The sequence below is a fragment of the Enterobacter cloacae genome, from assembly GCF_011078175.1.
In the GTDB taxonomy this organism is placed as follows: Bacteria; Pseudomonadota; Gammaproteobacteria; order Enterobacterales; family Enterobacteriaceae; genus Enterobacter; species Enterobacter cloacae_Q.
This window is the reverse complement of the sequence record NZ_JAALCJ010000006.1, coordinates 1-114,117: the sequence shown is the minus strand read 5'-3', so window position 1 is coordinate 114,117 and position 114,117 is coordinate 1. Positions and strand designations below refer to the sequence as shown.

The following is a 114,117-nucleotide window of genomic DNA, read 5'->3' as shown; positions in this document are numbered from 1 at the left end:
AACTGTTCCCGGACACCGATGCTGCTTTTAAGGGCGCGGACAGTCGCGAACTGCTGCGCGAAGCCTGGCGTCGCATTCAGGCCAAAGGCTACACCCTCGGCAACGTTGATGTGACGATCATAGCTCAGGCACCGAAGATGCTGCCGCACATCCCCCAGATGCGCGTGTTTATCGCTGAAGATCTGGGCTGCCATATGGACGACGTCAACGTCAAAGCGACCACCACGGAGAAGCTGGGCTTTACCGGCCGTGGCGAAGGCATTGCCTGTGAGGCCGTGGCGCTGCTGGTAAAGGCGGCCAAATGACGGATTTCGACAACCTGACGTATCTGCACGGTAAACCGCAGGGCAAGGGTCTGCTGAAAGCCAACCCTGAAGATTTCGTGGTAGTGGAAGATCTGGGTTTTGAGCCGGACGGCGAAGGCGAGCATATCCTGGTGCGCATTCTGAAAAACGGCTGCAACACCCGCTTCGTGGCGGACGCGCTGGCAAAATTCCTCAAAATTCACGCCCGCGAAGTGAGCTTTGCCGGTCAAAAAGATAAACATGCCGTGACCGAACAGTGGCTTTGCGCCCGCGTGCCCGGCAACGCCATGCCCGATTTAAGCAAATTTGAGCTCGAGGGCTGTAAGGTACTGGAGTATGCCCGCCACAAGCGCAAATTGCGCCCGGGAGCGTTGAAAGGCAACTATTTCACGCTGGTGCTGCGTGAAGTGACCAACCGCGAAGACGTTGAAAAACGTCTGAACGCTATCGGTGAACGCGGCGTACCGAACTACTTTGGCGCACAGCGCTTTGGGATCGGTGGCAGTAACCTGCTGGGTGCGCTGCGCTGGGCGCAAAGCGATGCACCGGTGCGCGATCGGAATAAACGCAGTTTTTGGTTGTCGGCGGCCCGCAGTGCGTTGTTTAATCAGATGGTAAGCGAACGGCTGAAAAAACCGGACGCGAATCAAGTTGTTGTCGGCGATGCGCTACAATTAGCGGGACGCGGAAGCTGGTTTGTGGCAACGGCCGAAGAGATGGCCGATGCCCAGTCGCGTGTGGACGCTAAAGCGCTGATGATTACCGCCGCCTTGCCGGGCTCAGGCGACTGGGGAACCCAGGGCGAGGCGCTTGCCGCAGAGCAGTCAGCGGTGGCGGATGCGCCAGAATTACAATCCTTGCTGGTGCGGGAAAAGGTCGAGGCGGCACGTCGTGCGATGCTCCTCTACCCGCAACAGCTGAGCTGGAACTGGTGGGATGACGTAACCATCGAGTTACGCTTCTGGCTGCCGGCAGGTAGCTTTGCCACCAGTGTTGTCAGGGAACTTATCAACACGTCGGGTGATTATGCGAATATTGCTGAGTAACGATGACGGGATCCATGCGCCTGGTATTCAGACGCTGGCGAAACACCTCCGTGAGTTTGCGGATGTGCAGGTCGTGGCTCCCGATCGTAACCGCAGTGGCGCGTCTAACTCATTGACGCTGGAGTCTTCACTTCGCACCTTTACCTTTGAGAATGGCGATATTGCCGTACAGATGGGGACGCCGACCGACTGCGTGTTTCTGGGCGTGAATGCGCTGATGCGCCCGCGTCCGGATGTTGTGGTCTCCGGCATTAATGCCGGGCCAAATCTGGGCGATGATGTGATCTACTCCGGAACCGTGGCCGCAGCGATGGAAGGACGTCACCTGGGGTTCCCGGCGCTGGCGGTCTCGTTAAACGGTCATACTCACTATGAAACTGCCGCCGCGGTGACCTGCTCCATTCTCCGTGCGCTTGGCCGCGAGCCGCTGCGCACCGGGCGTATCCTCAACATCAACGTGCCGGATCTCCCGCTGGACGAGATCAAAGGGATCCGCGTGACGCGCTGCGGCAGTCGCCATCCGGCCGATCAGGTTATTCCCCAGCAGGATCCGCGCGGCAATACCCTGTACTGGATCGGTCCGCCGGGAGATAAATGCGATGCCGGGCCAGACACCGACTTCGCTGCGGTGGATGAAGGTTACGTTTCCGTTACGCCGTTGCACGTAGATTTAACCGCTTATAGCGCGCATGATGTGGTGTCGGACTGGTTAGATCGGGTCGGAGTGAACGCGCAATGGTAAGCAAACGTGTACAAACTCTTCTGGAACAACTTCGCGCACAGGGTATTCGCGACGAGCACGTGCTTGAGGCGCTTGCTCGAGTTCCGCGTGAGAAATTTGTAGACGAGGCGTTTGAACACAAAGCATGGGAAAACGTGGCGCTGCCTATCGGGCAGGGTCAGACGATTTCGCAGCCCTACATGGTGGCGCGTATGACGGAGCTTCTGGAGTTAACACCAGACTCCCGCGTACTGGAAATTGGCACCGGTTCAGGGTATCAAACCGCGATCCTGGCCCACCTTGTGCACCATGTCTGTTCCGTGGAACGGATTAAAGGCTTGCAGTGGCAGGCGCGTCGTCGCCTGAAACAGCTTGATTTACATAATGTATCGACACGACACGGCGATGGATGGCAGGGTTGGCAGGCTCGCGCCCCGTTTGATGCCATCATTGTCACGGCAGCGCCACCTGAAATCCCCGCAGCCCTTCTCTCGCAGCTGGATGAGGGGGGCATTCTTGTTTTGCCCGTCGGGGATGAGCATCAGTTTTTAAAGCGCGTTCGTCGTCGCGGCGGCGAGTTTATTATCGATATCGTGGAAGCCGTACGCTTTGTGCCCCTGGTTAAGGGCGAGCTGGCCTGAGACTCGGATTTTTCCAGGGTTATTAAGGCAAATTCAGCGTATGGTGTGGCGCGATAGTTCGTGCCATCACGGTTATTTTTTAAGTCACTGGTAGTTAACACTTTCCTGGGGGATAAATGAGCGCGGGAAGCCCAAAATTCACCATCAGCCGTGTTGCGGCATTATCACTGGTTTCGCTCTGGCTGGCAGGCTGTACTAGTTCGAATAACGCGCCTGCACCCGTCAGTTCCGTTAATGGAACCAGCGGCTCGGGTAACACGTCCAGCGGAATGTTGATCACCCCTCCGCCTAAAATGGGCACCTCAGCGGCGCAGCAAACTCCGCAGATCCAGCCGGTCCAGCGTCCAGTTACGCAGCCTTCGCAGATTCAGCCAGTGGATCAGCCTGTTCAGACCGAAAATGGCCGCATAGTGTATAACCGTAAGTATGGGAACATTCCGAAAGGTAGCTATACCGGCGGCAGCACCTATACCGTGAAGCGCGGCGATACGCTGTTCTATATTGCCTGGATCACCGGGAACGATTTCCGCGATCTGGCACAGCGAAACAACGTCCAGGCCCCGTATGCTCTGGAAGTCGGGCAAACGCTTCAGGTTGGCAACGCGACGGGGACACCGCTTACGCCAGGCAACACCGTTTCAGCGGCCGACGTAACCGCGCAAAATAACAGCGTTACCCCTGCACAAAAAACCACCACGGTGGTTGCTTCACAACCTGTAATTACGTATTCTGAGGATTCAGGTGATCAGAGTGCTAACAAAATGTTGCCGAATAATAAAGGTACTGCGACTGTTGTCACAGCACCGACTACGGCACCTGTGGTTAGCTCTACTGTACCGACTGCAAGCAGTCAGAATGCCAGCTCGTCAATCACCACCTGGCGCTGGCCAACTGACGGCAAGATTATCGAGAACTTTGCCACCTCTGAGGGGGGTAACAAAGGGATCGATATCGCAGGCAGTAAAGGACAGGCAATCATCGCGACCGCAGACGGACGCGTTGTCTATGCCGGTAACGCACTGCGCGGTTACGGTAATCTTATTATCATCAAACATAATGATGATTACCTGAGTGCCTACGCCCATAACGACACTATGCTGGTCCGGGAACAACAAGAAGTTAAGGCGGGGCAAAAAATCGCTACCATGGGTAGCACCGGAACCAGTTCTACACGCTTGCATTTTGAAATTCGTTACAAGGGGAAATCCGTAAACCCGCTGCAATATTTACCGCAGCGATAAATTGACGGGGCATGCCAGCCAGGGTGTCTCGTCCAGGGATCACGGGTAGGAGCCACCTTATGAGTCAGAATACGCTGAAAGTTCATGATTTAAATGAAGACGCGGAATTTGATGAGAACGGAGCAGAGGCTTTTGACGAAAAAGCCTTAGTAGAAGAGGAACCCAGTGATAACGATTTGGCTGAAGAAGAGCTGTTATCGCAGGGTGCCACACAGCGTGTGCTGGACGCGACTCAGCTTTACCTTGGGGAGATTGGTTACTCCCCACTGCTAACGGCCGAAGAAGAAGTCTATTTTGCACGTCGTGCTTTGCGTGGTGATGTTGCCTCGCGTCGTCGCATGATCGAAAGTAACCTGCGACTGGTCGTGAAAATTGCCCGCCGTTACGGCAATCGTGGTCTGGCTCTGCTGGATCTGATTGAAGAGGGCAACTTAGGTCTCATCCGCGCAGTTGAGAAGTTTGACCCGGAACGCGGGTTCCGTTTCTCAACCTACGCGACCTGGTGGATTCGTCAGACCATCGAACGGGCTATTATGAACCAGACCCGTACGATTCGACTGCCGATCCACATCGTCAAAGAGTTGAATGTTTATCTGCGTACCGCGCGCGAGTTGTCCCATAAACTGGACCACGAGCCAAGTGCGGAAGAGATTGCAGAGCAACTCGACAAACCGGTTGATGACGTAAGCCGTATGCTGCGTCTCAACGAGCGCATTACCTCGGTTGACACCCCGCTGGGTGGCGACTCCGAAAAAGCGCTGCTGGACATCCTGGCCGATGAAAAAGACAACGGCCCGGAAGACACCACGCAGGACGATGACATGAAACAGAGCATCGTCAAATGGCTGTTCGAACTGAACGCCAAACAGCGTGAAGTGCTGGCACGTCGTTTCGGTTTACTGGGGTATGAAGCTGCGACACTGGAAGATGTCGGCCGTGAGATTGGCCTGACCCGTGAACGTGTTCGTCAGATTCAGGTTGAAGGGCTACGCCGCCTGCGTGAAATCCTGCAAGGGCAAGGTCTGAATATCGAAGCGCTGTTCCGCGAGTAAGCAACCATTCGTCAGAAAAGGCCCGTCGTGAGACGGGCCTTTTTTATGCCTTACGGCTGCGCCGTTTCGTGCAGCAAACGCCAGGTGATGTTATCCCCTTCCTGATTAAGCACCGCGGTTGACCAGCGCACGTTGACGGGCTGGCCTGGCCGGGTTTGCGTCTCCCGGTAATGAAGCACCGCGCCGTTGTCCCATGTCTGGAGCGTCGTTAACGCATCAATGCCGATCCTGAGCCCGGGTCGGGTTCCCCGCTGCGCATATAAAAATTGGACAAGCGCGTGATGATCTAAAGGGTTGCCACTCGGTGGTACCATCAGAAAATCCGGACGGAAACGGGCGAGAAGGGCGTCTCGATCGCCTTCGCCTGCACCTAACCAGTTTTCAAGGGCGACGTGGATGTCGAGGATCTCGTGTTCGAAAGGCGTCATGGTTGCTCCTGTTGCAGTTGCGTAAGCAACTGGGTGTTGTTAATACGGTAGACGTACAGTACGGGCAGTAGCGTGATGACTGCGGCAAAAATAAACATCCCGTGCCAGGCAGCCAGTGGCGCGAGATAAGCCTGCATGACGCTCAGCACCTGCGTCAGCAGCAAGGCGCCCACGAAAAAGCTCAACTGACGATTCAGATTCCACAGCGCACTGGCATCAGGCATATCTTGCGGTCGCATCGTCAAAAACGCGCTGCTCTGAGCCGTACTGCTGCAAAGGCTTCCCCCCGCACCCATCAATGCAAACGCAACGGCAGGTAACAGCATTGCCGGGCCGACGTTAATTAAAAGCAGAATGCCCGTCGCCTGCAAAAGACAACCGACGATCGCCAGCGGCCGGGGGCCGATACGGTTGAAATAGCGTCCTGTCGCGGTGATAGCCAAAAACGATGCCACAGACCACGGCAGCATAAGCGTACCCGTTGCTGCGGGCGTCATGTTTACCTCGCTCTGGAGGTAATACATGCCCGTTACGTTCACGCCAATAAAGATGCCGGGTACGCACAAATAGATAAGCATGGATAAGCGTAACAGCGGGTCCGTCAGCAAAGACAGGTTGACTATTCTGGTGGTGTTTATTGGTGACGCTTCTGTTTTAAGCCACGCGCAGGCCAAAGCAAAGGTGACAATGGCGACGGGCAGGGTGGCAAAAAATATCCAGCGCCAGCTGAATGTCTGAACCAGCATACCGCCCACAGCAGGTGAGCAGGCGGGGGCAAGCAGTGCGACCAGCATCACCGCCGAGGAGAGTCTGGCCCGCTCGTGAGGCTTAAACTGTTGCCAGGTCAGCGCCTGACCAACCGGGATCAGTAGCCCTCCTCCGGCGCCCTGTACGACTCGCCAGGCAATCAGACTTTCCAGCGAAGATGAGAGAGCCGCCGCAACGGAGGCCGCGCTAAAGAGAAGCAGTGAGAGCAGGATAACGCGCTTCGGCCCGACGCGGCGCGTCAGGATACTGCTGAAAGGGATGATTAACGTCAGCCCGGCAATATATCCGTTACTTACCCAGGCAAGCGCGGAAGGTGTGGTATCGAAAGCGCGAGCCATCGCCGGAAAGGCGACGCTGGCAATAAACATGTTTATCAAATCAAGGAAAAAGCCGAGCAGAAAGACGACGGCGATTTTGCTGCGATACGTCATGGTAGTTCCTCCGGTGAGGTGGCGTATCGTATCGGCCCGCACGTTACGGATAAACGCGACAAAGCGCGATATACTGTCAACATTCTTTTGACAGTCAACCAGGCAAGCGATGCTTAATTTACAGCGAACGGCGATGTTTATCGCCGTAGCGGACACCGGCAGTTTCACCGCCGCGGCGGAGGCGATGGGGCTCACAAAAGCGGTGGTCAGTTTTCATATTCGCCAGCTTGAAGAGGAGCTGGGCGTCACCCTGTTGCTGCGAACCACCCGTCGCCTGACGCTGACCGAGGCGGGGAAGCTCTTTCATCAACGAAGCGTGATGCTGTTACGGGACGCAGCGCGATTGCAGGATGACGTTCGCGCCAACCACGCCGGGCTGACGGGAGAGCTGCGGATCACCACCACGCCCGAGTATGGCTCGCAGGTAGTGGTGCCTTTGCTGGCTGAATTTAGTCAGCTGCACCCGGATCTTCGCGTGCGGCATGTCTCGTCCTCTTTACATGCCGATCTTATCGCGGAGCGCTTCGATGTCGCTATCCGGTTGGGCACGCTTGCAGATTCACGCTACCACGCCGCCTTGATGACCACCTTCACGATCCTGCCCGTGGCAACGCCAGGCTGGCTGGCAAATCATCCGGTTGACTCGCTGGAGCAGCTGGCGGAAGCGGACTGGATCATTCACGAGCGTTTAACGTCGCCGCTGCGCTGGCAGGTGAAAGGCGTTGAGCGTCATCCGGTTTCCTTTGAGATCAAGAAAGCGCCGCGCCTGTATGCGGATAGCGCCCAGGCGCTAATGGCTTTCGCCCTTGCCGGATGTGGGGTGGCGCTGCTGCCGGAGTGGCTGGTGCGAAACGCACTGGATGCAGGGGAGCTGGTCTCGCTTTTACCGACCTACACGTTTGCACAGCAGGGCATCTATGCCGTTTATCCCGATGCCCGGCATGTGCCCGCAAAAGTGCGAACATTTATTGATTTTATGCGCGCCAGGGTTAATTAATCTCGCATCATCTTTTTGATGAGCGCCGAAAATTGCTCTCGTTCCGCGCCGTTAAGGCGCCCCAAAAACGCTTCATCCACCTCATTTCCAATCGGTTTACTGCTCTTAAGCAGGGCCTCACCTTCGGCCGTCAGAAAGACAAACCGACGGCGCTTGTCCGCCGGATCGTGCTCGCGCCTGACCAGGCCGCGTGCTTCCATGCGGCTCAGCATTTCTGCCAGCGTCGCTTTGGTGCTCACCGCGACTTCAGTCAGGGCAACCTGCTCAATGCCAGGATTTTCAGCAATTGACCGCATCACCGCATATTGTGGCTTGGTCAGTCCTGGCAAAGCGTGCTGCCATTGGGCGGTATGCTGTTGAAAAAGCTGACGTAGCAAGTGGAAAGCTTCTTGTCTTAACTCCATGAACACTCCGACGAAAAAATACTCCCTCTATGATAGCCGCTCTCGGGCTGAATTTTAACGCGAGAGTTTTTTAGCGATTAGTGTGATCGTATGCGAACGATCTTGTCAGCAGCAGAATCAAGGCGTAGTTTAATTAATATGTTCGTATACGAACAAACTAATTGAGGTGCTGAATGAGATTGATTGTGGGAATGACGGGCGCAACGGGTGCGCCATTAGGCGTGGCGTTGTTGCAGGCGCTGCGGGAAATGCCGGAGGTGGAAACGCATCTGGTGATGTCGAAGTGGGCAAAAACCACGATTGAGCTGGAAACGCCCTTCACTGCGCATGACGTTGCTGCCCTGGCGGATGTCGTCCATAGCCCGGCCGATCAGGCTGCCACCATCTCCTCCGGCTCGTTTCGCACCGATGGCATGATCGTCATCCCGTGCAGCATGAAAACGCTGGCGGGTATCCGCGCGGGCTACGCCGAAGGGCTGGTAGGGCGTGCCGCAGACGTGGTGCTGAAAGAGGGACGCAAGCTGGTGCTGGTTCCCCGTGAGACGCCGCTCAGTACCATCCATCTCGAGAACATGCTTGCCCTTTCCCGCATGGGCGTGGCGATGGTGCCGCCTATGCCTGCGTACTACAACCACCCGCAAACCGCCGATGACATTACCCATCATATCGTGACCCGCGTTCTCGACCAGTTCGGTCTGGAGCATAAAAAAGCCCGACGCTGGGAAGGTTTGCAGGCAGCGAAACATTTTTCACAGGAGAATAAAGATGGCATTTGATGATTTGAGAAGCTTCTTGCAGGCGCTCGATGAGCAAGGGCAGCTGCTGAAAATTGAGGAAGAGGTAAACGCTGAGCCGGATTTAGCGGCGGCCGCCAACGCTACCGGGCGCATTGGCGATGGCGCGCCTGCGCTGTGGTTCGATAATATTCGCGGTTTCACCGATGCCCGTGTGGTGATGAACACTATCGGCTCGTGGCAAAACCACGCTATTTCGATGGGGCTGCCGGCGAATACCCCGGTGAAAAAACAGATCGACGAGTTTATTCGTCGCTGGGACAAATTTCCCGTCGCGCCAGAGCGTCGTGCAAACCCGGCCTGGGCGCAGAACACGGTGGACGGGGAAGACATTAACCTGTTCGACATTCTGCCGCTGTTCCGCCTGAACGACGGTGACGGGGGCTTTTATCTCGATAAAGCATGCGTTGTCTCCCGCGATCCGCTCGACCCCGCTCACTTCGGCAAGCAGAACGTCGGGATCTATCGTATGGAAGTGAAGGGCAAGCGTAAGCTCGGCCTGCAACCGGTGCCGATGCACGATATTGCGTTGCATCTGCATAAGGCAGAAGAGCGCGGCAAAGACCTGCCAATTGCCATTACGCTGGGTAACGATCCGATCATCACCCTGATGGGCGCCACGCCGCTGAAATACGATCAATCCGAGTATGAGATGGCCGGTGCGCTACGTGAAAGCCCGTATCCGATTGCGACGGCTCCGCTGACCGGTTTCGATGTGCCGTGGGGGTCGGAAGTGATCCTCGAAGGGGTGATTGAAGGCCGGAAACGTGAAATTGAAGGGCCGTTCGGCGAGTTTACCGGGCACTACTCCGGCGGGCGCAACATGACGGTTGTGCGTATCGACAAAGTTTCTTACCGCACTAAACCGATTTTCGAATCTCTCTACCTGGGCATGCCGTGGACCGAGATTGATTATCTGATGGGGCCCGCCACCTGCGTACCGCTCTATCAGCAGCTGAAGGCGGAATTCCCGGAAGTGCAGGCGGTAAACGCCATGTACACCCACGGTCTGCTGGCGATTATCTCCACTAAAAAGCGTTACGGCGGTTTTGCCCGTGCGGTCGGGCTCCGCGCCATGACCACGCCACACGGTCTGGGTTACGTGAAGATGGTGATTATGGTGGATGAAGATGTCGATCCGTTTAACCTGCCGCAGGTGATGTGGGCGCTGTCATCAAAGGTCAATCCGGCAGGCGATCTGGTGCAGCTACCGAATATGTCTGTGCTCGAGCTTGACCCTGGCTCCAGCCCGGCGGGGATCACTGACAAGCTGATCATTGATGCCACCACCCCTGTTGCCCCGGACAACCGTGGTCACTACAGCCAGCCGGTACAGGATCTCCCTGAAACCAAAGCCTGGGCCGAAAAACTGACCGCGATGCTGGCGGCACGTCAATAAGGAGGAAAAAATGATTTGTCCACGTTGTGCCGATGAACATATTGAAGTGATGGCAACATCACCGGTGAAAGGTGTCTGGACGGTATACCAGTGTCAGCACTGTCTGTATACCTGGCGCGATACCGAACCGCTGCGCCGAATCAGCCGCGAGCATTATCCGGAAGCGTTCCGCATGACGCAGAAGGATATTGATGAGGCGCCGCAGGTGCCGACGATCCCGCCGCTGCTGTAAAAAAAGCCCGGTGGCGGCTGCGCTTACCGGGCGATAATATTGTGCGGTCCTTTGCCCGGTGGCGCTACGCTTACCGGGCCTACGGGTTTTGTAGGCCGGGTAAGGCGAAGCCGTCACCCGGCAAAAAAGACCGCAGAGAACTAAACCAGACTCTTCAACCGATAAATCCACTCCAGCGCCTGTCGCGGCGTCAGGGAATCCGGGTCGAGATTTTCCAGCGCTTCCATGGCCGGAGAGGTCTCTTCCGGAACCGCCAGCAGCGACATCTGCGTACCATCTATCTGCGTGGCTGCCGCATTCGGTGACAAACTTTCCAGCTCACGCAATTTCTGACGCGCGCGCTTAATCACCTCTTTCGGCACGCCCGCCAGCGCGGCAACGGCCAGGCCATAACTCTTGCTTGCCGCGCCGTCCTGCACCGTGTGCATAAAGGCGATGGTGTCGCCGTGCTCAAGCGCATCAAGGTGGACGTTAGCCACGCCTTCCATTTTCTCTGGAAGCTGTGTCAGTTCGAAATAGTGAGTTGCGAACAGCGTCAGCGCCTTGATTTTATTCGCCAGGCTTTCCGCACACGCCCAGGCCAGCGACAGACCATCGTAGGTTGATGTTCCGCGCCCGACTTCGTCCATCAACACCAGACTGTTCTCTGTCGCGTTATGCAGAATGTTGGCGGTTTCGGTCATCTCGACCATAAAGGTAGAGCGACCGCTCGCCAGATCGTCCGCCGCACCCACACGGGTGAAGATACGGTCGATGGGGCCAATCTCGACCTTCTGCGCCGGAACGTAGCTGCCGATGTAGGCGAGCAGCGCGATAAGGGCTGTCTGGCGCATATAGGTACTTTTACCGCCCATATTGGGGCCGGTAATGATCAGCATTCTTCGCTGCGGTGACAGGTTTAACGGGTTGGCAATAAAGGGCTCGTTCAGCACCTGCTCAACCACCGGATGGCGGCCTTCGGTAATGCGAATGCCGGGTTTGTCAGTAAAGGCTGGACAGGTGTAGTTCAGCGTATCGGCGCGCTCGGCCAGGTTTACCAGGACATCCAGCTCGGCCAGCGCAGCGGCGCTCAGTTGCAGATCGGCCAGGTGCGGCATCAGGATGTCGAACAGCTCGTCATACAGCTGTTTCTCCAGCGCCAGCGCTTTACCTTTCGACGTGAGCACTTTGTCTTCGTACTCTTTCAGCTCGGGAATAATGTAGCGCTCGGCATTTTTCAGCGTCTGGCGGCGAACGTAGTGAATAGGTGCCAGGTGGCTCTGCCCACGGCTGATCTGGATATAGTACCCGTGTACCGCGTTGTAGCCGACTTTCAGGGTGTCGAGCCCCAGACGTTCACGCTCGCGGATTTCCAGCTTATCCAGATAATCCGTCGCGCCATCGGCCAGCGCACGCCATTCGTCCAGCTCTTCGTTGTAACCCGGCGCAATGACCCCGCCATCTCGCACAAGAACAGGCGGCGCATCAATGATGGCGCGTTCCAGCAGTTCGCGAAGCTCGGTAAATTCCCCCATGGTTTCGCGCAGTTTCTGTACCGGCGCGCTGTCGATCTCTCCCAGCTGAGCGCGCAGTTCCGGCAACTGCTGGAAAGCGTGACGCATACGGGCGAGATCGCGTGGACGCGCGGTACGCAGTGCCAGGCGCGCAAGGATACGCTCAAGGTCACCCACCTGACGCAGCACCGGCTGTAATTCGGTGTAACGATCCTGTAAGGCAGCAATGGTTTGCTGGCGGCCGATTAGCGTGTCGGTATTGCGGATCGGCATATGCAACCAGCGTTTGAGCATACGGCTGCCCATGGGAGTAACCGTGCTGTCGAGAACCGACGCCAGCGTGTTTTCAATCCCGCCAGCGAGGTTCTGAGTGATCTCCAGATTGCGGCGCGTGGCGGCATCCATGATGATGCTGTCCTGCTGACGCTCCATGGTAATTGAACGGATATGCGGCAGGGCGGTACGCTGCGTATCCTTAACGTACTGCAAGAGACAGCCTGCGGCACACAGCCCGCGCGGTGCATTTTCCACACCAAAGCCAATCAAATCGCGCGTGCCAAATTGCAGGTTAAGCTGCTGGCGCGCGGTATCAATTTCGAACTCCCAGAGTGGACGGCGACGCAGGCCGCGGCGACCTTCAATCAGCGCCATCTCGGCGAAATCCTCTGCATAGAGCAGTTCTGCGGGATTGGTTCTCTGTAGCTCAGCCGCCATGGTTTCACGGTCAGCCGGTTCGCTCAGGCGAAAACGACCGGAGCTAATATCCAGCGTGGCGTAGCCAAACCCTTTACCGTCCTGCCAGATCGCCGCCAGCAGGTTATCCTGACGCTCCTGAAGCAGAGCCTCATCGCTGATGGTTCCCGGCGTCACGATGCGCACGACCTTGCGCTCAACGGGGCCTTTCGACGTGGCCGGGTCGCCAATTTGTTCGCAGATAGCGACAGATTCGCCCTGGTTCACCAGCTTCGCCAGATAGTTTTCAACCGCGTGATGCGGGATACCCGCCATCGGAATGGGCTCGCCTGCCGACGCGCCACGTTTCGTCAGTGAAATGTCGAGCAGCTGAGACGCACGTTTCGCATCGTCATAAAAAAGCTCGTAAAAATCGCCCATACGGTAAAACAGGAGAATTTCCGGATGCTGTGCCTTCAGCTTCAGGTACTGCTGCATCATCGGCGTATGTGCGTCGAAATTGTCGATTGTGCTCATGGAGTTATGATATCCATTTCTTTGAAAATATTACGCTTTGAGCGGCTCAATGGCCGATTGTTCCTTCTATTGTCGCATGAAAAAAAGGTGCGGCGCAGAAAAAAGTCACGACTTTACGAGGCATCTTCCGCCATGAGTTCAATGATGATTTTCCCGTGTTCGACGCCTACCCGAACCTGCGAGTTGGTGGTAAATCCCGCTTGTTCAAGCCAGTCGCCTTTAAGGCTCAGCGCTGCGTGTACGCTGTACCGTTTTGGTATTTTCGTTTTACGGTCTTCATGACGTTTTCTGAAGTAACCCACTTTCAAGTGACGATAGGGTTTGGCGATCGCGATTTCTTGCATAAGCGCTCCGGTGAATGCGGTCAAAGGTGGTTATTTATGCCTGTATAAAATACCAGTAAAGCGCGGCGGGGGGCGGGGTAATTCTGGAAGGACGCTTCAGAAAACGGAATGCAATGACTGAAAATGTGCAGATAAAAGGGTATTATAAATGCACTTTATTGTTGAGGGCGGCGTTATGTCCGGTAAACGTATTTCACGAGAAAAAAAGACGATCGCCAGAATGATCGCCCTGTACGAAAACAGGTGTCCGCAAGCCATAAAAGAAGAGGGGCACTATGCGGCGCTCAAGGCTTATGCCGATAAGCGGCTGGATAAATGCGTGTTTGGTGAGGAAAAACCTGCCTGCAAACAGTGCCCGGTGCACTGTTATCAGCCCGCCCGACGGGAAGAGATGAAGCAGGTGATGCGCTGGGCGGGTCCACGTATGTTATGGCGTCATCCGATTCTGACCATCCGTCATCTGATCGACGATCGCCGTCCGGTTCCGCAATTACCGGAAAAGTATCGGCCCAAAAAATAATCGACTCAGCGCCGCAGAGGGCGACAAATCACGCTCAGGGCGACGGCGCTGCACAGCGGAAACACTGCCAGCAACAGCCAGGGGTAAATGGCTTGCGTTGCGGGCACCAGCGCCTTGTCCAGCAGGCCGCCTAACGCTAAATTCCCCGCCAGGACAGCAACGCCGCCAGCGGTTGAAAGCGCGCCATAGTGCGCCCCTAGCGTCGACTCCTCGGCAAAAAGTGGGATCAAATCTTTTGCCGACGGTACCAGCAGCATCTGTCCGAGCGTTAAAAGCGTAACAAGGCTTGCTGACGGCAGCAGGCGCAGCCAGCCTTCCGGCGGCTCTGTCGCGGCAAAGAGCGCCACGCTGGCAAACGCGGCGGAGAGCAGCAAAAAACCTACCGGTAAAATCCTCACCGCGCCAACTTTTCGGGCGAAGCGGGCGAGGGGCAATTGCAGTATGATGATCAGCACCGAGGCCAGCATAAACAGCGGTCCCAGATCTTTTTCATTCCCCCCGGCGCGCTGGATCTCCACCGGCAGCGCCAGATAAAGCTGGTTATAGCTTAACAGCCAGGAGCTGTAGGCAATGATAAAGGCGACGAAACGCGGCTGACGAAAGGTCGTCCACCAGGGCAGAATTTTCAGCGGCTTCGTGCTGTGATGCGCCGCGGGCAGGCAGAAAAAGAGCACCACCAGCGCAACGATAAATATACCTGCACCAGCAAGCGCAACCTGGCGGAAACCCAGACCCGTCAGCAGGGCACCCATCACCGGGCCAAGCACGGCGCCGAGTTCACCGCACACCGCAAACAGCGCAAACCACTCGGCGCGGCTGCGTTTACCCTTCGCCTCGCTTTGCGTTCCCGCTTTGGCCAGCAGGGCTTCTATCGACGGCGAGAACAGCGCGCCGCCGACGCCCGTCAGACAGGCCCCCAGAATGATGGGCCACAGAGACTGGCCGAAGGCCAGCAGCAGATAACCCGCCACACGGACAATGCAGCCGCTGAGGATCACGCTCTTCGCACCATACCGGTCTGAAAGCGCGCCGCCGACAATAAACATCCCCTGCTGGGAAAAGGTGCGCAGCCCCAGCACCAGCCCAATCAGTCCACCGGAGAGCAGCATATCGTCACGTAGAAAGATCGCCAGGAAGGGAACGACCGCGTAAAAGCCGATATTAAACACAAACTGGCTGCCCAGCAGAACGGGCGGCCAGAGGGTGGCGGCAGTGCGAAGAGGCATCTTTTTAACGCATCCCTATACGATAAAATGGATATGCTTTTTGCCGTGATACGGCGAGGTCTCGATTCTGGTTTTCACTCTGAAGACGTCCCAGAGTAACTCCTCGGATAAGATTTCCTGCGGCGTTCCTGTCGCCACAATCTGCCCTTGCTGCATCACAATCAGCGAGTCGCAGAACATGGACGCGTGGTTAAGATCGTGAATAGCGACGATGCTGGTCACCGGCAGCTCACTGATGAGGTGCATCAGTTGCATTTGATGATGAATGTCCAGATGGTTGGTTGGTTCATCCAGCAGGATCTCGGTGGGCGTTTGCGCCAGCGCGCGGGCGATATGTACCCGCTGACGCTCGCCGCCGGATAAGCTCAGCCAGCCCTGTTCGCTGCGATCCAGCATATCCACGCGTTGCAGGGCGGCGGTGACGGTTTCGTCATCCTGCGCGCTCCAGTTCGAGAAGGGAGAATGGTGCGGAATACGCCCCAGTTTGACCACGTCGCGCACGCGCATATTGGCGTCGGTCATTCCGTGCTGTTCAACAAACGCCACGCGGCGCGCCAGCTGCTTTTTGGCAATGCGGGCAATGTTCTTTCCATCCAGCGTCACGCACCCGGCATCCGGGCGACGCAGGCCCGCCAGAATGCGCAACAGCGAAGATTTACCGCAGCCATTAGGGCCAAGCAGACCCACCGTTTCGCCCCGCGCCACCTTTAGCGACACGTTATTAACGATGACTTTTTTGCCTACCTTCCAGGTAATTTTGTCGGCGCAGATGCTCATCACTTATTCCTTGAGCGGTAGATGATCACGGCGAAGAAAGGTACGCCCACCAGTGCGGTAACGACGCCAACCGGCAGGCTTTGCGGGGCAATCAGCATCCGCGAGGCAATGTCGGCCAGCACCATCAGGATCGCCCCTGCCAGCGCACTGGCTATCAGCAGCGTGCGGTGCAGCGGTCCAAACAGGAAACGCATGATGTGTGGAACGACCAGCCCGACAAAACCAATAGACCCCGCCATACTGACGATGGTCGCGGTGATCAGAGCGGTGGTGGTGAACAAGGCAAGGCGCACCCAGGGCACGGCAATGCCCAACGAGGCGGCGGCATCATCACCAAAGGTAAAGGCGTCCAGCGCGCGGGAATAATAAAGACAGATGGCCAGCCCCGTCAGCACCACTACCAGCGCCAGCTGGAATTCAGGCCAGCGTACGCCGCTAAAGCTGCCAAGCAGCCAGAACATTACGTCGCGTGCCTGTTGTGCGCTGGCAGAGGTGCTGATGGTATAGGCGGTAATGGCGTTAAACAACTGGGAGGCCGCCACGCCCGCCAGGATCGTGCGTTCATTGCCGCCGCGCGCACCGTTGGTCAGGAAGGCGACGAAGGCAAACGCTGCAAAAGCACCGGCAAAGGCGCCGGCAGAGAGTGACACCGCGCCGGTGCCAATCCCCAATACGACGACCGACACCGCTCCGGTTGAGGCACCCGCCGACACGCCGAGCACGTAAGGTTCCGCCAGCGCGTTCTTCAGCAGGCTTTGCAGCACGGCCCCGCAGATGGCTAAACCGGCTCCGCAGCAGGCCGCCACCAGCGCGCGGCTGAGACGAAAGTCCCAGATGACACTTTCATAGATACGGTTAAGCGGAACGTCGCTCAGCCCCAGCTTATTGCCAATTGCGTAAAAGACGTTTGAAAGCGGAATCGACAGCTCACCGACGCTCACGCCAAGGCCAATCACCAGAAACAGCAGAACGACGGCAAGCAGAACAGAGGTGGTCAGAAACAGGCCCTGTCGGGCCTGAAGTACGGCTGCCGTCATCAGTTCAGTCCCAGTTTTCTGAGCTGTTCACCGACCTGCTCGGCACCGTAAAGTGTGCGAATCGTCGGGTTCATAGCCTGGCCGTCCATCACGACGATATGGCCTTTTTTGACAGCATCAAGCTGGCTGACAGCGGGATCGCTTTTCAGGAATTTGATTTTTTCTTCCGCGTTGTCCAATGCCCAGCGGTTACGATCCAGGCTGGAAACCACAATCACGTCCGGATTAGCGGCAATAATGCTTTCCCAACCCACGGTCGGCCATTCGGTCTCTGAAGTAATGGCATTATGGCCGCCCAGCACGTTAGCAATAAAGCCGGAGGCGCTGTTTTTGCCGCCTACATAGGCATCAGCCGAAGGCGAGGAGCTTGAGAACCAGAAAACAAAGGAGAGGTCTTGTTTGTTTTTGCCAAATTCCTGACGCAGGTCGGCTTCACGTTTTTTGAAATCAGCGATAACGGCCTGGCCGCGCGCTTCCACGTTGAAAATCTTCGCGAAATCTTCAATCTCTTTATAAAGGTAGGTCATGTCCCACAGCGTCTGACGGCTGCCGTACATGTCCCCTGCGGCTTTTTTAGTGGCGCACATCCCCGGGGATAAATAGCTGTTTACGCCAACGGTGGCCAGGTCTTCGCGTTTTGCGACCTTACTTTCCGGCCCGAGCAGCAGCGGCAGCTGTGCAGGAACAAAATCAGGGTTTTGCGCAAGGATGGATTCAAGCGTCGGAATTTCGACGGTCAGAGTTTTGATTTTTGCATTCTGCTCAGCCAGCTGCGGCAATACTTTGGTCGGCCAGAAGGCGCTGGCTTTCACCTTATCTTCCAGACCCAGCAGAAGCAGGATCTCGACGGTATTCTGACCCAGGGCCACAACGCGTTCCGGCGCTTTGGTAAATGTCTCTTTATACCCGCAGTTTTCTATCGTGAGCGGATACGTGGTAGCCAGAGCGGTGCTCATTGATACAACGGCCAGGCCTAACGCGCAGAGAACCTTTTTCATTAAACGCTACCCTTCATTAAAATTATTTTGATGCAAATGAAACGCATTATTAAGGCGGAATTTTATACAGAGGAAAATATATTGTGTCAACGTGGGACAATTAACCAGCGTGATGAAAGGCGGCGCCCTATACGGCGCCGGAAGAATGGGTTAAAGCAGGCTCTCTTTATCGATTCCCAGACGCTTCATGCGCGAGAGCAGGGTGGTACGCTTCAGCCCCAGGCGTTGCGCTGCGCCTTTCGGTCCGGCGACCACGCCGTTGGTCTCCTTCAGCACTCGCATTATGAGCTGATATTCATCTTCTCCCTCTTTCGCAAGCTCGGTTGCGGCCACGGTCGTTTCAGTGAGCGCAACCTCTGGCAGGGAGAGCTGGAGCACGTTCCCGCGCGTCAGCAGGACCGCGCGCTCAATGACGTTTTCCAGCTCGCGTACGTTCCCCGGCCACTCCATCGCCGAGAGAATGCGTAGCGTGTCGGCAGGAATACTGTCGATATTCCGTCCCATCCGGCGTGCAATTTTCGCGGTAAAGGCTTTCACCAGCAGCGGAATATCTTCCGGGCGCTCGCGCAGCGGCGGCAGGCAGATCGGGAAGACGTTCAGGCGATAGTAAAGATCGCTGCGAAACTCGCGGTCGGCGACCATTTTTTTCAGATCGCGGTTGGTGGCGGCAATCAGACGCACGTCGGTCTGGATCAGCTTGTTGCTGCCGAGGCGCTCAAATTCCTGCTCCTGCAAAACGCGCAGCAGCTTGGGCTGAAGCTCCAGCGGCATATCGCCCACTTCGTCGAGGAATAATGAGCTTTTATCCGCCAGTTCAAAACGGCCCAGACGCTGGCTGCTGGCGCCGGTAAAGGCGCCGCGCTCGTGGCCGAACAGGTCGCTTTCCAGTAACCCCGCAGGCATCGCCGCGCAGTTCATCTTCACCATCCGCCGGCTGTTGCGGTTGCTCAGGTTGTGGATCGCCCGGGCAATGAGCTCCTTTCCTGTACCGGTTTCACCCAGGATCAGCACCGTGCTGTCGCTCTGCGCCACCATTTCCACCTGCTTGAGAACGCTGTACATGGCATCGCTGCGCCCGATGATTTCGCCAAACTCGCTGTCCACGTTGTTGAGCTGTTCGGTCAGCGCCAGGTTTTCGTCCACCAGCCGCTCTTTCAGGCGGTGTATCTCCTGATAGGCGAGGGCGTTATCCAACGCAATGGAGATACGCTCGGCGATCTGGCGCAGCAGCTTCAGGTTGGCGGTGGTAAAGACGGCTTCATCGCACTGCGCCAGTTTGAGCACGCCGAGCATGGTGTTGCCGGACATCAGCGGCAGCAGGCAGAGGGTCTGGATCTTATTGCCCCAGGTGTTGAACAGCATCCGCTCGTAGGGGGCTACCGGATCCTGTTCATTGAGATTGAGCAGCAGGATCTCTTTGCTTTTAAATACCCGCTCGGACAGCGTTCCGGCTTCGTCCACTTCGCTCTGCTCGTGGGCCGGGTTAGCTTCATCAAGATAGTGGGTGGAGTAGATGTTCAGCTTGCCTTTCCGGTTGCCGCGTAGCGCAATGCTGATGGCATCGATTTTGAAATAGTGGTGGATCTCTTTTGACACTTCGCTGACCAGCTCGTCCATGTCCAGGCGGGAGAGCACGGCGTTGGTGATGGCAACCAGAATGCGGAAGTTATCGCGCTCGCGGCTCAGCAGGTCGTAATCCACGTTATTGGTGACGCGGCTTTGGATCTGCTCTGCGACAACGGCCACAATCTGGGTAAAGGTGTGCAGGCGTTCGTACTCCGCCTCGCTCCAGGGCTGGTCGGTATCCCGGATAAACTCGCAGCCGCCAAAAATTTGCCCTTCCACCGCCAGCGGCAGCATGCTGTAGTGGCCGAACGGGTGGTAAATGTTGCATTCTGCCAGCTTCGGCCAGGCCTGACGAAACTGGTCAAAATTGCAGTGCAGCGCTTCCGGGCGGGAGAGAATACGCCGCACCGGACCGTGGGCCAGAAACGTTTCATCTTCATATTCGACGATTTTGCCGTTATCACGCGTTGAGAAATAGCTCGCGCGGTGGGTTGCGCTATGCCAGAGCACAATGGCGGCGCTGTCCGCCAGCGCTGATTGCCTGACCAGCCGCGTCAGAGCATCGCTCAGCGCGCCGAGATCGGGCTGTTGTAAAAGTGTGCGCGTGATGTCAAACAGGCCCTGCTGTCCAAGATCGCTCATCGGTGTATACGGCATTGTTGCTTTCCAATAGAAACTGGCAAAAAGAGACATTCAGCACTGACCGCTTTTGGCGCGGTCTAGCAAATTCGGGGTAACGGTTCAGCGTGCGGCAGATCCAGCGTGCGCTTCACGCCGTAAAGCCCGGTCAGGCGCACCCCTTTGCGCTCAACCACGTCGCCGATGATGGCCGCGTCTTCCCCTAGAGGATGCGCGCGCAGCTCAGCAAGTACGGCTTCCGCCGCCGCGCGTTCCACGCCGATCACCAGCTTGCCTTCGTTGGCAAAGTTAAGCGGGTCTAGCCCTAATAGCTCGCACAGCCCGCGTACGGCGGGCTTAACGGGCAGGCCGCGCTCGGTCAGCTCAATCCCGTAGCCGCTGCTTGCGGCAAATTCGTGTACCACGGCATTCACGCCGCCTCGCGTGGCGTCGCGCAGGGCTTTTACGCCCGGCATGTCGCGCAGCGTCTGGATCAGCGGCGTGAGTACCGCGCAGTCACTGCGCAGTTCGCCATCCAGCCCCAGGCCTTCACGCAGGTTCAGGATGGTTGCCCCGTGGCAGCCCAGCGTGCCGCTGACAATCAGCACGTCTCCTGCGCAAAGCTGCTGTGCGCCCCAGTGAATGTCGGCAGGTATCGCCCCCATTCCGGCGGTGTTAATGAAAAGCTTATCCGCCGCGCCGCGCTGCACCACCTTGGTATCCCCGGTGACGATAGCGATCCCCGCCTCGCGGGCAGCGTGCGCCATGCTGTTGACCACCGCCGTGAGCGTTTCCATTGGTAACCCTTCTTCGAGGATAAACCCGCAGGAGAGGTAGCGGGGGATTGCGCCGCTGACGGCCACGTCGTTTGCCGTGCCGCAGACGGCGAGCTTGCCGATATCGCCGCCCGGGAAGAACAGCGGGTCAATCACATAGCTGTCGGTGGAGAACGCCAGCCTGTCACCGTGTGCGGTGAGGGTTGAGAGCGCGATGCGCGCCTGATCTTCCTGCTCGGCGAGCCAGGGGTTGTTAAAGGCTTCCATAAACAGCTGGTTAATCAGCTGCTGCATTGCCTGTCCACCGCTTCCGTGCGCCATTTCCACCGTGTTCATGCTTCACACTCCTGGTTGCGATAGTGATACCACGCGGCGCATGCCCCTTCGGAAGAGACCATCAGCGCGCCAAACGCGGTTTGCGGGTTACAGGCGTTGCCAAATAACGGGCAGTGATGAGGTTTGCACTTGCCGGTGAGTACGTCGCCACAGCGGGCGCGGGGATCGTCGCACACCTGCTGCGGCTGCGGTCGGAAATGCGCTTCGGCGTCGAAGGCGCGATACGCGGGCGTCAGGTGTACGCCGGATTCGGCAATCAGCCCAAGTCCGCGCCACTCGCTGTCGCCTTCGACGCTAAACACGTCGGCTATTGCCTGCTGCGCCCGTCTGTTACCTGCGTCGGGCACCACGCGGCGATACTGATTTTCCACCGCACTCAGGGCCGCTATTTTCTGCTCAACCAGCATGGCCACGCCTTGCAGTAGATCAAGTGGCTCGAAACCAGCCACCACTAACGGACGATTGTACTGTTCAGCGATAAAACCGTAGGCTTCTGTGCCGATCACCATGCTGACGTGACCCGGCGCCAGAAACGCGTCGATACCGTTATCCGGCGCTTCAAGCAGGCTGCGCAGCGTGGGAATAAGCGTGATGTGCTGGCAGAAAAAGTAAAAGTTAGTGACGTTGCGGGCTTTCGCCTGCTGGAGGGTAATAGCGGTGGCGGGCATGGTGGTTTCAAAACCCAGCCCGAAAAAAACGACCTTACGCTCAGGATTGGCTATCGCCAGCGTCAGGGCATCCATCGGTGAGTAGACGATCCGCACGTCCGCGCCGCGCGCCTTCGCCTGGAGCAGCGAGCCATTTTTTCCCGGCACGCGCATGGCGTCGCCAAAGGTGCAAAAAATCACACCGGGGCGGCTGGCGATGTCGAGACAGCTGTCGATGCGCCCCATCGGCAGCACGCACACCGGGCAGCCGGGGCCGTGGATAAACTCAATGTTCTCCGGCAGCAGCTGGTCGAGGCCAAATTTAAAGATAGCGTGGGTGTGTCCGCCGCACACCTCCATGATCCGCAGCGGTTTTTCTTTCGTGTAGTCCAGCAGGGACGCGCGGGTTTTCAGGCGATCGATAAGCTGCAACACCTGCTCAGGCGCGCGATATTCATCAACGTAACGCATGTGTTATCGTTCCTCTCCATACAGCAGGGCGCCCACGTCCGGCTCGACGTCGAACATATTCTGTAGCGCGTCCAGCGTGTCGCGGGCCTCTTCCTCATTAATCACGCTCATGGCAAAACCCACGTGGACCAGCACCCACTGGCCGAGACGCGGTGCGCCGCGCTTATCATGGCTGCCCACCAGCGTCAGATCGACATCGCGCAGGATGCCGCAGACCTCCACTTTGGCCTGATTGCCGTCGATGGAATGAATTTGTCCGGGGACGCCTATGCACATCGTTCGTTCTCCAGCCAGTTAAGCCAGGCGTCCATCCCGTCGCCGCGCGTGGCGGAAATCAGCAGGATCCCAATGTCCGGGTTCACTTCCCGGGCATATGCAAGGCACTTATCCACGTCGAAATTCAGGTACGGCAGGAGGTCGACCTTGTTCAGCAGCATGAGGGAGGCGGCGGCAAACATATGCGGATATTTCAGCGGCTTGTCTTCCCCTTCGGTCACGGAGAGCACCGCCACTTTATGCCGCTCGCCGAGGTCGAAGCTTGCCGGGCAGACCAGGTTGCCGACGTTTTCAATAAACAGGATGCCGTTATTCGCCAGCGGCAGGCGCGGGACGGCGTCGGCAATCATCTGCGCGTCCAGGTGGCATCCTTTCCCGGTGTTGACCTGAATGGCCGGCGTACCGGTTTCGCGGATGCGCGCGGCGTCGTTTACCGTTTGCTGGTCGCCTTCGATAACGGCGCAGGAGACCTGTTCGTTTAGACGCTTAAGGGTTTCGGTTAGCAGCGTGGTTTTGCCGGAGCCGGGGCTGGAGACCAGGTTCAACACCAGCTGTTCGCGCGCGGCAAAGCGGGCGCGATTGCGGGCGGCGAGCTGGTTATTTTTGTCCAGCACGTTGATCTCCACCTCCAGCATCTGGCGCTGGCTGATGCCCGGCGCGTGCGTACCCGCTTCGCCGTGGCCGTAATGCAGGTCGCCCGCGTCGGAACGCTGCGGCGCAAAAGTGATGCCGGTCAGTGCCGCCGCGGGACGCGGGGCAGGGGAAAAGGGCGCGGAGCGAAACGCGGAGTGGGGACGATGTTCATCCCCTTCTATATACAGGTTGCCTTCAGCGCAACCGCAGGTACTACACATACTTTACTCCTTCTCGATTTCGAGGCGTTGGATCTGCATACCGTCATCCGCCACGATGCGCAGCCCGCTGCTTTGGCACTGCGGACAGCGCTGCACCTTCGATGACAGCAGCGTGACGTACTCCTGACACTGCCCGCACCAGCACTCTGCCTGCTGCTCGTCGATATGCAGCTCGCAGCCTTCCGCCAGCGTGCCGCGGCACACCAGCTCAAAACAGAAGGTGAGGGCGCGGGTCTCGACGCAGGAAAACGCTCCGACCTTCAGCCAGACGCCGGTGACGCGTTTCGCGTGGTTTTGCACTGCCTGCTGTTCGATAAGTTCCAGTGCCCGCTGGCAGAGGGTGATTTCGTGCATGACGCCTCCTTAATGAATTGCCCCTTCAATGCAATAACAGTGCCAGCTTGATTTGCGTTACGGCGTGACGATGTCAACGCTGTCGAAATGACACGTCGACACCGCGGCGGTGACAGTACACATCTCTTTAAAAGTCATCTAAATCAATGAATTAAAAACTGGCACGAAATCTGCTTAACAGCCGCTAACTCCATTAACCGGATACCTTTTATGACTATTTGGGAAATTAGCGAAAAAGCGGATTACATCGCGCAACGTCATCAGCAGCTTCAGGATCAGTGGCACCTTTACTGCAACACTCTGACTCAGGGGATCACCCTGTCAAAAGCCCGCCTGCACCATGCCATGAGCTGCGCGGCGCAGGGGGACATGCGCTTTGTGTTGTTTGGTCACTTCACGATTTTTGTCACCCTGGCGGAGAGCTTCAACAGCCACACCATTGAGTATTACGTTGAGACAAAAGAAGGTGAAAAACAGCGTATTGCGAAAGCTCAACTGATGGCCGACGGCATGGTGGACGGTCACGTCAGCAACCGCGATCGCCAGCAGGTGCTGGAGCACTATCTGGAGAAAATCGCGCCGGTTTATAACGGCCTCTACGCCGCCGTTGAGCACGATCGGCCGATCAACCTGAAACAGCTGATCGACGGAAAATCCTCCGCGAACGTAGCGTGAAAAGCGAGTGTCGAGAAGTGTCGATAAGACAGTTTTTTTCGTCAAAAATGACCATCACCAGAGGATGACCCGGTGAACCGTTTTGTAATTGCTGACTCGACGGTCTGTATTGGCTGTCGGACCTGTGAGGCGGCGTGCTCGGAAACGCACCGCCTGCACGGGCTACAGTCGATGCCGCGTCTGCGCGTCATGCGTAATGAGAAAGAGTCTGCTCCGCAGCTCTGTCACCACTGTGAAGACGCCCCGTGCGCGGGCGTTTGTCCTGTCAATGCCATCACGCGCGTTGACGGCGCGGTACAGCTGAACGAAAGCCTGTGCGTGAGCTGCAAGCTGTGCGGCATAGCCTGTCCGTTCGGTGCCATTGAGTTTTCCGGCAGCCGTCCGCTGCATATTCCGGCGAATGCCAATACCCCAAAAGCGCCGCCTGCGCCACCGGCTCCGGCACGCGTGAGCACGCTGCTGGACTGGGTGCCGGGCATTCGCGCCGTTGCGGTGAAGTGCGACCTGTGCAGCTTCGATGAGCAGGGTCCGGCCTGCGTGCGGACCTGCCCGACCCGGGCGCTGGTCCTGGTCAACATCCGCGACATCGCTCGCACCAGCAAACGCAAGCGCGAGCTAACCATCAATACCGACGTCGGCGATCTTTCGCTACTGCGGGCGCTTAACGAGGGGGCGAAATGAACGCGATAGTGATGATGACCAGCGGCGTGGCCTGGTTTGCCGCCGCCGCTGTCCTTGCGCTGCTCCTCTCCTTCCATAAAACGCTGAGCGGCGCGATCGCCGGTATCGGCGGGGCGGTCGGCAGCCTGATGACGCTGGCGGCGGGCGGCGTTGTCCTGATCGACGGCCAATCCGTCGACACCCTTATCCCGCTAATACACCACGCCGTTGAGCTTACGCCGCTGAACGCCATCTGGCTGATAACCTTTGGCCTGTGCGGGCTGTTTATCAGCCTGTTTAATATCGACTGGCACCGCCATCAGCACACCAAAGCCAACGGCCTGCTGGTTAACCTGTTGATGGCCGCCGCGGTCTGTACCGTTGTCGCCAGCAACCTCGGCGCGCTGGTGGTGATGGCTGAAATCATGGCCCTGTGCGGCATGTTCCTGACCGGATGCAGCGCCTCCGGCAAGCTGTGGTTTGCGCTCGGACGTCTCGGCACGCTGCTGCTGGCGCTGGCCTGCTGGCTGGTGTGGCAGCGTTTCGGCACCCTTGATTTTGCCGCGCTTAACGGACAAATGCTGGGCAATGACGTCTGGCTGTTGGGCGTAGCCGGTTTTGGCCTGCTGTCCGGGATTATCCCACTGCACGGCTGGGTGCCGCAGGCGCATGCCAATGCCTCAGCCCCGGCCGCTGCGCTGTTCTCCACCGTGGTGATGAAGGTCGGTCTGTTCGGCATCCTGACGATAACCCTGACGGGCGGTCAGCCGCCGCTGTGGTGGGGCGTAGCGCTGCTGATTGCGGGGATGATCACCGCATTTGTCGGCGGGCTGTACGCACTGATGGAGCACAACATCCAGCGTCTGCTGGCGTACCACACCCTGGAGAACATCGGGATTATCTTGCTCGGCATCGGCGCGGGCGTCACCGGGCTGGCGCTCAGCCAGCCGACGCTGATTGCCGCCGGGTTTATTGGCGGCCTGTATCACCTTATCAACCACAGCCTGTTTAAAAGCACCCTGTTCCTCGGCGCGGGCAGCGTCTGGTTCCGCACCGGGCACCGCGATATTGAAAAGCTCGGCGGGATTAGCAAAAAAATGCCCGTCATTTCGCTGGCGATGCTGGTCGGGCTGATGGCGATGGCCGCGCTGCCGCCGCTGAACGGCTTTGCCGGGGAGTGGGTTATCTATCAGTCCTTCTTCGCGCTCGGCCAGAGCGAGGCGTTTATCGGGCGTTTACTCGGCCCGCTGCTGGCGGTGGGTCTGGCAATTACCGGGGCACTGGCGGTGATGTGTATGGCGAAGGTTTACGGCGTCACCTTCCTGGGCGCGCCGCGCACCCGCGAAGCGGAAAACGCCTGCTGCGCCCCGGCACTGATGGCCACCAGCGTGGTCGCGCTGGCGCTGTGCTGTATCGCGGGCGGGGTTGCCGCGCCGTGGCTGCTGCCGCTGCTGGGCCACGCCATTCCGCTGCCGCTGGTTACGGCGCATACCGTCGTTTCCCAGCCGATGATGGCGCTGCTGCTGATTGCCGCGCCGCTCCTGCCGTTCGTACTGATGCTGTTCTTCAGACGCGACCGTCTCGCCTCCCGCTCGCGCGGCGCGGCGTGGGCCTGCGGCTACGAACACGAGCAGTCGATGGTCATCACCGCCCACGGTTTCGCCATGCCGGTGAAGGAGAACTTTGCCGCCGTGCTGAAGCTGCGCCACTGGCTGAACCCGGTGGGCTGGGTGCCGGGCTGGCAGGGGGCCGCCGTGCCCGTGCTGTTCCGCCGTCTGGCGCTGATCGAGCTGGCGGTGCTGGTGGTGATTGTCATTTCACGAGGAGCCTGACATGAGTCTGTTACTGGCAATTCTTCAGGCGCTGGTGTTGTTCGCCGCCGCGCCGCTGCTGTCGGGCATTACGCGCGTGGCGCGCGCCCGGCTGCACAATCGTCGCGGGCCTGGCGTGCTCCAGGAGTACCGCGATCTCTTCAAGCTACTCTCCCGTCAGAGCGTCGCGCCGGATGCCGCAGGCTGGGCGTTCCGCCTGACGCCGTTCGTGATGGTCGGCGTGATGCTGACCATCGCCACCGCGCTGCCCGTCGTCACGGTGGGCTCACCCCTGCCCGTGCTTGGCGATCTGATTACGTTGATCTACCTCTTCGCCATCGCGCGTTTCTTCTTTGCGATTGCGGGTCTCGACACCGGCAGCCCGTTTACCGGCATTGGGGCCAGCCGCGAGGCGATGCTCGGCGTGCTGGTTGAGCCGATTCTGCTGCTGGGGCTGTGGGTGGCCGCGCAGGTTGCAGGCTCGACCCACATCAGTTTCATCACCGACACCGTTTACCACTGGCCGGTTTCACGTTCGCTCCCGCTGGTGCTGGCGCTCTGCGCCTGCGCGTTCGCTACGTTTATCGAGATGGGCAAGCTGCCGTTCGATCTCGCGGAAGCGGAGCAGGAATTACAGGAGGGACCACTTACCGAGTACAGCGGCTACGGCTTTGCGGTGCTGAAGTGGGGCATCAGCCTCAAGCAGCTGGTGGTGTTGCAGATGTTCGTCGGCGTTTTCTTCCCGTGGGGGCAGATGACGCACTTCTCTGCGGGCGGACTGCTGCTGGCCGTGGTGGTGGCTGTGCTCAAGCTGCTTATCGGCGTGCTGGTGATTGCTCTGTTTGAAAACAGCATGGCGCGCCTGCGTTTTGTCGAAACGTCACGCATTACCTGGGCCGGTTTTGGTTTTGCATTTTTAGCGTTCGTCTCCTTGCTGGTGGCGTGATTAAAGAGAGTGTTTATGTCTGAAGAAAAGAAAGGTCAGCAGTATCTCGCCGCGTTGCATCAGGCTTTCCCGGGCGTGGTGCTGGAGGAGTCCTGGCAAACCAAAGACCAGATCACCGTCACCATTAAGGTGAACTCTCTGCCGGAAGTGGTGGAGTTTCTCTACTACCAGCAGGGCGGCTGGCTGTCGGTGCTGTTCGGTAACGACGAGCGCCAGCTGTGCGGCAATTATGCGGTGTACTACGTGATGTCGATGGAGCAGGGCGAGAAGTGCTGGCTTACCGTGCGCGTCGAGGTCGACCCGAACAAGCCGGAATACCCGTCCGTAACGCCGCGCGTTCCTGCCGCCGTATGGGGTGAGCGCGAGGTGCGCGACATGTACGGCCTGGTGCCGGTCGGCCTGCCGGACGAGCGTCGTCTGGTGCTGCCGGACGACTGGCCGGATGAACTCTACCCGCTGCGCAAGGACAGCATGGACTACCGCCAGCGCCCGGCCCCGACCACCGACAGCGAAACCTACGAGTTCATCAACGAGCTGGGCAGCAAAAAGAATAACGTGGTGCCGATTGGCCCGCTGCACGTTACCTCCGACGAACCGGGCCACTTCCGCCTGTTCGTTGACGGTGAAAACATCATCGACGCCGACTACCGCCTGTTCTACGTCCACCGCGGCATGGAGAAGCTGGCGGAGACCCGCATGGGCTACAACGAAGTCACGTTCCTCTCTGACCGCGTGTGCGGCATCTGCGGCTTCGCCCACAGCACCGCCTACACCACCTCGGTAGAGAACGGCATGGGGATCGTGGTGCCGGAACGCGCGCAGATGATCCGCGCCATTCTGCTGGAGGTGGAGCGTCTGCACTCACACCTGCTGAACCTCGGCCTGGCCTGTCACTTCGTCGGCTTTGACTCCGGGTTTATGCAGTTCTTCCGCGTGCGCGAAGCATCAATGAAGATGGCGGAGATCCTCACCGGGGCGCGTAAAACCTATGGGCTGAACCTGATCGGCGGGATCCGCCGCGACCTGCTGAAAGACGACATGATCCAGACCCGCCAGCTGGCGCAGCAGATGCGCCGCGACGTGCAGGAGCTGGTAGACATGCTGCTCAGCACGCCCAACATTGAGCAGCGCACCGTCGGCATCGGCCGTCTTGACCCGGAAATTGCCCGTGACTTCAGCAACGTCGGCCCGATGGTACGCGCCAGCGGCCACGCCCGCGACACCCGCGCCGATCACCCGTTCGTCGGCTATGGCCTGCTGCCGATGACCGTGCACAGCGAGCAGGGCTGCGACGTCATCTCGCGCCTGAAGGTGCGCATCAACGAGGTGTTCACCGCGCTGAACATGATCGACTTCGGTCTGGACAACCTGCCAGGCGGCCCGCTGATGGTGGAAGGCTTTACCTACATTCCAAACCGCTTTGCCCTCGGCTTTGCCGAAGCACCGCGCGGGGACGATATCCACTGGAGCATGACCGGCGACAACCAGAAGCTCTACCGCTGGCGCTGCCGCGCGGCGACCTACGCCAACTGGCCAACCCTGCGCTACATGCTGCGCGGTAACACCGTCTCTGACGCGCCGCTGATCATCGGCAGCCTTGACCCGTGCTACTCCTGCACCGACCGCATGACCGTCGTGGACGTGCGCAAGAAGAAAAGCCAGGTGGTGCCGTACAAAGAGCTTGAGCGCTACAGCATCGAGCGTAAGAACTCGCCGCTGAAATAGTTGATGTAGTGCGGTCTGATGCCCTCACCCTGGCCCTCTACCACAGGGAAAGGGAAGCGGAGCCGCACGAAAGCAGGAGCAAACATGTTTACCTTTATCAAAAAAGCGATCAAAACCGGCGTACAGACCAGCAGTTATCCGCTGGAGCCGATCCCGGTGGATAAAAATTTTCGCGGCAAGCCGGAGCATAACCCGCAGCAGTGCATCGGCTGCGCGGCCTGCGTCAACGCCTGCCCGTCGAATGCCTTAACGGTGGAAACGGACCTGAAAACCGGCGAGCTGGCCTGGCAGTTTAACCTCGGGCGCTGCATCTTTTGCGGGCGCTGCGAGGAGGTCTGCCCGACGGTCGCCATTCGCCTGTCTCAGGAGTACGAGCTGGCGGTGTGGAAAAAAGAGGACTTCCTCCAGCAATCGCGCTTTGCGCTGTGCAACTGCCGCGTCTGCAAGCGTCCGTTCGCCGTGCAAAAAGAGATCGACTACGTCATCGCGCTGCTGAAGCACAACGGCGACGTCCGCGCGGAGCATCACCGTGAAAGCTTCGAAACCTGCCCGGAGTGCAAGCGTCAGAAATGCCTGCTGCCGTCTGACCGCATCGATTTAACCCGCCATATGAGAGAGGCCAGCTGATGGAAAACTTACTCGGCCCGCGTGACGCTAACGGCATTCCGGTGCCGCTGACGGTGGAGGAGTCCATCGCCAGCATGAAGGCATCGCTGTTGAAAAAAATCAAACGCTCGGCCTACGTCTATCGCGTGGACTGCGGTGGCTGCAACGGCTGCGAGATCGAAATCTTCGCCACCCTGTCGCCGCTGTTTGACGCCGAACGCTTCGGCATCAAAGTGGTGCCGTCCCCGCGCCACGCGGATATTCTTCTGTTCACCGGCGCGGTCACCCGCGCGATGCGCTCGCCTGCGCTGCGCGCCTGGCAGTCTGCGCCGGATCCAAAAATCTGCATCTCCTACGGCGCCTGCGGCAACAGCGGCGGCATCTTCCACGATCTTTACTGCGTCTGGGGCGGTACCGACAAAATCGTGCCGGTAGACGTTTACATCCCGGGCTGCCCGCCGACGCCCGCCGCCACGCTGTACGGCTTCGCGATGGCGCTCGGGCTGCTGGAGCAGAAGATTCACGCCCGCGAGCCGGGTGAGATCGACAACCAGCCTGCGGCCATTCTGCACCCGGACATGGTGCAGCCCCTGCGGGTGAAGGTCGACCGCACGGCGCGCAGGCTGGCAGGCTACCGCTACGGACGTCAGATTGCCGATGATTATCTGCGCCTGCTGAGTCAGGGCGACCATCAGGTGGCACGCTGGCTGGAAGCGGAAAACGATCCGCGTCTCAATGAGATCGTGGCGAACCTGAACAGTATTGTGGACGAGGCGCGTATCCGATGAGTGAAACGGTGGTGTTCAGCCAGCTGAGCCGTAAGTTTATTGATGAGAACGACGCCACGCCGGATGCGGCGCAGCAGGTGGTCTATTACAGTCTGGCGATTGGGCACCACCTCGGGGTAATCGACTGCCTTGAAACGGCGCTAAGCTGCCCGTGGCCCGAGTACCTGGCGTGGATCGCCACGCTTGAAGAGGGCAGCACGGCGCGGCGCAAAATGGAGGGCGTGCCGAAGTACGGTGAGATCGTTATCGACGCCAACCATATCACGATGCTCGCTAATGCCTTTGACGCTGCGCTGAGCGTACAAACCCCGGGGCAGCAGGCGTGGAGCAAAACGCTGCTCGGCATGCTGCACGATATTCATCAGGAGAGCGCCATCTACCTGATGGTAAGGAGATTACGTGACTGACGTTTTACTGTGTGTCGGCAACAGCATGATGGGCGACGACGGCGCGGGCCCGCTGTTGGCAGAGCTATGCGCGGCAAACCCGCCGGGCGGCTGGATAGTGATTGACGGTGGTAGCTCGCCGGAAAATGACGTGGTCGCCATTCGCGAACTGCGCCCTGACAGGCTATTAATTGTCGATGCTACCGATATGGGGCTCAACCCCGGCGAGCTCCGCCTGATTGACCCGGACGACATTGCCGAGATGTTTATGATGACGACCCACAATATGCCGCTGAATTACCTCGTGGATCAGATCAAGGATGACGTGGGCGAGGTGCTGTTTTTGGGGATTCAGCCGGATATTGTTGGGTTTTATTATCCGATGACGCCGCCGGTAAAAGAGGCGGTGGACGTGGTTTATTCACGGCTTGAAGGGTGGGTTGGGGACGGGGGTTTTTCTCCGCTCTGAGCAGTGCCGGGTGGCGACTTCGCCTTACCCGTCCTACCAAACCCATCACCTCTTCCCGTGGAGAGGGAACGGGTTTAGGGATGACAATCAAAAAAGGGACACATTAGCGTCCCTTTTTTATGCTACTGCTCTTTCATTCCAGGTATCTTTAAACATTATGTTCCCATCACAATATTTCCATTCGATTGACTCATAACGAATTTCAACTTCCTCCATATGTTTGCTTGCCACTCCCAGAGGAAATAATACGGGAGAGATTCTTGTTATTTTTACATTTTCCAGAGTTATGTTAAAATATTCTATCTCTATTCCTGCTTCATTAATCCTGTACATTTTTATTACAGCTTCTTTGAATGTTCTGCCAGTGCATACCCCTCTGAATAAATATGGAGTGATGCGATCAATTTCTTTTTCAAATGTGATAGGGACATGAAGGCGCGTTCCCGTAAGCTTCCCTGTATTATGATCTGTGGGGATCCATACAGAATGATTGAACGATTTAAGCTCAGTTGAGCCCAATCGTGTCGGCATTAAACATTCACCAATTAAAGGTGAATTATTTTCATCTGTAAGCCAAATATGTGCTGGTATAGACATGTTATTTTTTCCTTTCATAAAACATCGAAAAATACAAAACAACTACAACAATTAACCCAACTACTCTCATTGCGACTATTGGGTCATTTATGGTTTTTACAGGAATAAGTGATAATAAAATTATAGCAACTACCGTATAAAATCCTTTCAGCTGTTGCTTGAAATCCTCAAAAATAAGCCTAAATATTTCTTTTAATAATTTTTTCATCGACCAGCCATTTTTTTTAAAGCATCTATTACATCACTATTTGAAGCTGTGCTTATATTCAAATAACCTGCTTTCATAACCATTGGCTCTATTAAGAAATACATCATTTCCAGATTTTCGATATACAATGCATGATAAAACTGTGGGAGGAAATGTTCTAGATTATCTGCACTCATGGCAGCATTTTGAACAATCCCATATGTGCTAAGTGCAAATAGTCCCGTTGTAGTTCGCCCAGCTACTTTTTTCATAATCACACTTCTTATACCTGCATTCATTGCATTGCCGTAACATATGTACTTAACAACTCCGTAAATTAATGCTAATTTTGAGACTTGTATAACTGAATAGTGTGTTGTAGGTGGCACAACTTGTCTAAGAATAATGTTTCTTTCACTTTCATTTTTATTCTTAAGTAACGTCTGAACATATATTAATATCAACCTGAAAATTATATTTCTATGCTTAATAAGTTCATACAAACCTAGTAAAAAACGCTTATCTTCATTTGCAAGCCGTTTACAAACATCTTTATAATTTTCTGTAAAGCAAGAAGTGTAATAAAGTGCTCTCGTTGCACCATCACCGAGATTATTTACATATTCGACAAATCCATCTTTCACACCAGCCATAGCCTTATCTAATCTCACGGCTAATTCTTTGTCGGTTCCAATTTTTTTAATAATATCTTCACTGTAATACATAATGTTTTCCTGTGATTTGATACGTTGATCATCTTATACGTTTTGCTTTGTTGAAAGTGATCACGCTCTCAATTCTTGTAAATAGTAAAAAAGCCACCTTCATATTATCTAAATAATATAGGTGGCTTTAAATGATTAAGCTGGTGAATGTAGTGTTTAATTAATTGCTGTTCATTATTTCTTTCAGATTACTTTCACATTTCAAAAGCGCTTCCAGATTTTCCTCGCGTGTGTGTTGATAAACGTAATTGAGAACAGCCCAAGCATCATATGAAGTGATTTTTTTCGCAAATTTTGTTTCCGGCAGAAGACTGCTCCCTGGGATTGTGACGCGCAGAGTTTTACAATGGTGGTATGTGCGTTTACCAGAAGCAGTAAAATCGGTCTTGTGGGTCTCAAACAGATCTGCAAGCGTACCGCTTTTTTTAGTAACTCTGATCACATCTGAACATGACAAAGGCTTTCGAACTTCTCAAGCGCGCTGCTGACAGTCATTGCCGGGTATTCAACTGGCGTCTGAAATTTTGCTATTTTCCCTACGAAATGGCGATAGACGAATGTTTTACGCCCAGACGGATAGATGCGCACCCCGACCCGTCCTGCGCTTCGTTAGCCGCTTGCATGATAAGCTATGTAAGCGGCGGCTTTAGGGGAAATAAAGGGCCGGGGTGAGGGTAACAGGCTACGCCAGATCCCCTCCATTACTCGCAATCACCTTCTTATACCACCAGAATGATTTCTTGCGCTTGCGATCCAGCGTGCCGTTCCCCGCATCGTCGCGATCAACGTATACGAACCCGTAGCGTTTGCTCATTTCACCGGTAGACGCTGAAACCAGGTCGATACAGCCCCAGGTGGTGTAGCCCATCAGCGGCACGCCGTCCTCAATCGCATCGCCCATCGCGCGGATATGCTCGCGCAGATAGCTGATGCGGTAGTCGTCGTTAATCTCACCGTTTTCATCAATGACATCTTTCGCACCCAGGCCGTTTTCTACCAGGAACAGCGGCTTCTGGTAACGGTCGTACATCATGTTCATGGTGATGCGCAGGCCGAGCGGGTCAATGCCCCAGCCCCATTCGCTCACCTGAATGTGCGGATTACGCAGGGACTTCACGATGTTTGCCGCGCTGGTGTTGCCCGCGTTCATATCCGCCGACGCGCAGCGCGAGGCGTAATAGCTGAACGAGACAAAATCGACGGTGTTTTTCAGCAGCTCGTCATCGCCGGGGTCTTTGACAATGACCACGCCTTTCTCACGGAACACGCGTGCAGAGTAGGCCGGATAGCGGCCGCGTGCCTGCACGTCGATAAAGAACAGGTTCTCGCGGTCTTTCTCCAGCGCCATCCACACGTCTTCCGGTTTGCAGGAGTACGGATAGAAGTTACCGCCCGCCAGCATGCAGCCCACCTGGTTTTCCGGGTTCACCTCGTGGGCAATTTTGGTCGCCAGCGCGCTCGCCACCAGCTCGTGGTGCGCGGCCTGGTATTTCACCTGGTCTTCGTTTTCGCCATCCTCAAACACCAGCCCTGCACCGGAAAACGGGCTGTGCAGCATGATGTTGATTTCGTTAAAAGTAAGCCAGTATTTTACCAGCCCGTTAAACGCCTCGAAGCAGGTGCGGGCGTAGCGGGCGAAGAAATCCACCATCTTACGGTTGCGCCAGGAGCCGTACTCCGTCACCAGGTGCATCGGCACGTCGAAGTGGCAGAGGGTGACAAGCGGCTCGATGTTGTATTTTTTGCACTCCTCGAACACCGCGCGGTAGAAGGCAATGCCTTCCTGATTCGGCAGCGGTTCGTCGCCGTTCGGGTAGAGGCGGCTCCAGGCAATCGAGGTGCGGAACACCGTAAAGCCCATCTCCGCCATCAGGGCGATGTCTTCTTTGTAGCGATGGTAAAAATCAATCGCCTCGTGGCTCGGGTAGAATTCGTCGTCCCGCAACGAAAACCGTTTTTCCTTGCCGACTTTTACCGCCAGACGGTTTGCGCCGTGGGGGATCATATCGACCGTCGTCAGTCCTTTGCCGCCTTCACGGTAAGCCCCTTCACTCTGGTTGGCGGCAAGCGCGCCGCCCCATAAAAATCCTTGTGGAAAAACAGACATTCTTACCTCGCTTTCAGTTTATGCTTCTGCTGCTTTGTTCTGTACCGGTGCGGTTTGTAGGGCGCGCGCTTTTTCGGCTTCGTCTTCTACCGGGATATCCTCAAACCCTAACAGCAGGGTCAGTACAAATGACAGCACCACCGCCAGCCCCATCACGCCAAACACCCAGACGATGGTCATCGGGTTGGCCGGATCGAAGAACTGCACGCTGGTGAACAGCCCCGGCGCCGCCATCGAGTGGCTGGCAAGGCCTGCCATGCCGGCCACCGCACCGCAGATAAAGCCGCTGATCAGGCTCGCAATCAACGGACGCTTCAGGCGTACCGCCACGCCGTACAGGGCCGGTTCAGAGATCCCCGCCATGATGGCGGAGGCCGCCGCGGCCAGCGCCGTCTGGCGCAGCTCCGGGTTTTTCGTTTTCCACGCCACCGCCAGCGATGAGCCGCCGAGCGACAGATTGGCGCCGATTTCCGAGGGCATAACCATCCCTTCTTTGCCCGTTTCGGCAATGGTCTGGATGATGGTTGGGGTAAACACGCGGTGCATGCCGGTCATCACCAGCAGCGGCCACAGCGCGCCCATAATGGCGACGGAGAGCCAGCCCAGATAGCCGTGGATGGTGTAGACCAACGCGGAGATGGCGCTGCCAATCCAGATCCCGAGCGGACCTATCAGCACAATGGCGAGCGGGGCGGCAATCAGCACGATCAGCATCGGCTTCAGGAAGTTTTTGGTCACCGCCGGGGTGATGCGATCCACCCAGCGTTCGATATACGACAGGCACCAGGTCATCACCAGGGCGGGGATAACGGTGTAGGTGTATTTCACCGCCGTGACCGGAATTAAAGCAAATTCTACATGCTCGCCCTGCGCCGCTTTCGCCATCAGCTCAATAAAGCTCGGGTGTACCAGTACCCCCGCGATGGCGATAGCCAGCGACATGTTGGTTTTGAACTTCACCGCCGCGGACGCCGCGACCATCAGCGGCAGGAAGAAGAACGCGCCGTCGCCGATAACGGTCAGGATCGTCAGCGTCGGGTCGCCTTTGCCCAGCACGCCGGTCATCTCAAGGATCATCGCCAGCAGCTTGACCATCGACCCGCCGATGATCGCCGGGATCAGCGGAGACATGGTGCCGATCAGCGCGTCGAGGATCCCGGCGCCAATCCGGCGCAGCGTGAGCTTCTGGGGACCTTCCGGTACGGCAGGTTGCAGGTTAGCGGGAAGCAGGCTTACCACTTCACGGTACGCCTGGGAGACGGTGTTGCCGATGATAACCTGGCACTGGTTGTCGTTGCGCACCACGCCGAGCACGCCGCTGATGCTTTTCAGACGTGCAGCGTCGGTGAGGCTTTCGTCTTTCAGAACGAAGCGCAGGCGCGTCATGCAGTGGGTGACGGCGACGATGTTCTCTTTGCCGCCCAGCGCGCTAACGACGTCGGTCGCCAGCGCAGCGTAATTTTTTGCCATCGGATGTGATCCTGTTATCGTTGTGAGAAGTGTAGGAAACCGGTTTCACATAATCATTATGAGTTTCTACTGATGAAACAAGATCGCTTTGCGTACATTTTTTCGTTTCGTGATGCAGATCGCGTAGGAGTACCAAAAGCGTGATAACGCCGCTGCGACAATTTTTCTGCGGTGAAGTACACTGCGGCTCATCGGTTTTGAATGGAATAACAATATGACCACGATGCTGGAAGTGGCGAAGCGGGCAGGCGTGTCGAAAGCGACGGTCTCCCGGGTGCTGTCGGGGAACGGTTACGTCAGTCAGGAGACCAAAGACCGGGTGTTTCGGGCCATCGAAGAGAGCGGGTATCGCCCCAATCTGCTGGCGCGAAACCTGGCGACTAAACGCACCCAGACCCTGGGGCTGGTGGTGACGAACACCCTGTACCACGGGGTCTACTTTAGCGAGCTGCTGTTTAACGCCGCGCGGATGACGGAAGAGAAGGGGCGTCAGCTGATCCTTGCTGATGGTAAACACAGTGCCGAAGAGGAGCGCGAGGCGATCCAGTACCTGCTGGATATGCGCTGCGACGCGGTGATCATCTATCCACGTTTTCTGAGCGTGGAAGAGCTGGACGAAATTATTGAGAAATGCGAGCAGCCGATTATGGTGCTCAACCGCCGTTTGCGGAAAAACAGCAGTCACTGCGTCTGGTCCGATCATAAAGCGTCGTGTCAGGACGCGGTGGCGCAGCTGATTGCGAAAGGGCACCGGGAGATTGCGTTTATCACCGGTTCGCTGGATTCTCCGACCGGCGTTGAGCGACTGTCCGGTTACAAAGATGCGCTGGCGCAGCACGGTATTGCCCTGCGTGACGAACTGATCGCCGAAGGGAAGTGGAACCCGGCCAGCGGCGCGGCGGCGGTCACTCAACTGCTTGCCCGCGGCGAACCGTTTACCGCGCTGGTAGCGAGTAACGACGATATGGCGATTGGTGCCATCAAGCAGTTGCACGAGAGCGGCGTCGCCGCTCCGGGCGCGGTATCCATCATCGGCTTCGACGACGTGGCGATCGCGCCCTACATTGTCCCGTCCCTCTCCAGCGTGCGTATTCCGGTAACGGAGATGATCCAGGAGACCATCAGCCGTCTGATTTTCATGCTCGACGGCGGTGAGTTTAAGCCTCAGCAAACCTTCTCCGGCGAGCTAATCCTGCGCGACTCCGTCATTGACGGCCCGCATCGCTGACGTCGACATCTGTCATCGTCACTAATGACGATGACAGATCCTTCTCTTTTCCATTTCCCTATAAAATCAATGTATTAAATATTGGCACGGTTTATGAATAACTTCGCGCATAACAGTTATGCCGGAGAAGCAGATGAACCGTTTTATTATGGCCGATGCCAGCAAATGCATTGGCTGCCGAACTTGTGAAGTGGCGTGCGTGGTTTCCCATCAGGCGGAGCAGGACTGCGCCTCTCTCACCCCCGATACCTTCCTGCCGCGCATCCACGTCATTAAAGGCGTGAATATTTCTACCGCCGCTATCTGTCGCCAGTGCGAAGACGCGCCGTGCGCCAACGTCTGTCCGAACGGCGCGATTAAACGCGAGAAAGGTTTTGTGCACGTGATGCAGGAGCGCTGCATCGGGTGTAAAACCTGCGTGGTAGCGTGTCCGTATGGTGCGATGGAGGTGGTCGTTCGCCCTGTGGTGCGTAACAGCGGTATCGGGCTGAGCGTACGCGCGGAAAAAGCTGAAGCCAATAAATGTGACCTCTGCTATCACCGCGACGCCGGTCCGGCATGTATGGAAGCCTGTCCGACGCATGCGCTGGTCTGCGTCGATCGCGACAAGCTCGAAAAGATGAGTGCCGAAAAACGCCGCCGCGCGGCGTTCGACACCTCGTCATCGCTGCTGTTTTAAGCTGCAATGCGCGTTAACGGCGTACAGCTCCGGGTGCGCGGCAAGGTGCAGGGGGTGGGATTTCGTCCCTTCGTCTGGCAGCTTGCGCACCTGCTGGGGCTGGCGGGCGATGTGTGCAATGACGGAGAGGGTGTCCTGGTGCGTCTCGCGGGCAGTGGGGGAGACTTTGCCGCGAGACTGCGCCAGGATTGCCCACCGCTGGCGCGTATCGATCGCATTGAAACGCAGCCGTTCAGCTGGACGACGCTGCCGAATGAGTTTGCCATCCGCCACAGCGTGAGCGGGGCGATGGACACGCAAATCGTCCCGGATGCCGCCACCTGTCCCGCGTGCCTGGCGGAAATGTGCGATCCCCGTGAACGTCGCTACCGCTACCCCTTTATCAACTGTACCCACTGTGGGCCGCGTTTCACCATTATCCGCGCCATGCCGTATGACCGACCGGCCACCTCAATGGCGCCGTTCCCGCTCTGTCCGCCGTGCGAAACGGAATACCGCAATCCCGCTGACCGGCGTTTTCACGCCCAGCCGGTGGCCTGCCCGGACTGTGGGCCACGGCTGGAGTGGCGAGCTGGAGACACGGTTGCCACCCGTGAATCAGCGTTAAGTGCGGCGGTGGAGAGGCTGAAAAACGGCGGGATTGTAGCGGTCAAGGGGCTGGGGGGATTTCACCTGGTCTGCGATGCGCTTAACCCGCAGGCGATTTTGACATTGCGGACACGCAAGCAGCGCCCGACCAAGCCGCTGGCGGTGATGATCCCGCATGCGGACGATCTGCCGGAGGCCATCCAGACGCTGTTACGTTCACCCGCTGCGCCGATTGTGCTGACGCCAAAAGGCTGCCTTCATGCATTTCCTGAGGAGATTGCGCCGGGGCTAAATACGGTCGGCGTGATGTTACCCGCGAACCCGGTCCAGCATTTGCTGATGATGGCGTGCCGGCGTCCGCTGGTGATGACTTCCGGGAACCTCAGCGGCAGACCGCCCGCCATCACCAACCCGCAGGCGCTGGAAGAACTCAGTGACATCGCTGATGGCTTCCTGCTGCACAACCGCGACATCCTGCAACGGATGGATGATTCGGTGATGGATCGGGATGGCGCCATCCTGCGTCGCGCGCGCGGTTTTGTGCCGGATGCCCTCACACTACCCGCCGGATTCCGTGATATCCCTCCCATGCTGTGCACCGGCGCGGAGATGAAAAACACCTTCTGCCTGGTGCGTGGAAACCAGGCCGTGCTGAGCCAGCATTTTGGCGATCTGAGCGACGAGGGCGTAGAGGCACAGTGGCGCAGCGCACTCTCGACGATGCAGGATATCTACGCCCTTCAGCCTGAGCGCGTGGTGTGTGATGCTCATCCGGGCTATCACACCCGACAGTGGGCTCAGGCGCAGGCGCTGCCCGTTGAGACCGTTCTGCATCATCATGCGCATGCGGCAGCGTGTCTGGCGGAAAACGGCTGGCCGCTCGATGGCGGGGATGTTATTGCCCTGACGCTGGACGGGATCGGCATGGGCGAGAACGGCGTGCTGTGGGGCGGTGAGTGTCTGCGGGTGAACTATCGCGACTGCGAACGGCTGGGCGGTCTGCCAGCCGTTGCGCTGCCGGGAGGCGATCTGGCGGCAAAACAGCCGTGGCGCAATTTGCTCGCCCACTGTCTGGCGTTCGTACCTGACTGGCAACAGTACCCGGAAACAGAGGCGGTACAGCGTCAAAACTGGCCGCTGCTGGCAGCGGCAGTGGCACGCGGTATCAATGCGCCGCGGGCGTCGTCCTGTGGTCGTCTGTTTGACGCCGTGGCCTGTGCGCTGGGCATTGAAACGCAACGCTATGAGGGCGAAGCCGCGTGCCGGCTGGAGGCGCTGGCCGAACGCTGCCCGGGCGTCGATCATCCGGTGACGCTACAGGGGGATAACCTTGCGCTGTTCTGGCAACAGTGGCTTGCCTGGCGGGCGGAACCTGACGAGCGCGCCTGGGCCTTTCACGATGCGCTGGCAAAAGGGCTGAGTGAACTGGCGGCAACGCATGCTCGCCGATTGTCGCTCTCTACGGTGTGCTTCAGCGGCGGAGTCCTTCACAACCGCCTGCTGCGCGCGCGCCTTCGTCATTACCTTTCTGATTTTACGCTTCTTTTCCCTTCGCGCCTGCCCGCAGGCGACGGAGCGATCTCCTTCGGGCAGGCGGTGGTTGCTGCCGCCCGATCATGTTCACAAAGGATTTAAAATGTTACGACTTTTACGCAATGAACCTCGTGCAGCGGGCCTGCTGCTGGCTCTGGTGATGGCGAACCTGCTGGCATGGGGGCTGGCATGGCACACCTTTAGCGGCAGCACGGCGCTGATGGCCGCCAGCCTGCTGGCATGGTGTTACGGTCTGCGTCATGCGGTGGACGCCGACCACATTGCCGCGATTGATACCGTGACGCGTAAGATGATGCAGCAGGGCAAGCGCCCGTCCGGCGTGGGCGCATGGTTTTCCCTCGGACACTCTACCATCGTTGTGCTGGCCTCCATTGCTATCGCCGCTACCGCCACGGCGTTTCAAAAAAACATGGAATGGTTCCACGAAACCGGCAGCCTGATTGGCACCGCCGTCTCCGCCACCTTCCTGCTGGCGATGGCGCTGGTGAATATGGTGATCCTCCGCGGCGTCTGGCGCAGTTTTCAGGCGCTAAAAAACGGCAGGTCCGTGCAGGGCGACATCACGTTGCCTGCACAGGGTGGCGCCATGAACTGGCTGTTCGGCAAAACCTTCCGCCTCGTCAACAGGAGCTGGCAGATGTATCTGGTGGGCTTCCTGTTTGGCCTCGGCTTTGACACGGCCACCGAAATTGGCGTGCTGGGGATCTCCGCCGCCAGCGCCTCCAGCGGGATGTCTGTGTGGTCGATCATGATCTTCCCGGCGCTCTTCGCCAGCGGCATGGCGCTGGTGGATACGCTCGATAACCTGCTGATGGTGGGTGCCTACGGCTGGGCGTTTAACAAGCCGCAGCGCAAGCTGTACTACAATATGACCATCACCGGCACCTCGGTGGTGGTGGCGCTGTTTATCGGCGGGCTGGAAGCGCTGGGTCTGCTGATGGATAAGTTCGCCCTCAGCGGCGGCGTGTGGGATCTGATTGGCGCGGTGAATGATAACCTGGGCGACGCCGGGTTTGTGGTGGTCGGGCTGTTTGTCGCCTGCTGGCTGATCTCGATGGCGAATTACCGCTGGCGGGGCTATGACGCGCTGGTGGTGCGGTCCTGACGCTGAAAGGGTAGCCATAAAAAAAAGCCCCGGGACATCGGGGCGGTGGACAACAGGATCCAAAGGTTAAGTAAGCGTGGCAGTACTTTAGGCCGGGTAAGCGGAGCGCCACCCGGCATGACGAGGGTTAAGCAGGTAACGATTTCAGCAGCGCGAAGGCCTCCTTCATTCTGTCTTCGCTGACCACAAAGGCGCGCATCTGACCGGCAGTATCGGTGCCGCGCGCCACCATGCCCTGAGGCGAAAGGGCAATCTCCCAGTCCAGATCCTGACGCTGCGTTTCACCTGCGAGATGCAGCGGTAGTTCCGGCGTTTTTACCTTCACCAGCATGGCGGGTAATTTCACCGGCGCGTTGCCGCCGAGCAGGTTTTTCGCCAGGAACATGGCGCTTAACTGAATCGGTTGCAGGAACGGCAGCACCTGACCGTTAATTTCCGCGCAGTCGCCCAGGGCATAAATGTCCGGCCGTGTGGTTTGCAGGTAGCTGTCCACCTTCACGCCGCGATTGATCTCTGCGCCCGCGCGGTGCGCCAGCGCGGTTTCCGGGCGCAACCCCGTCGCCGCAATAACCACATCCACTTCCACGCTGCGGTTGCGGTCGAGCGTCGCACAAATGCCGGTTTCGGTTTTACTCAGGCTCTGCAACTGCGATTTCAGCAGCAGATGCACGCCCATGTCGGTCAGACGATGCTGTAAGCGACTGCTAACTTCTGCCGGCATCAGCGCTGACAGAATGCTGGCCGCGTGGTCAACCAGGGTGACGGATTTTCCCGCCCGGCAGAAGTCCATCGCCAGCTCGGTGCCAATCAGCCCGCCGCCGACAATCATCACTCGCGTGGCGTCGCGTAACAGGGTCTCGCTGGCCTGATACTCCTGCTGGCTGTTGAGCGTGACCATCAGCTCGCGGCCCTCAACCGGCGGCACAAACGCCGATGCCCCTGTCGCCAGCACCAGCTTGTCGTACTGCCAGGTTTTATCTTTCGCTTTCACCACGCGGGCGTCGGCGTCGATATCGGTGATCCAGGTGTACGGAAACAGATGCAGGTTAAACTGTTCTGCGAACTCCCCCGCCGTCTGGCGGGTGAGATCGTCGGCGCGCTGATTCTGGCTAATGACGTGGCTTAAATCAGGCTTGTTGTACTCGTCCATGCTGTCGGCGGCGATCACCGTCAACGGCACGTTAGCATCCTGTTTGCGAATATTTTTCACCAGCTGGCGGGCGGCAAAGCCCGAGCCGATAATGACGATGCCGTGGCTCATTTTGCCTCCGTTGCCAGTTCATCAAAGACGTCTTTCCCGAGGGAACATTCCGGGCAGAGGAAATTGTCCGGCACCTCGCTCCACGGCGTGCCCGGTGCGACATCCTGCAACGGCTCGCCCAGTTCAGGATCGTAAATCCACTGGCAGACGCTGCACTGCATGCACGGGCCGAGATCGGCAGCGGCAGGGGCGGCTTCTTCGACGGACTCAGTCGCAACAGCCGCGGCGGGTGCGGTCTCCGGCAGCGGCGCAAGCGCCCACTGGCGGGCGATGTCGCGACCGTGCTGGCGACAGATTTCCAGCGCGTCGAGATCCGGACGCCATTTCGCCTTCAGGCTCAGGGACATCTCAAAACCGGCATCCTGTAAACGGGTGGAGAGACGGTCTACCGCGCCGCCGCTCCAGCCGTGTGAACCAAAGGCGCTGGCGCGTTTGTTACGGAAGCGCAGGCCGGTCATCTCTTCCACCAGACCAGCAATTTTCGGCATCATCACGTTATTCATGGTGGAGGTCCCCACCAGCACGCCTTTAGAGCGGAAGACGTTGGTCAATACCTCATTCTTATCACTGCGCGCCACGTTGAAGATTTTCACCGCCACGTTCGGGTCCACTTCGTTGATGCCCTGGGCAATGGCGTCTGCCATCATGCGGGTGTTGTTGGACATGGTGTCGTAGAAGATGGTGATGCGGTCTTCCTGATAATCCGCCGCCCACTTCAGGTACAGCTCGACGATCTGGGTAGGATTTTCACGCCATACCACGCCGTGGGAGGTGGCAATCATATCCACCGGCAGGTTGAAGCCGAGGATCTCGGTGATTTTTGGCGTCACCAGACGGCTGAACGGGGTGAGAATGTTAGCGTAGTAGCGCTGGCACTGTTCGAACAGCTCGGTCTGATCCACTTCGTCATTGAACAGGCGTTCGTCACAGTAGTGCTGGCCGAAGGCGTCGTTGCTGAACAGCACCGCGTCACCGGTCATGTAGGTCATCATGCTGTCCGGCCAGTGCAGCATTGGGGTTTCCACGAAGATTAGCTGTTTGCCGTTGCCGATATCCAGCGTGTCGCCGGTTTTCACGGTGTGGAAGTTCCACTCCGGATGGTGGTGGTGGCCGTTGATGGAGTCAATGGCGTTGGTGGTGCAGTAGATCGGGGTATCCGGAATGTAAGACATCAGCTCGGTCAGTGCTCCGGCGTGATCCTCTTCCGCATGATTGATAATGATGTAGTCGATGTCGTTCAGATCGATTTCGCTGCGCAGGTTCTGCACGAACTCGCGGCTGAATTTGTGATCGACGGTATCGATCAGAACGTTTTTACCTTCGCGGATAAGATAGCTGTTATAGCTGCTGCCGCGCAGCGTTTTATATTCCGTCCCGTGGAAATCGCGCACTTCCCAGTCACGTTGACCAACCCAATGAATGTTATTTTTAACCAGAATAGACATAGCAACCTCAACGTAATACAGCGTTTTCAAATAAGATGGTTTGCATATATCAAGTTGCGTGCCAACTTTTTAAATTATTGAAAATAATGGAATTATATTTTCATTATCCACAATGGGTAGTCATTTTGACTATCTTAAAAATTGTCAATATGACACTATGCATAGTCAAAATGACAGTGAGGCAAAGATGAGCTTTTCCGTAGACGTGCTGGCGAAGATCGCCATAGAACTGCAAACCGGTATTGGTCATCAGGACCGCTTCCAACGGCTGATCTCCACGTTGCGCCACGTGCTGGATTGCGATGCGTCGGCGCTGCTGCGTTACGAAGGGCGGCAGTTTATTCCGCTGGCCATCGACGGGCTGGCGAAGGACGTACTAGGACGGCGCTTTACGCTGGAGGGCCACCCGCGTCTGGAAACCATCGCCCGCGCGGGGGACGTGGTGCGTTTCCCGGCGGACAGCGATCTGCCCGACCCGTACGACGGCCTGATCCCCGGGCAGGAGAGCCTGAAGGTGCACGCCTGTATTGGCCTGCCGTTATTTGCCGGGCAGAACCTGATTGGCGCATTAACCCTTGATGGCATGTCGCCGGATCAGTTCGACACCTTTAGCGACGAAGAGCTACGGTTAATTGCTGCGCTGGCGGCCGGGGCGCTGAACAACGCGCTGCTGATAGAACAGCTTGAGAGCCAGAACATCCTTCCCGGTAGCCCGACGGTGTTTGAGCCGGTGGCGCACACCCAGATGATCGGCCTTTCGCCGGGCATGGAACAGCTCAAAAAAGAGATTGAGATTGTCGCCGCGTCTGATTTGAACGTGCTGATCTTCGGTGAAACCGGCACCGGTAAAGAACTGGTGGCGAAAGCGATCCATGAAGCCTCGCCTCGTGCGGTGAACCCGCTGGTGTACCTCAACTGCGCGGCGTTGCCGGAAAGCGTGGCGGAAAGTGAGCTGTTCGGACACGTCAAAGGGGCGTTTACCGGGGCGATCAGCAACCGCAGCGGCAAATTTGAAATGGCCGATAACGGCACGCTGTTCCTTGATGAAATTGGCGAGCTTTCCCTTTCGCTCCAGGCCAAACTGCTACGGGTGTTGCAGTATGGCGATATTCAACGCGTGGGGGACGATCGCAGCTTACGCGTGGATGTGCGCGTGCTGGCGGCGACGAACCGCGATCTGCGCGAAGAAGTGCTGGCGGGCCATTTCCGTGCCGATTTGTTCCACCGGCTGAGCGTGTTCCCGCTCACGGTGCCGCCGCTGCGCGAGCGGGGCGATGACGTGGTGCTGCTGGCGGGCTTTTTCTGCGAACAGTGTCGGCTCAAAATGGGGCTTTCCCGCGTGGTGCTAAGCCCTGGCGCGAGGACGCACCTGCTGAGCTACGGCTGGCCAGGTAACGTGCGTGAACTGGAACATGCGATCCACCGTGCGGTGGTGCTGGCGCGGGCAACGCGTACGGGGGATGAAGTGGTTATTCATGCGCGCCATTTCGCGCTGCATGAGGAAACGACGCCGTCCGCGAAGCCGGTGATACCTGAGAGCGTGACCGAAAACCTGCGCGAGGCGACGGATGCGTTTCAGCGCCAGATGATTACCCGCGCGCTGGAGCAGAATAACCGCAGCTGGGCGGCGTGCGCGCGGGCGCTGGAGATGGACGTTGCCAACCTCCACAGGCTGGCGAAACGTCTGGGGCTGAAGGGTTAAATAATTCCCGCCTGGTAGAAGTCTTGCAGGTTGATCGCGCCGCACAGCCTGCCATGCTCGTCCACCACTGGCGCGGCGGTGATTTTGCGCTTCATCAGCACCTCTTTGGCTTCTATGGCGCGGCTGTCGGCATTCAGCGTCAGCCCGCCTTTGGTCATTGCTTCGGATACCCTCGCCTCCAGCTTGCCGCTGCCCACCAGCCAGCGGCGCAGGTCGCCGTCGGTGAAGACGCCCTTCACCTGGTGGTCGTTATCGCATACCGCCACCAGCCCCAGCCCGGTGCGGCTCAACTCCAGCATGGCGTCCATCACGCTGGTGTCGAGTTTGACCTGAGGAATGGCATCGTCCGTACGCATCAGGTGGTGAACCTTGTTAAGCAGACGTGCCCCAAGCGCGCCCGCAGGATGGGAGCGGGCAAAATCTTCCTCACTAAAGCCGCGCGCCTGCATCACCGCCATCGCCAGGGCGTCGCCCATCATCAGCGTGTTGACGGTGCTGGAAGTCGGTGCGAGGTGCATCGGGCAGGCTTCACGCTCAACGGAAATGTCCAGCGTTGCTTTCGCGGCCAGCGCCAGCGGCGAGCGGGACTTTCCGGTCATTGCTAACAGGGCTACCGATTTTTCTTGCAGGCGAGGGATGATGAGATCCAGCTCTTTGGCTGAACCGGAGTAGGAGATAAACAGCATCACGTCGCGGCTTTCGATCATCCCCAGATCGCCATGCAGCGCTTCGGCAGGATGAACGAAGAATGCCGGGGTGCCAGTGCTGGCAAGCGTCGCGGCAATCTTCTTGCCGATATGACCGGATTTACCGATACCCGCCACAATCACTTTGCCCTCACAGTGGATAATGGTGTTGGCTGCACGAACAAAATCCTCACCCAGACGCTCCGGCAGGTGGCTGGCTTCCTGTAGCTCCAGCAGAAGGGTCTGACGGCCTGCGTTTAACAGAAAATCACTCATTTTTCTCTCCGGTTACGATCGTTCCGATCCCCCGCTCCAACAGAAGGGGCGCTCATCATAATGCATTCTCCCTGCGCCGACCGTGGTCAATGATAAAGATTTTGCTTATGGCCACATAACCGCTTCCTTGAGGTGTTGCGGATGCTTTACCATACTGGGTTCTTAACCGAACTCGTTAAATGGATGCCACATGTTCAAGCGTCGTTATGCAGCGCTGTTACCTGCGCTTATTCTCCTGTCCGCCTGTAGTAGCAAACCCAAGACTGAAGCCGTTCAGCAAACGGCGGGCGCGCCTTCCGGCGGGTTCCTGCTAGAGCCGCAGCACAATATGATGCAGATGGGCGGTGACTTCGCGAACAACCCTGCGGCCGAACAGTTCATCGATAAAATGGTGAGCAAACACGGTTTTGACCGCCAGCAGCTGCATGCCATTTTGTCTCAGGCGAAGCGTCTGGACTACGTGCTGCGCCTGATGGACAGGCAGGCGCCGACGGCCCAGGTGCCGACCGGGCCAAACGGCGCGTGGCTGCGCTACCGCAAACAGTTTATTACCCCGGACAACGTGCAAAACGGCGTGGCGTTCTGGAATCAGTATGAAGACGCCCTGAACCGCGCGTGGCAGGTCTATGGTGTTCCGCCTGAAATCATTGTCGGGATTATCGGCGTGGAAACACGCTGGGGGCGCGTGATGGGCAAAACCCGCATCCTTGATGCGCTGGCGACGCTTTCCTTTAACTACCCGCGCCGCGCCGACTATTTCTCTTCCGAACTGGAAACTTTCCTGCTGATGGCGCGAGACGAACAGGACGATCCGTTAGATCTGAAAGGGTCGTTCGCCGGTGCGATGGGCTACGGCCAGTTTATGCCATCCTCCTATAAGCAGTATGCGGTAGATTTTAACGGGGATGGCCACATCAACCTGTGGGATCCCGAAGATGCCATTGGCAGCGTGGCGAACTACTTCAAAGCGCACGGCTGGACGCCGGGCGGCCAGGTGGCGGTGCAGGCGAACGGCGAGGCGTTTGGTCTGGAAAACGGATTTAAAACCAAATACAGCGTGGCGCAGCTGGCAGCGGCAGGCTTAACGCCGTCGCAGCCGCTGGGTAATGTTGACCAGGTGAGCCTGCTGCGTCTGGATGTCGGGACCGGTTATCAGTACTGGTTCGGGCTGCCAAACTTCTACACCATTACCCGCTACAACCACAGCACGCACTATGCGATGGCGGTATGGCAGCTGGGGCTGGCGGTCTCTCAGGCGCGTGTACCAGCAGCGTCACCGTTTAGCCAGTAAGTCCCCTTATTCTTCCCTCTCCCTGTGGGAGAGGGCTGGGCTGGGGTGAGGGCACCCGCCCGCACCTGTTTCCCGCAGAAACATTTCGCCACACTCCCATTTCACTCCCGCCGTTTACATCTTAATTGTCTTTCATTATTGTTATGTTATAACATTAATTTGAATTGAGATATCCATGTCCCTGTTTTCTCTCTCATCCCCGGTTCGGCTGCTGCTGGCGCTGGTGCTCATTCTGTTTCTCTGCCTGGCCGTGCGCTGGGCGGTGGCGTTGTCATGATCGTGATGAATGACCTGGTGGCAGGGTACGATCGCCAGCCCGTAACGCGCGCGCTGTCCGGCGTGATTGAACGCGGGAGCATGACCGCCATCGTCGGGGCCAACGGCTGCGGCAAATCCACGCTGCTGAAAACGCTCGCCGGCTTTATTCCGCCCGTCAGCGGTACCTTTCGCTGGCAGGGAAGACGTCCGGTGGTGGGCTGGCTGGCGCAGCGTCACGCGCTGGAGGCGCAATTTCCTCTGACCGTGCAGGACGTAGTGAGCATGGGCTGCTGGCCAGCAATCTCGTTGTTTGCCGGTTTTCGTCGGGATACCCGCATGCGCATTGCCGGCGCGCTGGAGCGCGTGGGGCTGGAGTCCATGGCGTTCTCCACCATTGATGAACTTTCCGGCGGCCAGTTTCAGCGCATGCTGTTTGCCCGCGTTTTGGTGCAGCAGGCGCCGCTGGTGATGCTGGATGAGCCTTTCACCGGCGTCGATGAAGCGACCTGCAACGTGCTGATGGATCTGATGCTGGAGATGTATATGCAGGGGCAGACCCTGCTGGCGGTACTGCACGACAGCGAACGCGTCTCGCGCCACTTCCCACAAACGTTGCGGCTGGACGCTGATATGCCGCACTGGAAAACCGAGCGGGTGAGGGTGGCATGATCTGGCATCTCTTCTTCCAGCCGTTTATTGAGTACGGCTTTATGCGGCGCGCGCTGGTGGTTTGCCTGGCGCTCTCCGTCAGCACCACTGCGCTGGGCGTATTTCTTCAGCTGCGTCGGATGAGCCTGATGGGGGACGCCCTTTCTCACGCCATTTTACCGGGTGTCGCGGTGGGCTATCTGCTCAGCGGGATGTCGCTGCTGGCAATGACTGTCGGCGGGTTTATTGCCGGGATCGCCGTGGCGCTGGTGGCCGGGCTGGTCAGCCGCCGCACGCCGCTTAAAGAAGACGCCAGCTTTGCCGGATTCTATCTTGGCTCGCTGGCGCTGGGCGTCACGCTGGTGTCGCTGCGCGGTTCAAATGTCGATCTGCTTCATCTTCTGTTTGGCTCCATTCTTGCCGTGGATAGCGCGTCAGCCCTGTTCGTGACGGGCGTTTGCATGTTCACGCTCCTCACGCTGGCGATTTTTTATCGGGGGCTGGTCAGCGAAGCGTTTGATACCGCGTGGTTGCAGGTGAACGCGCGCTGGCTGCCCGGGATGTTACACGGTCTGTTTCTGGCGCTGCTGGTGCTCAACCTGGTAGCCGGTTTTCAGGTGCTCGGCACGTTGATGGCCGTCGGGCTGATGATGTTACCCGCCGTGGCGGCACGCTGCTGGGTGCGCACGCTGCCAGGGTTGCTTTTGGTGGCGGGTATCAGCGGTATTTTTTGCGCGTGGCTGGGCTTAAGCCTTTCCTGGGCAGTGAGTCTGCCCGCCGGACCCTCCATTGTGCTGACCGCCAGCGCATTGTTCTTTATTTCAGTTTTATTTGGCACGCGCAGCAGGCTGGCGGATAGTCTGCGAGCGCTTATTTAACGCAAGGGGAAACGATGAAACGTACAGGATTAGCCGTGGCGCTAGCGCTCGGCATGATGACGCACGGGGTAATGGCGAAAACGCTCAATGTGGTGACCAGCTTTTCCATCCTGGGGGACATTACGCAGCAGGTCGGCGGCGACCGCGTGAAGGTGACAACGCTGGTGGGGCCAGACGGTGATCCCCATACCTTCGAACCCTCGCCTAAAGACAGCGCGGCGCTGAGCAAAGCTGACGTGGTGGTGGTCAATGGACTGGGGCTGGAGGGCTGGCTCGACCGTCTGGTGAAAGCCTCCGGATTCAAAGGCCAGCTGGTGGTTGCTTCGGACGGCGTGAAAACGCACACGCTGGAAGAGGACGGTAAAACCGTGACCGATCCGCACGCGTGGAACAGCGCGGCGAACGGCGCACTGTATGCGCAAAATATTCTCTCAGGGCTGGTGAAAGCCGATCCTGAAGATAAAGCTGCGCTTGAGGCTTCCAGTCAACCCTATATTGCGCAGCTCTCTCAGCTTGACGGTTGGGCTAAAAAGCGTTTCAGCGACATCCCACAGGCGAAGCGCAAAGTGTTGACCAGCCACGATGCCTTCGGCTATTTCAGCCGCGCCTACGGCGTGACGTTTATAGCGCCGCAGGGGCTGTCGTCTGAGAGCGAAGCCAGTGCGGCGCAGGTAGCCGAAATCATCAATCAGATTAAAGCTGACGGCGTGAAAACCTGGTTTATGGAAAACCAGCTCGATCCGCGCCTGGTGAAGCAGATTGCCACCGCCACGGGCGCCCAGCCGGGCGGTGAACTCTACCCGGAAGCGCTGTCCGCGAAGGGCGGCGTGGCGGACACCTACGTCAAGGCGTTTCGCCACAATGTGGACACCCTCGCTAACAGCATGAAATAAGCGTCTCTCTGGCCGGTGCGCCCGCATCGGCTTTTTTCTGAAGCCCCCTCGTAAAACCCGACGCGCATCCCCATATTTGATGAGAAAGTGCTATCTTGTGCTGCATGTTTTACTAAGGCCTGGAGCGAGAATGACTGACCATGAATTGATGCAGCTAAGCGAAGTAGTAGGGCTGGCGTTGAAACAGCGCGGCGCGACTCTCACGACCGCAGAATCCTGCACCGGCGGCTGGGTGGCGAAAGCAATTACCGATATTGCGGGCAGTTCCGCCTGGTTTGAACGCGGCTTTGTGACCTACAGTAACGAGGCTAAAGCGCAGATGATTGGCGTGCGTGAAGCCACGCTTGAGCTGCATGGCGCGGTCAGCGAGCCGGTGGTGATCGAGATGGCGATTGGCGCGCTGAAAGAGGCGCGCGCAGATTACGCTATCTCCATCAGCGGTATCGCGGGGCCGGACGGCGGCAGCGACGTGAAGCCTGTCGGCACCGTCTGGTTTGGCTTTGCCACCTCAAAAGGTGAAGGGATCACCCGCCGGGAATGCTTCAGCGGCGATCGCGAAAGCGTGCGTCGTCAGGCAACGGAATACGCGTTAAACACGCTCTGGCAACAATTTCTACAAAATACTTGATACTGTATGACTATACAGTATAATTGCCTCAACAGAACAGAAGTCCATGGTGAAGCGCAGTTGCTTCTCCCGGCATGACAGGAGTAATAATGGCTATCGACGAAAACAAACAGAAAGCGTTGGCGGCAGCACTGGGTCAGATCGAAAAGCAATTCGGTAAAGGCTCCATCATGCGCCTGGGTGAAGACCGTTCCATGGATGTGGAAACTATCTCCACTGGTTCGCTTTCTCTTGATATCGCACTGGGTGCTGGCGGTTTGCCGATGGGCCGTATCGTAGAAATCTACGGTCCGGAATCTTCGGGTAAAACCACCCTGACGTTGCAGGTTGTTGCGGCGGCACAGCGCGAAGGTAAAACCTGTGCGTTTATCGATGCCGAGCACGCGCTGGACCCGGTCTATGCCCGTAAACTGGGCGTTGATATCGACAACCTGCTGTGCTCCCAGCCGGACACCGGCGAGCAGGCACTGGAAATTTGTGACGCGCTGGCGCGCTCAGGTGCGGTTGACGTGATCATCGTCGACTCCGTTGCGGCGCTGACGCCTAAAGCGGAAATCGAAGGTGAAATCGGTGACTCTCACATGGGCCTCGCGGCACGTATGATGAGCCAGGCGATGCGTAAGCTGGCGGGTAACCTGAAACAGTCCAACACGCTGCTGATCTTCATCAACCAGATCCGTATGAAAATTGGTGTAATGTTCGGTAACCCGGAAACCACCACCGGCGGTAACGCTCTGAAATTCTACGCTTCTGTCCGTCTGGATATCCGCCGTATCGGCGCGGTGAAAGAGGGGGATAACGTGGTCGGTAGCGAAACCCGCGTGAAGGTGGTGAAGAACAAAATCGCAGCACCATTCAAACAGGCTGAGTTCCAGATCCTTTACGGCGAAGGTATCAACTTCCTCGGCGAGCTGGTTGACCTGGGCGTGAAAGAGAAGCTGATTGAAAAAGCGGGCGCATGGTACAGCTACAACGGTGACAAGATTGGTCAGGGTAAAGCGAATGCTATCTCCTGGCTGAAAGAGAACCCGGCGGCGGCGAAAGAGATTGAGAAGAAGGTGCGTGAACTCCTGCTGAACAACCAGGACTCTAAACCTGATTTCGTGGTCGACGGCGCGGATGCTGAAGAAACCAACGAAGACTTTTAATCCTCTCGGATAAAAATGAAGGGCTGCTGATGCGGCCCTTTTTGCATTTCTGAATCGAAGGTTTTTTTATGAGTGAACCGACATCACGCCGACCCGCCTACTCACGCTTGCTGGATCGGGCCGTGCGTATTCTTGCCGTGCGTGACCATAGCGAACAGGAGCTGCGGCGGAAACTGTCAGCGCCCGTTATGAGCAAAAACGGTCCGGAAGACATTGATGCTACCGCGGAAGATTATGACCGTGTGGTTGCCTGGTGCTATGAGCATCACTATCTGGATGACGGACGTTTTGCCGCTCGCTTTCTCGCCAGCCGTGGTCGTAAAGGCTATGGACCAGCGCGTATCCGTCAGGAGCTGAACCAGAAGGGCGTAGCCCGTGAATCGATTGAAAAAGCCATGCGCGAAAGTGAAATCGACTGGTGCGAACTGGCGCGTGAGCAGGCGGTACGAAAATACGGTGAGCCGCTGCCGCGTGAATTTTCAGAAAAAGTCAAAATCCAGCGCTTTTTGCTCTACCGCGGCTTCCTGATGGAAGATATTCAGGATATCTGGCGTAATTTTACCGATTGAACGCATGCGGGATTTTACTTCCCACTAAAGAAAACTTATCTTATTCCCACTTTTTCCAGTAGCTGGTCCGTCCAACTGTTTACAGATACAGATCTGCTGCGACATTTCGTTAGCTTGATTTCAGGATAATTATGAGCAAGAGCACCGCTGAGATCCGTCAGGCGTTTCTCGATTTTTTCCATAGTAAGGGACACCAGGTTGTTGCCAGCAGCTCCCTGGTACCGAACAATGACCCGACTCTGCTGTTTACCAACGCCGGGATGAACCAGTTCAAGGACGTGTTCCTTGGTCTCGACAAGCGTAATTATTCCCGCGCCACAACCTCACAGCGTTGCGTGCGTGCGGGCGGTAAACACAACGATCTGGAAAACGTCGGTTACACCGCGCGCCACCACACCTTCTTCGAAATGCTGGGTAACTTCAGCTTCGGCGACTATTTCAAACACGATGCCATTCAGTACGCGTGGGAACTGCTGACCGGTGAAAATTGGTTCAATCTGCCGAAAGAACGTCTGTGGGTGACCGTGTACGAAACCGATGACGAAGCGTTCGACATCTGGGAAAAAGAAGTGGGTATCCCTCGCGAACGTATCATCCGTATCGGTGACAACAAAGGCGCACCTTACGCGTCTGATAACTTCTGGCAGATGGGCGACACCGGGCCGTGCGGTCCGTGCACCGAGATCTTCTACGATCACGGCGACCATATCTGGGGCGGCCCTCCGGGAAGCGCGGAAGAAGATGGCGATCGCTACATTGAGATCTGGAACATCGTCTTCATGCAGTTCAACCGTCAGGCCGACGGCACCATGGAGCCGCTGCCAAAACCGTCCGTAGATACCGGTATGGGCCTTGAGCGTATCGCGGCCGTTCTGCAACACGTTAACTCCAACTATGAGATTGACCTGTTCAGTACCCTGATCAAAGCCGTTGCTGAGGTAACGGGCGCAACCGATCTGAGCAACAAATCACTGCGCGTTATCGCAGACCATATTCGTTCCTGTGCGTTCCTGATTGCCGATGGCGTTATCCCGTCGAATGAAAACCGTGGCTACGTGCTGCGTCGTATCATTCGTCGTGCGATCCGCCATGGCAACATGCTGGGCGCGAAGGACACCTTCTTCTATAAGCTTGTTGGGCCGCTGATTGGCGTGATGGGTTCTGCCGGCGACGAGCTGAAGCGCCAGCAGGCGCAGGTTGAGCAGGTTCTGAAAACTGAAGAAGAGCAGTTTGCTCGTACGCTGGAGCGCGGTCTGGCGCTGCTGGACGACGAGCTGGCGAAGCTTAAGGGCGACACGCTGGATGGCGAAACCGCTTTCCGCCTGTACGACACCTACGGCTTCCCGGTTGACCTGACGGCGGACGTTTGCCGTGAGCGCAACATCAAAGTTGACGAAGCGGGCTTTGAAGCCGCGATGGAAGAACAGCGTCGTCGTGCGCGTGAATCCAGCGGTTTCGGGGCAGACTACAACGCGATGATCCGCGTTGATAGCGCGTCTGAATTTAAAGGCTACGACGCACTGGAACTGACCGGCAAAGTGACCGCCCTGTTTGTTGACGGTAAAGCCGTAGACAGCATCAGTGCAGGTCAGGATGCGGTTGTCATTCTGGACAAAACGCCGTTCTATGCGGAATCCGGCGGCCAGGTTGGCGATAAAGGCGAACTGAAAGGCAATGGTTTCAGCTTCAGCGTAAGCGACACCCAGAAATTCGGTCAGGCGATTGGTCACCAGGGCAAACTGGTTTCCGGTTCGCTGAACGTGGGCGAGGGCGTGGAGGCTAATGTTGATGAAGCACGCCGTGCGCGCATTCGTCTGAACCACTCTGCAACTCACCTCATGCATGCTGCCCTGCGCGACGTGCTGGGGACTCACGTTGCACAGAAAGGTTCTCTGGTTAACGACAAAGTGCTGCGTTTCGACTTCTCGCACTTTGAAGCGATGAAACCGTCTGAAATCCGTGCGGTGGAAGACCTGGTGAATGCCCAGATCCGCCGTAACCTGCCGATCGAAACCCACGTTATGGATCTCGAGGACGCGAAGAAGAAAGGTGCGATGGCGCTGTTTGGCGAGAAATACGACGACCGCGTTCGCGTGCTGAGCATGGGCGATTTCTCTACCGAACTGTGTGGCGGTACTCATGCATCCCGCACCGGTGACATCGGCTTGTTCCGCATCGTTTCCGAATCCGGTACGGCGGCAGGCGTGCGTCGTATTGAGGCGGTGACCGGAGAAGGCGCAATCGCCAGCCTGCATGCGCAGAGCGACCAGCTGCACGAAATCGCGCAGCTGCTGAAAGGCGATAGCCAGAACCTGGGCGAGAAAGTGCGTGTTGCGCTGGATCGTACCCGTCAGCTGGAAAAAGAACTCCAGCAGCTGAAAGAACAGGCTGCTGCGCAGGAGAGCGCAAACCTCTCCAGCAAAGCGGTAGACATTAAGGGCGTTAAACTGCTGGTCAGCGATCTGGCGGGCGTTGAGCCTAAGATGCTGCGTACGATGGTCGACGATCTGAAGAACCAGCTTGGTTCAACGGTTATCGTGCTGGCAACGGTCGCAGAGGGTAAGGTTTCTCTGATTGCGGGCGTCTCTAAGGATGTGACGGATCGTGTCAAAGCAGGGGAACTGATTGGCATGGTCGCCCAGCAGGTGGGTGGCAAAGGTGGCGGTCGTCCGGACATGGCGCAAGCCGGTGGTACGGATGCGGCGGCACTTCCCGCGGCATTAGCCAGCGTTGAAAGCTGGGTAAGCGCGAAACTGTAATAACTACAAAGCACAAGCAGACGCCATAGCGGTAACGTTATGGCGTCTTGTTCACTGCGCTATCGATAACGATAAAGTCAGGTTGAGTTTGTGTATATCGGCTAAACTTACGTTTAACAGAATGTGATGCCGTGACTGCTTACACATTACGTGTTTGTCATCGCTTACTTTTTGGCGTTATATGATGGATAATGCCGGGATACAAGAGACCCGACTCTTTTAATCTTTCAAGGAGCAAAGAATGCTGATTCTGACTCGTCGAGTTGGTGAGACCCTCATGATTGGGGATGAGGTCACCGTGACAGTTTTAGGGGTAAAGGGTAACCAGGTACGTATTGGTGTTAACGCTCCTAAAGAAGTATCTGTCCACCGTGAAGAGATCTACCAGCGTATCCAGGCTGAAAAATCCCAGCAGTCCAGTTACTAATATTGTCGCGTCTCGCTGTCGGGCGAGACGCAACCCTCCTGCTATTTTTCCTGCATAAAGTTACCGCTCTATTTCAAACGCTTCGTTTTTGACCACTCTCATCATCTTATCTCATGTGAATGACGTGCTTCTCTCAATTGATTTCTGTGAAGATGCCTGCAAAATCCGCTTATAAAACACTCTCTTTGCAGCTTTTACATGCGAATTGAGTGCGAATTGTGCAAACGAAAAAAGCATGTGGAAAATTGTTTGACTTATAAGTCCCAGAAAGTAATATATGCGCCACGCAGCGACGAGAAGCTCTTAACGAGTTGCTCGAAGCACTTGAAAGAGGCGTTGTGTGGTGAGGTGGCCGAGAGGCTGAAGGCGCTCCCCTGCTAAGGGAGTATGCGGTCAAAAGCTGCATCCGGGGTTCGAATCCCCGCCTCACCGCCATTTTGCATCCGTAGCTCAGCTGGATAGAGTACTCGGCTACGAACCGAGCGGTCGGAGGTTCGAATCCTCCCGGATGCACCATCTTATTACTTCATATTGCTTTCGAAGTGATATGAATATCGAGCAGTACAGTAGTAAATCCCGATGCATCCGTAGCTCAGCTGGATAGAGTACTCGGCTACGAACCGAGCGGTCGGAGGTTCGAATCCTCCCGGATGCACCATATTCTCCGAGATAACAGCGATGCTGTTGTTTCAAGGTCTGCGAGTTAATCGCAAGCACCAGGGAGGATAACGTTGCTTTAGCAACGGCCCGAAGGGCGAGGCGCAGCCGAGTAATCCTCCCGGATGCACCATCTTATTACTTCATATTGCTTTCGAAGTGATATGAATATTAAGCAGTACAGTAGTAAATCCCGATGCATCCGTAGCTCAGCTGGATAGAGTACTCGGCTACGAACCGAGCGGTCGGAGGTTCGAATCCTCCCGGATGCACCATATTCTCCGAGATAACAGCGATGCTGTTGTTTCAAGGTCTGCGAGTCAATTGCAAGCACCAGGGAGGATAACGTTGCTTTAGCAACGGCCCGAAGGGCGAGGCGCAGCCGAGTAATCCTCCCGGATGCACCATCTTCTCCTTCTTTGTTTATTCCTTCGACGTTCCGTCAGCAATCACACTCTCTGTCAGCGACAAAAATCCCCTTTTACGATAAAGTAATGCTTTGTTAATCGTTTAGCGAGAGCACGATGTACGCACAGTATGACGGTTTGATCTTCGACATGGACGGCACCCTCCTGGATACCGAACCCACGCATCGTCAGGCCTGGACCGACGTCCTGGACCGTTACGGCATGCGTTTCGATTTGCAGGCGATGATTGCCCTCAACGGATCGCCCACCTGGCGTATCGCACAGGCCGTGATTGAGCTGAATCAGGCCGATCTCGACCCGCATCAGCTCGCGCGTGAAAAAACCGACGCGGTAAAAGCCATACTATTAGACACCGTGCAGCCTTTACCACTCATTGACGTCGTCAAAGCGTGGCACGGGCGTCGTCCTATGTCTGTCGGTACGGGCAGCGAGAGCGCGATTGCTGAAGCGCTACTCAACCACCTTGGCCTGCGCCACTATTTTTCTGCCGTCGTTGCTGCCGATCATGTTAAACATCACAAACCCGCACCGGATACCTTCCTGCTCTGTGCAGAATTAATGGGTGTTCCACCTGCAAAATGCGTGGTGTTTGAAGATGCTGATTTTGGCATTCAGGCCGCGCGTGATGCCGGAATGGCAGCGGTGGACGTTCGCTTACTGTGAGTGACGCGCTGTCACTCACTTCATTATTCGCCAGCAGTTTTTTAAGCTCCACCCTCTTACCGGGGAATTCGGAAGTGGTGCTGGTGGCGATGCTGTTGTCCGGCGTGAGTCAGCCCTGGTTGCTGGTCTTAATAGCAACAATGGGTAATAGCCTTGGAGGGCTGACTAACGTTATTCTTGGACGTTTCTTTCCGCTACGCGAAAAATCTCGCTGGCAGGAAAAGGCAGTGGGCTGGCTAAAACGCTATGGCGCTGCCACGCTGTTATTAAGCTGGATGCCTGTAATAGGCGATTTACTGTGTCTGCTGGCGGGATGGATGCGCATCTCCTGGGGACCGGTGCTCTTTTTTTTGTGCCTTGGCAAGGCGTTACGCTATGTTTTACTGGCATGGGTAACACTACAGGGTATGACGTGGTGGCACTAATTGGTGGAATGAATTCGCGACCTTCAATCGTCAACCATTACAATTATGCTGAGTGACAATTTTTTGACAGGCGGGAGGTCAAATTGATCCCGGACGTATCACAGGCGTTGGCCTGGCTGGAAAATCACCCTCAGGCACTGAAGGGGATTCAGCGTGGGCTTGAACGCGAAACGCTGCGCGTAAATGCGGATGGTAGCTTAGCGACAACGGGGCACCCGAAGACGTTAGGCTCGGCGCTGACACATAAATGGATCACAACCGATTTCGCCGAAGCGCTGCTGGAGTTCATCACGCCAGTAGACGGTGATATTGATCATATGCTGACGATCATGCGCGATGTGCATCGCTTCACCGCCCGTAACCTCGGCGATGAGCGTATGTGGCCGCTCAGCATGCCGTGCTATATCGAGCAGGGGCAGGATATCGAGCTGGCGCAGTACGGTACCTCGAATATCGGTCGGCTGAAAACGCTGTACCGCGAAGGCCTGAAAAATCGCTACGGCGCATTGATGCAGACGATCTCGGGTGTGCACTACAATTTCTCTTTGCCGATGGCGTTCTGGCAGGCGAAATGCGGTGAAACGGATAAAGAAGCAATCTCCGCGGGCTACTTCCGCCTGATCCGCAATTACTACCGTTTTGGCTGGGTAATTCCGTATCTGTTCGGCGCGTCGCCGGCCATCTGTTCATCTTTCCTGCAAGGGAAACCGACCACGCTGCCGTTCGAGAAGACCGAGTGTGGCATGTATTACCTGCCGTACGCGACCTCCCTGCGCCTGAGCGACCTTGGCTATACCAATAAATCGCAAAGCAATCTTGGAATTACGTTTAACGATCTGCATGAGTATGTGGCAGGCTTGAAGCGGGCGATAAAGACCCCGTCGGAAGAGTACGAAAAAATCGGCCTCGAAAAAGACGGTAAACGCCTGCAAATTAACAGCAACGTGTTGCAGATTGAAAATGAACTGTATGCACCGATTCGTCCGAAGCGCGTGACGCGCAGCGGTGAAACGCCGTCGGATGCGCTACAGCGCGGCGGGATCGAATATATTGAAGTGCGTTCGCTGGATATCAACCCGTTCTCACCGATTGGCGTTGATGAGCAGCAGGTTCGCTTCCTCGACCTGTTTATGGTCTGGTGCGTACTGGCGGATGCGCCGGAAATGAGCTCCGACGAACTGCTCTGTACCCGTACCAACTGGAATCGCGTGATTCTGGAAGGGCGCAAGCCGGGCCTGACGTTAGGTATTGGCTGTGAAACGGCCCAGTTCCCGCTGGCTAAAGTGGGGAAAGATCTGTTCCACGATCTGAAGCGCGTTGCCCAGACGCTGGATAGCGTCTACGGCGGCGAAGCTTACCAGAAGGTCTGCGATGAACTGGTTGAAAGCTTTGATAACCCGGAACTGACATTCTCAGCTCGTATTCTGCGTTCTATGATTGAGCAGGGAATCGGTGGCACAGGGCGTTCACTTTCAGCAGCGTACCGTGAGATGCTGATACAGGAACCATTAGAGATCCTGAGCGAAGCGGACTTTGAAGCAGAACGGGATGCGTCCGTTGCGCGTCAGAAAGAGGTCGAAGCGGCGGATACGGAGTCGTTTGAGGCGTTTCTGGCAAAGCAGGCCTGAACCAAAAGAAAAAGGCCACATCGCTGTGGCCAAAATATACATCTCTGAATTCAGGGATGATGATAACAAATGCGCGTCTTTCATATATTCAGACGCGCATTCTTTAGAAGAGTTCAGTTTATTTTTAAAAAAATCACTATCGGAGGTGACGTATGCCGTTATTAGATAGCTTTACTGTCGACCATACCCGTATGGAAGCACCAGCAGTCCGCGTGGCGAAGACCATGAACACGCCGCACGGCGACACGATCACCGTTTTCGACCTGCGCTTCTGCGTGCCGAACAAAGAAGTGATGCCAGAGAAAGGTATTCACACGCTGGAACACCTGTTCGCCGGATTCATGCGCGACCACCTGAACGGCAACGGCGTTGAGATCATCGATATCTCCCCGATGGGTTGCCGTACCGGTTTCTACATGAGCCTGATCGGTCAGCCGGAAGAGAAACGCGTTGCAGACGCGTGGAAAGCGGCCATGGAAGACGTGCTGAAGGTGAAAGAGCAGAATCAGATCCCAGAGCTGAACGTTTACCAGTGCGGCACTTACCAGATGCACTCTCTGGAAGAAGCGCAGGACATCGCACGTCACATCATCGAGCGTGATGTTCGCGTAAACAGCAACGACGAGCTGGCCCTGCCAAAAGAAAAACTTCAGGAACTGCACATTTAGTACCGTGCCTGTGGATGCCCGGTGGCGCTTCGCTGACCGGGCCTACGATCCTGATGACGATAACCACCACCTTCTCCTTTACCCATCGCCCGCTTGTGCCGTTTTCGCATGATTATGTTCATGGCGACAGCGAGCCGTGGCATCAGCACGACTGCGCGCAGCTTCTGCACATCCTTACCGGTGTCGTGCGGGTGGATACCGCATCCGGCTGCTGGGTGGTGCCACCCGGTCGCGGCGTCTGGCTACCTGCGGGTACGCAGCACGCCCTGCGCATGACTGGCAGCGTTGCTGCCCGCACGCTGTTTATCGATCCGCTGGCGCGCGCCGATCTCCCGGCGACCTGCCAGATAGTGCAGATCTCTCCTCTGCTGCGCGAGTTGATCCTCACATCCCTTACGCTTCCTGCATCTTACGCACCCGGAAGCCGCGATGAACGTGTCTATGAGCTGATCCTCGATGAAATTCGCCTTATGCAGGTACTGCCGTTTCACCTGCCCGAGCCGGAAAGCGAAGCGCTGCGCCATCTTTGTCGGCAGATTCGCGAGATCCCGGAAGAAAGCTGGAGCAGCGCGCAGGCCGCGGGCATTATGGGAATGAGCGAACGCACGCTGAACCGCCATTTCCAGCAGCAGACAGGCCTGAGCTACGGCGAATGGGTGAGAAGGGCGCGACTGCTGGAGGCCTTAGTGCGGCTGGCACAGGGCCAGCCGGTATTACGCGTGGCGCTGGATCTGGGTTATGACAGCCACAGCGCCTTTACGGCAATGTTTCGCCGGGTAATGGGCGTCACGCCCAGCGAATATTTTAAGAACAACTGACCGCGTTAAAAAGCGCCTGAATCGACGCGCGCGCCACGTCGCTGTCAATGCCCACGCCCCAGCGGCTGGTCCCGTCCTGGAACAGGCAGCGGATATAGGCCACCGAGCGGCTGTCGCTGCGTTCGCCTAACGTATGCTCGTGATAATCCTTAATCACAAACGGCGCGTTGATCCAGCGGCTTAAGCCGTGCGCGGCGGCGGAGAGCAGACCGTTTCCCTGGCCCTCCAGCTGGCGAGTGCCCCCTTGCATGGCGACGCTTGCCGTCAGCCGCAGCTGGCCGTCATGCTGGCTGTCGCTGCGGTACGATTGCAGCGCAAACGCCGGGCTAGCCACCAGGCCGTAGCGGGCGCGGAACAGCTGCCAGAGCGCATTCTGCGTCATCTCTTTTCCATGGTTATCCGTTTCCTGCTGCACGTGCTGGCTAAAATCCTGTTGCAGGGCGCGAGGCAATTTCAGGCCGTGGTTTTGCTCAATAAGCCAGGCGCTTCCGCTTTTTCCTGACTGGCTGTTCACGCGGATCACCGCTTCATAGGTACAGCCAATATCCTGCGGGTCGACGGGCAGGTAGGGCATCTCCCAGCGTTCGCCAGGCTTACGGGCATCGAAACCTTTCTTGATGGCATCCTGGTGCGAGCCGGAGAAGGCGGTGTAGGCCAGCCGACCGGCCCACGGATGGCGTGGATGGACGGGCAGCTGATTGCAGATCTCTACCGTTTCAACCACCCGATTCATATCGCTGAAATCCAGATTCGGGCTAATGCCCTGGCTGTAGAGGTTCATTGCCAGCGTTACCAGGCAGACGTTGCCCGTACGCTCACCGTTACCAAACAGGCAGCCCTCCACGCGGTCTGCGCCCGCCATGACGGCCAGCTCCGCGCTGGCGACGCCGGTACCGCGGTCGTTATGCGGATGCACGCTGATGCAGACGTCGCTGCGACGGCTGAAGTGGCGGCAGAAATACTCGATCTGATCGGCATAGACGTTCGGCGTGCTCACTTCGACGGTGGCAGGTAAGTTGATCACCATAGGCCGTTCGTCGCACGGCTGCCAGATCTCCGCCACGGCTTCACAAATCTCCAGCGCGAACTCCGGTTCGGTAAAGCAGAAGGTTTCCGGGGAGTACTCGTACTGCCAGCGGGTGTCAGGGTTCTCTTCACACCGCTGACGAATCAGGCGCGTCGCGCGCGTCGCCAGCGCGACGATTTGCGCTTTCTCCATGCCGAATACCAGACGGCGGAACAGCGGGGCGGTAGCGTTATACAGGTGAACGGTGGCCTGCTTCGCGCCGCGAAGTGATTCGAAGGTGCGATGGATGAGATCCTCCCTCGCCTGCGTTAATACCTGAATGGTGACGTCATCCGGGACGCGATTCTCCTCAATCAGCTGACGCACAAAATTAAAGTCCGTCTGCGAGGCGGACGGGAAGGCGACTTCTATTTCTTTAAACCCGCAGTTCAGCAGCAGATCCCAGAATTGCAGCTTGCGCGCGCTGTCCATCGGCTCGGCCAGCGCCTGGTTACCGTCGCGTAAGTCTGTCGAGAGCCAGCGCGGGGCGCGGGTGATAATCTGCTCCGGCCAGCGGCGGTCGGGCAACGAAAGGGTGGGGTAAGGCTGGTATTTATCGGCGGGTGTGTTCAGCATGGTGCGCTCCTGTTGTCTTTTCACTATCGTGAATCGATTTCAGGTGCGCTGCTTTATCGGAACTGACAATTGCTGTCGCGTTTCGGACAAGGGTGGCGATTGTTGCCCGGTGGCGGCTACGCCTTACCGGGCAACCCGTGCACAGATCTAGTGCGCCCCACCGCCCCCGCTACCGGCCCCAAACGGTGGTTTGGCAAACCACACCAGCCCCAGCAGGACGATAAAGATCCCCGCCGATATCCAGAAAATCTCGTTTGCCGAGATAATCAGCCCCTGGTTGGTGATTTGCTGGGCAAGCCAGCCGGACGCCTGCTGCTCCGTCATCCCCATCCCCTCCAGCTGGCTATACATCTGCTGAGCGTTAGGGTTGAACGGGTTCACCGCTTCGGTTAGCTGGGCATGATGCATTGATTCCCGGTTGGTCCACAGCGTAGTGGTGATTGACGTCCCGATGGAGCCCGCCAGCGTACGGGTAAAGTTCGACAGGCTCGATGCCGCCGCCATCCGCTCAGGCGGCAAGCCGGAAAGCGTAATGGTGGTCAGCGGCATAAAGAAGCACGCCACGGCGAAGCCCTGAATAAACTGCGGCCACGCGGAGGCGCCAAAGTCCATTCCCGGTTCGAACGTATACGCGCGCCAGTAGAAGCACACGGCGTACATGATGAAGCTGAACGTCACCAGCCTGCGCATGTCGAGCTTATGGGCGAAACGGCCAATAATCGGCGACAGCAGAACCGGAATTAACCCCACCGGCGCGGAGGCCAGCCCCGCCCAGGTTGCGGTATAGCCGTACACCTCCTGCAACAGCTGCGGCAGCAGAACAATCGCGCCGAAGTAGAGCATGTAGGCGAGGCTGATACACAGGCAGCCGATGGTGAAGTTTCGCGATTTAAATAGCGAGAGGTCGACTATCGGATTATCGTCCGTCAGCTCCCAGACAATCAGGAAGCTGATGGCAACCACGGCCACCACCGTCAGCACGATGATTTCCGTAGAGGCGAACCAGTCCAGCTCTTTGCCGCGGTCGAGCATGATTTGCAGGCTGCCGATGCCGACAACCAGCAGCGCCAGTCCGATGCCGTCGATCCGCCGCTGTTCGGTCCGCGTTTCGCGACCGCGCAGAGACTGTAGCGTCATCAGCACCACCAGCGCACCGATGGGCACGTTGATGAAGAAGATCCAGCCCCAGTGATAGTTATCGCTGATATAGCCGCCGAGGATGGGTCCGCAAATCGGAGCGACGATCACCGTCATCGACCACAGCGCGAGCGCGATGGAGCGCTTGGCGGGGGGATAGTTGTTCAGCAGCAAACTCTGCGACAGCGGAATCAACGGCCCGGCGACAATCCCCTGGATGACGCGGAAGAAAATCAGCATCGTCAGGCTGCTGGACATGCCGCAGGCCCAGGAGGCCAGCACGAACAGGATCGTCGACCAGAGGAACAGCTTCACTTCACCGACGCGCTTCGCCAGCCAGCCGGTGATGGGAATGGAGATGGCGTTCGCCACCCCGAACGAGGTAATGACCCAGGTCCCCTGACTTAGCGATGAGCCAAGGTTCCCGGCGATCGTAGGGATCGCCACGTTTGCGATGGTGGAGTCCAGCACCTGCATGAATGTCGCCAGCGACAGCGCAATGGTCATAATGACCAGCTGCGCCCCCTCCAGCGGTTTTTGCGGCTTTTGCTGTTGCATAACGCTCACCTTCGGCTTAACCGGCGTTTGCCTTCACGATGTCATCGATCAGCTTATTGACCGGATCGAGGCTAATTTCACGGGCGTTACTTTCATAAGCTGGCGTACTGCGCACCTGGCTTGCGAGGATCTGACCGTCGCGGTTGGCGGTATCGACCGTCACCAGCGTGGAAAGGCCAATTCGCAGCGGATGGTCCGCCAGCTGCTTCGGATCCAGCTCGATACGCACAGGCAAGCGCTGTACCACTTTGATCCAGTTGCCGGTGGCGTTCTGCGCAGGCAGCAGGCTGAACGCGCTGCCGGTCCCCATGTCCAGACCGACCACTTTCCCGGTGTACTTGACGTCATCGCCGTAAATATCGCTGACCACGGTCGCGGTCTGGCCGATACGCATATGCGCCAGCTGGGTCTCTTTGAAGTTGGCGTCAACCCACAGATTGTTCGCCGGAACGACCGCCATCAGCGGCGTGGTAGTGCTAATCTGCGCCCCTGGCTGTACGGAACGACGGGAAACGTAGCCGGTCATCGGGCTGACGATTTTGGTACGTTGCAGGGCAAGCCATGCGTTACGCACTTCGGTCGCCGCCTGTTTCACCGCTGGCTGGTTTTCCAGAGAGGTGCCCAACACCATCGCCTGGTTGGCGTTGTACTGTTGGATCGCCACGTCCAGCTGCGCCTGTGCGCTGGCCACCGCGTCGCGGGCGTGCTGCAACTCTTCACGACCAATCAGGTTGGCGGTGCCGAGAGGAACACGACGATTGAGGTCGCTCTGCGCCTGCGCCAGGGCCGTTTTCTGCACGTCGATATTGGCCTGAAGCTGCTTGCTGTTGATCATCAGCTGGCGGGTCTGGCGAACGCTGGAGGCTAGCGCCGTCTGTGCTTTTTCAAACGCCTGTTGGGCGTCGGTCGGGTCGAGCGTGACCAGCACGTCGCCTTTTTTCACAAAGTCGGTGTTATCAGCCCAGACTTTCGTCACGCTGCCTGACACCTGGGCCATGATTTGAACCTGATTCCCTGCCACGTATGCATCGTCTGTCTCTTCAACATGACGCAAGACTAAAAACCAATAGATCCCATATGCCACGGCAATAATAATAAAGAGCAAGGTCAGCAGAATAAGGGCGCTCTTACGTTTGCCCTTTTTGTTGACCGGTTGCTGCGGGGGGGTGTTCTCCGCATTTGCGCTCATTGTTGTTCTCCACGATCTTTTTATTTTCACATCGGCTGAGCCGACCTGTTGTCAGAAAGGCCAGCAGTTTCACGTGCTGGCCTGTCAGTTTTTCTTTTAGCAATCTGGAATGTTGAGCGGATCGTCGCGTTAGCGCAGCGCCTCAAGGATGACGCCATCTTCATCCATCTGGTCCAGACGGGTGAGCAGCTTGCGAGTAATGTGCTCAAGCTGGTCGCGCTCGGCGGTGCTGAGGGCAGACCAGAGCTGGTGCAGGCAGTTGTGCTGCGGTGGCAGCACTTCGCGCAGGAATTCGTGACCTTTCTCGGTCAGTTGCAGATGCAGGCAGCGGCGATCGTTATCGCTTTCACGGCGTTCGATCCAGCCGCGCTTTTCCAGCTCATCTGCAATACGGGTCGCATTGGTACGGGAAGAGCCCAGCGCGCAGCTCAGTTCAGACGGCTGAATGCTGTGATTTTCCTGAGACTCCAGCGTAATCAACGCCATAAACAACGTCTCGTTAATCCCTTGCGCTTTCAGCATCTTGTTACGATTTTCCAGCAGCTTACCCTGCATGTGCATGCACAGGCGGGTCAGCAGGATTTCCTGATAGGGGAAGTCCTCATGACGACTGGCGCGGAACTTAAGCATTTGTTCAATGGGCGTAAACGAACTATCCATTTTGGGCATAACCTCATTAATTACAGCCGATATAGTAACGATAGTGACAAATAATGTAAATGAATTATTTGTGCGGTTATATCCGCCAAACGTATGTCACCATCAGAAAGCGCCGGGTAAATCCGTGACCCGGTAAGCACAGAGAGCGTGGGGTGTGTACCCGCGAAAGAGGGGATGTGAGGACAGGGGTCTGAACTATTCATGCCGGTAGTAAATATGTCACCCACAGTAAAATTTCTGGGATAAATGATTACCGTTACCTTAACAGATGCAGGCCCCCTTTACACCCCAGGGGGCCAAAGCAATGTAAAACTTAGTGAATTGCGTCCTGACGGTGATAGCCGCGCCACCATACCAGCAGATTTATCGCCGCGACGATGGCACCGATGGCGCACACGCCCGTCCAGCCCGCATGCTGCCATGCGGATGCTGAGATTAGCGAGCCCGCCGCGCCGCCGATAAAGTAGCTGGTCATGTACCCGGCCGTCAGACGGTTACGGGCATCCGGCTTCACGCGGTAAATCACGGTCTGGTTGGTGATGTGCACGCCCTGCACGGTGAGGTCAAGCACCAGAATACCGACAATCAGCGCCAGCACGGAGACGTGTCCGTACCAGATGGCCGCCCAGGAGAGCAGGAGTAAAACCAGCCCGGCAGAGGTGGTCATATGAGATTTACCTTTGTCGGCCAGCCCTCCGGCCGGGCGCGCGCCCAGTGCGCCAGCCGCGCCTGCCAGCCCGAACAGGCCAATCACCCCTTCTGAGTAATTAAACGGCGGTGCGGCAAGCAGAAACGCCATCGACGTCCATAAGATGCTGAAGTTGGCGAAGGTGAGACACCCCAGAATGGCGCGCGTGCGCAGGAGTTTATCCCGCGTGAAGAGACTGAAAACGGAGGCGAGGAGCTGCGGATAGTTCAGGTGATTTTCCTGCTTCACCTTCGGCAGGCCGCGCCACAGGGCCAGCGCCATGATAACCATCAGCACGCTCGCCACCCAGTAAACGGTACGCCATCCGCCGAGGCTCGCCAGCAGTCCGGCAACGGTTCGCGCCAGCAGGATGCCCAGCAGCAGGCCGCTCATGATGGTCCCGACCACTTTGCCGCGTTTTTCCGGGGAAGCCAGCGTCGCAGCGAGGGGAACTAGAATCTGCGCCACCACCGAGAACAGCCCCGTCAGCGCGGTGCCAATAATCATCATCGTTAACGACTGGCTGCTGGCAGTGATCAACATCCCGCCGGCCGCCAGCAGCGTCATGGAGACGATAAGCATCCGGCGCTCAAACATATCGCCTAATGGCACCAGAAACAGCAGCCCAGCCGCATAGCCGAGCTGTGCGGCGGTGACAATAAAGCCGGCGGAGCTGGCTGAAAGATTGAAGGCGCGTGCGATGGTGTCGAGCAGTGGTTGTGCGTAATAGTTGCTGGCGACGGCCAGACCCGTTGCCACGGACATTAAAAGGATGAGTGCGGGGCTAAGCCCTTGAGCTGTTTTTGTCATTAGTTTCAGGAATCGTGAGTTAAGTGATTATTTTTTCCGGAAACATAATAACCAATGATGGAGAATGTTGGGGAATTGTTATGTGTGTGTTTGTGCGGTTTAGGCCCCTCACCCTAACCCTCTCCCTAAGGGAGAGGGAACGATTACACCCTCTCCCTTAGGGAGAGGGCTGGGGTGAGGGGAAAGTACTTTACTTCTGCGCCTCAAGCGCCTCTTTCACCCAGCCGTCGAACTGCTGCTGGTGGGCTTTGATCCAGCCATCCACGTGGCCTTTGATATCTGCTTCGGATGATTTACCCGCGTGCATCATCGCGTTCTGCGCGTTAATGTCTGCCAGCGGCAGTTTCATCACCGAGAACAGCTTCGCCGCCGCCGGGTTTTTCTCGGCCCAGGCTTTGTTCGCCACGATATGCATGGTGTTCACCGGGAAGCCATAGTTCATGCCGTTTGGCAGCTTGGTGTCGATATCTTTCTGCTCGCCTGGCAGGGAGGAGAAGGGCACCTGCAACCACACCACGTCTTTACCCGGCTTCAGCACGTCGCTCACCCAGTACGGTGTCCAGGTGTAGTAGATCACCGGCTTGCCTTCTTTAAAGCGGGCGATGGTGTCGGCCATCATCGCAGAGTAATTGCCGTGGCTCACGTCGACGGTCTTCGCCAGATCGAAGGCGTTGTTCTGGTGGTTAATCACCGCTTCACAGCCCCAGCCCGGCGAGCAGCCCATCATGTCGGCTTTACCGTCACCGTTAGTATCAAACAGTTTTGCGATCTTCGGATCTTTCAGCTGTTCAATATTGGTGATGTGATACTTATCGGCGGTTTTCTTGTCGATCAGATATCCCTGCGCAGCGCCGGTCACGAAGGTGCCTTCGCGGTAGAATTTCTTGTCACCGCCTGCGGCGGCATACATGTCGTCGTGCAGCGGTTGCCAGTTCACGGCGGTAAAGGTGGCATCGCCGGAGGCAATGGAGGTATAGCCCACGTTGTAATCCACTTCGCTGGCGGTATTCACCGTATAGCCCAGTTTCTCCAGCGCACGGCTGACAATCTGGGTCTGGAAGGACTCTTCCGAAATAGTGCTCTGTACCGGCTGTACGGTAATGCCTTTGCCCGGCAGGTCAGCGGCAACAGCGCTGGTGGAGACAAGGGTCGCAAACGCTGTGGCAAAAAGTACGTTATGTCGCATCGTTGTTCCTTATTTTGTAAATGGGCGGGTGAGTAACCCGACAGGGCCGGTGGTATACCAGCGACGGTTGCCGCGACTGCGTGAATCACGACCGACAGCCTGGGTCAGGCGGTCAAGAATAATGGCAAGGATCACAATCCCGACGCCGCCGACGGTCGCCAGCCCCATATCGAGACGGCCAATGCCGCGCAGTACCATCTGACCTAACCCGCCAACGGCAATCATCGAGGCGATCACCACCATCGACAGCGCCAGCATCAGCGTCTGGTTAACGCCTGCCATAATGGTCGGCATCGCGAGCGGAAGCTGAACCTTAAACAGCATCTGACGCGGGCTGGCGCCGAACGAGCGCGATGCCTCTATCAGATCCGCAGGCACCTGGTTAATGCCCAGAATGGTCAGGCGAATAATTGGCGGCAGGGCGAAGATAATGGTCACGACCACCCCCGGTACGTTACCGATGCCGAACAGCATCACGATAGGCACCAGGTAAACGAACGCTGGCGTGGTCTGCATCGCATCCAGCAGCGGGCGGATAATCTTCGCGGCCCGGGGGCTGCGCGCCAGCCAGATCCCCATCGGCAGGCCGATCACCACGCAGAACAGCAGGGCGGTCAGCACCAGCGCCAGGGTGATCATCGCCTGAGACCACGCGCCAATCGCGCCGATGGCAATCAGGGAGATGAGCGTGGCGATCCCCATACCCGCGCTGCCAAACTGCCATGCGATCAGCGAGAACAGAATAATCGCCACCGGCGCGGGCATGCCCAGCATCAGCTGCTGGAAGCCGTTCAGGATGTAATCCACCGGGATGCGGATCCCCTGGAACACCGGGCGGAAGTGGGTAACGACCCAGTCGATCCCCTCCGTTACCCAGCTATCCAGCGGGATCAGCGTTTTGTGGAACGGATCCATAATATTGAAATGCTCTGGGGCAGGCGCGGGTGCGCTGTTGAGCCAGTCTGCCGAGCCGCCGCCATCGGCAGGCGCTGGCGTGGACCCCCACGCATCGGCAGATTGCGCCGCGCTGTCCGCTGCTTCAGTGGTGCCCCATGGGTTTGATTGATCAGCCATTGTTTGTCCCCTCGCGATCTAAAGCCTGTAGCAGCATCCGTTTTGAGATGATGCCAACGTACTGTTGTTCTTCACCGACGACCGGCACCGCGCACGGCGCCTGACCCACGTGAGAGAGCAACTCGCTGAGCGGCGTTTCGGCGTCCACGGCAAGCGGAGCGTCAATCAACGCCGCATCGATTCCCTGGTTTTCGCTCAGGGCGGTTTTCAGGGAGTCGATGGAGACAACGCCGACAAATTTATTGCCGCGTTCAACCAGATAACCGTATTCACGGTCTTCGTCCTGCAACAGCTTCAGCGCGGAGCGCGGGCCAAAACCTGGCGTTTTTCGAATAATGCCGTTTGGTGTTCGACGGGCAATATCCTTCGCACTGAATACGTGGCTAATATCCACGCCGCGGAAGAAGGTGCGCACATAATCATTCGCCGGATTATTGAGAATTTCATCCGGTGTGCCGACCTGCACCACTTCACCATTTTGCATAATGGCGATACGGTCACCAATACGCATGGCTTCATCCAGATCGTGAGAAATAAAAACAATGGTGCGCTGATGTTTGGCCTGTAATTTTACCAGCTCATCCTGCATCTCGGTGCGAATTAAGGGATCGAGCGCAGAGAAGGCTTCGTCCATTAATAAAATGTCCGGATTAATCGCTAATGCGCGCGCTAATCCCACACGCTGACGCATACCGCCGGAGAGTTCATCCGGATACGCATGCGCATAATTTTCCAGCCCGACCTGGCGCAGTGCATCAAGCGCTTTTTCCTGACGCTCCTGTGCTGGCGTGCCGGCTAATTCCATGCCAAAAGCGGTATTATCGAGTACCGTCATATGTGGCATCAGCGCAAATGACTGAAATACCATCGCAATTTTCTTTCTGCGCACCTCGCGGAGTTCTGCGTCTGATATTCTGGCGATATCAACGCCGTCAATCAGCACCTGTCCGCGGGTGGGTTCAATCAGGCGATTGAGAAGGCGAACCATAGTGGATTTACCCGAACCGGATAATCCCATGATGACAAAAATCTCGCCTTCTTCAATGGCCAGACTGGCGTCTTTAACGCCAAGCGATAGCCCGGTTTTTTCCAGAATTTGCTCTTTCGAAAGGCCTTTCTCAATATATTTGAAAGCACGCTGCGGGTGCTCGCCAAATACTTTATAAAGATTTTTCACTTCTAATTTAATTGCCATGCAATAGAGAGTGTCCTGTTATTTGTTTATGTCGATATGATTACCATGGTAAATAGTTAACTGGCATTACCCTAACATACTCAGAATCTGAGACAACCCTGGTCCGGTCTGAGGCTGGAATTTTGCCGCAAGCGAAACGGCTGAATTTCCCATGAATAAAGGGCTGAGGGCGGTTTGAATTTTTCTCAATTTTTTGCTGCTGCATGGGGAAATTTCGCCTGAATCGGTGTGATTCAGGCGAATATGACGGGGAAATTACAGTGTAGTACCTGGTGGAATATTTGGCTGGAAATAATGAAATGCAGAGTTAATTAATGAACGTTAATTCATTCATTAAAAATCCCAGTCCTCGTCTTGCGTCTCCACCGCTTTACCCATTACGTACGACGAGCCGGACCCGGAAAAGAAGTCGTGGTTTTCATCAGCGTTGGGCGACAGCGCCGCGAGGATCGCCGGGTTCACCTCCGCCATGTCTGGTGGGAATAACGCTTCGTAGCCCAGGTTCATCAGCGCTTTGTTGGCGTTGTAGCAGAGGAAGGCTTTTACATCCTCTTCCCAGCCCGTTCCGGCGTACAGTTCCTCGGTATAGCTCAGCTCGTTGTCATACAGATCCATCAGCAAATCGAGGGCAAAACCTTTGAGTTCCTCGCGTTTTTCCGCGCCGAGTTTCTCCAGCCCTTTCTGATATTTATAGCCGATGTAATACCCGTGTACCGCTTCATCCCGGATGATGAGGCGAATCAAATCGGCGGTGTTAGTGAGCTTGCCCCGGCTCGACCAGTACATGGGCAGCCAGAAGCCGGAATAGAAGAGGAACGATTCCAGGAATACGCTGGCGATCTTCTTCTTCAGCGGTTCGTCGGCCCGATAATATTCCAGCACCAGATCTGCCTTGCGCTGCAATGACGCGCTCTCTTCGCTCCAGGCGTAGGCGGCGTCCACGTCTCTGGTCTGGCACAGGGTGGAGAAAATCGAGCTGTAAGAGCGGGCGTGCACTGCCTCCATAAAGCTGATGTTCGACATCACCGCCTCTTCATGCGGCGTCAGCGCGTCAGCCATCAGCGCGGGCGCGCCGACGGTGTTCTGAATGGTGTCCAGCAGCGTCAGGCCGGTAAAGACGCGAATTGTCAGCTGCTGCTCGGCATGGCTCAGGGTTTGCCAGGCCGGAATATCGTTGGAGAGCGGCACTTTTTCCGGCAGCCAGAAGTTGCTGGTCAGACGGTTCCAGACCTCCAGGTCTTTATCATCCTGAATCTTGTTCCAGTTAACGGCGCTTACGCGTGACAGTTTCATCCTTTCTCCTTACAGCGCGCAGGACACGCAGCCTTCAATTTCGGTGCCTTCCAGCGCAAGCTGGCGCAGGCGAATGTAGTACAGCGTTTTGATGCCTTTCTTCCAGGCGTAGATCTGCGCTTTATTGATATCCCGCGTAGTGGCGGTATCCGGGAAGAAGAGCGTCAGCGATAGCCCCTGATCCACATGTTTCGTCGCCTCGGCGTAGGTATCAATGATCTTCTCCGGCCCGATCTCATAGGCGTCCTGGTACAGAGCCAGATTCTCGTTGGTCATAAACGGGGCGGGGTAGTAGACGCGCCCGGTTTTGCCTTCCTTACGGATTTCAATCTTCGACACGATCGGGTGGATGCTCGACGTGGCGTGATTGATATAAGAAATGGAGCCCGTCGGCGGCACCGCCTGAAGGTTCTGGTTATAAATGCCGTAGCGCATCACATCGTCACGCAGCTGCTGCCACATCTCGCGCGTCGGCAGGGTGATGCCGGCACGCTCGAACAGCGCGCGTACTTTTTCGGTTTTCGGCTGCCAGTCGCCTTCCAGATACTGGCTGAAATACTCTCCGCTGGCGTAGCGCGATCGCTCAAAGCCTGCGAACCGCTGGTTGCGCTCGCGCGCCAGCCTCATCGAGGTATGCAGCGCATGCCAGGCGATGGTGTAGAAATAGAGATTCGTGAAATCCAGTCCCTCCGGGCTGCCGTAGGCGATGCCTTCCCGCGCCAGATAGCCGTGCAGGTTCATCTGCCCAAGGCCGATGGCGTGCGACGCCGCGTTGCCCGCCTCAATGGACGGCACGCTGCGGATATGGCTCATGTCCGATACCGCCGTCAGCCCGCGAATGGCAGTCTCCACCGTGCGGCCAAAATCGGGCGAATCCATGGTGTGGGCAATATTCAGCGACCCGAGGTTACAGGAGATATCCTTGCCCACGTCCGCATAGTCCAGATTCTCGTCGTAGCTGGACGCGCTGTTGACCTGCAAAATCTCCGAGCACAGATTGCTCATGTTGATGCGCCCGGCAATCGGGTTGGCGCGGTTCACCGTATCCTCGTACATGATGTACGGATAGCCGGACTCAAACTGAATTTCAGCCAGCGTCTGGAAGAAATCGCGGGCGTTGATGGTTTTTTTGCGAATGCGATCGTCGGCCACCAGCTCGTCGTACAGCTCGCTTATTGCCACCTCGCCAAAGGCTTTACCGTAAATACGCTCAACGTCATACGGCGAGAAGAGCGCCATGTCGGCATTCTCTTTAGCCAGCTTAAACGTGATATCCGGGATCACCACGCCGAGCGACAGGGTTTTGATGCGGATCTTTTCGTCGGCGTTTTCACGTTTGGTATCCAGAAAACGCAGAATGTCCGGGTGGTGCGCGTGCAGATAAACCGCGCCCGCGCCCTGACGTGCGCCAAGCTGGTTGGCGTATGAGAAGGCATCTTCCAGCATCTTCATCACCGGTATAACGCCGGAGGACTGGTTTTCGATGCGCTTAATCGGCGCGCCCGCTTCCCGCAGGTTCGACAGAAGAAACGCCACGCCACCGCCGCGTTTGGAAAGCTGTAGCGCCGAATTCACCGCACGGCCAATCGACTCCATATTGTCTTCAATACGCAGCAGGAAGCAGGAGACCAGCTCGCCGCGCTGGGCTTTGCCGCAGTTAAGGAACGTTGGCGTGGCGGGCTGGAAGCGGCCGGAGAGGATCTCCTGGGTGAGTCTTTCGGCCAGCACTTCATCGCCCTGCGCCAGCGTCAGCGCCACCATCACCACCCGATCTTCAAAGCTTTCTAAATAGCGTTTGCCGTCAAAGGTTTTCAGGGTGTAGCTGGTGTAGTACTTCCACGCGCCGAGGAAGGTCTGGAAACGAAAACCGCTGGCATGCGCGCGCTCGAAAAGCGTCACCACGAAGGCGCGGTCGTAGCGGGTCAACACGCGCTCCTCGTAATAGCCCTCTTTAACCAGCCAGTCGAGACGTTCCTGCTGGCTGCCAAAAACGACGCTGTTTGGACGGACGTGGGCGGCGAAAAAAGCCTCCACCGCCTCGCGATCTTTGCCAAACTGAATGCGCCCCTCCCGGTCATAGAGGTTTAGCATGGCGTTTAATGCGTGGTAATCCGGCGTCGCCTGAATCACGCGTTCTGCGGTTGTCGTAGCCAAAATTCGTTCACTCCTTTACGCACGTTCTCTACGTCCTGCTGTGTCCCCATCAGTTCAAAACGATAGAGATACGGCACGCCGCATTTTTGAGAGATGACATCCCCGGCGCGGGCAAAGGCCTCGCCAAAGTTGCGATTGCCTGACGCGATCACGCCGCGAATCAGCTGGCGGTTATGGGGGTCGTTCAGAAAGCGGATCGCCTGACGAGGCACCGCCCCCGCCGTGCCGCCACCGCCATAGCTTGGCACCACCAGAATGTAAGGTTCGTCTACCTGAATACGCTCCCGATCGTTCAGCGGAATGCGTATCGCGGGCAGCCCGAGACGCTCCATAAACCGAAGCGTGTTTTCCGAGCTGCTGGAAAAATAGACCAGCGTGCTCATGCACTGACGCCCTGCGCGGCAAGACGATTGATCATATCCGGGCGAAAGCCCGACCAGCTGGTCTCACCGGCAACCACCACCGGCAGCTGACGGAAACCCTGCGCGCGGAGGATGTCTGCCGCGTCGGGCACCTGATCAATATTGACCATTTCAAATGCCACGCCGCGGCTCTCCATCGCCCGTTTCGTGGCGTGGCACTGAACACAATCGTTACGAGTGTAAATAATAATGCTCATGATTCGTATTTCCATTTAGAATGAGAGGACGGCGCGAGTAAACGCGTCATGTTGTGTCTGTCTTGCTAAAGGGAATACTAGATGTAGTTGGGATAAGTTTCAACCACACAAGATATGGGAAATTCAGGTTGATAAGGCCCCAATGATGAGCCTGGCGGGGCAGGGCGGGCTGTGCGGTTTTTTCAGGCTATCAGGCAAAGAAAAGCCCCGGCGCCTGAGGCTACCGGGGCTAAGAACGCGCGCTTACTTACGCAGACTAAGCAGGGCACCGACAAAAATCCCGACCGCCGCGACCGTTCCCAGCGTACAAAGCGGTTTTTCACGTACGAAGGTGGTGGCGCAGCTGGCCATATCGCAGGCCGCCTGAGTGGTACGTGAGCGGCCATTCATTCTTGCCCGCGTTTCACGCAGCAGAGACTGAGCCTTACGTTTCGCGGCATCTGCTTCGTCCTTCGCGTCAGAGCCCCAGGATTTCAATACGGCTTCCAGCGTGTCCGCTAATTGGCTGACATCGTTACGAATATCCTGCGTGTCGTCATTAATATCGTTTCGGTTCGGTCTGTTAAACATACGATCCTCCATAATTTGTGTTCCCGTTTAGTTTAGTCCAGAAAAGTAATATCTGAAGCGAGTCACGGCTTATCAGGCAGTTTATGGAATATTCTGAAAGCCCTGCTAATGCTGAATACTGTAAGGTTGCCGGGCAGGAATGATAATGAGGAAAAGATATGTATTTACGACCCGATGAGGTGGCGCGCGTTCTTGAAAAAGAAGGGTTCACCATGGATGAGGTAACATCAAAAGCGTACGGATATCGCCGTGGTGAGAATTATGTTTACGTCAACCGTGAAGCAAGAATGGGGCGTACGGCTCTCATTATTCACCCGACACTCAAAGACAGAAGCCTGTCATTTGCTGAGCCCGCCTCGGAAATTAAAACCTGCGATCATTATCAGCAATTTCCGCTCTATTTAGGCGGCGAGAGGCATGAACATTATGGTATTCCGCACGGCTTCAGCTCGCGTATGGCGCTGGAGCGTTTCCTGAAAGGACTGTTCGGAGACGTACAATAACTCAGCGACTGGCAGAGGCCAGTCGCCTTACCTTACGCTTTTGCCTGGCTATAAGGGCTGACTTTAAACAGGCGGCGGCAGTAGTCAAGAAAGTAACCGTACACCGCACCCATCAGCATGGATACCACAATATTTGAACTTACCGCGGCGGCGATTTGATGCCAGTCTGCGCCCACCGTCAGCAAAATAACCACGTACACCGGGGACTGGAACGTCACGTAAGCCAGCACGTCCGCCAGGTTTTTTGCCCAACCCGCCGGGCTAATACGCCGGGCTAAACGCATCACTGCATCGCGATACAGGCCGTACGGCCAGGCAATCATGATATTCACCGGAATGGCTACCAGGCGCGACGAGAGGGATTGCTCAAAGGACATTCCCGACAGGAAAATTTCAATCAGCATATTCACGACGGAACAGTAAACGACCATCGCGAACGTATCCGCTACCGCATGGCGCAGGCGAGACTGCGGTGAGAACATGTCTGAACTCCTCGAACAGAACAGAAAAGTGGCATTTTACCTGCGGCCTTTAGTGCTTTAGGTTGGTTTGTTTTGAGTGTATAGCGTATATCTCTGGCTTTTAACTAACAAGTAGTGATTAATTTTTATTTGAAAGCACTTTAGCCATAAAATTCTCTAAAGTTGTGCGTTTTTTGCGCGCTTCGTTATTTTCTCCCCTCGTCCCTGTTTTGTTAAAATAAATCAATGGATTAGTTTATCGGTACGCGCGTGAAACATCTGTTCTACGGGAGTTTGGAGGCGGTTTTTTGAACTGTTTTAAACAGGGGCTTTTGGTCGGGTCGAGGGCGGTATATTACGCATTAAAACAGACATATATTTAGGGGTTATATTAACGGGATATTCTAAAACAATTACAATAATGTCAAAATGGCAGGGTGGGTAGATATCAGAACCAAAATCAATTATTCTGTTGCCTGATTTATGTTATACACACGAAGAAAGGTTTTTCATTATTATGGCTTTAACGTTACAGAATCTTAATAATATTCGCACCCTCCGGGCGCTGGCGCGTGAATTATCCATGGACGTTCTGGAAGAAGTGCTGGAAAAATTCCGGATTGTCACTGAAGAAAAACGCAGCGAGCAGGCTGAATTAGAGCGTCAACGCGCAGAACAGCAGGATAAAATTAATGCTCTGCTGGAACTGATGAAAGCTGACGGTATTTCTCCGAGCGATCTGTTAGGCAGTGACCTGGCGCAGGCGGGGCAGCCGACGAAAAAACGTAAAGCGCGTGCGGCGAAGTATCGTTTTATTGACGCGAATGGTGAAGAGAAAACGTGGACCGGCCAGGGGCGTACGCCAAAGCCAATTGCGACCGCACTGGCAAACGGTAAATCGCTGGACGATTTCCTGATCTGATGATTATTCGGGCGGTATATTCCGCCCGATTATTGCTTTAGCAGACGCCAAAGTCACCCTCTTCGGAGTACAGCACCACGTCTGCCGCTTTCAGGTGGTATTTCTCGCCCTGCTCATTGCTGGCCTGTACAGCCACAATGTTTTCACCATCCACTTCGAGCACTTTCAGTTTCGGACCGCCCTGACGCGGTTGGACATAATCGCCGACAGAAAACATAGTACCTCCTCATCGTTTTAACGATCTTCACCATAGCCCACGTCCGGAACGGGGTACAGTCTAATCTGTCAGGTACTGCTTATGGGGTATGACGGTTCCACGGCATCACCTTCAGCAGTCGTGCCATACCGCAAAATCCCGTGACACCGGCAAACAACAGCCCGGCGCCCACAAAACCGCTCAGCAGAAAAAAGCCGCTGGAGACGCTGTAACCGAGCACCACACCGCAGAGGATCAGCAGCCCGGCGGCAATCTGCACCTGACGCATGAGCGGAAGCGGCTGCGAACGATCTTCAACGGTCAGCAGCCCGGCCTGCTTCCAGCCCTGAATGCCTCCCTCAACCACAAAGGCGTTCGCAGGGGATGCTGCCCGGGCAAGACGAGCATCATTGTTTGCGGTTCGTGCGCCGGACTGACAGTGGAAAATCACCGTTTCTCCCGGCGCTGCGTTAAGCCCGCCGGGTAACGAATCCAGCGGAATGGAGTGCGCCGCCGGAATATGCTCGCGGGCATACTCGTCGGTGTCGCGAATATCGATAAGTTTGGCGCCTTCAGCAATCAGCGCGTTTGCCTGCTGCGGAGAAATAAGCGGAAGAGACATTGTGTTTCCTTACGGTCAATTTCAGAACAGTAGAGCATTTAAGGCCGGGTTTAAGCCAGTGTAAAGAGGGTAAAGGCAGGTAAAAGCGCGAGAGACGAATGGCAGTTACCCGTAAACTGGCTACGCTTAGAGAAGTGTCTTTTATAATTTTCAATTGGTTAGCTTGCACGGAGTTTTTTATGGGTTTTTGGCGCGTTGTTTTTACGATTATTCTCCCGCCGCTGGGCGTGCTGCTTGGCAAGGGGCTGGGCTGGGCGTTTATCCTGAATATCCTTCTGACTATCCTGGGCTACTTCCCCGGTCTTATCCACGCGTTTTGGGTTCAGACGAAGCGCTAGGTACGCCACAGTAAATCACTGTAGATCCGGGTCAGCACGCCTTCGGGGCCAAACTGTTGTTTGATCCAGCGCGTGACCTGACCGGTCGCCGCATGCTGCGTGGCGAGCAGCATGCGCGAATCCTGACGTGGATTATTGATCCGCCGCGTTACCAGCAGCCCGTCCTCCACCGCCTCACGCGTCATGTATTCCGGTAAAAATCCAATACCCTCCCCCAGGATCTGACACTGGCATTTAGTGTTGAAGTCCGGCACCAGAATCGCCTCCTGGCCGTGAAGCAGCCAGCCCACCTTCTTGTTGATGGTATGTGCAGTGTCCTCGACCATGATATTGGGATACAAACGCAGCTGGCTTTCGGAAATGGGCTCCGGGGCGAACGCCAGCGGATGCGTGGGCGCGATGGCAAATACCCAGCGGATCGCGCCTATCTCGGTGTAATCAATGCCGCCGCCGTCCAGCAGCGTATCCGGCGCGCCAATGGCGATGTTGGCCTGATTATTAATAATGGAATCCCAGACGCCGTTATACACCTCGGTCGTCACCGTGATCTGACAGGTGGGAAACTGTTTTTTCAGCACCTGGAGCAAACGCGCGGTATGGCGTGGCGTATACAAAAGCTGATTTATGCAGATGCGCACCCGCGTCTCAATGCCCTGAGAAATGGTATCAATCCCGCGCTTGATGGCATGAAAGTCATTCAGCAGGTCGGCCGCTTTACGATAAAAATAAAAACCGGATTCGGTCAGCTCAATGCTGCGCGTGTTGCGTACAAACAGCACCACGTCCAGGCCGGTCTCCATGCGTTTGATGGTGTAACTGATGGCAGAGGTGGTTACGCCCAGCTCGGCAGCCGCTTTGCTGAAACTGCCAAAACGTGCCGCGGTGGTGAAGGCCAGCAAATTCTCTTCGGTAAAGATGGAATTCATATTATGGCTCCTGGTGACCATCAGTTTTGAACATATTTTAACACCGCCGTTACATCATAGTTGATGTCGGTCACAGTTCTGTATTTTTACGTAGAGTCGCGCTGTGTAAGGCTTTTTCAGCCATAAGGATAATGCAGCCTGAAGCGCGTAAAAGCGGTAAAACATAAGAAAAAGGTTGCACAGACGCACGTTTCTGCCGGACCGTTGAATTTAACTCAACAATGAATTGCGTGTCGATGAATCATTTTTAAGCGGATTCTTTTATGAACAGGCTGTTGCTATTCTCAGCTCATCAGAAGTGAAACATAGGGAGTCTGAATATGTCTGCAACTGCACTGGTTACAGAATTTCTGCTGGCGGCAGAAGAGGACAATATCGACGCGCTAAAAGCCTGCCTGGAGAAAGGCGTGGATATTAACGCGACCAACCGCCAGAAAAGAACCGCCATTATTATTGCCAGCCTGAAAAAGCATTACGCCTGTGTGGAGTTTTTAATTGCCGCCGGGGCGGATATTGATAAACAGGACCAGACCTGCTTTAACCCCTTCCTGATTAGCTGCCTGACCAATGATTTAACCCTGCTGCGCATTGTTCTTCCGGCGGATCCGGATCTCGACCGTCTGACGCGTTTTGGTGGCGTGGGCATTACCCCTGCCAGTGAAAAAGGGCACGTTGAGATCGTGCGCGAGCTGCTGGAAAAAACCGACATCAACGTCAACCACACCAATTTTGTCGGCTGGACGCCGCTGCTGGAAGCCATCGTATTAAACGACGGTGGCGCAAAGCAGCAGGAAATTGTGAAGCTGCTGCTGGAGCACGGCGCGAACCCGCACATGACCGATAAATACGGCAAAACCCCGCTCGAGCTGGCGCGGGAAAAAGGCTTCAGCGCGATCGCAGACCTGCTGCTGGCGGCAGGCGCATAGCGCATTCGGCCAGCCTCCCCTGGCTGGCCGTAAATCAAAAAACGCATTGTTACCGACGTGCATTTAGCACGACGGCGGCCCCCTTTTATCTTAAACAGGTGAAAATAATGCCAACCAAAATCGTCATAAAAAAGAATACGTATTTCGATTCGGTTTCCTTAATGTCGGTTTCCACCAAAGCCAATAAATTGCCGGGCGTCGAGCAGGCGTTTGTGGCGATGGCGACGGAAATGAATAAAGGCGTTCTGAAAAATCTCGGGCTGCTCACGCCGGAATTAGCGGAAGCCAAAAATGGCGACCTGATGATCGTGATTAAAGGCGATGCGGCGAACGATGAAACGCTGGCGGAAATAGAAGCCTTATTTACCCGCAAAGCGAGCAGCGGCTCCCATGAAGCACGTTACGCGACGATTGCCAGCGCCAAAACCCATCGTCCGGACAGCAACCTGGCGGTGATTTCCGTCAACGGCACCTTCGCCGCCCGGGAAGCGCGCCAGGCGCTGGAAAACAATCTCAACGTGATGCTGTTTTCCGATAATGTGTCGCTCGACGACGAGCTGGCGCTGAAGCAGCTGGCGCACCAGAAAGGGTTACTGATGATGGGGCCGGACTGCGGTACCGCCATTATCAACGGCGCGGGGCTGTGCTTCGCCAACGCGGTGCGTCGCGGGGCGATTGGCATCGTAGGCGCCTCCGGCACCGGCAGCCAGGAACTGAGCGTGCGCATTCACGAATTCGGCGGCGGCGTGTCGCAGCTGATCGGCACCGGCGGACGCGATCTCAGCGAGAAGATCGGCGGCCTGATGATGCTCGACGCCATCGACATGCTGGAGGCCGATGAAAGCACTCAGGTGATTGCCCTCATCTCCAAGCCACCCGCGCCCGCGGTGGCTGAAAAAGTACTCACCCGCGCCCGCGCCTGCCGCAAGCCTGTAGTTGTGTGCTTCCTGGGCCGTAACGAACCGCCAGCCGATGAAGACGGCTTGCAGTTTGCTCGTGGCACCAAAGAGGCGGCCCTGAAAGCGGTGCTGCTTACCGGCGTCAAAAAAGAGTCCCTCGACTTGCACCCGCTCAACTGGCCATTGATTGAAGAAGTGCGCGCCCGCCTGACGCCGCAACAGAAGTACATTCGCGGCCTGTTCTGCGGCGGCACCCTGTGCGACGAAGCGATGTTTGCCGCGCTGGAGAAGTTTGACGATGTTTACAGCAACATCCAGCCCGATCCGGCCAGGCGCCTGAAAGACATCAACGTCAGCCAGGCCCATACCTTCCTCGACTTTGGCGATGACGATTTCACCAACGGCAAACCCCACCCGATGATCGACCCGACCAACCGCATCAGCCGCCTGCTACAGGAGGCGCGCGATCCGCAGGTGGGGGTGATTGTGATGGATTTCGTGCTTGGCTTTGGCGCGCACGACGATCCGGTGGGGGTAATGATCGAGGCGATCAAAGAGGCACAGGCGATCGCGAAAGCCGACAACCGTCCGCTGGAAATTCTCGGCTACGTGCTCGGCACCGAACAGGATCCGCAGTCGCTGGCGCAGCAGTGCCAGCTGCTGACCGACGCAGGCGTCATCTGGGCCAGCAGCAGTACCAATACCGGATTACTGGCACGCGAATTTGTCTGCAAAGGGGAGAGAGCATAATGACGACCTTATTCAACCAGCCGCTGAACGTGATTAACGTCGGGATTGCGATGTTCAGCGACGATCTCAAAAAACAGCACGTTTCCGTGACCCAGCTCGACTGGACGCCGCCGGGGCAGGGCAATATGCAGGTGGTGGACGCGCTGGATCGGCTGGCGGAAAAACCGCTGGCGGAGAAAATTGCCGCCGCGAACAAAATTGCCCTTGAGCGGATTATTCAGTCCCATCCGGTGCTGGTGGGCTATGACCAGGCCATCAACGTGGTGCCGGGCATGACCCGCACGACCATTCTGCATGCCGGTCCGCCTGTTACCTGGGAAAACATGTGCGGGGCGATGAAAGGGGCGGTCACCGGGGCGCTGGTATTTGAAGGGCTGGCGACGGATCTGGAGGACGCCGCAAGGCTGGCGGCTTCAGGCGACATCACCTTCTCGCCGTGCCACGAGCACGACTGCGTGGGTTCCATGGCAGGCGTCACCTCCGCGTCGATGTTTATGCACATCGTGGAGAACAAAACCTACGGCAACCGCGCGTTCACCAACCTCAGCGAGCAGATGGCAAAGATCCTGCGCATGGGCGCCAACGACCAGAGCGTGATCGAGCGCCTGAACTGGATGCGCGACGTGCTCGGCCCGATGCTGCGTGACGCCATGAAAATCATCGGCGAAATCGACCTGCGCCTGATGCTGGCCCAGGCGCTGCACATGGGCGACGAGTGCCACAACCGCAACAACGCGGGCACCACGCTGCTCATCCAGGCGCTGACGCCGGGGCTGATCCAGGCGGGCTATCCGGTGGCGCAGCAGCGTGAAGTGTTCGAGTTTGTTGCCAGCAGCGACTACTTCTCCGGTCCGACGTGGATGGCGATGTGTAAGGCCGCGCTGGATGCCGCCCACGGCATTGAGTACAGCACCGTGGTCACCACCATGGCGCGCAACGGCTACGAGTTCGGCCTGCGCGTTTCCGGCCTGCCGGGGCAATGGTTCACCGGCCCGGCGCAGCAGGTGATCGGCCCGATGTTCGCGGGCTATAAGCCGGAAGACTCCGGGCTGGATATCGGCGACAGCGCGATTACCGAAACCTACGGGATCGGCGGCTTTGCGATGGCGACGGCCCCGGCAATCGTGGCGCTGGTGGGCGGCACGGTGGAGGAAGCCGTCGACTTCTCCCGCCAGATGCGCGAAATCACCCTCGGCGAAAACCCGAACGTCACCATTCCGCTGCTGTCGTTTATGGGCATCCCGACCGCCATCGACATCACGAAGGTCGCGGGCAGCGGCATTCTGCCGGTCATCAATACCGCTATTGCCCACAAGGACGCCGGTATCGGCATGATTGGGGCGGGCATCGTTCACCCGCCGTTTAGCTGTTTTGAAAAGGCGCTGTTGACCTTCCGCGATCGCTACGTTCTATAAGGTATGCATCCATGAAAAACATGAAACTGGAGTGGAAAAGAGGTGACTGGGCGGCATATTTCGGGTTGATGACTAACAACCTGACCAATTTGCTGACCATGATGGGGTTGCTCATTTTTGTCGTCGGCATCCCGAAGGAGATTGTTTATGGACGTATTGCGCCAGCCTTCGGGCTGGCGGTGCTGGTGGCGAGTCTTTGCTATACGTGGTTTGGCCTGCAAATGGCGCGCGCCACCGGACGAACGGACGTCACCGCGCTGCCGTCCGGCCCGAGCGCGCCGTCGATTTTTACCGTCACCTTCCTGGTCTTAATGCCGGTTTACCAGCAAACCGGCGATGCGGACTTTGCGATTAAGATTGGCCTGGTGTGGTGCTTTGTGGAAGCGATGATCCTCGCAGGTGGATCCTTCCTGGGGGAAACCATTCGCAAGATGATCCCGCGTACCGTGCTGCTGTCGTGTCTGTCCGGTCTTGGTCTGCTATTGCTGGCGATGAACCCGATGTTGCAGGCGTTCGAAGCGCCCACCGTGTCGTTCATCGTCCTGCTGCTGATTTTTATCAACTGGTTCGGTAAAAAGCCGATTTTCGCCCGTATCCCCACCGGCCTGCTGCTGCTGATTGCCGGTACGGCTCTGGCGTGGATTTCTGGCCTGCAAAGCCCGGAGGCAATTAAAGCGTCTATGTCCTCCTTCGGCTTTAACCCGCCGGAAGTGCACGTGGACAGCTTTATGCAGGGGCTCCCACACGCGCTGCCGTATCTGGCGTCCGCCGTACCGCTGGGGCTGGCGAACTACATCTTTGACCTGGAGAACATCGAAAGCGCCCACGCAGCGGGGGATGAGTACCCGACCCGTAAGGTGATGCTGGCGAACGGTATGGCGTCGATGCTGGGCTGCCTGATGGGCAACCCGTTCCCGGTCACGGTCTACGTCGGCCACCCCGGCTGGAAAGCGATGGGCGCCAGCATCGGCTATACGCTGGCCTCCGGCGTGACCATGTTCATCGTGCCGCTGTTCGGGCTGGGGGCCTTTATGCTCGCCATCATTCCGATGACCGCCATCGTGCCGATTCTGGTGTTCATCGGCGTCGTCACCGCCAACCAGGTGGTGAGGGAAACCCCCAAAGTGGAAGTGCCCGTCATCTTCATCTGCCTGTTCCCGTGGATCGCCAACTGGGCGCTGACCATGATGAACAGCGTGATGAGCGCGGCGGGAACCAGCGCGGCGAAAATCGGCACCGACGTGCTGCACAGCAAGGGGATCTACTACGAGGGGCTGATGCACCTCGGCAACGGCGCGCCGCTCGCCAGCATGCTCTGGGGCTGTATCGCCATCTTCGCCATCATCAACAAACCGCTGCGCGGGGCCGTCGCCGCCGCAGGAGGCGCGCTGCTGGCGCTGTTTGGCGTGATCCACGCCCCGGTGGTGGGCTTTGCCGAGGGCAGTTCCCTGATGTTCGTCACGGCCTACCTGATGATGGGCGGCATGTTTGTGGTGAAGCATGTGCTGGATATCTCTGTTAATCCCCCTCTCCCTGTGGGAGAGGGCCGGGGTGAGGGCACCAGAACGCACCTTCTAAAGGAAACAAAATGAAAGAGCTTATGGTCGTCGCCATCGGCGGCAACAGCATTATCAAAGACAACGCCAGCCAGTCGATTGAACATCAGGCGCAGGCGGTGAAAGCGGTGGCTGAGTCGGTGCTCGAAATGCTGGCCTCCGATTATGACATCGTCCTCACTCACGGCAACGGCCCGCAGGTGGGGCTGGATCTGCGCCGCGCCGAAATCGCCCACGAGCGGGAAGGGCTGCCGCTGACCCCGCTGGCAAACTGCGTGGCGGATACCCAGGGCGGGATCGGCTACCTGATCCAGCAGGCGCTCAATAACCGCCTGGCGGCGCGCAGTGAGCAGAAAGCGGTCACGGTCGTCACCCAGGTAGAGGTGGATAAAAACGATCCTGCCTTTACGCACCCGACGAAACCCATCGGCGCGTTCTTCAGCGAGGCGCAGCGCGACGAACTGCACCTTGCGCACCCGGACTGGCATTTTGTCGAGGATTCAGGCCGGGGCTATCGCCGCGTGGTGGCCTCACCGCAGCCGCTGCGCATCGTTGAGGCGGACGCCATCAAGGCGCTGACGCAGAAAGGGTTTGTGGTGATCGGCGCGGGAGGCGGAGGCATTCCTGTGGTGCGCAGCGAACAGGGCGATTACCAGAGCGTGGACGCGGTGATAGATAAAGATCTCTCTACCGCGCTGCTGGCGCGCGAGATCCGCGCCGACGTGCTGGCGATCACCACCGGCGTGGAGAAAGTGTGCGTGAACTTCGGCAAGCCAGACCAGCAGGCGCTGGACACCGTCAACGTGGCGCAGATGACGCGCTACATGGATGAAGGCCACTTCCCGGCGGGCAGCATGTTGCCAAAAATCGTCGCTTCGCTGGAATTTTTACGCCATGGCGGCAGACGCGTGATCGTCACCTCGCCGGAGTGCCTGCCCGCGGCGCTGCGCGGTGAAACCGGTACCCACATTGTTAATGAAGGAAGATAAGATGAGTGAAAATAAAAGCCGCCGCGAGTTTATCAGCCAGAGCGGCAAAATGGTTACCGCCTGCGCGCTGTTTGGCGCCACCGGCTCCGTCGCGTATGCTGCCGACTCTGCAAAGGCAACCTGCGAGACGGGTAAACCGATGAACATCACCGCAAAGCATTACTATCTCGACAACGTGCTGCTCGAAGCCGGGTTTAACTTCGACGGCAGCGTGGCGACAAGTACCCGCACCGAGCTGAAAACGCTGGAAATCAAAGACGGGAAAATCGTCGCCCTGCGCGACAACAACAGCCACGCCGATGCGACCCTGCCGCATTTCGATGCGGGCAAAAAGCTGATGCTCCCGGCGATGCGCGACATGCACATCCATCTGGATAAAACCTTTTACGGCGGCCCGTGGCGCTCCCTGAACCGCCCGGCGGGCACCACCATTCAGGATATGATCCGCCTTGAGCAAAAGCTGTTGCCGGAATTACAACCTTACACGCAAGAACGCGCAGAAAAGCTGATCGACCTGATTCAGTCGAAAGGCTCCACCATCGCCCGCAGCCACTGCAATATTGAGCCGGTTTCCGGCCTGAAAAACCTGGAAAATTTGCAGGCGGTACTGGCGCGCCGTAAGCCTGGTTTTGACTGCGAAATCGTTGCCTTCCCGCAGCACGGCCTGCTGCTGTCTGGTTCTGAAAAGCTGATGCGCGAGGCGATGCAGGCTGGCGCGCACTACGTAGGCGGGCTGGACCCGACCAACGTTGACGGTGCAATGGAAAAATCCCTCGACACGATGTTCCAGATTGCGCTGGATTACGACAAAGGGGTGGACATTCACCTGCACGAAACCAGCCCGGCGGGCGTAGCGGCGGTAAATTACATGGTGGAAACCGTGGAGAAAACCCCGGCGCTGAAGGGCAAGCTGACCATCAGCCACGCCTTCGCGCTGGCGACACTCAACGAACAGCAGGTGGATGAGATCGCCACCCGCATGGCGGCGCAGCAGGTGACGATTGCCTCCACCGTGCCGATTGGCACCCTGCATATGCCGCTGAAGCTACTCCGTGAAAAGGGCGTATTTGTGATGACGGGGACCGACAGCGTGATCGACCACTGGTCTCCGTACGGTCTCGGAGACATGCTGGAAAAAGCCAATCTTTACGCGCAGCTGTACATTCGCCCGAACGAGCAGACGCTGTCGCGCTCGCTCGGCATCGCCACCGGCGATGTGCTGCCGCTGAACGATAAAGGTGAACGCGTGTGGCCGAAAGCGCAGGACGACGCCAGCTTTGTGCTGGTGGACGCCTCCTGTTCCGCCGAGGCCGTGGCGCGCATCTCTCCGCGTACCGCGACCTTCCACAAGGGCAACCTCGTCTGGGGTACGGTGGGCTGAGGGAACCCCACAAAATAATACCTGCACGGACACCCCCCCTCTCCCTTGAGGGAGAGGGCTGGGGTGAGGAGGAACATACGGCTGAAGTGGTCATTCCGTTCACGTTATGTTCCTTGCTACTCTGTAAGGACATGACCTGTGAAGGTGCCAGGGCGGCTCAATCGCCGCCGCACGGTGCTACAGGTGATATCCCGACAATCGCAGCTCTCTGTCAATCCAATCGACAAACTGCTGGATCTTCCAGGTGCGCTCGTTCATATGCGGCATCACCAGATGGTGCGCGTTAATGGCGATCCCCATCTCATCCGGCAGTACCTGCACCAGCGACCCCTCCTTCAGGTGATCGGTCGCCATCATTTTGCTCTCCAGAATAAACCCCAGCCCCATGCGCGCCGCTTCAAAGCTCATATAGGAGCGATCGAAACTGAGGCTGAAGTTAAGCCAGGGCCTGTCGATATTGTGCCAGGCAAACCATTTTTCCCAGTTCACCAGAGTGCTGGTTGAAGATATGAGCGACTGTTGCAGCAGATCGGCTGGCGTGCTGATGGGGTGTTTTTCCAGATAGGATGGCGAGGCCAATACTATCAGCGTGTCATTTTTAATAGTCATTACCCGGTAAGCATCCCAGTCCGGGATGCCGTGGCGGATATCAATATCAATATTGTCTCTGGCGAATTGCAGGTTTTCATACGAGCAGGTGAGATTGATGGTGATATCGGGATATTCGGCGCGAAACTTGCCCAGACGGCGCAACAGCCATGACAGGCCGAAGGTGGGCGAGGAGTGCACGCGAAGGACGGCATTCTCTTTCTCTTTGATAATCTGATCGGTGGCCCGCCCGATAGCGCTCATCGCCGCTGAAACTTCCCGCAGATACTTCTCTCCCGTCGGGGTAAGTTGAACGCCCTTACCGCTGCGGATGAAGAGTTTTTTGCCCATCCACGATTCCAGCGACGCGATCTGATGACTCACCGCGGAGGCGGTCACGTTAAGCTGCTCTGCCGCCTGATGGATGCTTAAGGCGTTAGCAACGGCGATAAACGCCTGCAAATTCCTGAGCGAGGGCAGCGATAACGTCTGGCGATCCTGCGCGGACATAGCTTACTCCTTTCGGGTTTATTGATAAAAAACATACCATTGAGATTACGTGGGGGCAATTTTATCCCGATGTTATTTTTTTGAACTCCATCGCGAATCAAATTTATCTCAGCAATAAATGAGCTTTATTGCATGGTGTTTCATTTATGAGCCGATATATTGAGGTTGAACGCAAAATAAAAAACGACTCACGGTGTTCGAATAATGAGGTAAGTTATGTCTCGTATAGAACAAGCTGTCCCCTACATAAAGACGAAAAAAACCTATTACCGTTTCGTTGTGCTGGCATTAATTTTTATTGTGTATGCCATTAACTATGCCGACAGAACAAATATTGGCGCGGTACTTCCGTTTATCATTGACGAATTTCATATCAATAATTTCGAAGCCGGTGCGATAGCCAGCATGTTTTTTTTGGGATACGCCCTGAGCCAAATTCCGGCGGGCTTTTTTATCGCAAGAAAAGGCATACGCGGCATGGTGGCGCTGTCGATATTCGGCTTCTCCGCATTTACCTGGCTGATGGGCACTGCGACCTCCGTTTTGGGTCTGAAGTTTATCCGCCTGGGGCTGGGGTTAACGGAGGGGCCATGCCCCGTCGGGCTGGCCTCCACCATCAATAACTGGTTTCCGCCAAAGGAGAAAGCCACGGCCACCGGCGTCTACATTGCCGCCACCATGTTTGCGCCGATCCTCGTGCCGCCGCTGGCGGTGTGGATCGCCATGACCTGGGGCTGGCGCTGGGTCTTCTTCTCCTTTGCGATCCCCGGGCTGGTCATTGCTGTTCTGTGGTACCTGCTGGTGCGCACAAAACCGTCCGAGAGCGCATTCGTCTCCAGAGCCGAGCTGGAAACCATTTCTGCCGGTCAGGAGACGCCGGACGCCAGACGGGAAAATATCGTCATTTCACCGCGATTTGCGCGCCTTGACCGACTGATCCGCGTGCGGGATTTAGCCCCGGTCAGCACGGTGAAAGGTCTGTTCACCTCGAAGAATATTCTCGGTGACTGTCTGGCCTATTTCATGATGGTGAGCGTGCTTTACGGCCTGTTGACGTGGATCCCGCTCTATCTGGTGAAAGAGAAAGGCTTTACGTTTATGAGCATGGGGCTGGTCGCCAGCATGCCGTGTATCGGTGGATTTATCGGTGCAATTTTCGGCGGCTACGTTTCCGACAGGCTGCTCGGCCGCCGGCGCAAACCGACCATGATGTTTACCGCTATCAGCACCGTGTTGATGATGCTCATTATGCTCAATATTCCGCAAAGTACCGTTGCGGTTTGCCTGGGGCTGTTTTTTGTCGGCCTCTGTCTGAATATCGGCTGGCCTGCATTTACCGCCTACGGCATGGCGGTTGCAGACAGTAAAACCTACCCCATTGCCGCCTCCATTATTAATAGCGGCGGTAATCTTGGCGGATTTGTTTCCCCCATGCTGGCAGGCTATCTGCTGGATAAAACCGGCAGCTTTAATTCTGTGTTTATTTATTTCGGTATTTGCGCGGCTATTGGCTTAATGATGATTATGCTGCTGGAAGAGCCGAAATAATAAAATTCCTCTTGTAAGAATGGAGTAAATATATGCTACTGAAAGATAAAGTCGCCGTTATTACTGGCGCGGCTTCCGTACGTGGTTTGGGCTTCGCCACGGCCAAATTATACGCTGAGCAGGGCGCGAAGGTGGTGATTATCGATTTAGATGCCGAATCCAGCCGGGCCGCGGCGGCGAGCCTGGGCGAGGATCATCTGGGTCTTGCAGCGAACGTCAGCAATGAACTACAGGTGAATGCTGCTATCGAGCAGGTGCTCGGACTATACGGGCGCATCGATATTCTGGTGAATAACGCCGGCATTACGCAGCCGATCAGGCTAATGGAGATTAAACGCGAGAACTACGATGCGGTGCTGGACGTGAGCCTGCGCGGCACGTTGCTGATGTCCCAGGCGGTGATCCCCACTATGCGCGCGCAGAAGTCGGGCAGCATCGTCTGCATTTCTTCGGTGTCCGCCCAGCGCGGCGGCGGCATCTTTGGCGGCCCCCACTACAGCGCCGCAAAAGCGGGCGTGCTGGGCCTGGCGAAAGCGATGGCCCGCGAGCTGGGGCCGGATAACGTGCGGGTGAACTGCATCACGCCGGGCCTTATCCAGACGGACATCACCGCCGGCAAGCTGAGCGATGAGATGAAAACCTCCATCCTGGCAGGCATTCCGCTTAATCGCCTTGGCGACGCGCAGGATATTGCCCGCGCCGCGCTGTTCCTCGGCAGCGATCTTTCGTCTTACTCCACCGGTATCACGCTCGACGTGAACGGTGGCATGCTGATCCATTAAGGAGCCCGAAGATGACGGATACCACAGTTCAACAGGTTGCCGCGGCGGCCTGGCGCATTCGCCGCTACGCCCTGCGAATGGGTGAAGTGCAGGGGCAGGGCTACATCGGGCAGGCGCTGGGCTATGCCGACGTGCTGGCCACCGCGTTTGCCCACGGGATGAACCTCAAACCGGGCGAGCCGGAGTGGGAAGCGCGCGACCGTTTTCTGCTCTCCCACGGCCATTACGCCATTGCCTGCTATGCGGCGCTGATTGAAGCGGGGATCGTTCCTGAGGAGGAGCTGGAGACCTACGGTGCGGACGACAGCCGCCTGCCGATGTCCGGCATGGCAACCTACACGCCGGGCATGGAGATCTCCGGCGGTTCGCTGGGGCAGGGTTTAAGCATTGGGGTCGGCATGGCGCTGGGGCTGAAGCGCAAGCAGAGCACGGCGTGGGTTGTCAACTCAATGTCGGACGGCGAACTGGATGAAGGTTCAACCTGGGAGGCGGCGATGTCGGCTGCGCACCATGGGCTGTCGAACCTGATCGTGCTGGTGGATATTAACCGCCAGCAGGCGGACGGTAATTCGCACACGATCCTCGGCTTTGAGCCGCTGGAGGATAAATGGACCTCCTTCGGCTGGTACGTGCAGCGCGTAAACGGCAACGATGTTTCTGCGGTGGTGACGGCGTTTGATAACGCCAAACGCTATCCGGAAAACCAGCCGCGCGTGATTTTGTGCGACACGCTGATGGGCAAGGGCGTGCCGTTCCTCGAACAGCGTGACAAGAACCATTTTATTCGCGTGGATGCTGACGAGTGGCAAAAGGCGCTCGCTGTGCTGGACGCGAACAAACCTGAAGGAGTGCTGTAATGAGCCAGACCACGGAGAAAAAACCGCGTTTAACCACGTCGGCCATGATTGCCTCTATCGCGGAAGAGGGCCAGGCGACGCGCGCCGCACCGTTCGGCCACGCGCTGGTTAAGCTGGCGGAACAGCGTCCGGAGGTTGTCGGCATGACGGCGGATCTGTCGAAGTACACCGATCTGCATATCTTTGCCCAGGCGTACCCGGAACGTTTCTTCCAGATGGGCATGGCGGAGCAGCTGTTGATGGGGGCCGCGGGCGGCATGGCAAAAGAGGGCTTTATTCCTTTCGCCACTACCTATGCCGTCTTCGCTACCCGCCGCGCCTACGATTTTATCCATCAGGTGATTGCTGAGGAGCATCTCAACGTGAAGATCTGCGCGGCGCTGCCGGGGCTTACCACCGGCTACGGGCCGAGCCACCAGGCAACGGAAGATATTGCCATTATGCGCGGTATTCCGGGGATGACGATTATCGATCCCTGTGATGCGATAGACACCGAACAGGCGGTACCGGCGATGGCTGCGCACGATGGCCCGGTCTATATGCGCCTGCTGCGCGGCAAGGTGCCGGTGGTGCTGGACCAGTACGACTACCGGTTCAGGATTGGCAAAGCCGCGCTGCTGGAGGAGGGGAGCGACGTTCTGATTATCGCCTCAGGGCTGATGACCATGCGTGCGCTGGAGGCGGCGAAACAACTGCGTAAAGATAACATCAGCGTGGCGGTGCTGCACTCGCCCACCATTAAGCCGCTTGACGAAAAGACGATCCTGGCGCAGGCCGCGAAGCCGGGACGGCTGGTGATTGTGGCGGAAAACCACAGCAGCGTGGGCGGGCTGTGTGAAACCGTCGCGTCGCTATTAATGCGCAACCGCGTGAACGTGGAATTCGATACCGTCGCACTGCCGGACGCATTCCTTGACGCAGGCGCGCTGCCCACCCTGCACGACCGCTACGGGATTTCGACCACCGCCATGGTGGAGAAAATCCGGCGCAGGCTCTGATTTATCAGACGGATACGTTGTCAACGGGCGAGGCCTGCTTGAGGCCTGGCCCGCGCTGGCCGAAGAAGCACAGCGCCCGATGCGGGTGCTGATCGCCGCCCGTAAGGCTCAGTAACCTACCTTAAACACCCGCCCGCTCTGCACCCCTTCCACGCTGCGGCGGTAGGCCTGCGCCACGGTCGCGGCGGGAACGCTTTCAAAGCCAGGGAAGAACCCGTCATACGCTTCGGCGGATTCCGTCAGCACCGTTGGGCTGATCAGGTTGATGCGGATCCCGCGCGGCAGTTCACACGCTGCCGCGCGGACAAACCCTTCCAGCGCGGCATTGACCGTGGTGGCATTCACCCCCTGCGCAATAGGCTCGTGCGCCACAATGCCGCTTATCAGCGTAATCGAGCCGCCTTCATTCAGGTAGTGCTGTCCGGTCAGCGCCAGGCGCACCTGCCCCAGCAGCTTATCCTGCAAGCCCTGGTTAAAGTCGCTGTCCTTCATGGTCGCGAGCGGGCCGAAGTGCAGCCCACCGCTGGCGGAGACGATTGCATCCACCGGGCCGATTTTTTCAAACAGTGCCTGGACGCTCGCCTGTGAGGTGATATCCACCTGATGGTCGCCCTGCGTGCGACCCACGCGGATCACCTCGTGGCGACGACTCAGCTCTTCTGTGACTGCACGACCGACCGTACCGCTGGCACCAATAATGACGATTTTCATAGCCGACTCCTTATGTTGTGAGCCTTCATTCTTTAATAAATAAAAAGTCAGATAAACTGGGCTAACGTTAAAGGATTACTAACCAGAGGTTCGGAATATGGATAAGCTTCGCGGCATGGAGACGTTCATTGCGGTTGTGGAAAGCGGCAGCTTTACCGGCGCGGCTGCCCGGCTGGAGATGTCGGCGGTGATGGTCGGGAAGTATATCGCGCTGCTGGAATCGCAGCTCGGCACGCGGCTGCTGGAGCGCAATACCCGTCGCCAGAGCCTGACGGATGCCGGACGCGTTTATTTCGAAGAGGCCAGGCGCGTGCTGGAGCAGGTTTCGATTGCTGAAAACGCGGTTGAACGTCTGCGCGCCACGCCCGCCGGCACTCTGCGCGTGACGGCGCCCACCTCGTTTGGCGGCTGCGTTATCGCGCCTCTGACGGCCACGTTTTTGCAGCGTTACCCGGAAGTGCGCATCGAACTGGATCTCACCAACCGAATGGTGGATCTGGTAGAGGAAGGGGTCGATCTGGCCATACGCATCGGTGAGATCCGTCATGAGGATCTGGTGGCGAAATACCTGTGCCCCTACAACATGGTGATCTGCGCCGCGCCGGATTATCTGGCGCGATACGGCACGCCGCAGTCGCCTGCCGATCTGGTGGATCATCTGTGCCTGTCGCACACGGTATGGACCGCGCGTAACGAGTGGCGGCTGCCGGGCGTGGAAGGGGAGGTGCGCTGGAAGCGTGATGCCGTCTTACGATGCAATGACGGCTACGGCTTACGCATGGCGGCGCGAGCCGGGGCGGGACTCCTGCTGCAACCGGAAGTGCTGGTGGCGGAAGAGCTGGCGAGCGGCAGGCTGATACGGGTGCTGGAGCCGTTCACCCCCGCACCCAGACCGGTGCATTTGTTGTGGCGTCAGGATTTGCGTCCGCTTCCTAAGCTAACGGAATTTATTGCTCATATTCTGCTAAGATTGGGCACAATATAAAAAAAGAAGGTAAGCAAAAAATGTCTGCAAACAAACTCGCCAGCAGCGCGCAGGGTCTGCAATCCTCTGCCATTCGTGAATTATTAAAACATAGCAAAATGGCAGGCGTGATTTCGCTGGGCGGGGGTATTCCTAATCCCGAGCTGTTCGATCACGAAGGGCTTAAAATTGCCGCCGATGCCGTCTTATCGCAGCATTTCGGCGAAGCGTTCCAGTACGGCCTGACGGAAGGCGTGCCGGGGCTGCGCGAAGCGATCCAACGCATCTGTGAGGGGCGCGGCATCGCCTGTAAAGCTGATGATGTGGTGGTGACGTCCGGTTCACAACAGTCTCTCGACGTGCTGGCGCGGGCATTAATTAACCCGGGCGATACGGTCGTTGTCGAGCGTCCAACCTACCTCGCCGCGTTGCAGGTCTTTGGTCTGGCGCAGGCGAATTTTGAATCCGTCGGCACCGACGGCGACGGCATGAAGGTCGATGAACTTGAAGCGCTGGTGGCAACAAAAGCCATCAAAGCGGTTTATATCGTGCCAACCTTTGGTAACCCCGGCGGCGTGACGCTTTCCGAAGCGCGCCGTAAACAGCTGGTGGAACTCTCGAAGCGCTATGATTTCGTGATTATCGAAGACGACCCGTACAGCGAAATTAACTACACCGACGACGTTTTCCGTCCGCTGATTGCCCATGCCAAAGATATCGGCAATGAAGAGAACGTGGTGTATACCTCCACCTTCTCTAAAATCCTCGCGCCGGGAACCCGCGTGGGCTGGGTGCTGGTCCCCGAGTGGCTGAAGCGCGCGGTGGTGAACCTCAAGCAAACCACCGATCTGCATACCAGCACGCTGTCGCAGCTGATGACGTACGAGTATCTGAAAACCGGCCGTCTGGCAGGGCAGATTAAGATGATCCGCGAAGCCTATCGCCAGAAATACCAGACGTTCGCAACTGAGCTGGAGGCCGAACTGGGCGATGTGATGTCGTTCCACAAGCCGAAGGGCGGCATGTTCCTGTGGGCGAAAATGAACAACGGCATGAACACCACCCGCTGGCTGGAAAAAACGTTGAGCAACGGCGTGGTGTTTGTACCGGGTGAGTTTTTCTACTGCAACGAACCGGACCAGACCACGCTGCGTATGTCATTCGTGACCCCAACGGATGAGCAGCTTAAAGAGGCGGTACGACGCCTCAAAATTTCCCTGTAACAGGATGCGCATAATGGCAGATGCCGTTATGCGCTGTTCCCGTGCGGGGTAACGTCTGGCTTGCCGGATTTTCGCTTCGCCATGACTTCCGCAACGGTTTTTATCCGGCTTAACTCCTCCTGCGTGCGGGAGTTAGATTGCGCTTCCCAGATATCAACGTTTAGCTGTAAGTTCAGCCAAAATTCAATAGTGGTATTAAGGGCTTTTGCCAGTTTGATCGCCATATCGGCAGTAAGTTTGCGATTGTTATTGACCAACGCGCTTACGGTATTGCGGTGTACATTTAGCATCTCTGCCAGATCGTTGATTTTCAGATTGAGCGGTTCGAGATACTCATACTGCAACACCTCGCCCGGCGTGGTGGGTTTGCGGAGTGCCTGTTGAAGTGTCATAGGTGATGCCTCACTTGTGTTGCGTGTACTTGTGTGGAGAGAGATAGAGATCGTCTGCTTTTCCCTCTGACCAGCGAAATACAAGCCTGTAGTGTCTGTTTACCCGGATAGAGGAATATCCCTTCAACGGAGGACGCAATGCTTCATACATATTGCCCGGTGGCGATCGTAAATCCAGGTGCGACATGGCCGCATTGAGGATGTCGAGCTTTCTTGCAAGCGCTGTTTCCAGATTCAAAGGAATAACATTGCTCGATCTCCCGTAGAGAAAAAAATCCTCAAGCCATTGATCCCGAAAATGATTAATCATAATGCTGGTAAGCTCCAGTCCTTGAAGCTGAGTGGATAGTAATGCACTCCTGCACTGTGCGCAAGTGCGTTTTGTCTGCGAGCCATATTACCCTGGTCATGGCTGAAGGGAAGTGTGATTCATGACTAAAGGTTAATTCTTCGAGGCGGATTCCACGTCTTGCGTGCGGATTAATGCCCGGCGGCGCTGCGCTTGCGCGGGCCTGCGAGAATGTAGGCCGGGTAAGGCGCAGCCGCCACCCGGCGTTTGACTATCGCTCCCTCAGCGCCTCCTTCGCCCGGTTAAACGGTTTGATCAGGTAATCCAGCACCGTTTTCTCTCCGGTCTTAATATCCACCGTCGCAATCATTCCCGGCACAATTGAGAAGTGCCTGCCCGCCTTATTCACCAGATAATCCTGGCTGGTGCGGATAAACACCCGGTAATAGAACACCTCCGGCTTCGCTTCGTCCTGAATGGTGTCCGGCGAAATGGTCTCCACCACCCCGTGCAGCCCACCGTAAATCGCGTAATCGTAGGCAGTGATTTTCACCAGCGCCTCCTGATTAGGATGGATAAAGGCGATATCCCGCGGCGAGAGGCGGGTTTCAATCAGCAGATGATCGTCCACCGGCACAATTTCCATCAGCTCGCCGTTGGGCGGGATCACACCGCCAATCGTCGTCACTTTGATGTTTTTCACGATCCCGCGCACCGGAGACTTCACCGTCAGACGGGTAACGGAATCCTCGCGGCCTTTCAGGATCGCTGACACCATATCCACCTCGGCGTTGGCCTTCGACAGCGCTTCACGGGCCTGCACGTAATACTGGGAACGTACGTCGGTGAGCTTCAGCTCCAGGTCGCTTTTCTGCCGTTGCAGGCGCAGCACTTCCACGTGGCTGGCAGCCCCGGTTTTCACCAGCCTCTGGGTGATCGCCAGCTCTTTGTTCGCGAGATCTAATGCGGCGCGTAACTCCCGCTGGGTATCCTCCAGCTGGGCGCGGCGCGAGTTGTAGAGCCGCGTTTCAGCGGCGGTCAGGTCGGTCCATTTCGCCAGTGACGGCGGGAATTTGAGCGGCAGATCGTTCACCTCGGCATACAGACGCGCGCTGGAGGCCAGCGACGCGCGGTAACGCGCCGCGCTTTCGCCGACGTTGGATTCCGAGCGGGTAGGATCAAGCCGCGCCAGCACCTGTCCGGCCTGCACCTGATCCCCTTCGTGCACGTTTAGCTCGGTGAGGATCCCCCCATCCAGCGACTGCAACACCTGCTCGCGCGAGCTGGGGATTACTTTCCCGGTTCCGGTTGAGACTTCGTCCAGCACTCCGAACCACGCCCAGATGCCGAGCACCACAAACATCAACAGGGAAAAGAACACAATGCGCCGGGCGCCGGTATAACCGCTTTCGGAGTCGAGGGCGTTATCCAGATCTTCTACTGCGGCAACGTCACGCTGACTGATTTTCATTTTTCCACTCCCGTCCGGTTGCCTGCTGCTGTTGCTGCATACGGCTGTTGTTCAGCGCCTGGGCTTTTGGCGCGTCCATGACCAGCATGCCATCTTTAAGCACCACCACGCGCTCCACCAGCTCCAGCACCGGCACGCGGTGGGTAGCAACCACCAGCGTGCGGTTGCCAAGCCACGCCCCGAGACGTTGAATAAATTCGCGCTCGGTATGCTCATCAAGGGAAGCGGTCGGTTCGTCCATCAGCACGATATTCGGGTCGCGCAGCAGCATCCGGGCCAGCAGAATAGACTGCCGCTGCCCGCCGGAAAGCCCGACGCCGTTCTCCATAATCGGGTAATCCAGCCCCTTCGGCAGCTTCTGCACGAAGCTGGCCGCGCCGCACATCTCCAGCACCTCGACGATCTCTTCATCGGTGGCGCGCGGCATGCCGAGCGTGATGTTCTCGCGCAGGGTGCCGTAAAACAGCCGGGCGTTCTGGGTCATAAAGCCGACGTTTCGCCGCACGTCAGCCACGTCCAGATGCGGCAGGCTGAGGTTATCGAGCCGTAGCTCACCGCCCGCCAGATCCATCCCGCCCGCCATCGCCTGCAACAGGGTTGACTTGCCCGCGCCGTTGCGCCCGAGGATCGCCACTTTCTCGCCCGCTTTGATCTCCAGACGGTTAATGCGCAGCGCCATGCGCGGATCTTCCGGGTGATAGCGGAACTGGGCCTGCTCGAACAGGTAATGTCCGCGCAGCACGTCCTGGCGGATCGGCGTCTCTTCGCGCTGATTCTCGGTCGGCAGCTGCATAATACTGTCCAGCCCCTCTTTGGCCGCCTTAACCTGCTGCCAGCGGGCCAGCACGCCGCACAGCGTCGCCATTGGGGCGATCATTCGGGAGGCAAGCATCGAGGCGGCCACCACTGAACCGGTAGTTAAGGTGCCGTCGATCACCATCGGTGCGCCCACCACGATCACCCCGGCGTAGACCAGGCTCTGAATCGTCATCCCCCAGCTGATCAGGTTCTGGGTCAGCTCGCGGGTGCGCAGGCCGGATTCGGCGGTGATCTGGATATAGCTGTTCCACTGCTGCAAAAAGCGGTTCTCCGCCTGCATCAGCTTAATGTCCTCCAGCCCCTGCACGCTCTCCACCAGCACCGCGTTGCGCAGGGTGGATTCATGCGCCGACTGCTTCGCCAGTTCCGCCAGCTTTTTTTGCAGCAGCAGGCCAGGCAGAACCATGATCACTGCCGCCACCGGAGCGATCCACGCCAGCTGCGGGGCGATGATCGCCAGCACAATCACAAACAGGATAAAGAACGGCAGATCGACGATGGTGGAAATGGTAGAGGAGGTGACCATCTCGCGGATCTGCTCCAGCTCGCGCAGCTGGGAGATAAAGCTGCCGGTGGATCGCGGAATGGCGCTGTGGCGCAGCCGCAGCGCGTGGCCAAATACCCGATCCGAGACGCGCAGATCCGAGCGTTTACCCAGCAGATCCATAATGTGTCCGCGCGCCACGCGCAGCACAAAGCCAAACAGCGTGGCGATCAGCACCCCAATGGTCAGCACGTAGAGCGTCGGATAGGACTGAGCGGGGATCACCCGGTCATACACCTGCATGGAAAAGACGATGCCGGAAAGGGAGAGCACGTTGATAAACAGCGCGGCCAACATGACCCAGCTGTAAGGGCGCAGGTCGCGCATCACCAGCCGGTAGAGCCAGTCCGGGCGATATTTTGAGATATAGGCATCCACGCGGCTGTCCTTCAGCGCCGCCAGCGGACGCAGGGCAATGACGTGGCGGATGGCGGGCAGCATCGCGTTCATCGACAGGCGGTTGGTGTGCGTGTTGTCGTCGAAAAAGCTGACCTCCAGCGTATCCTCACCGTCGAAATTGTCGATGACGCCGATTTTGCCGTCGTTCAGCTCCACCACCACCGGCAGACGCCAGCTGTTGATGGACTGCTGATCGGCCGTCAGCAGCTGGAAAGTCAGCCCGGCTTCACGGGCGAGCTGGGTAAGCGCGGGCACCATCGGTTTGCCTTTCAGCCACGGCGCGCCCGCGACGAGCGAGCCTGGCGAGCAGGCAACGCGATAGCGCGTCGCCACGTAGCCAAACGCCTGCGCCCACTGCTCCAGCGCCTCATCCGTCATGTTTTCACCCTGCGGGATATCGCGTTGCTTCATGGCTGGATCTCCACGGTCTGGATGGTGCGGTTTTCAAGATCGAACGCGTGACGCAGGCGCCCGGTTTGGTAGAGGCAATTCAGCTGAAGCTGATGCAGCTGTCCGGCGGTTTGCTGCTGGGTAAAGCGCGCCTGATATACCTCCTGCTCGGCGTTAAGGACGTCGAGCAGCGGGCGGGAACCGAGATCGAGATACTGCTGCTGATACAGTTCGCGGGTGCGGGCGCTGAGCGCTTCCTGACGGCCCTGGATCTGAAGCGTGCTCATCAGGCTCATCACCTGGCTGCGCGCCTCCAGCAGCTTTTGCCGCACCTCAAGACGGGTGCGCTGAATGGTGGACTGGGCGGATTCCACCGCGTGTCCGGCGGCGTTACGCCGGGCGGTGAGGCCGCCGCCCTGATAGAGCGGCATCTGCACCTTTACCCACGCGGAGTACTGGGTGCGGTCCCGCGTTTCGTTGCCGGCGTAGCGGTCGTTCAGATAGTGGCGAACCTCCGGCTCCAGCGAGACGGTCGGGGTCATTTGCGCGTTGGCGTAGTCAAGGTTAGCCTGCGCGACGTTGGCCTGCGCCCAGGCGGCTAACACCGAGGGCACCAGACGATCGTCCGGCTCGGCGATGTCGCAGCTGCGGGCCAGGCTTTGCGGAAAGTCATTGCTGACCGCGTTCAGGCTGTCCCAGCCCAGCAGGCTCATCAGCGTAGCGCGCGAGCTGTCGAGGCTGGCCTGATACTGCATCAGCTGCGCGCGCGCCCCTTCGATACGGGCGTCGGTCTGCACCACGTCAGAGAGCGACGTGGCGCCTTCATCATTACGTTGTTTCGTCAGCGAGCCGATGGAGGTCAGGGCATCCAGCTGTTCTTTGGCCGTCTCGACCATCTGCTGCCAGGTTTGCACCTGTACCATGGCGATGGCGGTATCGTGGGCGATGGTGTCGATGCTTACCAGCACGTTGGCCTGCTGCTGGGCGACGCCCGCGTTTTCAGCGCGCACCTGGCTGGCGACTTTGCCAAAGTCATAGAGCATCTGCGAAAGGGAAAGTACCAGCGAGGGGGTAAAGCCGTTATCGTCGCCGTCGTGGGTATAGCCGTTATCCATGCCAGCGTTGATTTGTGGGTAATATTTCGATTTGGCGACGTCCACGTTTTCACTCTGCTGATAGAGTTTGCCGACGGCTTCACTGATGGCCGGGTGCCAGGTCACGGCGCGGTTAACGGCTTCAGCCAGCTGAAGCGTGCCGGGGGCAGCCTTGCCGGCAACGGGCGCCACGCGACCGTTTAACGAGGGGAGTTCCTGCGTTTCGCGTAATTGTCCGGTATTAATCATCGCCGCAGGGTTTGCCGCGATAGCGGGCACAGATATCAGGCAGCACGAAAGCCACCAGTAAGGCATCTTCTTTCCCATGTCTTGTCCCTAATAAAAAAGTACTGCTTTTTTGTTTATGCCCGGGCGCTGTCCGCGCCCGGGTCATTTCTTGCAGGTGCTATCAGGTAATGATGTGTTGCTGGTTTACAAGCTCGTCGTAGGTGGTCTGAACATTGTCCAGCGTAACGAGCGTAGATTTAGTGTAGGCGGCTCCCGTGCCGTCACGGTCGATGGAGATCACAGTATTGTTACCGCTTTGTGAAACAGAGACATAGTTCCCCAGCGTCGACGCGCTACCGTTCCACCCCACCAACAGATCGCCAATGTCGATCTTGTCTCCCTGTGCCAGAGAGAAGTTCGTCCAGTGGTCGCCCGTACTGTTACCTGCGGTGGCGTTACCCGCCGTATTGTTCAACACCTGATAAATCAGCGTGTCGCCGTAGGCCGTGCCGCTAATCACGTCGTTATGCTCCGAACTGACAAATTTCGGCGCCATGTCAATGGTCAGCGACGCGGTATCTTTCACACCGTTGGCATCGGTCAGGGTGTAGTTAAAGACCTCCTTGCTGGTAATGGTAGAGAGCGAGATCCCCGGGTTGAGGGTATAGGTGTAACTGCCGTCAGCGGCAATCGCCAGCGTCCCGTAGTGGCCCGTGATGTTTGACACCGTGCTGCCGGAGTACGGATCGAGCGTGGTGGTAACGCCGTCGTAGCCGGTAATGCTCACGCGGGTATCAACCGAGTGGAGCTGGTCCATCGCCCCTGCGGAGTTGGTGCCGTCGAAGATATTGCCGTCAACGGTGTGGGTCCCCGTCGCGTCGAATTGCGACAGCGAGTAGCTGGTGCCGGTCACGCTTGGGGTGATGGTGATATTTCCTACCCCCAATGGCCCCATTCTGCCGGTATAGCTCAGCGTATAGGTTCCCGCCTCCAGATCGAGACCCGTCAGGTTGATGGTCGCCGTGCCGCCCAGCAGTAACCCACCGTTAAACGAGCCGGTTCTGACGGTAGTTGCGCCGTTGGACAGCGTCCAGTCCACCGTTAACCCGGTAAGCGTCAGCAGCGAGGCGACGTTAAACGACAGAACCACGTTATGCAGCGCGGTATTAGGATCCACCACGAAGGTCCCGCTCCCGCTGCCCTGGGTTGAGGCAAGCAGCGCGGCGTTCCAGCTCGCCGACCCGACCGTCGTATCGGAATAGGCGGCCGTATGGTGAACCGACGTTACGTCCATCGCGGTGCTGACATCGTTTACCGCATCCATTGGCCGTGCGGTTGGGGTGATGTTCAGCGATGCCGTGTCTTTCGAGCCGTCAGGCGCGGTGATGGTGTAGACGAAGGTATCCGGCGTGCTGATATGGTCCGCGCCGACCCCGCTGTCCAGGGTGTAGGTGTACTCCCCGGCTGCGTTGATCCGCAGCGTACCGTACTCACCGGCGATCTCCGTCAGGCCGCTGCTGTTCACCGCCACGCCGTTAACGTCTGAAACCACGGTGCCCGCTGGCGCAATATCATCTGACAGCACATCCCCGGTGGTGCTCTCGCTCACGCTTGCCACGCTGTAGACGTGATCCTGCAAGACGTTCAGCGTGTAGGCCGTCAGCGCGGTGATCCCCGCCGCCGTATTGAGCAGGAACAGGTACTCGCCGGCAGGCAGATTCAGCGTCAGCTGCGGCGAGGTGCCCCCCAGCAGCGGCGCGCGCAGCCAGCCTGGTTCAACGCGCATCTGCTCGAAGGTCTGCGTCGCATTGTTGAATTTATAGATGTAGAGGTCGAATACCGAGGCCAGCGCCACGCCGCCTACGGACGCCTGAACGGTCATGGTGCGGGTGGTACCTTCTTCCACGTTATAGATGATCGGGTTGGCCAGATCGTCAAGGAGGTTCAGCCCCAGCGTATTGCCAAGGTTGATCCCCACCAGGGTAAAGCCGCCCTGCGACGAGGTGCCGTTGTTGATCGCCTCCACGGTAGTATCGAAGGTCAGCGAGGCGGTATCGTCAACGGCCACAATACCGCTGCTGCTGGTGCCTTCGCCCAGCGACAGGACCAGATTTGCCGAGGCGCTGGTGCCGTTGTGGGTGATGGTGTAGGTGAAGCTCTCCGTGCGGCCAATGACGGCGGCGCTGGTGTTGGTCAGGTTATAGGTATAGCTGCCGTCCAGGTTGATGGTCAGCGTGCCGTACTGCCCCTGAATCACCGTGCCGTCAGCCGTGACGCTGGTGGTGGTGCCCTGGGCGTTAGTGACCGCGGTGACGGTGGTGCCCGCCGGGGCATTGTCGCTGCCTGCGGTAGGATCCACGTCGGTGATGACGTTTCCGACCACGTTGGTTTCGCCGGACACGGTGCCTGCGCTGGTCTCTCTAACCGCCACATCGAGGCTGGTGTAAGAGCCGGTTGCCAGCAGGTTCGTGTTGTAGCTCAGGACGCGATACTGACCATCCGCCAGACCGGTCAGGTTCAGCGACACCCCCGTCGCGCCGAGGGTCAGCAGGTCAGCGAACTGCGGCTGTCCGGTATCGACCACGGTGGTCCACGTATTATTGGCGGCGTCAAAGCGTTGTACCACAAGCTCAAGGGTATTGAGCAGTGAAAGTACGGCACCCGTGGCGTTGGCGTTCACGACAATATCTGCACTGCCGCCGCTGCCGACGGTGAAGCCCACCTGCGCGGCGTCGTCGCCGAGCAGGGTCAGCACGTTACCCACCGCACCCACCAGCAGGAAACCATAGTCGCTGTACTGCGAGTTGGTCACCGTTGCGGTGGTCGTTAGCGCCAGCTCTTCAACGTTGGTGCTGGCAGAGAGCGGCACCACCGGCGCAAGGGCTGAACCCGGCAACGAGACGTTGCCTGCCGCATCGGTGGCAGTGATTTGCAGCGTCTGACCCTCCGTCTGTTTATTGAGGAAGGTGTAGCTCCAGGATCCGTTGCTGTCTGCCGTGGCGGTGACCGTTGAGTTGTCCACCAGACGGATGGTAACGGTACTGCCCGCTTCGGCGCTACCGGTCAGTACGCTGCCGTCTGCGTTGAAGGTCCCGGCAGGAGCCGTTGGCGCAGTGAGATCCACGATGACGGTGGTCGACGTGGAAATCGGGCTGGTGCCCGAGCCGTTGCTCGCCGTGGCGGTGAAGGCATGCGGCCCTTCGCTTAGCACCGGCGTGGTGAAGCTCCAGTTGCCGCTGGCATTCGCGGTGACCGTGCCCATCGACACCCCGTTGTTATACAGGGTGATGGTCGCGTTTGGCTGCGCCGTGCCGGTCAGGGTTGGCGTGGTGTCATCGGTGGTTTTCCCGTTGGTCAGGTTACCCGTCACCGTCCCAACGTTATCGTCGATGGTGGTGATAACCGGCGCGTTCGGGATCGTCGTGATCGGGGCAATAACGGAAGTGGTGATACCCGCATTACCGGCCTTATCGGTAGCAAAGACAATCAGTGACTCTCCGCCCGTCTGTGGAGGGGTGAGGGTGGCGCTGAAGTTTCCACTGCCATCCGCAACGGCCGTTCCAAGAACGGTTCCGGTGCTTGAGGTGATGGTGACGGTACTTCCCGCTTCCGCCGTACCGGTAACCTGCGTTCCGTTGGTGATCACCGCCAGCCCGGTTGGGGCTGGCGGCGGCGTCAGGTCCACGTTGATGGTGATAATTGGCGATGGCGCGCTGGTATTGCCCGCGGCGTCGGTGGCGGTGGCGGTGAAGTTATGCGGGCCTTCCGTCAGCGTGGTGCTGGTTTGCGGCAGCGTCCAGTTGCCGTTGGCATCGGCAGTGACGGTTCCCACCAGCGTCGTGCCGTCGTAAATACGTACGGTGGCATTGGCTTCCGCCGTGCCGTTTAAGGTCGGGCGCGTGTCGTTGGTTGGGTTGGTACCGGTGACTGGGCCGGTGACGGTCCCCACATCATCCACAATCGAGGTGATTGCCGGTGCGACAGGGGCGGTGGCATCCACGTTGATGGTGTAACCGCCGGTCTGCGCGCTGGCGTTACCCACGGCGTCGGTAGCGGAGAAGGTCAGATTATGCGATCCGTCAGCCAGCGGCGTGGACGGCGTAAAGCTCCACGCGCCGCCGGTAGCCACAACGGTGCCAATCTGTACGCCATTATCAAAGATGGTTACCGTCGCGCCAGCCTCTGCCGTACCGGTGAGCGTTGGTCGGGCATCATTGGTTAATCCGCCGTCGGCGACAGGCGTCGCAGCATTACCGACGTCGTCGGTGATGCTGGTCAGCACCGGCAGCGCTGGCGGCGTGGTATCAATGGTCAGGCTGAAGTCGCCGGACGGCGCGCTGGTGTTGCCCGCCTGATCGGTTGCTTCTGCGGTAAAGGTGTGCGGTCCGGTGCCCAGCGGAACGGTGATATCGATGGTCCAGTTGCCGTTGGCATCGGCGGTTCCGGTGCCCACCAGCGTAGTGCCCTCGTAGATATTCACGGTGGCCAGCGGCTCGCTGGTCCCCACCAGACGCGGGAGAGGATCGTTGGTGGTCTGGCCGGAGCCAATCGCCCCGGTGATGGTGCCAACATCGTCAATCGCTTGGGTGATAACCGGCGCGGCAGGCACAGTTGTATCCACAACCAGCGTGAAGCCCGGTGAAGCAGGGCTGACGTTGCCCGCGGCGTCGGTTGCCGTGGCGGTCCAGGTGTGGCTGCCGTTTGCCAGCGTGCCGGTGGTGAAGCTCCATACGCCGTTGGCATCAGCCACGGCGGTGCCTACCTGCCGACCATTCTCATAGATGGTGATGGTCGCGTTGGCTGCCGCGGTGCCGTTCAGCGTAGGCGTGGTGTCGTCTGTGCTTTGTCCCGAGGCGACCGGGCCAAGTACGGTACCCACATTATCGGTGGCTGGCGTAAAGATCGGCGCAACGGGCACCGACGTATCCACCGTCAGGTTGAACGGTGGTGAGGTGTCCCCGGTATTGCCTGCGGCATCGGTGGCGTTGAAGGTAATGGTATGCGGCCCTTCACCCAGCGCAGTGGTCGGCGTGAAGGTCCAGTTACCCTGGGCGTTGACGACTGCCGTGCCAATTTCCACATCATCGACAATAACGTGTACCGTTGCGCCCACTTCCCCCGTACCGTTGAAGGTTGGACGGGTATCGTTCGTGGCGCCGTTGCTGGCAATGGTTCCCGTTCCCGGGCCCACATCGTCTATCACCGTAGTCACTACCGGGGCCGCAGGGCCAGCGGTATCCACCGTAAAGGCGAATACTGGCGAGTTGGCGGAAACGTTTCCAACGTCATCGCTGGCGTTGACGCGCAGGTTATAGATCCCGTCCGTCAGGATCGGATCCGGCGTAAAGGTCCAGTTACCGCTGCCGTCGACCGTGGTAGTACCAATCTCCACGCCGTTATTCAGCACGTGAATGGTGGTGCCCGCCTGGCCGGTGCCGCTCAGGGTTGGCGTGGTGTCATTGGTGACCTGCCCGGCGGTAAGCGGGCCGGTGATCCCTCCCGGAGCGTTGTCGCTGACCGTATCGATCGTCGGCACCTGTGGCGCAGTCAGATCGATATTGACGCTCCAGACGCCGGACGGCTGGCTGACGTTACCCAGCGGATCGGTCGCTCTGACGGTAAAGTCATGCGTCCCTTCGCCGAGGGCGGTTTCAGGGGTAAATGTCCAGGCGCCGGTGCCGTCTGCTGCCACGCTACCAATCTGCGTGGCGCCATCAAAAATGGCGACGACGCTGTTCGGCTCGGCGGTACCGGTCAGGGTTGGCGTGGTGTCGTTGGTTGGATCGCCGCTTGGGACAGGCGTTGCAGCATTGCCTGCGTTGTCCGTCACGCTGGTAATCACCGGCGTGGTAGAGACGGTATCGACCACAATGGTGATCCCGGCCGACGGGGTGCTCTCATTGCCTGCCGGGTCGGTGGCGGTCACCGTCAGGGTGTGGCTGCCGTCGTCCAGCGCAGGCGGCGTGTAGCTCCAGGTGCCTGTCGGACCGACAACAACGGTGCCCAGCGGATCGCCGTTATTGTACACCGTAATGGTGTCCCCGGCCGTGCCTGTCCCGGTCAGGGTAGGACGGTTGTCGTTAGTGCTCTGACCGTCTGCGATTGGGCCAATGACCGGGCCCACGTCATCGGTCACCGCACCGATGGCTGGCGCTGTCGGGGCGGTGAGGTCGACGGTGACGGTCGCGATCGGCGACTGCCCGCTGGTCTCGCCGGTGGCGATATTCGTGGCGGTCACGGCGAAGGTGTGTGGCCCTTCCGTCAGCGGCAGCAGCGGCGTGTAGCTCCAGTTGCCGTTATCATCCGCAACAACGTTCGTCAGCGGAACCAGCACCCCATCCTGATAAATGGCGATCACGCTGCCCGGATCGGCGGTGCCGGTAAGGGTAGGCGTGACGTCATTGGTGGTTTTATCTTTCACATCGCCAGTGACGGGATCGGCGTCATCGTTGATCGCCGTAATTACCGGTACCGCAGGCAGCTCGAGCGGAGAGTCCGGCACGTCAAAGGTGGTTGACGGGCTGGCATTGCCTGCGGGGTCAGTGGCGATCAGCGTCAGCGTCGCGGCATCCAACTGGGCCGGGGAGAGGGCAATGGAGAAGGTGCCTCCCGTCGCGACCCCGGTCCCGATGACATTGCCGCTGGCATCGCGAACCGTCACGGTGGTTCCGTCATCTGCCGTACCGGTCAGCGGGGTGCCCTCCGCGGCGATGTCGATATTGGTTGGCGTTGCAGGCGGCAGGGTATCCACCGTCACGCTGAGATCGCCGGAGCTGGCGGAGGTATTCCCCGCCGCGTCACTCGCGGTAACCGAGAAGGTATGCGGCCCCTCGGTGAGCGCAGGGTCGGCTGTCCAGGACCATGTCCCGTTCGGCTGAACCTCCACGACCACCGGCGAGGCGACGCCATCAACAGAAACGGTTACGCTCGAACCCGGCTCGCCAATCCCGGTGAGGGTTGGCGTACCGTCGCGGGTGTAAAGCACGCTGTTGGTCAGCTGGCTGTCAGAGACGGCGTCAATTTGAGGTACGGTTGGTGCCTGCGTATCAACTTCCACCGTAAAGACCGGGCTTACCGGGCTAACGTTCCCGGCCTCGTCCACCGCCGCGACGGTGATGTTCAGTGGGCCGTCGGTTTGCGTCGGCAGGGTGAAGGACCATTCACCGTTGACGACCTCAACGCTACCCACTACCACGCCGTTGTTGTAGATGATCACCGTCTCGCCGGTTGTGCCAGTTCCGCCGACGCCTGGTGTAGAGTTGTTGGTGGACTCGCCATTCTGCACGCCACCAACGGCACCGATAACCGGGGTATCAGGGGCGAGGGTGTCGACCGTTATCGAAATCCCCGTGGATGGCACAGATTCGTTGCCGGCTTCATCGGTGGCGGTCGCCGTGTATAGGTGCGTCCCTTCGCCAATGTTGTTCTCAGGACGCCAGCTCCAGTTACCGTTACCGTCCACCGTAACGCTGCCCACGGCCTGCGGCTCGCCTGTACCCACCTGGTCATAGAGGGTGATGACGTCATTCGGCGTACCGGTGCCACTCAGGACCGGACGCGGATCGTTTGTGGATTCACCATCCAGCACAGGGCCGGTGATCTGGCTTACGCTGTCCGTTACCGTCGGCGTTCCCGGTTGGGCAGGCGCGTCGGTATCAATGGTAATGGTCACCGGCGTGGACGGCGCGCTTTCGTTCCCGGCGCTGTCCTGGTTAGTGACCGTCAGGGAGAGATCGTAGGTGCCGTCAGGGAGTGGATCATCTGGCGTCCAGCTCCAGTTACCGTCGCCATCGATCTCGGCTTCACCAATTTTAGTAGCGCCATCGTAAATGTTCACGATATCCCCCGGCGTGCCCGAGCCGCTCAGGGTTGGCGTGGTATCCCGGGTGGTCTCCCCAGGGTTCAGGGCTGTCCCCGGCGTGCCGCCGTCCGGGTTGACGGTGATCTCAGGAATATCCGGCGTTGCAGGCGCGGTCGTGTCGATCGTCAGTTCAAACGGCGGTGAGATAGTGGTGTTACCGGCATCGTCCGTCGCGTGGACCGTCAGTGAATGCGGGCCTTCCGTCAGCGGCGTGGTTGGCGTAAAGCTCCAGCCGCCGTTACCGTCCAGCACGGCCGTGCCGAGCAGGGTGGTTCCGTCATAGATAGTGATGGTGGTGCCTTCCGGTGCGGTTCCCTGCAACTGCGGCAGCGTGTCGTCAGTGGTGTCTCCGCTGTTTAGCGGAAGCTGCACAGGGCCAATGTTATCGGAGACAGTGTCAAGGGTGGCCGCGGGGGGCGGGGTGGTATCGACGATAAAGGTAAAGCCAGCTGATGGTGCGCTGGCGTTACCGGCTGCATCACTCGCGACGACGGTGAACGTATGCTGCCCGTTCACCAGTGGGGTGGTGGGCGTGAAGGTCCATGCGCCACCGCTGTTTACAACGGCAGTACCAATATCCTGTCCGTCAAGGCGGATCGTCACGGTGGAGCCCGGCTCGCCGGTACCGTTCAGCGTCGGGAGCGTGTCGTTGGTCGTTTCATTGGAGTCGAGCGCACCCGTGCGGCCAGGCACGTCATCAATGACCTGCGTAATGGCCGGTGCGCCCGGCGCGGCGGTATCCACCGTGATGCTCCAGGGGTTGGATGTCCCGCTGAGGTTATTGTTGGCATCAACCGCCGTCGCCGTCAGCACGTGCCCGCCGTCCGGTAGCGCGGTTTCCAGCGTGATGGACCACTGGCCGTTTGCCGACACGACGGCGGTGCCAATTTCGGTAGTACCGCTGTAGAGGGTGATGGTGGTGCCTGGCTCGCCCGTTCCGTTGATGGTTGGCGTGCTGTCGTTGGTAAGACCGTTCTGGCTGACTGGCCCGGTGACGCCAGGCGCATCATCCACTACGCCCGTGATGACCGGGGTTTGTGCCGCGGTGATGTCCGGTGCGTCAAACGGCGCTGTTGGTCCGGTGTTTCCGGCGGTATCAGTGGCATCGGCGGTCAGGGCTTCGCCGTTGGCTTTCGGCGGGATCAGGTCAACGCTGAAGTTACCCTGATCGTCGGCGACCGCTTCCCCGACCTTCACGCCATTTTCGCGGATGGTGACGGTGCTGCCCGGCTCGGCAGTGCCGGTTACCGTCGTACCGTCGGCAGAGATCACCACATTCTCCGGTGCCAGCGGGGGCGTACTGTCTGGCGCGTCGGCAAAGCCAGACGGACTGGTGTTGCCGCTGCCGTCGGTGGCTGTCACTTCAAGGGCTTCGCCGTTGGTCTGGGCTGGCGAAATCGGTATGGTAAAGGTGCCGTCCGGACCGGCGGTGGCCTGGCCGATGATCGTACCGTCCGGCGCTTTAATGATAATCGTGCTATTTGGCTCGGCGGTACCGCTGACGCTTGCCCCGTCGTCCGCCACCACCAGGTTGCCCGGTACGGCAGGCGGGGTGATATCCGCTGCGTTAACCAGCGCCGGTGAACTCTGGTTGCCTGCGGCATCGGAGGCGACCACGGAGATGATCTCGCCATTGATTTGCGCAGGGTTCAGGTTGGCGACATAGTTGCCATTGCTGTCGGCAGTGGCTGTGCCGATTTGCAGCCCGGCATTGTTGGTGATGACAATGTTACTGCCCGGTTCGGCGGTACCGACGATCTGGGTGCCTGTGGAATTGAGCGTCGCAACCGGCATCGCCGGCGGAGTAAGATCAACGGTAAAGTTGATCGGCTGAGACAGGCCGCTCTGGTTGCCCGCCGCATCGGTTTCCCGCAGGGTAATAGAGTGTGCGCCTTCTGCCAGCGGAGCTGTCGGCGTGATGCTCCAGGTGCCGTTCGGCAGAACGGTGGTAGTGCCGATAACAATGCCGTTATCGTAAACCGTGATCGTGCTGCCCGGTTCGCCTCTGCCCGTCAGGCGCGGCTCTGAGGCATCGGTAAACTGTCCGGCACCGATCGGCCCTTTCAGTCCGCCCGTATCGTCGTTAATGATGAATCCTGAAGGCGTTTGCGGCGCGGTGACATCTACCGTTACGGTAAAGACCGGCGAGGCCGGGCCGGTGTTACCGGCGACGTCGGTGGCGCGCACGGTAAGCTGGTGGCTGCCTTCGCTCAGGTTCACCGACGGTGTAAAGCTCCAGCTACCGTTACTGCCCACAACCGCTGTGCCAATGGCAATGCCATTATCATAGATCGTGACCGTCGATCCCGCTTCCGCCGTGCCGGTGAGCTGTGGCCGCGGATCGTTGGTGCTGCTTCCACTCCCGAGCGTGCCGGTGCCAGGCGCAACATCATCGGTGATGCTGACGATCGCTGGCGCGCCAGGCGCGACGGTATCGACCACGAAGGACACCGCCGCGGACGCCGGACTGATATTGCCTGCGGCATCGGTCGCGGTGGTAGTAATGGCGTGATTGCCTTCAGACAGGTTGGTCGACGGGGTAAAGCTCCATTTGCCGGTGGCATCGGCTGTGGCGGTGCCAATCGGTTTCCCGTTGTCATAGAAGGTAATGACGGTGCCAGCTTCACTGATGCCGCTGAACGTCGGACGGGCATCGTCCGTGCGTTGGCCGTTGCTCAGTGGGCCTGTTTCGGTGCCCACGTTGTCATTGACGGTGACAATCGCGGGGGCATCCGGCGCGGTGAGATCCGGTGCCGTGACCTGACCGCCCTGGCTGGTATTGCCGGACGGATCGGTGGCGGTGGCGGTGATCTGTTCCCCGTTGGTGAGTGGCGTACCGAGATCGATCGTGAATTTCCCGTCGCTGCCCGTCTTGCCCGTTCCGATGGTGTTGCCGTCGGCATCCTTCAGGGTAACGGTGCTGCCCGGCTCAGCCGTCCCGGTTACGGTTTTGCCGTCAGGCGAGACCGCCAGATTGGCGGGGGCATCCGGCGCGGTGAGATCCGGTGCCGTGATCTGACCGCCCTGGCTGGTATTGCCGGCCGGATCGGTGGCGGTGGCGGTGATCTGTTCCCCATTGGTGAGTGGCGTACCGAGATCGATCGTGAATTTCCCGTCGCTGCCCGCCTTGCCCGTTCCGATGGTGTTGCCGTCGGCATCCTTCAGGGTAACGGTGCTGCCCGGCTCAGCCGTCCCGGTCACGGTTTTGCCGTCAGGCGAGACCGCCAGATTGGCGGGAGCATCCGGCGCGGTGAGATCCGGTGCCGTAACCTGACCGCCCTGGCTGGTATTGCCGGACGGATCGGTGGCGGTGGCGGTGATCTGTTCCCCGTTGGTGAGTGGCGTACCGAGATCGATCGTAAATTTC

Annotated in this window: 103 protein-coding genes and 4 tRNA genes (1 of these 107 only partly in view); 58 read left to right on the top strand and 49 right to left on the bottom strand. The window is 57.7% G+C overall.

What is annotated here, in order from left to right; all coding sequences use genetic code 11:
• The 4 genes in view from ispF to G6Q29_RS14390 are tightly spaced (each overlapping or abutting the next) and all read left to right on the top strand, a layout consistent with a single transcriptional unit that may run on beyond the window.
• On the top strand, positions 1-305 hold the 3' portion of the coding sequence (ispF, locus tag G6Q29_RS14405) for a 2-C-methyl-D-erythritol 2,4-cyclodiphosphate synthase (RefSeq protein WP_165466161.1). The gene continues 175 nt to the left of window position 1, outside the view; 305 of the gene's 480 nt are visible here — the last part of the coding sequence; the start codon falls outside the window, past its left edge; its stop codon occupies positions 303-305.
• Entirely contained in the window at positions 302-1,351 is a 1,050-nt protein-coding gene (gene truD, locus G6Q29_RS14400) for a tRNA pseudouridine(13) synthase TruD (RefSeq protein ID WP_165466160.1), read from the top strand. The genes ispF and truD overlap by 4 nt, the downstream gene beginning before the upstream one ends.
• Complete coding sequence (gene surE, locus G6Q29_RS14395; RefSeq protein ID WP_165466159.1) at positions 1,332-2,093, top strand: 5'/3'-nucleotidase SurE; 762 nt, start codon at positions 1,332-1,334, stop codon at positions 2,091-2,093. The genes truD and surE overlap by 20 nt, the downstream gene beginning before the upstream one ends.
• Positions 2,087-2,713, top strand: a complete 627-nt coding sequence (locus G6Q29_RS14390; protein ID WP_165466158.1) for a protein-L-isoaspartate(D-aspartate) O-methyltransferase — start codon at positions 2,087-2,089, stop codon at positions 2,711-2,713. The genes surE and G6Q29_RS14390 overlap by 7 nt, the downstream gene beginning before the upstream one ends.
• Positions 2,714-2,807: 94 nt before the next feature.
• Here G6Q29_RS14390 and G6Q29_RS21830 read toward each other — a convergent pair whose 3' ends face one another.
• A complete protein-coding gene (locus G6Q29_RS21830; RefSeq protein WP_341857558.1) occupies positions 2,808-2,939 on the bottom strand; it encodes a peptidase in 132 nt (43 codons plus the stop codon).
• On the opposite strand from G6Q29_RS21830, the gene nlpD reads away from it, so the two are divergent.
• Both nlpD and rpoS read left to right on the top strand, forming a co-directional pair.
• Positions 2,881-3,954, top strand: a complete 1,074-nt coding sequence (gene nlpD / locus G6Q29_RS14385; RefSeq protein ID WP_347564189.1) for a murein hydrolase activator NlpD — start codon at positions 2,881-2,883, stop codon at positions 3,952-3,954. The genes G6Q29_RS21830 and nlpD overlap by 59 nt on opposite strands.
• 59 nt (positions 3,955-4,013) lie before the next feature.
• Entirely contained in the window at positions 4,014-5,006 is a 993-nt protein-coding gene (gene rpoS / locus G6Q29_RS14380) for an RNA polymerase sigma factor RpoS (RefSeq protein WP_013098493.1), read from the top strand.
• A 50-nt stretch (positions 5,007-5,056) separates the two neighbouring features.
• On the opposite strand, the gene G6Q29_RS14375 is transcribed toward rpoS, so the two are convergent.
• Both G6Q29_RS14375 and G6Q29_RS14370 read right to left on the bottom strand, forming a co-directional pair.
• Complete coding sequence (locus tag G6Q29_RS14375; RefSeq protein WP_165466156.1) at positions 5,057-5,434, bottom strand: DUF4440 domain-containing protein; 378 nt, start codon at positions 5,432-5,434, stop codon at positions 5,057-5,059.
• Complete coding sequence (locus G6Q29_RS14370) at positions 5,431-6,633, bottom strand: MFS transporter (protein ID WP_165466155.1); 1,203 nt, start codon at positions 6,631-6,633, stop codon at positions 5,431-5,433. Before G6Q29_RS14370 ends, G6Q29_RS14375 begins: the two co-directional genes overlap by 4 nt.
• Positions 6,634-6,742: 109 nt before the next feature.
• Here G6Q29_RS14370 and G6Q29_RS14365 point away from each other — a divergent pair, with 109 nt between their 5' ends.
• Complete coding sequence (locus G6Q29_RS14365) at positions 6,743-7,630, top strand: LysR family transcriptional regulator (RefSeq protein WP_165466154.1); 888 nt, start codon at positions 6,743-6,745, stop codon at positions 7,628-7,630.
• Here the strand turns inward: G6Q29_RS14365 and G6Q29_RS14360 are convergent.
• Positions 7,627-8,034, bottom strand: a complete 408-nt coding sequence (locus tag G6Q29_RS14360) for a MarR family winged helix-turn-helix transcriptional regulator (RefSeq protein WP_165466153.1) — start codon at positions 8,032-8,034, stop codon at positions 7,627-7,629. The two genes, G6Q29_RS14365 and G6Q29_RS14360, sit on opposite strands and share 4 nt — an antisense overlap.
• 173 nt (positions 8,035-8,207) lie before the next feature.
• On the opposite strand from G6Q29_RS14360, the gene G6Q29_RS14355 reads away from it, so the two are divergent.
• The 3 genes from G6Q29_RS14355 to G6Q29_RS14345 are packed head-to-tail and all read left to right on the top strand — an operon-like array spanning position 8,208 to position 10,459.
• Positions 8,208-8,810 carry a non-oxidative hydroxyarylic acid decarboxylases subunit B gene (locus G6Q29_RS14355; RefSeq protein WP_017692764.1) on the top strand — a complete coding sequence of 201 codons (603 nt, stop codon included), beginning with the start codon at positions 8,208-8,210 and terminating at the stop codon, positions 8,808-8,810.
• Positions 8,800-10,227, top strand: a complete 1,428-nt coding sequence (locus tag G6Q29_RS14350; protein ID WP_165466152.1) for a non-oxidative hydroxyarylic acid decarboxylases subunit C — start codon at positions 8,800-8,802, stop codon at positions 10,225-10,227. Before G6Q29_RS14355 ends, G6Q29_RS14350 begins: the two co-directional genes overlap by 11 nt.
• A gap of 10 nt (positions 10,228-10,237) precedes the next feature.
• Positions 10,238-10,459: a non-oxidative hydroxyarylic acid decarboxylases subunit D gene (locus G6Q29_RS14345; protein ID WP_063622359.1), complete on the top strand. Its 222-nt coding sequence runs from the start codon at positions 10,238-10,240 to the stop codon at positions 10,457-10,459.
• Positions 10,460-10,599: 140 nt separating this feature from the next.
• Here the strand turns inward: G6Q29_RS14345 and mutS are convergent, their stop codons facing one another.
• Together mutS and G6Q29_RS14335 are read right to left on the bottom strand one after the other, a co-directional pair.
• Positions 10,600-13,161 carry a DNA mismatch repair protein MutS gene (mutS, locus tag G6Q29_RS14340; protein WP_165466151.1) on the bottom strand — a complete coding sequence of 854 codons (2,562 nt, stop codon included), beginning with the start codon at positions 13,159-13,161 and terminating at the stop codon, positions 10,600-10,602.
• Positions 13,162-13,274: 113 nt separating this feature from the next.
• Complete coding sequence (locus tag G6Q29_RS14335) at positions 13,275-13,505, bottom strand: SymE family type I addiction module toxin (protein WP_003862120.1); 231 nt, start codon at positions 13,503-13,505, stop codon at positions 13,275-13,277.
• A 175-nt stretch (positions 13,506-13,680) separates the two neighbouring features.
• On the opposite strand from G6Q29_RS14335, the gene G6Q29_RS14330 reads away from it, so the two are divergent.
• A complete protein-coding gene (locus tag G6Q29_RS14330) occupies positions 13,681-14,025 on the top strand; it encodes a nitrous oxide-stimulated promoter family protein (protein ID WP_207309801.1) in 345 nt (114 codons plus the stop codon).
• A 5-nt stretch (positions 14,026-14,030) separates the two neighbouring features.
• Here the strand turns inward: G6Q29_RS14330 and G6Q29_RS14325 are convergent, their stop codons facing one another.
• From G6Q29_RS14325 to hypA, 10 genes are all read right to left on the bottom strand, one after another.
• On the bottom strand, positions 14,031-15,251 hold the full coding sequence (locus G6Q29_RS14325; RefSeq protein ID WP_165466149.1) for an MDR family MFS transporter: 1,221 nt from the start codon (positions 15,249-15,251) through the stop codon (positions 14,031-14,033).
• A gap of 15 nt (positions 15,252-15,266) precedes the next feature.
• Positions 15,267-16,028, bottom strand: a complete 762-nt coding sequence (locus G6Q29_RS14320) for an ABC transporter ATP-binding protein (protein WP_165466148.1) — start codon at positions 16,026-16,028, stop codon at positions 15,267-15,269.
• Entirely contained in the window at positions 16,028-17,065 is a 1,038-nt protein-coding gene (locus G6Q29_RS14315; protein ID WP_165466147.1) for a FecCD family ABC transporter permease, read from the bottom strand. Before G6Q29_RS14315 ends, G6Q29_RS14320 begins: the two co-directional genes overlap by 1 nt.
• Positions 17,065-18,063, bottom strand: a complete 999-nt coding sequence (locus G6Q29_RS14310) for an ABC transporter substrate-binding protein (RefSeq protein WP_165466146.1) — start codon at positions 18,061-18,063, stop codon at positions 17,065-17,067. Before G6Q29_RS14310 ends, G6Q29_RS14315 begins: the two co-directional genes overlap by 1 nt.
• 150 nt (positions 18,064-18,213) lie before the next feature.
• Positions 18,214-20,286: a formate hydrogenlyase transcriptional activator FlhA gene (flhA, locus tag G6Q29_RS14305; protein WP_165466145.1), complete on the bottom strand. Its 2,073-nt coding sequence runs from the start codon at positions 20,284-20,286 to the stop codon at positions 18,214-18,216.
• Positions 20,287-20,348: 62 nt separating this feature from the next.
• On the bottom strand, positions 20,349-21,359 hold the full coding sequence (hypE, locus tag G6Q29_RS14300) for a hydrogenase expression/formation protein HypE (RefSeq protein ID WP_165466144.1): 1,011 nt from the start codon (positions 21,357-21,359) through the stop codon (positions 20,349-20,351).
• The gene (gene hypD, locus G6Q29_RS14295; RefSeq protein ID WP_165466143.1) at positions 21,356-22,477 is read right to left on the bottom strand and encodes a hydrogenase formation protein HypD; all 1,122 of its coding nucleotides are present in this window, start codon (positions 22,475-22,477) and stop codon (positions 21,356-21,358) included. Before hypD ends, hypE begins: the two co-directional genes overlap by 4 nt.
• Before the next feature lie 3 nt (positions 22,478-22,480).
• Positions 22,481-22,753 (bottom strand): HypC/HybG/HupF family hydrogenase formation chaperone, encoded by a 273-nt coding sequence (locus G6Q29_RS14290; RefSeq protein WP_165466142.1) that lies wholly within the window; start codon positions 22,751-22,753, stop codon positions 22,481-22,483.
• Positions 22,744-23,607 (bottom strand): hydrogenase nickel incorporation protein HypB, encoded by an 864-nt coding sequence (hypB, locus tag G6Q29_RS14285; protein ID WP_165466141.1) that lies wholly within the window; start codon positions 23,605-23,607, stop codon positions 22,744-22,746. Before hypB ends, G6Q29_RS14290 begins: the two co-directional genes overlap by 10 nt.
• 3 nt (positions 23,608-23,610) lie before the next feature.
• Entirely contained in the window at positions 23,611-23,961 is a 351-nt protein-coding gene (hypA, locus tag G6Q29_RS14280; protein WP_165466140.1) for a hydrogenase maturation nickel metallochaperone HypA, read from the bottom strand.
• Positions 23,962-24,171: 210 nt separating this feature from the next.
• Here hypA and hycA point away from each other — a divergent pair, with 210 nt between their 5' ends.
• The 9 genes from hycA to hycI all read left to right on the top strand — a co-directional run bounded on the left by hycA (position 24,172) and on the right by hycI (position 32,027).
• Positions 24,172-24,636 (top strand): formate hydrogenlyase regulator HycA, encoded by a 465-nt coding sequence (gene hycA, locus G6Q29_RS14275; protein ID WP_165466139.1) that lies wholly within the window; start codon positions 24,172-24,174, stop codon positions 24,634-24,636.
• Positions 24,637-24,708: 72 nt separating this feature from the next.
• Positions 24,709-25,317, top strand: coding sequence for a 4Fe-4S dicluster domain-containing protein (locus G6Q29_RS14270; RefSeq protein WP_017692772.1), 609 nt, complete (start codon positions 24,709-24,711; stop codon positions 25,315-25,317).
• Positions 25,314-27,128 carry a formate hydrogenlyase subunit 3 gene (hycC, locus tag G6Q29_RS14265; protein ID WP_165466138.1) on the top strand — a complete coding sequence of 605 codons (1,815 nt, stop codon included), beginning with the start codon at positions 25,314-25,316 and terminating at the stop codon, positions 27,126-27,128. The genes G6Q29_RS14270 and hycC overlap by 4 nt, the downstream gene beginning before the upstream one ends.
• Position 27,129: 1 nt before the next feature.
• Entirely contained in the window at positions 27,130-28,053 is a 924-nt protein-coding gene (locus G6Q29_RS14260) for a respiratory chain complex I subunit 1 family protein (protein WP_165466137.1), read from the top strand.
• 15 nt (positions 28,054-28,068) lie between these two features.
• Positions 28,069-29,778: a formate hydrogenlyase subunit HycE gene (gene hycE, locus G6Q29_RS14255; RefSeq protein ID WP_165466136.1), complete on the top strand. Its 1,710-nt coding sequence runs from the start codon at positions 28,069-28,071 to the stop codon at positions 29,776-29,778.
• A gap of 84 nt (positions 29,779-29,862) precedes the next feature.
• On the top strand, positions 29,863-30,405 hold the full coding sequence (locus G6Q29_RS14250; RefSeq protein ID WP_165466135.1) for a formate hydrogenlyase complex iron-sulfur subunit: 543 nt from the start codon (positions 29,863-29,865) through the stop codon (positions 30,403-30,405).
• Positions 30,405-31,172, top strand: a complete 768-nt coding sequence (locus G6Q29_RS14245) for an NADH-quinone oxidoreductase subunit B family protein (protein ID WP_165466134.1) — start codon at positions 30,405-30,407, stop codon at positions 31,170-31,172. The genes G6Q29_RS14250 and G6Q29_RS14245 overlap by 1 nt, the downstream gene beginning before the upstream one ends.
• On the top strand, positions 31,169-31,579 hold the full coding sequence (locus G6Q29_RS14240; protein WP_165466133.1) for a formate hydrogenlyase maturation HycH family protein: 411 nt from the start codon (positions 31,169-31,171) through the stop codon (positions 31,577-31,579). The genes G6Q29_RS14245 and G6Q29_RS14240 overlap by 4 nt, the downstream gene beginning before the upstream one ends.
• A complete protein-coding gene (hycI, locus tag G6Q29_RS14235; protein ID WP_165466132.1) occupies positions 31,572-32,027 on the top strand; it encodes a hydrogenase maturation peptidase HycI in 456 nt (151 codons plus the stop codon). Before G6Q29_RS14240 ends, hycI begins: the two co-directional genes overlap by 8 nt.
• A gap of 117 nt (positions 32,028-32,144) precedes the next feature.
• Here hycI and G6Q29_RS14230 read toward each other — a convergent pair whose 3' ends face one another.
• From G6Q29_RS14230 to ascF, 5 genes are all read right to left on the bottom strand, one after another.
• A complete protein-coding gene (locus G6Q29_RS14230) occupies positions 32,145-32,624 on the bottom strand; it encodes an Hcp family type VI secretion system effector (protein WP_165466131.1) in 480 nt (159 codons plus the stop codon).
• Between the two features lies 1 nt (position 32,625).
• Positions 32,626-32,832: a hypothetical protein gene (locus G6Q29_RS14225; protein WP_165466130.1), complete on the bottom strand. Its 207-nt coding sequence runs from the start codon at positions 32,830-32,832 to the stop codon at positions 32,626-32,628.
• Positions 32,829-33,536, bottom strand: coding sequence for a hypothetical protein (locus G6Q29_RS14220; RefSeq protein ID WP_165466129.1), 708 nt, complete (start codon positions 33,534-33,536; stop codon positions 32,829-32,831). Before G6Q29_RS14220 ends, G6Q29_RS14225 begins: the two co-directional genes overlap by 4 nt.
• A 682-nt stretch (positions 33,537-34,218) precedes the next feature.
• Entirely contained in the window at positions 34,219-35,643 is a 1,425-nt protein-coding gene (locus tag G6Q29_RS14215; RefSeq protein WP_165466128.1) for a 6-phospho-beta-glucosidase, read from the bottom strand.
• Between the two features lie 18 nt (positions 35,644-35,661).
• Entirely contained in the window at positions 35,662-37,113 is a 1,452-nt protein-coding gene (gene ascF / locus G6Q29_RS14210; protein ID WP_165466127.1) for a PTS cellobiose/arbutin/salicin transporter subunit IIBC, read from the bottom strand.
• A 214-nt stretch (positions 37,114-37,327) separates the two neighbouring features.
• On the opposite strand from ascF, the gene G6Q29_RS14205 reads away from it, so the two are divergent.
• From G6Q29_RS14205 to G6Q29_RS14190, 4 genes are all read left to right on the top strand, one after another.
• Positions 37,328-38,341 carry a LacI family DNA-binding transcriptional regulator gene (locus G6Q29_RS14205; RefSeq protein ID WP_165466126.1) on the top strand — a complete coding sequence of 338 codons (1,014 nt, stop codon included), beginning with the start codon at positions 37,328-37,330 and terminating at the stop codon, positions 38,339-38,341.
• A gap of 133 nt (positions 38,342-38,474) precedes the next feature.
• Positions 38,475-39,020, top strand: coding sequence for an electron transport protein HydN (gene hydN, locus G6Q29_RS14200; RefSeq protein WP_165466125.1), 546 nt, complete (start codon positions 38,475-38,477; stop codon positions 39,018-39,020).
• Positions 39,021-39,026: 6 nt separating this feature from the next.
• A complete protein-coding gene (gene hypF / locus G6Q29_RS14195) occupies positions 39,027-41,243 on the top strand; it encodes a carbamoyltransferase HypF (RefSeq protein ID WP_165466124.1) in 2,217 nt (738 codons plus the stop codon).
• Position 41,244: 1 nt separating this feature from the next.
• Positions 41,245-42,267, top strand: a complete 1,023-nt coding sequence (locus tag G6Q29_RS14190; RefSeq protein WP_165466123.1) for a HoxN/HupN/NixA family nickel/cobalt transporter — start codon at positions 41,245-41,247, stop codon at positions 42,265-42,267.
• 127 nt (positions 42,268-42,394) lie between these two features.
• Here G6Q29_RS14190 and norW read toward each other — a convergent pair whose 3' ends face one another.
• Both norW and norV read right to left on the bottom strand, forming a co-directional pair.
• Positions 42,395-43,528, bottom strand: a complete 1,134-nt coding sequence (norW, locus tag G6Q29_RS14185) for an NADH:flavorubredoxin reductase NorW (protein WP_165466122.1) — start codon at positions 43,526-43,528, stop codon at positions 42,395-42,397.
• Positions 43,525-44,973, bottom strand: a complete 1,449-nt coding sequence (gene norV, locus G6Q29_RS14180) for an anaerobic nitric oxide reductase flavorubredoxin (RefSeq protein WP_165466121.1) — start codon at positions 44,971-44,973, stop codon at positions 43,525-43,527. The genes norW and norV overlap by 4 nt, the downstream gene beginning before the upstream one ends.
• Positions 44,974-45,160: 187 nt before the next feature.
• Between norV and norR the strand changes: the two genes are divergently transcribed.
• Positions 45,161-46,675: a nitric oxide reductase transcriptional regulator NorR gene (gene norR / locus G6Q29_RS14175; protein ID WP_207309798.1), complete on the top strand. Its 1,515-nt coding sequence runs from the start codon at positions 45,161-45,163 to the stop codon at positions 46,673-46,675.
• Here norR and gutQ read toward each other — a convergent pair.
• Positions 46,672-47,637 carry an arabinose-5-phosphate isomerase GutQ gene (gene gutQ / locus G6Q29_RS14170; protein WP_165466119.1) on the bottom strand — a complete coding sequence of 322 codons (966 nt, stop codon included), beginning with the start codon at positions 47,635-47,637 and terminating at the stop codon, positions 46,672-46,674. The two genes, norR and gutQ, sit on opposite strands and share 4 nt — an antisense overlap.
• Positions 47,638-47,827: 190 nt before the next feature.
• Between gutQ and mltB the strand changes: the two genes are divergently transcribed.
• The 18 genes from mltB to G6Q29_RS14080 all read left to right on the top strand — a co-directional run bounded on the left by mltB (position 47,828) and on the right by G6Q29_RS14080 (position 62,423).
• Complete coding sequence (mltB, locus tag G6Q29_RS14165; protein WP_165466118.1) at positions 47,828-48,928, top strand: lytic murein transglycosylase B; 1,101 nt, start codon at positions 47,828-47,830, stop codon at positions 48,926-48,928.
• Positions 48,929-49,201: 273 nt separating this feature from the next.
• Entirely contained in the window at positions 49,202-49,855 is a 654-nt protein-coding gene (locus tag G6Q29_RS14160) for a metal ABC transporter ATP-binding protein (RefSeq protein ID WP_165466117.1), read from the top strand.
• A complete protein-coding gene (locus G6Q29_RS14155) occupies positions 49,852-50,712 on the top strand; it encodes a metal ABC transporter permease (protein WP_165466116.1) in 861 nt (286 codons plus the stop codon). Before G6Q29_RS14160 ends, G6Q29_RS14155 begins: the two co-directional genes overlap by 4 nt.
• Before the next feature lie 14 nt (positions 50,713-50,726).
• On the top strand, positions 50,727-51,605 hold the full coding sequence (locus tag G6Q29_RS14150; protein ID WP_165466115.1) for a metal ABC transporter substrate-binding protein: 879 nt from the start codon (positions 50,727-50,729) through the stop codon (positions 51,603-51,605).
• A 130-nt stretch (positions 51,606-51,735) separates the two neighbouring features.
• On the top strand, positions 51,736-52,233 hold the full coding sequence (pncC, locus tag G6Q29_RS14145; RefSeq protein ID WP_165466114.1) for a nicotinamide-nucleotide amidase: 498 nt from the start codon (positions 51,736-51,738) through the stop codon (positions 52,231-52,233).
• 89 nt (positions 52,234-52,322) lie between these two features.
• Positions 52,323-53,381, top strand: coding sequence for a recombinase RecA (recA, locus tag G6Q29_RS14140; protein WP_015571667.1), 1,059 nt, complete (start codon positions 52,323-52,325; stop codon positions 53,379-53,381).
• A gap of 68 nt (positions 53,382-53,449) precedes the next feature.
• The gene (recX, locus tag G6Q29_RS14135) at positions 53,450-53,950 is read left to right on the top strand and encodes a recombination regulator RecX (RefSeq protein WP_017382782.1); all 501 of its coding nucleotides are present in this window, start codon (positions 53,450-53,452) and stop codon (positions 53,948-53,950) included.
• A 131-nt stretch (positions 53,951-54,081) separates the two neighbouring features.
• Positions 54,082-56,709, top strand: a complete 2,628-nt coding sequence (alaS, locus tag G6Q29_RS14130; RefSeq protein ID WP_165466113.1) for an alanine--tRNA ligase — start codon at positions 54,082-54,084, stop codon at positions 56,707-56,709.
• Positions 56,710-56,950: 241 nt separating this feature from the next.
• Positions 56,951-57,136 carry a carbon storage regulator CsrA gene (csrA, locus tag G6Q29_RS14125; protein ID WP_000906486.1) on the top strand — a complete coding sequence of 62 codons (186 nt, stop codon included), beginning with the start codon at positions 56,951-56,953 and terminating at the stop codon, positions 57,134-57,136.
• Between the two features lie 342 nt (positions 57,137-57,478).
• A tRNA-Ser gene (locus G6Q29_RS14120) sits at positions 57,479-57,571 on the top strand.
• 4 nt (positions 57,572-57,575) lie between these two features.
• Positions 57,576-57,652, top strand: a tRNA-Arg gene (locus G6Q29_RS14115).
• A 65-nt stretch (positions 57,653-57,717) separates the two neighbouring features.
• Positions 57,718-57,794 (top strand) — tRNA-Arg (locus G6Q29_RS14110).
• A gap of 197 nt (positions 57,795-57,991) precedes the next feature.
• Positions 57,992-58,068, top strand: a tRNA-Arg gene (locus G6Q29_RS14105).
• A 249-nt stretch (positions 58,069-58,317) separates the two neighbouring features.
• On the top strand, positions 58,318-58,884 hold the full coding sequence (gene yqaB, locus G6Q29_RS14100; RefSeq protein WP_165466112.1) for a fructose-1-phosphate/6-phosphogluconate phosphatase: 567 nt from the start codon (positions 58,318-58,320) through the stop codon (positions 58,882-58,884).
• A complete protein-coding gene (locus tag G6Q29_RS14095; RefSeq protein WP_165466111.1) occupies positions 58,881-59,309 on the top strand; it encodes a YqaA family protein in 429 nt (142 codons plus the stop codon). The genes yqaB and G6Q29_RS14095 overlap by 4 nt, the downstream gene beginning before the upstream one ends.
• Before the next feature lie 83 nt (positions 59,310-59,392).
• Positions 59,393-60,937: a glutamate--cysteine ligase gene (gene gshA / locus G6Q29_RS14090; protein WP_165466110.1), complete on the top strand. Its 1,545-nt coding sequence runs from the start codon at positions 59,393-59,395 to the stop codon at positions 60,935-60,937.
• Between the two features lie 152 nt (positions 60,938-61,089).
• On the top strand, positions 61,090-61,605 hold the full coding sequence (gene luxS, locus G6Q29_RS14085; protein ID WP_063451839.1) for an S-ribosylhomocysteine lyase: 516 nt from the start codon (positions 61,090-61,092) through the stop codon (positions 61,603-61,605).
• A gap of 53 nt (positions 61,606-61,658) precedes the next feature.
• On the top strand, positions 61,659-62,423 hold the full coding sequence (locus tag G6Q29_RS14080; RefSeq protein ID WP_165466317.1) for an AraC family transcriptional regulator: 765 nt from the start codon (positions 61,659-61,661) through the stop codon (positions 62,421-62,423).
• On the opposite strand, the gene leuA is transcribed toward G6Q29_RS14080, so the two are convergent.
• The 13 genes from leuA to G6Q29_RS14015 all read right to left on the bottom strand — a co-directional run bounded on the left by leuA (position 62,410) and on the right by G6Q29_RS14015 (position 77,198).
• Positions 62,410-64,065 carry a 2-isopropylmalate synthase gene (gene leuA, locus G6Q29_RS14075; RefSeq protein ID WP_165466109.1) on the bottom strand — a complete coding sequence of 552 codons (1,656 nt, stop codon included), beginning with the start codon at positions 64,063-64,065 and terminating at the stop codon, positions 62,410-62,412. The two genes, G6Q29_RS14080 and leuA, sit on opposite strands and share 14 nt — an antisense overlap.
• A 147-nt stretch (positions 64,066-64,212) precedes the next feature.
• The gene (emrB, locus tag G6Q29_RS14070; RefSeq protein WP_006811709.1) at positions 64,213-65,760 is read right to left on the bottom strand and encodes a multidrug efflux MFS transporter permease subunit EmrB; all 1,548 of its coding nucleotides are present in this window, start codon (positions 65,758-65,760) and stop codon (positions 64,213-64,215) included.
• A gap of 16 nt (positions 65,761-65,776) precedes the next feature.
• Positions 65,777-66,949, bottom strand: a complete 1,173-nt coding sequence (emrA, locus tag G6Q29_RS14065; RefSeq protein ID WP_165466108.1) for a multidrug efflux MFS transporter periplasmic adaptor subunit EmrA — start codon at positions 66,947-66,949, stop codon at positions 65,777-65,779.
• Positions 66,950-67,078: 129 nt separating this feature from the next.
• The gene (gene emrR, locus G6Q29_RS14060; protein ID WP_017694792.1) at positions 67,079-67,609 is read right to left on the bottom strand and encodes a multidrug efflux transporter EmrAB transcriptional repressor EmrR; all 531 of its coding nucleotides are present in this window, start codon (positions 67,607-67,609) and stop codon (positions 67,079-67,081) included.
• A gap of 313 nt (positions 67,610-67,922) precedes the next feature.
• Complete coding sequence (locus tag G6Q29_RS14055; RefSeq protein WP_165466107.1) at positions 67,923-69,107, bottom strand: MFS transporter; 1,185 nt, start codon at positions 69,105-69,107, stop codon at positions 67,923-67,925.
• 190 nt (positions 69,108-69,297) lie between these two features.
• Complete coding sequence (gene proX, locus G6Q29_RS14050) at positions 69,298-70,293, bottom strand: glycine betaine/L-proline ABC transporter substrate-binding protein ProX (RefSeq protein ID WP_165466106.1); 996 nt, start codon at positions 70,291-70,293, stop codon at positions 69,298-69,300.
• Positions 70,294-70,302: 9 nt separating this feature from the next.
• Complete coding sequence (gene proW / locus G6Q29_RS14045; protein WP_165466105.1) at positions 70,303-71,367, bottom strand: glycine betaine/L-proline ABC transporter permease ProW; 1,065 nt, start codon at positions 71,365-71,367, stop codon at positions 70,303-70,305.
• Positions 71,360-72,562, bottom strand: a complete 1,203-nt coding sequence (gene proV, locus G6Q29_RS14040; RefSeq protein ID WP_022649131.1) for a glycine betaine/L-proline ABC transporter ATP-binding protein ProV — start codon at positions 72,560-72,562, stop codon at positions 71,360-71,362. Before proV ends, proW begins: the two co-directional genes overlap by 8 nt.
• Before the next feature lie 333 nt (positions 72,563-72,895).
• Positions 72,896-73,855 carry a class 1b ribonucleoside-diphosphate reductase subunit beta gene (gene nrdF / locus G6Q29_RS14035; protein ID WP_165466104.1) on the bottom strand — a complete coding sequence of 320 codons (960 nt, stop codon included), beginning with the start codon at positions 73,853-73,855 and terminating at the stop codon, positions 72,896-72,898.
• 9 nt (positions 73,856-73,864) lie between these two features.
• Positions 73,865-76,009, bottom strand: coding sequence for a class 1b ribonucleoside-diphosphate reductase subunit alpha (gene nrdE / locus G6Q29_RS14030; protein WP_165466103.1), 2,145 nt, complete (start codon positions 76,007-76,009; stop codon positions 73,865-73,867).
• Positions 75,982-76,392 carry a class Ib ribonucleoside-diphosphate reductase assembly flavoprotein NrdI gene (gene nrdI, locus G6Q29_RS14025; RefSeq protein WP_165466102.1) on the bottom strand — a complete coding sequence of 137 codons (411 nt, stop codon included), beginning with the start codon at positions 76,390-76,392 and terminating at the stop codon, positions 75,982-75,984. Before nrdI ends, nrdE begins: the two co-directional genes overlap by 28 nt.
• A complete protein-coding gene (gene nrdH / locus G6Q29_RS14020; RefSeq protein WP_165466101.1) occupies positions 76,389-76,628 on the bottom strand; it encodes a glutaredoxin-like protein NrdH in 240 nt (79 codons plus the stop codon). Before nrdH ends, nrdI begins: the two co-directional genes overlap by 4 nt.
• 243 nt (positions 76,629-76,871) lie before the next feature.
• A complete protein-coding gene (locus G6Q29_RS14015) occupies positions 76,872-77,198 on the bottom strand; it encodes a DUF883 domain-containing protein (RefSeq protein ID WP_017382769.1) in 327 nt (108 codons plus the stop codon).
• A 158-nt stretch (positions 77,199-77,356) separates the two neighbouring features.
• On the opposite strand from G6Q29_RS14015, the gene G6Q29_RS14010 reads away from it, so the two are divergent.
• Positions 77,357-77,701, top strand: coding sequence for a DUF2002 family protein (locus G6Q29_RS14010; protein WP_165466100.1), 345 nt, complete (start codon positions 77,357-77,359; stop codon positions 77,699-77,701).
• 32 nt (positions 77,702-77,733) lie between these two features.
• Here G6Q29_RS14010 and alaE read toward each other — a convergent pair whose 3' ends face one another.
• Positions 77,734-78,183 carry an L-alanine exporter AlaE gene (alaE, locus tag G6Q29_RS14005; protein ID WP_165466099.1) on the bottom strand — a complete coding sequence of 150 codons (450 nt, stop codon included), beginning with the start codon at positions 78,181-78,183 and terminating at the stop codon, positions 77,734-77,736.
• Between the two features lie 496 nt (positions 78,184-78,679).
• Here alaE and stpA point away from each other — a divergent pair, with 496 nt between their 5' ends.
• Positions 78,680-79,084: a DNA-binding protein StpA gene (gene stpA, locus G6Q29_RS14000; RefSeq protein ID WP_022651717.1), complete on the top strand. Its 405-nt coding sequence runs from the start codon at positions 78,680-78,682 to the stop codon at positions 79,082-79,084.
• Between the two features lie 37 nt (positions 79,085-79,121).
• On the opposite strand, the gene G6Q29_RS13995 is transcribed toward stpA, so the two are convergent.
• Together G6Q29_RS13995 and G6Q29_RS13990 are read right to left on the bottom strand one after the other, a co-directional pair.
• A complete protein-coding gene (locus G6Q29_RS13995; protein ID WP_165466098.1) occupies positions 79,122-79,301 on the bottom strand; it encodes a hypothetical protein in 180 nt (59 codons plus the stop codon).
• Positions 79,302-79,380: 79 nt separating this feature from the next.
• The gene (locus G6Q29_RS13990; RefSeq protein ID WP_165466097.1) at positions 79,381-79,902 is read right to left on the bottom strand and encodes a rhodanese family protein; all 522 of its coding nucleotides are present in this window, start codon (positions 79,900-79,902) and stop codon (positions 79,381-79,383) included.
• A gap of 179 nt (positions 79,903-80,081) precedes the next feature.
• Between G6Q29_RS13990 and G6Q29_RS13985 the strand changes: the two genes are divergently transcribed.
• Positions 80,082-80,240: a YqaE/Pmp3 family membrane protein gene (locus tag G6Q29_RS13985; RefSeq protein WP_165466096.1), complete on the top strand. Its 159-nt coding sequence runs from the start codon at positions 80,082-80,084 to the stop codon at positions 80,238-80,240.
• Here G6Q29_RS13985 and G6Q29_RS13980 read toward each other — a convergent pair.
• A complete protein-coding gene (locus G6Q29_RS13980; RefSeq protein WP_165466095.1) occupies positions 80,237-81,166 on the bottom strand; it encodes a LysR substrate-binding domain-containing protein in 930 nt (309 codons plus the stop codon). The genes G6Q29_RS13985 and G6Q29_RS13980 overlap by 4 nt on opposite strands.
• Positions 81,167-81,486: 320 nt before the next feature.
• Here G6Q29_RS13980 and G6Q29_RS13975 point away from each other — a divergent pair, with 320 nt between their 5' ends.
• From G6Q29_RS13975 to G6Q29_RS13950, 6 genes are all read left to right on the top strand, one after another.
• The gene (locus G6Q29_RS13975; RefSeq protein WP_165466094.1) at positions 81,487-82,092 is read left to right on the top strand and encodes an ankyrin repeat domain-containing protein; all 606 of its coding nucleotides are present in this window, start codon (positions 81,487-81,489) and stop codon (positions 82,090-82,092) included.
• A gap of 107 nt (positions 82,093-82,199) precedes the next feature.
• Positions 82,200-83,741 (top strand): acyl-CoA synthetase FdrA, encoded by a 1,542-nt coding sequence (gene fdrA, locus G6Q29_RS13970; RefSeq protein WP_165466093.1) that lies wholly within the window; start codon positions 82,200-82,202, stop codon positions 83,739-83,741.
• Positions 83,741-85,156: a DUF1116 domain-containing protein gene (locus G6Q29_RS13965; protein ID WP_207309797.1), complete on the top strand. Its 1,416-nt coding sequence runs from the start codon at positions 83,741-83,743 to the stop codon at positions 85,154-85,156. The genes fdrA and G6Q29_RS13965 overlap by 1 nt, the downstream gene beginning before the upstream one ends.
• A gap of 11 nt (positions 85,157-85,167) precedes the next feature.
• Positions 85,168-86,748 carry a xanthine permease gene (locus G6Q29_RS13960; RefSeq protein ID WP_165466092.1) on the top strand — a complete coding sequence of 527 codons (1,581 nt, stop codon included), beginning with the start codon at positions 85,168-85,170 and terminating at the stop codon, positions 86,746-86,748.
• On the top strand, positions 86,745-87,701 hold the full coding sequence (locus G6Q29_RS13955) for a carbamate kinase family protein (RefSeq protein WP_165466091.1): 957 nt from the start codon (positions 86,745-86,747) through the stop codon (positions 87,699-87,701). The genes G6Q29_RS13960 and G6Q29_RS13955 overlap by 4 nt, the downstream gene beginning before the upstream one ends.
• A gap of 1 nt (position 87,702) precedes the next feature.
• Positions 87,703-89,082: an amidohydrolase family protein gene (locus G6Q29_RS13950; protein ID WP_165466090.1), complete on the top strand. Its 1,380-nt coding sequence runs from the start codon at positions 87,703-87,705 to the stop codon at positions 89,080-89,082.
• Between the two features lie 177 nt (positions 89,083-89,259).
• Here the strand turns inward: G6Q29_RS13950 and G6Q29_RS13945 are convergent, their stop codons facing one another.
• A complete protein-coding gene (locus tag G6Q29_RS13945) occupies positions 89,260-90,180 on the bottom strand; it encodes a LysR substrate-binding domain-containing protein (RefSeq protein ID WP_165466089.1) in 921 nt (306 codons plus the stop codon).
• 216 nt (positions 90,181-90,396) lie between these two features.
• On the opposite strand from G6Q29_RS13945, the gene G6Q29_RS13940 reads away from it, so the two are divergent.
• Genes G6Q29_RS13940 through G6Q29_RS13925 form a run of 4 tightly spaced genes read left to right on the top strand, consistent with a single transcriptional unit; the run spans position 90,397 to position 94,365 of the window.
• Positions 90,397-91,728 carry an MFS transporter gene (locus G6Q29_RS13940; RefSeq protein ID WP_165466088.1) on the top strand — a complete coding sequence of 444 codons (1,332 nt, stop codon included), beginning with the start codon at positions 90,397-90,399 and terminating at the stop codon, positions 91,726-91,728.
• A 32-nt stretch (positions 91,729-91,760) separates the two neighbouring features.
• Positions 91,761-92,510, top strand: coding sequence for an SDR family NAD(P)-dependent oxidoreductase (locus G6Q29_RS13935; RefSeq protein WP_165466087.1), 750 nt, complete (start codon positions 91,761-91,763; stop codon positions 92,508-92,510).
• Between the two features lie 11 nt (positions 92,511-92,521).
• A complete protein-coding gene (locus tag G6Q29_RS13930) occupies positions 92,522-93,367 on the top strand; it encodes a transketolase (RefSeq protein ID WP_165466086.1) in 846 nt (281 codons plus the stop codon).
• On the top strand, positions 93,367-94,365 hold the full coding sequence (locus tag G6Q29_RS13925; protein ID WP_165466085.1) for a transketolase family protein: 999 nt from the start codon (positions 93,367-93,369) through the stop codon (positions 94,363-94,365). Before G6Q29_RS13930 ends, G6Q29_RS13925 begins: the two co-directional genes overlap by 1 nt.
• A gap of 108 nt (positions 94,366-94,473) precedes the next feature.
• On the opposite strand, the gene G6Q29_RS13920 is transcribed toward G6Q29_RS13925, so the two are convergent.
• A complete protein-coding gene (locus G6Q29_RS13920) occupies positions 94,474-95,076 on the bottom strand; it encodes a short chain dehydrogenase (RefSeq protein WP_165466084.1) in 603 nt (200 codons plus the stop codon).
• A gap of 97 nt (positions 95,077-95,173) precedes the next feature.
• Between G6Q29_RS13920 and G6Q29_RS13915 the strand changes: the two genes are divergently transcribed.
• Positions 95,174-96,061, top strand: a complete 888-nt coding sequence (locus G6Q29_RS13915; RefSeq protein ID WP_165466083.1) for a LysR substrate-binding domain-containing protein — start codon at positions 95,174-95,176, stop codon at positions 96,059-96,061.
• Between the two features lie 20 nt (positions 96,062-96,081).
• Positions 96,082-97,263: a PLP-dependent aminotransferase family protein gene (locus tag G6Q29_RS13910; protein ID WP_165466082.1), complete on the top strand. Its 1,182-nt coding sequence runs from the start codon at positions 96,082-96,084 to the stop codon at positions 97,261-97,263.
• Positions 97,264-97,289: 26 nt separating this feature from the next.
• On the opposite strand, the gene G6Q29_RS13905 is transcribed toward G6Q29_RS13910, so the two are convergent.
• The 6 genes from G6Q29_RS13905 to G6Q29_RS13880 form a co-directional block, all read right to left on the bottom strand.
• Complete coding sequence (locus tag G6Q29_RS13905; RefSeq protein ID WP_165466081.1) at positions 97,290-97,655, bottom strand: HigA family addiction module antitoxin; 366 nt, start codon at positions 97,653-97,655, stop codon at positions 97,290-97,292.
• A 10-nt stretch (positions 97,656-97,665) separates the two neighbouring features.
• A complete protein-coding gene (locus G6Q29_RS13900; protein WP_165466080.1) occupies positions 97,666-97,965 on the bottom strand; it encodes a type II toxin-antitoxin system RelE/ParE family toxin in 300 nt (99 codons plus the stop codon).
• A 250-nt stretch (positions 97,966-98,215) separates the two neighbouring features.
• Positions 98,216-99,415 (bottom strand): HlyD family efflux transporter periplasmic adaptor subunit, encoded by a 1,200-nt coding sequence (locus tag G6Q29_RS13895; RefSeq protein ID WP_165466079.1) that lies wholly within the window; start codon positions 99,413-99,415, stop codon positions 98,216-98,218.
• A complete protein-coding gene (locus G6Q29_RS13890; RefSeq protein WP_165466078.1) occupies positions 99,396-101,588 on the bottom strand; it encodes a type I secretion system permease/ATPase in 2,193 nt (730 codons plus the stop codon). Before G6Q29_RS13890 ends, G6Q29_RS13895 begins: the two co-directional genes overlap by 20 nt.
• Entirely contained in the window at positions 101,585-102,988 is a 1,404-nt protein-coding gene (locus tag G6Q29_RS13885; RefSeq protein ID WP_165466077.1) for a TolC family outer membrane protein, read from the bottom strand. Before G6Q29_RS13885 ends, G6Q29_RS13890 begins: the two co-directional genes overlap by 4 nt.
• A gap of 82 nt (positions 102,989-103,070) precedes the next feature.
• Positions 103,071-114,117 (bottom strand): BapA/Bap/LapF family large adhesin (locus G6Q29_RS13880; RefSeq protein ID WP_165470169.1); only part of this gene is annotated, 11,047 nt, incomplete at its 5' end.

Coding starts and splice junctions, on each gene's coding strand:
- truD (WP_165466160.1), top strand. CDS start 302: ATGACGGATTTCGACAACCTGACGTATCTGCACGGTAAACCGCAGGGC.
- surE (WP_165466159.1), top strand. CDS start 1,332: ATGCGAATATTGCTGAGTAACGATGACGGGATCCATGCGCCTGGTATT.
- G6Q29_RS14390 (WP_165466158.1), top strand. CDS start 2,087: ATGGTAAGCAAACGTGTACAAACTCTTCTGGAACAACTTCGCGCACAG.
- rpoS (WP_013098493.1), top strand. CDS start 4,014: ATGAGTCAGAATACGCTGAAAGTTCATGATTTAAATGAAGACGCGGAA.
- G6Q29_RS14375 (WP_165466156.1), bottom strand. CDS start 5,434: ATGACGCCTTTCGAACACGAGATCCTCGACATCCACGTCGCCCTTGAA.
- G6Q29_RS14370 (WP_165466155.1), bottom strand. CDS start 6,633: ATGACGTATCGCAGCAAAATCGCCGTCGTCTTTCTGCTCGGCTTTTTC.
- G6Q29_RS14365 (WP_165466154.1), top strand. CDS start 6,743: ATGCTTAATTTACAGCGAACGGCGATGTTTATCGCCGTAGCGGACACC.
- G6Q29_RS14360 (WP_165466153.1), bottom strand. CDS start 8,034: ATGGAGTTAAGACAAGAAGCTTTCCACTTGCTACGTCAGCTTTTTCAA.
- G6Q29_RS14355 (WP_017692764.1), top strand. CDS start 8,208: ATGAGATTGATTGTGGGAATGACGGGCGCAACGGGTGCGCCATTAGGC.
- G6Q29_RS14350 (WP_165466152.1), top strand. CDS start 8,800: ATGGCATTTGATGATTTGAGAAGCTTCTTGCAGGCGCTCGATGAGCAA.
- G6Q29_RS14345 (WP_063622359.1), top strand. CDS start 10,238: ATGATTTGTCCACGTTGTGCCGATGAACATATTGAAGTGATGGCAACA.
- mutS (WP_165466151.1), bottom strand. CDS start 13,161: ATGAGCACAATCGACAATTTCGACGCACATACGCCGATGATGCAGCAG.
- G6Q29_RS14335 (WP_003862120.1), bottom strand. CDS start 13,505: ATGCAAGAAATCGCGATCGCCAAACCCTATCGTCACTTGAAAGTGGGT.
- G6Q29_RS14330 (WP_207309801.1), top strand. CDS start 13,681: ATGTCCGGTAAACGTATTTCACGAGAAAAAAAGACGATCGCCAGAATG.
- G6Q29_RS14325 (WP_165466149.1), bottom strand. CDS start 15,251: ATGCCTCTTCGCACTGCCGCCACCCTCTGGCCGCCCGTTCTGCTGGGC.
- G6Q29_RS14320 (WP_165466148.1), bottom strand. CDS start 16,028: ATGAGCATCTGCGCCGACAAAATTACCTGGAAGGTAGGCAAAAAAGTC.
- G6Q29_RS14315 (WP_165466147.1), bottom strand. CDS start 17,065: ATGACGGCAGCCGTACTTCAGGCCCGACAGGGCCTGTTTCTGACCACC.
- G6Q29_RS14310 (WP_165466146.1), bottom strand. CDS start 18,063: ATGAAAAAGGTTCTCTGCGCGTTAGGCCTGGCCGTTGTATCAATGAGC.
- flhA (WP_165466145.1), bottom strand. CDS start 20,286: ATGCCGTATACACCGATGAGCGATCTTGGACAGCAGGGCCTGTTTGAC.
- hypE (WP_165466144.1), bottom strand. CDS start 21,359: ATGAACACGGTGGAAATGGCGCACGGAAGCGGTGGACAGGCAATGCAG.
- hypD (WP_165466143.1), bottom strand. CDS start 22,477: ATGCGTTACGTTGATGAATATCGCGCGCCTGAGCAGGTGTTGCAGCTT.
- G6Q29_RS14290 (WP_165466142.1), bottom strand. CDS start 22,753: ATGTGCATAGGCGTCCCCGGACAAATTCATTCCATCGACGGCAATCAG.
- hypB (WP_165466141.1), bottom strand. CDS start 23,607: ATGTGTAGTACCTGCGGTTGCGCTGAAGGCAACCTGTATATAGAAGGG.
- hypA (WP_165466140.1), bottom strand. CDS start 23,961: ATGCACGAAATCACCCTCTGCCAGCGGGCACTGGAACTTATCGAACAG.
- hycA (WP_165466139.1), top strand. CDS start 24,172: ATGACTATTTGGGAAATTAGCGAAAAAGCGGATTACATCGCGCAACGT.
- hycC (WP_165466138.1), top strand. CDS start 25,314: ATGAACGCGATAGTGATGATGACCAGCGGCGTGGCCTGGTTTGCCGCC.
- G6Q29_RS14260 (WP_165466137.1), top strand. CDS start 27,130: ATGAGTCTGTTACTGGCAATTCTTCAGGCGCTGGTGTTGTTCGCCGCC.
- hycE (WP_165466136.1), top strand. CDS start 28,069: ATGTCTGAAGAAAAGAAAGGTCAGCAGTATCTCGCCGCGTTGCATCAG.
- G6Q29_RS14250 (WP_165466135.1), top strand. CDS start 29,863: ATGTTTACCTTTATCAAAAAAGCGATCAAAACCGGCGTACAGACCAGC.
- G6Q29_RS14245 (WP_165466134.1), top strand. CDS start 30,405: ATGGAAAACTTACTCGGCCCGCGTGACGCTAACGGCATTCCGGTGCCG.
- G6Q29_RS14240 (WP_165466133.1), top strand. CDS start 31,169: ATGAGTGAAACGGTGGTGTTCAGCCAGCTGAGCCGTAAGTTTATTGAT.
- G6Q29_RS14230 (WP_165466131.1), bottom strand. CDS start 32,624: ATGTCTATACCAGCACATATTTGGCTTACAGATGAAAATAATTCACCT.
- G6Q29_RS14225 (WP_165466130.1), bottom strand. CDS start 32,832: ATGAAAAAATTATTAAAAGAAATATTTAGGCTTATTTTTGAGGATTTC.
- G6Q29_RS14220 (WP_165466129.1), bottom strand. CDS start 33,536: ATGTATTACAGTGAAGATATTATTAAAAAAATTGGAACCGACAAAGAA.
- G6Q29_RS14215 (WP_165466128.1), bottom strand. CDS start 35,643: ATGTCTGTTTTTCCACAAGGATTTTTATGGGGCGGCGCGCTTGCCGCC.
- ascF (WP_165466127.1), bottom strand. CDS start 37,113: ATGGCAAAAAATTACGCTGCGCTGGCGACCGACGTCGTTAGCGCGCTG.
- G6Q29_RS14205 (WP_165466126.1), top strand. CDS start 37,328: ATGACCACGATGCTGGAAGTGGCGAAGCGGGCAGGCGTGTCGAAAGCG.
- hydN (WP_165466125.1), top strand. CDS start 38,475: ATGAACCGTTTTATTATGGCCGATGCCAGCAAATGCATTGGCTGCCGA.
- hypF (WP_165466124.1), top strand. CDS start 39,027: ATGCGCGTTAACGGCGTACAGCTCCGGGTGCGCGGCAAGGTGCAGGGG.
- G6Q29_RS14190 (WP_165466123.1), top strand. CDS start 41,245: ATGTTACGACTTTTACGCAATGAACCTCGTGCAGCGGGCCTGCTGCTG.
- norW (WP_165466122.1), bottom strand. CDS start 43,528: ATGAGCCACGGCATCGTCATTATCGGCTCGGGCTTTGCCGCCCGCCAG.
- norV (WP_165466121.1), bottom strand. CDS start 44,973: ATGTCTATTCTGGTTAAAAATAACATTCATTGGGTTGGTCAACGTGAC.
- norR (WP_207309798.1), top strand. CDS start 45,161: ATGAGCTTTTCCGTAGACGTGCTGGCGAAGATCGCCATAGAACTGCAA.
- gutQ (WP_165466119.1), bottom strand. CDS start 47,637: ATGAGTGATTTTCTGTTAAACGCAGGCCGTCAGACCCTTCTGCTGGAG.
- mltB (WP_165466118.1), top strand. CDS start 47,828: ATGTTCAAGCGTCGTTATGCAGCGCTGTTACCTGCGCTTATTCTCCTG.
- G6Q29_RS14160 (WP_165466117.1), top strand. CDS start 49,202: ATGATCGTGATGAATGACCTGGTGGCAGGGTACGATCGCCAGCCCGTA.
- G6Q29_RS14155 (WP_165466116.1), top strand. CDS start 49,852: ATGATCTGGCATCTCTTCTTCCAGCCGTTTATTGAGTACGGCTTTATG.
- G6Q29_RS14150 (WP_165466115.1), top strand. CDS start 50,727: ATGAAACGTACAGGATTAGCCGTGGCGCTAGCGCTCGGCATGATGACG.
- pncC (WP_165466114.1), top strand. CDS start 51,736: ATGACTGACCATGAATTGATGCAGCTAAGCGAAGTAGTAGGGCTGGCG.
- recA (WP_015571667.1), top strand. CDS start 52,323: ATGGCTATCGACGAAAACAAACAGAAAGCGTTGGCGGCAGCACTGGGT.
- recX (WP_017382782.1), top strand. CDS start 53,450: ATGAGTGAACCGACATCACGCCGACCCGCCTACTCACGCTTGCTGGAT.
- alaS (WP_165466113.1), top strand. CDS start 54,082: ATGAGCAAGAGCACCGCTGAGATCCGTCAGGCGTTTCTCGATTTTTTC.
- csrA (WP_000906486.1), top strand. CDS start 56,951: ATGCTGATTCTGACTCGTCGAGTTGGTGAGACCCTCATGATTGGGGAT.
- yqaB (WP_165466112.1), top strand. CDS start 58,318: ATGTACGCACAGTATGACGGTTTGATCTTCGACATGGACGGCACCCTC.
- luxS (WP_063451839.1), top strand. CDS start 61,090: ATGCCGTTATTAGATAGCTTTACTGTCGACCATACCCGTATGGAAGCA.
- G6Q29_RS14080 (WP_165466317.1), top strand. CDS start 61,659: ATGACGATAACCACCACCTTCTCCTTTACCCATCGCCCGCTTGTGCCG.
- leuA (WP_165466109.1), bottom strand. CDS start 64,065: ATGCTGAACACACCCGCCGATAAATACCAGCCTTACCCCACCCTTTCG.
- emrB (WP_006811709.1), bottom strand. CDS start 65,760: ATGCAACAGCAAAAGCCGCAAAAACCGCTGGAGGGGGCGCAGCTGGTC.
- emrA (WP_165466108.1), bottom strand. CDS start 66,949: ATGAGCGCAAATGCGGAGAACACCCCCCCGCAGCAACCGGTCAACAAA.
- emrR (WP_017694792.1), bottom strand. CDS start 67,609: ATGGATAGTTCGTTTACGCCCATTGAACAAATGCTTAAGTTCCGCGCC.
- G6Q29_RS14055 (WP_165466107.1), bottom strand. CDS start 69,107: ATGACAAAAACAGCTCAAGGGCTTAGCCCCGCACTCATCCTTTTAATG.
- proX (WP_165466106.1), bottom strand. CDS start 70,293: ATGCGACATAACGTACTTTTTGCCACAGCGTTTGCGACCCTTGTCTCC.
- proW (WP_165466105.1), bottom strand. CDS start 71,367: ATGGCTGATCAATCAAACCCATGGGGCACCACTGAAGCAGCGGACAGC.
- proV (WP_022649131.1), bottom strand. CDS start 72,562: ATGGCAATTAAATTAGAAGTGAAAAATCTTTATAAAGTATTTGGCGAG.
- nrdF (WP_165466104.1), bottom strand. CDS start 73,855: ATGAAACTGTCACGCGTAAGCGCCGTTAACTGGAACAAGATTCAGGAT.
- nrdI (WP_165466102.1), bottom strand. CDS start 76,392: ATGAGCACGCTGGTCTATTTTTCCAGCAGCTCGGAAAACACGCTTCGG.
- nrdH (WP_165466101.1), bottom strand. CDS start 76,628: ATGAGCATTATTATTTACACTCGTAACGATTGTGTTCAGTGCCACGCC.
- G6Q29_RS14015 (WP_017382769.1), bottom strand. CDS start 77,198: ATGTTTAACAGACCGAACCGAAACGATATTAATGACGACACGCAGGAT.
- G6Q29_RS14010 (WP_165466100.1), top strand. CDS start 77,357: ATGTATTTACGACCCGATGAGGTGGCGCGCGTTCTTGAAAAAGAAGGG.
- alaE (WP_165466099.1), bottom strand. CDS start 78,183: ATGTTCTCACCGCAGTCTCGCCTGCGCCATGCGGTAGCGGATACGTTC.
- stpA (WP_022651717.1), top strand. CDS start 78,680: ATGGCTTTAACGTTACAGAATCTTAATAATATTCGCACCCTCCGGGCG.
- G6Q29_RS13995 (WP_165466098.1), bottom strand. CDS start 79,301: ATGTTTTCTGTCGGCGATTATGTCCAACCGCGTCAGGGCGGTCCGAAA.
- G6Q29_RS13990 (WP_165466097.1), bottom strand. CDS start 79,902: ATGTCTCTTCCGCTTATTTCTCCGCAGCAGGCAAACGCGCTGATTGCT.
- G6Q29_RS13985 (WP_165466096.1), top strand. CDS start 80,082: ATGGGTTTTTGGCGCGTTGTTTTTACGATTATTCTCCCGCCGCTGGGC.
- G6Q29_RS13980 (WP_165466095.1), bottom strand. CDS start 81,166: ATGAATTCCATCTTTACCGAAGAGAATTTGCTGGCCTTCACCACCGCG.
- G6Q29_RS13975 (WP_165466094.1), top strand. CDS start 81,487: ATGTCTGCAACTGCACTGGTTACAGAATTTCTGCTGGCGGCAGAAGAG.
- fdrA (WP_165466093.1), top strand. CDS start 82,200: ATGCCAACCAAAATCGTCATAAAAAAGAATACGTATTTCGATTCGGTT.
- G6Q29_RS13965 (WP_207309797.1), top strand. CDS start 83,741: ATGACGACCTTATTCAACCAGCCGCTGAACGTGATTAACGTCGGGATT.
- G6Q29_RS13960 (WP_165466092.1), top strand. CDS start 85,168: ATGAAAAACATGAAACTGGAGTGGAAAAGAGGTGACTGGGCGGCATAT.
- G6Q29_RS13955 (WP_165466091.1), top strand. CDS start 86,745: ATGAAAGAGCTTATGGTCGTCGCCATCGGCGGCAACAGCATTATCAAA.
- G6Q29_RS13950 (WP_165466090.1), top strand. CDS start 87,703: ATGAGTGAAAATAAAAGCCGCCGCGAGTTTATCAGCCAGAGCGGCAAA.
- G6Q29_RS13945 (WP_165466089.1), bottom strand. CDS start 90,180: ATGTCCGCGCAGGATCGCCAGACGTTATCGCTGCCCTCGCTCAGGAAT.
- G6Q29_RS13940 (WP_165466088.1), top strand. CDS start 90,397: ATGTCTCGTATAGAACAAGCTGTCCCCTACATAAAGACGAAAAAAACC.
- G6Q29_RS13935 (WP_165466087.1), top strand. CDS start 91,761: ATGCTACTGAAAGATAAAGTCGCCGTTATTACTGGCGCGGCTTCCGTA.
- G6Q29_RS13930 (WP_165466086.1), top strand. CDS start 92,522: ATGACGGATACCACAGTTCAACAGGTTGCCGCGGCGGCCTGGCGCATT.
- G6Q29_RS13925 (WP_165466085.1), top strand. CDS start 93,367: ATGAGCCAGACCACGGAGAAAAAACCGCGTTTAACCACGTCGGCCATG.
- G6Q29_RS13920 (WP_165466084.1), bottom strand. CDS start 95,076: ATGAAAATCGTCATTATTGGTGCCAGCGGTACGGTCGGTCGTGCAGTC.
- G6Q29_RS13915 (WP_165466083.1), top strand. CDS start 95,174: ATGGATAAGCTTCGCGGCATGGAGACGTTCATTGCGGTTGTGGAAAGC.
- G6Q29_RS13910 (WP_165466082.1), top strand. CDS start 96,082: ATGTCTGCAAACAAACTCGCCAGCAGCGCGCAGGGTCTGCAATCCTCT.
- G6Q29_RS13905 (WP_165466081.1), bottom strand. CDS start 97,655: ATGACACTTCAACAGGCACTCCGCAAACCCACCACGCCGGGCGAGGTG.
- G6Q29_RS13900 (WP_165466080.1), bottom strand. CDS start 97,965: ATGATTAATCATTTTCGGGATCAATGGCTTGAGGATTTTTTTCTCTAC.
- G6Q29_RS13895 (WP_165466079.1), bottom strand. CDS start 99,415: ATGAAAATCAGTCAGCGTGACGTTGCCGCAGTAGAAGATCTGGATAAC.
- G6Q29_RS13890 (WP_165466078.1), bottom strand. CDS start 101,588: ATGAAGCAACGCGATATCCCGCAGGGTGAAAACATGACGGATGAGGCG.
- G6Q29_RS13885 (WP_165466077.1), bottom strand. CDS start 102,988: ATGGGAAAGAAGATGCCTTACTGGTGGCTTTCGTGCTGCCTGATATCT.